This window comes from Candidatus Borreliella tachyglossi (assembly GCF_003076595.1).
Taxonomy (GTDB): domain Bacteria; phylum Spirochaetota; class Spirochaetia; order Borreliales; family Borreliaceae; genus Borrelia; species Borrelia tachyglossi.
In genome coordinates, this window is record NZ_CP025785.1 from 460,069 (window position 1) to 575,411 (window position 115,343).

A 115,343-nucleotide genomic window follows, 5' to 3' on the forward strand; every position below is an offset into this window, starting at 1 on the left:
CTCTATCAAACTCTTCAATGCCTGTTGAATGCTTAATATTGTCAATCTGCTTTAAATCTCTCAAAGATAGTATTTCACTTTTTGAAAGATTTAAATTCCCCTCATATTCAGATTTGCGTTCAGTATAAGATTCTAAACTTTCCCAACTTGAACACTCTGGACACTTCCCTAGCCATTTTAAAGACTTATAGCCACAATTTAAACACTTATAAATTTCTTTATCTTTACTTCTAGCCATAAAGCATTAATAAATAGACCTTCCTTGATGCTGTAGCAAGCACATTCTTTAATTTATAGCCTAACTTGGGCTCCAAATAATCCAAAAAATCTTTTAAACCTTCATTATTGCCCTTAAGCTTAATCCAAAATTCCTTTAAAATCAAAACACTCTCCCTAAGTTCATTATAATTGGAAAAAGATAAAGCATTAGCATACATTAAAATCAAAAAATCCGATTTTTGTTTATTTAAAAAAATCTATTCTTAGGATTCTTTTTGTAAAAGCAAAGCCTCTATAGTAAACTGTACTAGGATCATCATAATCGACTAATGCCAAAATAATATCGGTTAAACACAAGCTCTCTTATTTGTTTTCTTATACACTTACTTTCAAACTCATAATCAAACCTTTTAAACAATAATGCTCTAAAGAGAAAACATATAAATTAACTTCCTGAAGGAAATTTAAAACCTTATCTTTAGTATTGATTTGTTCACCAGTAAAAAGGACTTGCTAAATAAATCTTCATCAAATACTCCTTTTAACTTATAATAACACGAGAGAGTACCAAGCCGAGCTTTAGCATTAAACTCAAAATATCTGCAATATACTAACCTTGAAAATGCAAAAACTGATTTCAGGTTTTAGATTTTCTACTAACTAAAACTGTAAACTCTCCTTTATTTCTCTTATTTTCTTCAAAATACTTTTTCAACTCCAAGGGATTACCAACCTTATACTCTTCATATACTTTTGTCATCTCACGCCCAACAAGAACATTGGCTCCTAGATCTACTAAAGAAATTTCAGACAACAATTTCAAAATTCTATGACTGGATTCAAGAAGAACAAATGCATCACCTCTATTATAAAGCTCTTCAATCCTTTTAACCCTCTTAATGCCTTTATTTGGCAAAAAACCCTCAAAGAGTATAACCTTATCCTTAAAAGGATTCACACTGGTAACTGTACTGAAAGAACTAGCGCCTGGAATAGGACAAACTTTATGCCCATCTTTAAGTGCTGCACCAACAAGCAATCCACCAGGATCACTAAGACAAGGTGTACCAGCATCACTAACGAAAGCTACACTTTTTCCACTAGATAAGTACTCCAATAGCAAACCAATTCTCTTATTTTCTATTACTGCATTACAAGAAATTAACTTTTTAATAATACCATAACGAGATAAAAGTCTTTTGGTAATTCTTGTATCCTCAGCAAATATAACATCCACTAATTTTAAAGTATCAACTGCACGATATGTAATATCGCCTAAATTACCTATGGGTGTTCCAACGATATACAACACATAATCTCCTTAAAAATTCAAAAACACATTCTATTTTAACTGCATTAAATTTACTTTTATACAAAAAGAATATTTAATGCTCCAATTTTTGTGAAGAAAATTTAAAAGATACCTCCTCATAAATGAACTTCTTTAAACTATTTATAATTTAATAAAAATACTTAGATTTTATATACTCATATGAAAAATATTTGTTTTTATGCTATATTTATTCATATTATTGGTTAATTTAAACAACTGAAAGCTAAAGGGCAGGAAGGTCTTATGTTGAAGCTCATTAAAAAAATATTCATAGTCTATTTTCTATGTATTACCCTTGCTGGACTTGTTATGGTTTTTATTAACAGTAACCTTTCAGAAAAACAAATTGTTCCAAATGGAAAAAGTCGAATTATTAAACATACAATCGACCCTAACTTAATTATACTCACATCTTCAATTGGAGGTTTTCTAGGAGTTTATGCTGGAATATGGATTTTTGATTATGGAAAAGATAATTTTTACTTAAGCTGGGGAAGCTTAATAATATTAATATATAATATAGGGTTGATCCTTTCTGTTTATTCCAAATCAACTAATAAATAACCTCAATTTTAGGAATTATTATGAATAATTCCACTTTTTATCATATACTTATAAACTTCTTCGGGATTTTCTAAGCTTTCAATCAAATTCTCAGCCTTGTCATTTATCTTCTCTACCAATTTTTTAAAAGTAACCTTTATTCCTCTACTTTCCAAAAAGTCCTTTGCTGGCTGAGAAATAACTCCTGCCTGAACATTTTGAAGACCAATATTATATATAATAATAGCAGCTGCCTTGCCTACAACCTTATCATAAATTTCCAAACCTTCTTTATTTTGAATATACTTATTAATAAAATTATCGACCTCTAAAAGGGATTTTAAACCTCTTTCCATATTAGAATAAAGTATTCTATGATCCTTAAACAATCTTAATGTAGGATTCAATCCTGATATCATTTCCAGCCCCTCTCAAACACTTGCTTTCAGAAATTACTTTAAAAATAATTACTATTAATAATATACATAAATTAAAAATACTTCAACATAAAAAAATATGATATATTATTAAATTGGGTGATGTTAATTCCTAAAGATAGTATTCATTCAAAAATTGAAGTAAAAAAGTCAATTTTCATATCATACATCTTTCATGTAGAGAAAAAAGAAGAAATAAATAAGATATTAAAAGAATATAAATTTAAATTCAAAAATGCAACTCATGTTGTTTATGGATTTAGAATTGGCAATTCAATTTCATTTATAAATGGGATGAACGATGATAAAGAGCCACACTTAACGGCAGGAAAACCCACACTAGACACTATATTAAACAACAATTTAATAGACACTCTAATTATTACAGTTCGCTATTTTGGAGGAACTCTACTAGGTAAAGGAGGCCTAGTTAAAGCATATTCTAGGGCAGCACAAGAAGTCATCAACAAATCAAACTTAATAGAAAAAGAAGAAATGGAACTATTAAATCTAAATTTAAACTATAATCAATACAGCTTACTTGTTCGTATAAAAAATAGGATAGGAATTAAAATTACAGACACAAGCTTTCTTGAAAAAATCAATACCACAATAAAATTCAACATAAAAGACAAAGAGAAGATCTTAATATCTTTACAAGAAAATTCCTTACTCTAATTCTGATAGCATAAACTTACTAACATTTCCAACGGAGGTAGAGACATTTTATTGAATTAAATGTCTCTACCTCCGTTGCTTTTACTGCTTTGAATATAATTTACATATATTGTTATCATTTTTGTTATTTACGTTCTACAATAGGATATTATTATTATGTACAACAAAAGAAAATTTTTATGAAAATGATATCCATTATTAATCAAAAAGGCGGAGTTGGTAAAACAACTAGCGCTATAAATATTGCCTATTCAATGACGTTTCTTAATAAGAAGCCTCTCCTAATAGATATTGATTCGCAAGGAAATACTAGCAGCGGAGTAAATATTTCCAAAAAAGAAGGTGGTAATTCAAGTTATGAACTTATTTACAAAAAGCAAAAAATTTCACCCATTAAAAATTTTAACTTAGACATAATTCCTTCAAGTCTTAAGTTAGCACTACTTGAGAAAGAATTAATAAATGAAATTGCAAGAGAGAATTTTCTAAAAAATTCCCTAGAACAATTTACAAAAGATAGATACGACCTTATCATTATTGACTGTCCCCCTACTCTTTAAATACTTATAATAAACGCTCTTGTTACAAGCAAATATCTTCTAATACCAATAGAAACAGAATTTTTTGCCTTTGAAGGAATCACTCAACTATTAGATACAATAGCTACCGTTAAGCAAATAAATAAAATTTTAGAGATTGCTGGTATCTTTATCAATAAATATGATATTAGAAATAAAATAAAAGTAAAGAAAATTATATTGACTACTCAAGAAAAGTATTCAAAGAAAAATTTTTAAATACCAAAATAAGAAACAATATTAATATCTCTAAATCTCAAGAAGCAAAAGTACCAGTATACATATACAATAAAGGAAGCAACGCAGCAAGGGATTTTTTAGAAATTACAAAAGAAATAATGAATAAAATTAAAGGATAAAAATGTCAGACAATCTAGATACCCTAATGACTCTAATAGGTCAAAAGCTAGAAAAAATGAGGACCATAAAACCATTTTGGCACAGCAAGAATTGATTATTATTGAAAATAAAAATTTCAAATATGAAAAATTGGACAAAGAAATAGCTGAGTTTTTACAAATGAAGCAATACGAAATTTTTAACATCTTTAACAATATATATACAGAAATTGGAAGAATCCTAAAAGAAGCGCAAGAAAAGCTACGCGGTAGTAACCAACATGACGGACTTTTCTACAAGTGGTTTACTAGTATGGGATTTAAAAAGGACAAAGTTTACTCATTAATATCAAGATACGAATTACTTGTCGAAAATTCCAATAAGCAATCTATAATAAAAAACTTACCATTATCTCTCTCGTATGAAATTTCCAAAAAATCCTGTCCTATTTATTTAAGAACAGAAGTCCTTAATGGAAAAATAAAATCTTTAAAAGAATTTCAATCACTTTATAAAAAAGATGCAAACTATAAAACAAATCTTAAAATAAAATTTAATAAAATCCAGTTTAGAAAAGAAGAAATTATAAAAATAATAGAGTTACTCCTGCAAGACCTAAATGATACTAAAAATATTAAATTAGACAAGATAAAACATAAACAAGAACTTTTTATTATTTTGAAAGAAGTACAGAAAAAAATTACTTAATGTTCTCAAAGATAGAGATAATTCTTTTTAAATCAGAAGATGTAAAATAGCTTATTTCTATTTTCCCTTTTTCCTTACTCCCCTTAATATTTATTTTAGTTTGTATTCTACTTACTAAAAATTCTTTAACACTGCTTAAAAAAGGATCCCTTAACATTTCCAATTTATTATCAATAGATTTATCAAAATTCTTAACATAATTTTCAGCATCTCTAACGGACAATTTCCTTTTAATTATTAAAATATAAAGAGTATATCTATCCTGATTATCCTTTAATGATAATAAAACCTTGGCATGTCCTAAAGATATTTCTTTTTTATGTAAAGAATTTAAAATTTCCTGCTCAAGTTCTAAAATTCTAACTAAATTAGCGATATGAGTTCTATTTTTACCTATTTTTTCAGATAAAGCTTTTTGGGTCAAAGAATGTTTATTCATAAGATTTTTATAAGCATATGCCTCCTCAACAGGTGTTAAATTTTCCCTTTGAATGTTTTCAATTAAAGACATAAAATCTTGGTTTTTTCTATTTGTCCCTATCTCTATAACAGGAATTTGTCTCATATCGGCTAGTTTAGCGGCCCTAAATCTTCTCTCACCTATTATTAGGTTATACCTTCCATTATTATTAAAAACAACAATGGGCTGCAATATCCCATTCTCTTTTATAGAGACACTTAACTCTTCAAGTTCAGTAAGACCAATAGACTTTCTAGGTTGAGACTTATCTACATCTAAAAGTTCAATATCTACCATTTTAAGAATCTCTTTCATCGTACTTAAAACCTCCTTGTAATAATACAAAACTTTATAAAGTTGCTCTAGGTAAATTTCAATTAGATAATAATATAATAAAAAGAATGTTCCACGTGGAACATTCTTCAAATACAATAGATATTAATTTATCATTTAATAAATTTTGAAACAGACACTAACTTATCCTCATCAAGAGATATCACCTGAATTCCTCTAGCATCTTTACCTTGTTCAGATATTTTACCGACTAATGTCCTTAAAACTTTTGAACTCTTACTTACAAGTAATATTTCATCATCTTGTGAAACTGTAATAGCATCAACAATCCCTCCTGCTTTTTCATCGGATTTCTTATAGCTAGCATACCCAGTAGCACCTCTTTTAAGCGTACTCAATCTAGAGATTTCTAATCTCTTGCCATAACCATTTTCAGAAACAATTAAAAGATGGGATCCTTGTCTTACACCTAAAGCCTTAATAAATATATCACCCTCTTTTACTTTCATACCGAATACACCTTGAGTGCCTCTATTTGTAAGTCTAATATCATTTGAATTAAATATAAAAGAATTTCCTCTCATAGAAATACAAATGATTTTTTCATTCCCAGAAACAATTTCAGCGCTTGTAACAAAATCCTTGTCATCAAGCCTAATAATAATAACTCCTCTTGATTTAATTGCCTTAAAGCCTTCTGTTCCAATACGAGCTATTTTCCCATTCGCAGTTGTTATTAATAAGTAATTGTCCACAGATAATTCATTGCTGTTTTTAATAGTTAATATCTCTTCTGTTTCTCCCAAATTAATAAGTTCACGGATATTTTGCCCTTTTGAAGATCTAGAAGTATCCTTAATCTCATAAGCATTAATTACATAAAGCTTTCCTTCATTTGAAATCATCAATAAAAAGTCATGAGTATTTACACATAAAGAAATATTAACTTGGTCTTCATCCTGCAAATCAAAAGAACCAAGCCCCCTACCACCTATACCTTGAAGTTTATACTCATCCTGTACGATTCTTTTAATAAAACCTCGTTTTGTAAGCATAACAATAACATTTTCCCTCTGCATTAAATCTGACATACTAGTTTTTAAAACCTCCTCATCGTAAATGATTTTTGTTCGGCGTTCATCACCAAATTTTAAACTTAAATTAATAATTTCTTTCCTTATAATATCAACAATTCTAACTGGGTTTAAGAGAATATCTTCATAATCTTTTATTAAACCTAAGATAAGTGTAAACTCTTCTTCAAGTTTTTCTATCTCAAGAGATGTTAATCTATGTAATTTCATATCAAGAATAGAGTTAGCTTGAATTTCTGATAAATGAAATTCGTTAATAATGGTTTCCCTAGCATCCTTTACAACCCTAGAAGACTTTATTATTTTTATCACTTTATCGATATTTTTTAAAGCAACATTTAACCCTTCAAGAATATGAGCTTTTTCTCTTGCTTTCTTTAAGTCAAACTCTACCCGTCTTCTAACAATTTCCTTTCTATATTTAATAAATTCAGATAAAAGTTCTTCTAAACTCAGTTGCTTTGGAATTCCATCAACAAGAGCCAAGTTATTTATGCTAAAGTTTTTCCTCAGGTCAGTATACTCATAAAGCAAGTTCATAACAACATGAGGATCAAAGCCTTTCTTAATCTCAAGTACAATTCTAATCCCCTCACGATCCGACTCATCCCTTATGTCAGAGATACCTTCTAGCCTTTCTTCTTTAGCCAATAATGCAACTTTCATAAGCAGAGAAGATTTATTTACAGCATAAGGTATTTGTGTAATTATAATAGCAGAATGATCTTCTAATTTTTCCTCAATATGATACTTAGCTCGAATAACAATACTGCCTTTACCTGTTATATAAGCCTTAATTAGACTGTCATTATAAATAATTTCAGCAGCTGTCGGAAAATCTGGTCCCTTAACTATCGCAATTAAATCATTAATAGACACATTATCATTATCCAACATATAAACTACAGCATCACAAATCTCTTTCAAATTATGTGGAGCCATATTTGTTGCCATTCCAACAGCAATTCCACTAGAACCGTTTACCAATAAAAATGGAAAAGCAGCTGGCAAAACCTCAGGCTCACTTAAAGAATCATCATAATTGGGTCTAAAATCAACAGTATGTTTATCGATATCCTTAACAAGCTCTTCAGCTATTCTTGCCATCCGAGCCTCAGTATATCTCATAGCAGCAGGGGGATCGCCATCAATAGAACCAAAATTTCCCTGCCCACTTATTATAGGATATCTTAAAGAAAATTCTTGTGCAAGCCTCACAAGTGCCTCATAAATCGACTGATCACCATGAGGATGATACTTCCCAAGAACATCACCAACTATTCTTCCAGCTTTCTTAAATGGCTTATCAGCCCTAAGTCCCATTTCATGCATCGAATAAAGGATTCTCCTGTGCACAGGTTTAAGACCATCCCTAACATCAGGAAGGGCTCTTGAAACAATAACAGACATTGCATAATTTAAATAAGAGGTTTTAACCTCATCTTCTATTTTAATATTTAATATTTGCTCTCTACCTTCTTTAATTGCCATTAACGCTCCAATCACACATCTAGATTTGCCACATCAAGCGCATTTTGCTCAATAAATTCTCTTCTAGGTTCAACATCATCTCCCATAAGAGTAACAAACATTCTCTCAGCCTGCATAGCATCATCTATTTCTATTAATTTCATCTTTCTAGTAGCAGGATTCATAGTAGTTTCCCAAAGTTGAGTAGGGTTCATCTCACCAAGACCCTTATATCTTTGAAGACTAACCTTATCTCTCTTATCACTCTCAATTGACCCCAAAAAAGATTTTTTCTCTAAATCATCATAAAAATAATGTACTCGATTTTCATATTTAACCTTATAAAGAGGTGGCATAGCTATGTATATATGACCATTTTCAATTAAATCTCTCATGTAACGAAAGAAAAAAGTTAAAAGTAACGTTCTAATATGAGATCCATCAACATCAGCATCAGCCATAATAATAATCTTATGATAACGAAGTCTTCCAATATAAAAATTCTTTCCAACACCAGCACCAAGAGATGCAATTATTGGAATAAGCTTATCATTTGTAATAACCTTATCTTCTGTCGTCTTCTCAACATTAAGCATTTTCCCCCACAATGGTAAGATAGCCTGAAAAAACCTATCTCTTCCCATTTTTGCACTCCCCCCAGCAGAATCACCTTCTACAATATAAATCTCTCTCTCAACAGGATTTTTAGAAGCACAATCTGCCAATTTGCCAGGTAATGCCAAGCTTTCAAAAGCACTTTTCTTCCTCTCAGATTCTCTTGCTTTCCTAGCAGCCTCACGAGCACGCGCCGCCCTTATTGCCTTATCAAGAATAGAGTCTATTTCTAAAAGATTATCATCAATAATTTTCAAAAGTCCATCATGTACAATAGTTTCAACAATCTTCTTTACATAAGAATTACCTAATTTTCCCTTGGTTTGACCTTCAAATTGAGGTTCTGGAACCTTAATAGAAATTACTGCTGTTAACCCTTCTTTAAAATCATCTAATGTAAGATTAGGAACATCCTTTTTGCTTATCTTTGAATTTTTAAAAGCTTCACTCATTGCCTTAACAAGACCACTCCTGAAACCAGCAACATGAGTTCCACCCTCTCTAGTATTGATATTGTTCACAAAAGATAAAACATTTTCAGAGTATCCTTCGGTCCACTTCAATCCAACATCAACAACAACTTCATCCAAAAATCCCTCAATAAAATAAGGTTCACTTTGAATATTTCTACTGTTATGTGTTAAATAATTTACAAAAGCTTTAATTCCACCTTCAAAGTAAAATTCTAAAAATTTCTCTTGTCCCAACCGTTTATCTTCGATTGAAATCTGTATTTTATCATTTAAAAATGCAAGTTCTCTGAGTCTCCTTGAAAGAACTTCAAAACCATATTCCAAAGTTTCAAAAATCTCAGAATCGGCTAAAAAAGTAACTTTAGTTCCCCTAGAGGAGCTTTCTCCAACAATTTCAACTTCAGATGTTGGAATACCTCTTGAAAAAGTTTGCCTAAAAACTTTCCCGTCTCTACTAACAAAAACCTCTAAAAAACATGATAAAGCATTAACAACCGAAATTCCAACACCATGAAGCCCACCAGAAACCTTATAAATACCTTTGGTAAATTTTCCTCCAGAATGTAGTTTAGTTAAAACAAGTTCAAGCGCACTAATTCCTTCTTCTTCATGAATGTCTGTAGGAATTCCTCTACCATTATCACTGACTGTTATAGAATTATCTGAATTAATAACAACCTCTATTTTATCACAAAACCCAGCTAAAGCCTCATCAATACTATTGTCAACCACCTCATAAACCAAGTGATGCAAGCCATTAATTGAAACAGATCCAATATACATACCGGGTCTTTTTCTAACAGCTTCAAGTCCCTTTAAAACTTGAATATTACTAGCAACATAACTCATAAACCTTCCATACAATTAATCATAATCTAGATATAATCAAATTTTATATTAAAAATAAGATAATATCTATCAAATAACACAAATTACAAAGCACATTTTAATTTGAATTAAAAACAATAAAATTTCAAAACCTATAAATGTTTCAAGCTATTATTATACTATATACTTATACATACATTACTAAAGTCAACAAGTATGTGTTTATAATCTCCAAAATCAATGAGGATAAGAAATGCAAGAGGGAAAAAACATCTGGAGCTTAATTTTAACAGCAATAAGAAAAGAGGTTCCTGAGGAAGAATTTTATATATGGTTTGAAAACTTGTATTTCATAGATGCTGATAACGAGAATATAAAAATATCTGTCCCAAATTCCTTTCATAAAAATCAAGTAGAAAAAAGATTTTCTAAAAGAATAAAAGAAATTCTTTTAGATCAAGGCTATAGTAAAGCTAATGTCGAATTTATAAACCCACAAAATGACTCTAATGTTAACAGCATAGAATCAAAACCTCCCCCATTAAAAGAGAACTCCATATCACAAGATTCACTTAAAAAAAGAACGGCCTCTCAAACTTATATCAAAAATGCCACAGAAAACGCAAAGAAATATTTTACTAAAGAAGAAATTCATATAAAATATAGAAATCCTTTTCTTAAAAAGAAATATATATTTGAAAATTTCATTACAGGATCAAATAATAAACTTGCATATAATGCAAGTTTATCAATTGCAAAAAATCCTGGTAAGAAATACAATCCATGCCTAATTTATGGTGGAGTTGGTCTTGGTAAAACACATTTGCTTCAAAGTATAGGAAACAAAGCAGAAGAATTACATAAAGAACTTAAAATACTTTACGTAACTGCTGAGAATTTTTTAAATGAATTTGTAGAAAGCATAAAAACAAACGAAACAAAAAAATTCAAGAAGAAATATAGACATTTAGATATGCTATTATTAGACGATATTCATGATTTACAGAAAAAAGAAGGGATACAAGAAGAACTTTTTCATACTTTCAATGCTCTTTATGAAGACAACAAACAAATGGTATTTACATGCGACAGGCAACCCTCAGACCTCATAAATTTTACAGATAGATTAAAAAGCAGATTTACTAGAGGATTAAATGTCGATATATCAAAGCCGAATTTTGAACTAAGAGTAGCAATTATAGAAAAAAAAGCAGAAGAGGATGGAATCAAAGTTCCAAAAAACATTTTAAACTTAGTTGCTAAAAAGGTTACCACAAATATAAGAGATCTTGAAGCTGCTGTAACAAAACTAAAAGCCCACATAGATCTTGAAGATATAGAAATTGACATTAACATAGTAGATAAAATTATTAAAGAGATAATAACTTACCAGAAAGAGTATACCAATATACATAATAAAATAAGCATTGAAACCATAAAAAAAGTCATATTAAGGGAATTAAAACTTACAAATAAGGACATTGAAGGCAATAGCAAAAAACCTGAAATCACAAAAGCAAGACACATTTATGCTTACCTTCTTAGGAATTTTACAGAGCTTTCAACAATTGAAATAGGAAAAATCATCGGAGGAAAAACCCACTCAACAGTACTTTATTCAATAAATAAGATAGATAAAGAAAGAAGTAATGACTTAGAAATTAACAATTTAATCATAGAACTTATGAACAAAATCAACAAAAATTAATAAAATATATAAAATTAAAAATACTTTTGAACAAGTTAAACAAAGAATTAATCAAATACACAGAGAATTAGACAGAGAATTAGACAGATATTATTAATTTTAACATAAGTAATTAGAGGGAATTAGACAATTAGACAGTGCTTTACTATTACCATTACTAATAAATATAAGAAATCAACGTAAAAATCGAACTTATAAAAACCAATGAATGATACTATACTAATTAAGGAGGGTGAAAATTTGAACGAAAAATTTATACTATGCGACACAGAGCAAATCTCAAGTGAGATTGACAAAGCCAAAAGTATAATCTTAAACAGGAACATAAACGACATTTGGAGTGCAATTCTACTCGAAATAAAGAATTCCAATCTTACAATAAAATCAACAGACAGAAACATATTCTTTGAAAGCACAATACCAATCGTATCGACGGAGAATTTTAAGGTATTGATCAATGCTTCCAACTTTTCAGATGCGGTAAAAGCATTGAATTTATATAATGAATTAAAAATAAACTTTAATGAACATGAAAATAAACTATGTATAATTGGAGAGACAGAGAACAAAGATAACATTAAGACAAATGATCAACTTAACGAGCCAACTTTCTCCGTTGAAGAGATTGAAAACTATAATTGCGAAATCAATGGCGAAACTTACAACTTTACAGTTGAATTGAGTCAAAGAGAATTTAAAAAAATTATAAACAAGGTTTCATTCTCAGCATCTACTGATGAATCTAAGAATGTCTTAAATGGTATTTATTTTACAAAAGATAAAAACTCTACATTAATGTTCGTTTCTACTAATGGACATAGAATGTCCATGTATAAAACTGAATTAATATTTGAAGAAGATATTAGTTTTATTGTACCTGTTAAAATGCTTAATCTTTTAAAGCAGATGGTGACAGGGGAAGGAATGGTAAAAATTAAGACTTCTGATGAGAAATTTTATGTTGAATTTAATAATTACAAAATATCTTGCAGCCTTATAAGCGGAAATTATCCCGACTATGAAAGCATTATACCAACAGAGCAAAAAAATAAATCCTCAGTTGAGGTTAGTATTTTAAAAGATAGGCTTTCAAGAGTGAGTTCTTATACAGACAGAAGGTCTAAGAAAGTTATTTTGAGTTTTTCAGCTGAACAACTAAGACTTATGGCAGAAGATCCTATTACAGGAAGAAAGGGAGAGTTTTTCGTAATGGATCCTCATTATGATTATGATGGGGATGAAGAGGTTATAGCTATTAATAGTGTTTATCTTACTGAAGCAATTAGTGTATTTGATACTTCAAAGCTAGAGATAAAATTCAGTCAAGGAAATGTATTAAGGCTGAGTGAACTAGGTAATACGGACTTCATGCATTTAATAATGCCTATGATTCTAAATTGATACTCTTTTTTACCGGTAAGATGATAAGAAAAATTGAGCTTTTTAATTTTAAAAATATAGAAAATCAGGTTATTAATTTCAATTTTAATAATGTTTATTTCTATGGAGAGAATGGTTCAGGTAAGACGAACATACTTGATGCTATCTATTGTCTTGCTTTTGCATCTTCGTTTTTAGTGAGTACTGACAGAGAACTTGTTAAGTACGGGGAGACTGAATTTTATTTGAAGTGTTTTTATAAAACTGCAGAAAGGAATGGGGAAATTAATTTATCATTTAGAAATGGAAAGAAAGAAATAAGGGTGAATAATGGTATTATAAAAGACAGAAAAGAATTAATATTTAATATTCCGGCAATTATTTTTTCAAATTATGATATTGATTTTATTGTTGGAGCTCCTGCTAAGAAGAGATGGTTTTTTGATCAGGCAATAAGTCTTGTTTCTTTGAGCTACTTAGATATTCTTAGGAGGTATCGAAAAATTTTGAAACAGCGAAATTTGATTTTAAGGCAAGGGGATAGAAACTTACTTAAAGTTTATAATGAAACTTTTGTTGATTGTGCACTTGAGATAACAAAAATGAGAGAAAATTTTATTAAGCACTTTTATGAGTTTTTTAAGTACTATTATTCCTTTATTTTTGATATTTCTTCTAGTTTAGAGATTAAATATGTGCCTTCTGTTAAATGTGATAATAGGGATGAACTTTTAAAAAACTTACTTTTAAGAGAGAGAGATGAGCTTTTTGAGAAGAGTACTTTAATGGGGCCTCACAGAGATTTATATGAGGTGTTAAATGGTGATAGAGTTTTTACAAATCATTCCTCAACAGGTCAAAACAGAACACTTTCTTTGATTTATAGACTTGTCCAGGTTCTTATTTTTAATAAAAGATTTGGTATAGCTCCTATTTTGCTTTTCGATGATGTGTTTCTTGAGTTAGATAGTATAAGAAGAAGAAGAGTTTTCGAGATTTTGCCAAAAAGTTCTCAGTGCTTTTTCACATTTTTAGATGATGCCTATGATATTAAACGAGACAGTAGTTTTGTGGTATACAGGGTTAAGGATGGAAGATTTGAACTTTAAAAAAGCTAGCGATGTACTTAAAGAATATTTAAATTCAGAAATAGTTACTAAGAAAAACTTGAATATCAATTTTGTGATCTCTCAAAATTGGCAAATTATATTTAAAGAGCTTTCAGATAGTGTAGAATTGTTGGATGTAAAAGACAATAAGATATTATTTATTGGCGTTAAGAATTCAAGTGTTTTGTATAGTATTGCTCTAAAGAAGTCAAAAATAAAAAAGACAATAAAGGATTCTACAGGCATTGAGATAGTAGATATAAAGATTTTAATAAAATGAGTTTATTGACAATTGTAATTGTATAATATAATATTGTAGTGTTTAATTTGTTTAGCACTAAAGAATGTTTTTAATTGGAGGGCTTTTTTTGAAGAGAACTTATCAGCCGAGTCGGGTTAAGAGAAACAGAAAGTTTGGATTTAGATCTAGAATGAAGACTAAAAATGGAAGACTTATCCTTGCAAGGCGAAGGGTAAAGGGAAGATCGAAGTTAACTGTTTCTGATGAAAAGAAGAAGTATTAGTATAAAATCAAAGTTAGAAATTCAAGAGCTTTTTAAAAAAGGTAAATTGATTAGAATGGATGGTTGTAATGTATTTTATGAGTTTACAAGTTTAGCAGTTTCTAGAATTCTTGTTACATTTCCCAGAATTTTCAAAGGTGCTGTTAAGAGAAATCGTGTTCGACGAATTTTTAAGGAATGTTTTAGGAGACAGTTTGATTTATTCAAAGATAGTAGTCTTGATTTTGCTTTCGTAGTTTCTCCCAAAAAGTCAAATATTAATTATTGTGAAGTGGAAACGCTAATAAATAATTTAGCTTTGGATATCATGAAGAGGAAAGTGTGAGTCATAATAAAAGAATTTTAAGAGCCATTTATTTTTCTTTATTTTTTATTGGCGTTTTTATGCTTATTAACGATGTCTTTTTTCCTCAAAAATCTCCTTCTGCGATAGATAGGGAAATTGGTTTTAACTTAGACAGAAATTTTGATATTGATAACTCTTCAAATGGTGAAGAGGATAATGTTTCAAGTTTAAGTGTTAATTCTGAAGATATTAGTATTGAAACAGGAGTGTATTATGTTACTTTTTCAACATTTAGAGGAAATTTAATTTCTTTAAGGCTTAAGGAGCATTTAAATTTAGAAAAAAAACCAACTGAAATGATTAATTCTAGTGTTGAGAGGGAAAGTTTTTTCTATATTAGTTTTGATAGTTTAGCAAAAAATTTGTTTTCATACTATAGGTTAGATGACTATACACATGATTTTAAGGCCAATTTTGAATACAACGGCAAAAATTATGAATACATAAAGAGATATAAATTTTCAAACAAAAATGAATATTTAATAAAGCTTGAGATTTTGTTAAATAGTCTTGACGCTGATAATAGTTTTGAAATTGATTCTTATCAATTTGTATTAAGTTCTAACATTGAAAAATTAAGTGAGAGGGGTAAGCTTCAGTATAATAGTTATTTATCCCAGGCTATTTATTATGATACTAAGCTTAGGTATGGCAAGGATGGTTTAAATGTTATTAATCCTAAGTGGGTCGGTTCTAGTACTAAATATTTCGAAATTTTAGCTTCAAAAGAAGATATGAATATTGAATTTAAACAGGAAAATGGAATTCTTAAGGCTTTTATTTTAAATAAAGTAGATAACAAAAATATTAGTGATAAATTTTATATTTATGCAGGTCCTCGTGATAATAAGTATTTAGATATTTTTGATAGAAAATATGAAAATAGTTTTGGTTTGGCTAATCTTGAATTTGGAATGTCTGTGGAAAAGAGTCTATTATACTTTATTCAAGTTCCTATGCAAGAGATAATGCAAATTTTTTATAATGTTATTCCTAATTGGGGACTTTCAATAATGTTTTTGACAATTATTGTAAGAATACTTATATTTCCTTTGACTTTTAAGGGTTTTAGAGCTACAGCGGAGCTTTCTAAATTACAGCCCAAAATGAAAGAGATACAAGCTAAATTTAAAGATGATCCTAAAAGATTAAACGAAGAGATGGGTAAACTTTACAGAGAAGAAGGTGTTAATCCTCTTGGTGGATGTTTTCCTATTCTTTTACAACTTCCTGTATTTTTTGCTCTTTATGGTCTTGTAAATAATTTCTTTTTGCTAAGGGGCGCTAGTTTTATTCCAGGTTGGATTGATGATTTGTCAATTGGTGATAGTGTGTATTATTTTGGGTATAAATTTTTTGTCTGGACTGATATTAGAATTTTGCCTTTTATTATGATGCTTACTCAGTTATTTTCTACAATTATTAGTTCCAATGTTGACCTTAGAAATCTTGGCACGCAACAGAAATTTTTATATTTTGGTATGCCGATTATGTTTTTTTTCATACTTTATGATATGCCGTCAGGACTTCTAATCTATTGGGTTACAACAAATATTTTTACTATTTTGCAACAATACTATATAAAGAAGCATGTGTCTTAAAGGAGGAACAAATGAGTTATGAGTTTTATGGAAAAACGGAGCAAGAAGCAATTAAGAAAGCGATGAGAGATCTTGATTTAAGAGAAGGCGAATTTGATGTAGAGATTTTAGATAAGGAAAAAGTTGGATTTTTATTTAAGAAAGAGATGATTAAGATAAAAGTATCTCCTCATGTAAAAGAAGGGGAAGTCAAATCTGAAAGTAAGTTTAGTGAAGACATTTATAGTAAGGTGTTGGAGTTTGTTAGAGAAATGATAGCTAAGATGGGTTATTGTGTTGATTTAAAGATTGAACCTAGTGAAAGTGAATATATTAAAATCTCTATTGAGACAGACAGTCCAAATATATTAATTGGAAGAGAAGGAAGAAACTTGGATGCTCTCCAGCTTTTGGCAAATACCTATGCCTCTAAGCTTATCGGAGACAATGGTGCTTTTAATAGGGTAATATTAGACATTGAGGATTATAGAGAAAGATTTAAATCAAGATTTATTAATTTAGCAATAAGCTCTTTGCATAAGGTTAAGAGGAATAGGCGTTCTATTCTTCTGCCATCGATGAATCCTTTTGAGAGAAGAATTATTCATACTACTTTAAATCGTTATAATGATATTAAGACAGAAAGTGAGGGAGATGGAAATTTAAAGAGAATAAGGATTTCTTATATTAGAGGCAGTAAATATAATAGTAATTTTTGTAGTTATCCAAAAAAGGATGTTGGCTTTAGAAAGTAAAGTTTTTATAAAATTTTGATTAAAGTGAGTTGACTTTAATTTTATGTTTGGATATAAAGATGTATGCTATAAGTGGGAGAGTGCATGAGGGTATTTTTAACAGGTATTGCAGGATTTATTGGATTTCATGTCGCCAAAAAGCTTGCTGATAATGGGCATGAGGTTTTAGGCGTAGACATCTTAAATGATTATTACGAACCCAACTTGAAGTATGAAAGATTAGAAGTCTTAGGATTTGATTGTGAAGGTGTAGATAGTAGAAAAATTATTAAAAGCAAGAAGTATGATAACTTAAGTTTTGTTTATCTTGATATTTTAGATAAAGGACAGATTTTGAGTCTTTTTTTTAAATATAAGTTTACACATGTTTGTCATTTGGCAGCTCAAGCCGGCATTAGAGATAGCATTGAGCATCCCGATAGTTATATTACAGTTAATATTGTTGGTTTTTTTAATGTTTTGGATGCATGCAGGGTATATAAAGATAATATTAAGCATTTTGTTTATGCTTCAACGTCTTCAGTATATGGAATAAATGAAAAAATGCCCTCAGATGAGGATAACAATACGGATCATCCTTTAAATCTATATGCGGCTAGCAAAAAGTCTAATGAGGTTATAGCACATGCTTACAGCTCATCTTTTAATATTCCAACTACGGGATTAAGGTTTTTTACGGTTTATGGACCTTATGGAAGACCCGATATGGCATTATGTTTATTTGCAGATGGGATTACAAATCAAACTCCTATTAATGTTTTTAATGATGGAAATCTGGCTAGAGATTTTACATATGTGGATGATGTTGCAGATGGGGTTTATAATGTACTTAAAAACCCGTCTGAGAGCGATGGTAATTTTGATGTCAAAAATCCCAGTTCTTCAAGTTCCCTTGCTCCATATAGGATATACAACATAGGTACGGGACAAGCCATTAGGCTTATGGATTTTATTAGAGAACTTGAGATAAACCTTGGCAATAAAGCTTTGAAGAAATTTTTACCTATGCAAAAGGCAGATGTTGTGGAGAGTTGTTGTGATATTTCAAAACTTAAAAAAGATTTTGCTTATGAGGCTTTAACTTCTATTAAAGAGGGAATAAAAAAATTTGCAAATTGGTATAAATCTAGAATAGTCTAGTTATATGTTTTGTGTTATTTATATATACATGAAATAATAATACTGTATAATTTTTGGGATTTTGTTTTTAAGGTAAGGTTAATTTTAGACTTTAAGGTGTATAATAAGATATATGTTAAAGGAATAAGAAAGGAGGGATTTTAGGTGGGTGTATTAGATAAAATTAAGCCTGGTGTAGTTTATGGTAAAGACTTGCATACTTTATATGAAATATGTAAGAGTGAAGGATTTGCGATTCCTGCAATCAATTGCATAGGTACAAATTCAATTAATGCTGTTTTAGAAGCCGCTAAGGAAGTAAATTCTCCTATCATGATACAGTTTTCAAATAGTGGTTCTGCTTTTGTTTGTGGTAAAGGGCTGAAGGTTGATAAACCTCAGGGAACTTCTGTACTTGGGGCTGTATCTGGTGCTATGCATGTTCACTTGATGGCTGAGTATTACGGTGTTCCTGTTGTTTTGCACACAGATCATTGTGCAAAAAAATTAATTCCTTGGGTTGAGGGACTCTTGGAGTACGGTGAGAAATACTATAAGGATCATAGAAAACCTCTGTTCTCTTCACATATGTTGGATTTATCTGAAGAGACAATTGAAGAAAATATTAAGATATCAAAAAAATTTTTAGAGCAAATGGCCAATATGGAAATGTTTTTAGAGATTGAGCTTGGAATTACTGGTGGTGAGGAAGACGGTGTTGATAATTCGGATAAGGCACAACATGAGCTATTTTCAACTCCTGAAGATATTTACTATGGATATTCTGAGCTTATGAAAGTTAGTCCTAATTTTCAAATTGCTGCAGCTTTTGGGAATGTTCATGGGGTTTATAAGCCTGGAAATGTTCAACTTACACCTAAGGTATTAAGAGATGGTCAGACTTATGTTATAGCAAAGACGAGTTCAAATCATCCAAAGCCTGTTTCATATGTATTCCATGGAGGTTCTGGGTCTACGATAGAAGAGATTCACGAAGCACTTTCTTATGGAGTTGTTAAGATGAATATTGATACAGATACTCAGTGGGCTGCTTGGGAAGGTGTATTGAATTATTATAAGAAGAATGAAAATAGATTACAGGGACAATTGGGAGATGGTAAGGATTTGGATATCCCGAATAAAAAGTATTATGATCCAAGAGTATGGCTTAGGGAATCTGAGATTGCCATGAAAGAGCGTGTAAAACTTGCTTGTCAAAACCTTAATAATATTAATAGAAATTGAAATAAGTGCAATTTTAATTTTAGTCGTCTTATAGGCGACTTTTTTTGTTTATGTGCAATAAATACACATAAATGGACTTTTTATTATACGTAATGTGCAATCTATTCTTATGTTGTTGTATTTTTTGTCATTTTTGCTTTAATATATAAATTAGATATTTGGTATGGTTTTTGCATAAGTTTATGTACAAGTTAGTAAAAGAGGAGGTTTATATGTGGTTAACCAATTATAAAAAAAGTTTTCTTGATTTTTTGAATGATGACTTTGACTTCATGAGTCCTAAGGGAATTCAAGATGTCCCAGTTAACATTAAGGATGAAGGTGATTCATTCACTCTTGAGGCTTATTTGCCAGGAATAAAAAAGGAAGATGTATCAATTTCTCTTAAAAATGATTACTTGACAATAAGTTATGAGAGCAAGGATGGAACGGAAGAGCAAACAGATAAATACTTAAGAGTTGAGAGAAGGGATATCTCCTTTTCAAGAAGTTTTAGGTTGTCTGGAAATATTGATCAGAATAAAATCAGATCAGAACTAAAAGATGGGGTGTTGACTATTAATCTTGCTAAAAAAGGAGAAGTTGTTGAGAAGGCTCAAGAGAAAAAGATTGCAATTGAATAGATTTTAAAAAGTCTAAGTAAGGATGCCAATGGCATCCTTACTTTTATTGATCTTTAATCATTAAATTTAATTCTCTTAGTTGTTTATTTAAAATCTTAGAGGGAGAATTATCAAGAGGACTAGCTGCAAATGAGTTTTTTGGAAAAAGTATTACATCTTTTATTGAACTTGAATTTGTCATTAACATTAGGAGTCGATCAATTCCAATTGCAATTCCACCATGAATAGGGGCTCCATATTCTAATGCTTTTAAAAAGAATCCAAATCTCTCTTCTGCTATTGTATCTTTAAATCCTACTACATTAAAAATTCTTTGTTGAAGTTCTCTTGTGTGCACCCTGATTGATCCTGAACCAAGTTCCATTCCATTTAATACAAGATCATAAACTTCACCTAAAACTTTACTTGGATTATTTTCTAGAGTATTAATATATTTTTGTTGAGGAAGTGAAAAAATATGATGAGTTGCTTTATAGCTTTTGGCTTCCTCATCGTACTCAAACATAGGAAAATCATCAACCCATAAAAACTCAAATACATTCTTGTTTATTAGATTGAGTTCAGTTGCAATCTTAATTCTAACTTGTCCCATGGCTTTGCAAGTAGTTTCCCATGAGCCAGCTATAAAGAATATTATATCGTTATTTTCTAGTGAATAAGTTTCAATTAGAGTTTGTTTTATTTCAGTTAAGAATTTGGCAATTCCTCCTGTAAATTCGTTATTCTCTATTTTTGAAAAATAAAAACCACAGGCCTTGTAAAGTCTAGCATGCTCTTCTAAACCGTTAATCTTGCCTCTTGAAAAATTATGAGCTTCATTTTTTATTATTAGTGCTTTTATGGCGCCCTTGCTCTTTAGTACCTCTCTGAATACATTAAATGAAGATCGCTTAAAATGTTGACTCATATCTTGTATTAATAATTCATACCGAGTGTCTGGTTTATCGCTTCCATATGTATTCATTGCATGCTTATAAGAAATTCTTTTGAATTTTTTGGGAAGCTTAATATTTAGTGTAGTATGAAAAATACTACACATTAGGATTTCCATTAATTTAAAGATATTTTGCTTCTTTATAAAACTCATCTCAAGGTCAAGTTGTGTGAATTCCGGTTGTCGATCACCTCTTGAGTCTTCATCTCTGTAGCATCTAGCTATTTGGAAATATTTATCTAGGCCTGCTATCATTGTCAGTTGTTTATAAATTTGTGGTGATTGTGGGAGTGCATAAAATTGACCTTTATGTATTCTTGATGGAACTAGAAAATCCCTTGCACCTTCTGGCGTTGATTTTACAAATGTTGGAGTTTCTAATTCTAGGAAATCTTTCTTTACTAAGAAGTTCCTAATTATATGTATTACCTTGCTTCGTAGCACTATTTTTTGTTTTTGTTCTTCACGCCTTAAATCTAGATATCTATACTCAAGCTTGGTATTGTCGCTTGCATTATTATTGTCTTCAATCATGAAGGGCAGTTCATTACATTTTGAAATTATTTCTATATTTTCTGCCAATATTTCAAAGGCTCCTGTACTCATTTCTTTATTTAAAAGTTCCAAAGGTCTTAGCTTTAATTTTCCTTGAACCTTAATGCAGTACTCCATTTTTATTTGCGATACTATCTTTATAAGGTTTTCATCATTTACAAGTACTTGTGCCTCATCATATCTGTCTCTAATGTTAATAAAAGTAACTTTTCCATGATGCCTGATTTTTTTGACCCAAGAATTTATTTCTACTCTTTGATCTACAAGTTTATCGTTTAATTGATTACATCTAATAATCTTGAACATAATTTACCCTACTATTATATTATAAATTTCTTTATCAGTTTTAGCCTTAAGCATCGCCTGTTTATTTAAGTCAACTTTTCCCACAATAGATGCTAAAATGCGCGGATACTTAACATAATCTTTTTCTGGATATAATATTAATATAAATATATGACTTAAATTTTTGTCAAGAGCATTAAAATCTACTCCATTATGACTTACTCCAATAGCAATATGCATTTTTGTGATTAAGTTAGTCTTCAAATGAGGGATTGCAAATCCCTCCTTTAGTGCTGTAGTTATGAGTTTTTCCCTTGCCATTAAATCTTGTAGTATTATTTCTTTGTCAATTTCAATTTTAATTACACTCAATAGTTCTCTTAAAACTTCGATCTTATTTGTTGATTTTAATTCTAAGATAATGTTTTCCGGGTTTATTCTTTTATTTAAATTAATGTTGCTGAGTATTTTGTCATAATTGATTGAGTAGGCTAACTTTTTTGCGTTCAAAGAGACATTTTTAACTTCTTCAGTTATTCTCTCTAAATGTAGAATGGTTTCTCTAAATAAATCTTGCATGATTATTAGATGCCTATTTGGGCATTCAAATGTAATTGTGCTTCCTTCTCTCTTTATTGATAAAGAAACATCATTTCGTCTTGCATTGATGTATTGTGAAAAGTCATTTTTTACTTGTTGAGTAAAAAATCCGTCTTTCCGGAGTTCATTTTTCAAATCCCATACAAGTATTTTTGCTAGGTTATCATATTTAAATGATACTGTGATTTGAGTATTTTGTTCTGTTGCAAGTTCTTTCCTTAAACCATTTTTATTGATTTTAAATAAGAAGTTTATTATTGGAGTTGTAATTATTGTTGGTAAGAAGACCATTATTATTATTATCCCAAATATTTTTTGACTGATAAATTCGGAAGAAAGTGCTACGTTTGCAATAATTAATGATATTTCACCTCTTGGAACCATTCCAAAAGCTATTCTTAGTGCACCTAGCGAGTTAAATCCTAAGAAGCATGATGGAATAAAGCAAAATATAACTTTTGTTGCGATTGCTATGAAACTAAGCAGAGCACCTAATATTAAGACTTCTTTTGATAATATTTCATTAATGTCAGCCATAAGACCTATTGATGTAAAAAATACTGGGATAAAAAACCTTTCAAATATTGTTAATTTATCTTGAATTACATATACAATGTCTGTTTTTGACATAGCAAGGCCAAATACATAAGCACCAATTACAAATGACATTCCTAGATTTTGGAAAAAGCTTGAAACAATAAGGGTTAAAGCAATGGTTATTACAGTTGCTAGAGTGACACTATTGAGCTTTTTGAGTAACTTTGAGATTGGTTCTGACAATAAGATTAATATGAATGTTAGACAAAGCCAAATTAGTATGTTCTGAACTGTAGCTGTAATTGAGCTTGCAATGTTGAGATCTGCTATTGACCTTGATATTGTTATTACACTCGTTAACATCATCATTGAGAGGACATCATCAATTATTGAAGTAGATATTATTGTGACTCCTTCTGAAGTACTCATTTTTTTCTTAGCTGAGAGTATGCTTGCAGCAATTCCTGCAGAAGTAGGTGTTCCAATTATTCCTATGAAAAGAGATGTGGGGCTAATTAGTTGTACGTCAAACAGAATAGTAGATATTAGTGCAAAGCTTGCAAAAGTGCCAATTACCTCCGTTATCCCTATTAGTCCTCCGCGTGGCAAGAATTTGAGAAATAATTTTAGATCAGTTTCAAGACCCGCTATAAATAGTAAAATGATTGAAGCTATTGTTGATATTGAAAATATTTCTTCATTTATTAGGTAATTATCTCCAACACTAGTAATTCCTAGTGGAAATAATAAAGGAATTTTAATCTTTCCAAGAAATGTTGGACTTAAGATAATTCCCGTTGTTATTTGTCCTATTACTTTTGGGATTCCTAATTTTCCAAATATGTTACCGAGAAAACTAGCTGAGATTACAATAATCGCTAAACACATTATAAAAGAGGACATTTTAGCTTCAACGTTGTGACTCACATCTTTTACATGGTCTATTATTCCAAAAGAAAGCATAGGATTAATTATGAATAATATTGTGTGCAAAATTATTTTGTTCATTATTTAATCTCTTCTTTAAAGTTTGATTTCAAGAGTTTTGACAGTTTGTCGATTATTTCATTTTCTTCTTTTCCATTTGCGATGATTGTTATTTTTTCTCTATATATCACTCCAAGTATGATGATTTCAACTGTAGATTTAGCGTCAGCTTCTCTGCCGTCTTCTGTGACTAATTTTATATTGCAGAAAGGATACTTGCTTGCAAGTTCTGAAATCATGGTAGATGGTCTTGAATGAATACCTGCTTTGTTGGTTATCTCAATTGCTATTGTTTGCATTCATGTTACTTATTATTTTCTTTTTTGCCTTTCTCTTTGTTTGCTGTATTTTGAAGCCTTTCTACTAAGCTTTCTACTAAAGAATGTAATTCTTTGCCTTTTTCTTTAATATGTATTATTTTACCCCAGTTAAAGTGAAGGTGACCATCTATATCGAAAGTATCATTTTCTTTTTTGATTGTAATTTTTAAACTTTCCGAGTTTTGTTTTATGTGTGTCCCAATTTTTTGTAATTTTTTTAAGATAAAATCTTCTGTAGTGCTACTTAAATGATAATTAATAGCTTGTATTTTAGGTACCATAACCTTCCCCCTCAAGTTTTAATTCATTTCTATATTTGTTTACAGTTCTTCTTGCGATAGAGATTCCCTTAGATTTCAGTATAGCAGAAATTTGATTATCCGGCATCTTTTCATTTTTGTCTAATAATCCTTTTATTACTAATTTAATACTTAATTTTGAAAATTCATTTGTTTTTGAACCGCCAGTTGAATTAAATAGTTTTCTAACTGGGATTATGCCTCCATCGAATTTTAAGTACTTATTTTTGATTGTTCTTGATATTGTTGATTGGGATAGGTTGATTCTTTCAGCTATATCAGCCAATTTCATTGGTCTTAAACTTTTAAAGCCTCTTCGTAAGAATTCCTTTTGCAATGTATATATGGCTATTCCTATTTTAGCTAGTACCTCGTCTCTGTATCTTAAAGATTCAATTAACCATCTTGCTTGTTTATATGTTTTCAAATCTTTGACTTCTTGTTTTTTTAATTCTTTTTTAAAAATATTTATTTCTTTAATTGTTATCTTCAATTTATTGTCTTTATTTACGACAATGATGTCCGGTTCGATATAGTGATTTGTATCTTCTATGTCTTTAAAATCAACTGTGGGATTGGGATTAAGCTTAAACCTAATGGTTTCAAGAGCTTGATTGAAGTCTTGAGTTCTGATTTTAAGTTCTTCTTTTAGCTTTTCTGGAGTATTTTCAAGTAGGTCTACTCTTTCAAGAATTTTAATTACATTGTTGTCTAATTGATGATATTTTGCTTGCAGAATTAATGATTCTATTATATTGGATACGCAAATTCCTATTGGATCAAATTTTTGAATTAGTTTAATCATTTTAGTTACTTGAGGCCAATCTTCTTTTTTGAAAAAATCATAAGGATTGATTATATGAAATCCTTTATTGTTTAGATTGTTTATTATGATTTCACCTATTTTAAGCTCATTTTCATTCAATCTTTGGATTCTTAGTTGCAATAAAAGATGCTCTTTAAGAGAAGGTTTAAGAGATGCTTTCTCTAGTACAATCTCGTATTGAGTTTTGTTTTTATCTTCTTCTTTATAAAAGAATTTTCTAAATTTATGAGTTTTTAGTGTTTCAAAAAATATTTTATTTGAGTCTACTTGAAGATATTCATTATTTTCAACTTCGTCTAATATGATGTTTATCAATTCTTTTTTGTCCAGACTCAACATTTTTATTGTATTTATTTGAGTCATATGTAGTTTCTGTTTTAGTTTTAAAGTTTGTTTAATCATCCCTACATAATAATATATAGTATTCCACTAGATATTATTAGCATTGCTGGATTGATTTTTTTATAAATTAATAGAATAAATAAATTGAGGCCTGCAAGTGCAAAGCTTTTTAAAAGTTCTACATTACTAGTGCTTATTTTTAGGAATATGCTTTCAAGTAAGGTAATTATAGTAATTATCCACAATGCTATAATTACGGGTCTTAAACTTCCAAGATAGTACTTTAAGAAGTTTATTTTGTGTATCGCTAGTGTTATAAGAGTGATAATTAATGTTGGTGCAGTTATGAGGGCTATTGTAGCAGTTACTGCGCCAGTAACGCCAGCGACTTTTGTGCCAACATATGTTGCTATATTGGTAGCAATGGGACCGGGGGTAATTCTAGATATTGTAATAATATGAATAAATTCTTCCTTTGTTATCCACTGTTTATTAGCGATTATTTCTTTATTGATTATTGTTGTAATTCCGTTTCCCCCGCCAAAATTGAGAATGCCTATTTTAAAGAATGTAATGAATAAATTTATCAGAATCAAATTTGTACCTTTTTTTTAAAAAATTTTGTTTTTACTGTATATTTTGTAAAATATACTAGTAAAAATATTAACAGGATATACGCTAAATCGGTATGGAACTTATATAGTACATATGTCACTGATAAACATATTAGCCAGTTTGCTATTGAATTTTTGAGCATTTTTTTTGAAAATTCAAGTACAATCATTGATAACATCATCGTTGATGATATTTTTGCACCTTCTAAGAATTTTTTAAAGTAAATATTTCTTGAGTCTAAGTTTATGTAGAGTGCTATTATTGTGATTACAATTAGGGAGGGTAGAATTCCAGCAATAGTTAATAGAATTGCACCTTTAAATCCTTTAAGTTTTTTGCCAATTAAGAATGCAAAGTTGATTGCCGTTACACCAGGAATTACATTTGATGTAGCAAGTATTTCATTGAAGTTTGCTTCAGATATTAACTTTCTTTGAGTGACGATTATTTTTTTAAGTTCAGATATTATTAATAATCCTCCACCAATTGTGAATGTTGTTATTTTTAATACAAGTAAGAATAATTTTAATAGTTCATATGGTTCTTCTTTTGTTTTATTCATGTATTCCTTGTCTGACATATTACAGAATATGAATGTTAAACTTTATTGTATCATAGTAGGGGATGAAATGTTTTATTATGGTTAAGTATTTTATGCAACTAAGATATTGTACTACATTTAGCTATTTTAAAGCTTTAAGAAAAATAGATGGCTTAGATGAAATTACAATAAGTATTGTAATTTATTGCATAAATTTTGCTTTAATTATAGATTTTATTTTTATGTTATTTATTATGCTATAATTTAGTAATTTATGAGTGAAAAACCAAGTACATCAAATGTATTTAAAGAGATATCTGTATTTCAGAATTATTTTAATAAAATCCTTGAAACGACAATAAGTTATGGGTTAAAAATTCTTATTGCGTTGGCAATATGGTATATTTTAAGGTTTTTCATTAAGAAGTTAAGTAAGATCACTTTGGAAAAATCAAAGTTGGAGACAAAATTAGATTCTACTATTTTTAATTTTTTTAAGTCATTATTTCGAGTGATGGCAGATATGATTTTAATTTTAATGATTTTACCTTATCTTGGTGTTCCTATAACGTCTATTGTTGCTGTATTTGGATCTTTAGGTCTTGCAATTGGACTAGCTGCGCAAGGGATTTTATCTAATTTTGTTAGTGGATTTATTGTGCTAAACTCTAATTTTTTTAAAAGCGGCGATTACATTAAATGTGATGATATTGAGGGTCAAGTAGAGGATGTTCAGATATTTTTTACTACACTTAAGACTGTAGATGGTAAGCTTGTTAAGGTTCCAAATGGTAAGTTGACAAGCACTGCAGTTACTAATTTTTCTGCAAGTTCTAAGAGAAGAATCTCCTTTAACTTTCAAGTACCTTATGATACAGACATTAATTTGCTTAAAATCAGGTTAGAAAACTTGGTATTCTCCGTTAATAAGGAATACGGTGTTGATAATCCTAGTATTGTTGTCGAAGCATATACTCCTTATTATATAATCATGCAAGTAAGGTGTTTTGTAAATACTGAGTTTTTTTGGGATTTCCGGTATTACATAGCAGAAAATATTAAAGTTGTTTTAGTTGATATGGGGATAAAATTCCCTATTCATATTGTGGATTTTAACAAATTGTGTTAATGGCTTTGATTCTTAATGATTTCAGAATAATACGCTTCAATTTTTTCTATGAAGAATGAGCTTGAAAAAGTAATAGAGGTTTCTTGCGTGTATCTTTTAAAAGTTTGTAATTCTTTCTCATTTCCTATTATTTTTTGGATGTACTTGTATATATCCTCATAATTGTCTATTAAGAATCCATTTTTTCCTTGAACGATTACATCTTTATATATCGGATCGTTAATGAGTACTGCGGGGATTCCAGCAGTTAAAGCTTCAATTACTGTCATTGGATATACCTCGCTCCTTGATATACTGGCAAAGACATCAGAGATTCTGTAATAGTAATACATTTCTTCCCATGGAACTGCTCCAATGAGTATTATTTGTTTTCCAAGACCATATTGTTTGATGAAGCGCCTTACTCTTTTTTCTTCTCTCCCTTTTCCTATAAGAAGTAGTTTATAACTTTTGTTCTCAATCAAAAAAGGTGTTAAATGCTCTATTAGTAAGTGTATATTTTTTTCTTTATTGATTCTTCCAACAAATATTATGATTTTATCGTCTTTATTTATACTATGCTTACTTAAGATTTCTTCTCGCTTTTCTCTACTTAGATGTTTTATGAAAAGTTCTCTATCAACTCCATTTGGAATTATCTTGTAGTCAGAGCTTTTTACAAGTTGAAAATATTTATCCTGTGCCTTAATTGATGGATAGATAAAATGATGAATTTGATTGCAAAATTTCTTCATTATTTTGTCTGGATTGGTGAAGTATTTTAAAATTCCTAAATAATGCAGATAATAATCCCATAGGGTATGGTTTGTATGAACTATTGGGATATTGTATTCTAAAGCCATCTTTTTTCCAATTTTTCCCATAGTGAATTCCGAATGTGTATGGATTATGTCAGGTCTATAATTTTTTATTATCTTTCTTATTTTTACTTTATTTGGAAATGCCACTCTAGCATCTACTTTTTGATTAAGTTTAATTGATAAACATCTGTAAACATTATTTTCTTTTAAATCTGCTTTTTTACATTCTGGGCAAAAAATATAAACAGAATGACCTTTTTTTTCAAAGCCTTCCTTAATTTGCTTAATGGATGTTGCTACTCCGTTTTTTTCTGGGAGGTAGGTATCTGTAAAGATAGCAATTCTCATACTTATCATCCTAATAATTCAAGTATAATATATTTGACACTTGAATTATAATATTACTTGCATGCAAGAAGTTTATATACTCTTAGGTAGAGAACAGGGATTAAAAGAAGATTATTTAAATAATATTTTGGGTAAGCTAAATGCTTTGCATAACAATGTGATGGTGAGAAAACTTTTCCTCTCAGAGTTATCATCGATAGAACTTGCTGAACAGTTACTAACCAATTCTTTTTTTTCTAAGAGGGAAGTTTTTATTATTTATGAGGCTGAAAGTTTAAAAAACAAAAAGGATTTGGAGTTGATTTATAGCACAATCTTGAGGGCCTTAAATAAGGTTGTTATTTTTGTTTCAAGTGAGAATTCAATCAGTTTTGATCCTAAAGCTTCTCTAAAGCTTATTAAGAAAATTTTTTATGAATTATCCGATGTTGATAAGTTTTCATTCGTAAAGAAAAATTTTCTTAAACTTGGAGCTAAAATTACAGACAAGGCCATTAATTTAATGCTTTTCATGTTGGATTCAGATACTAAGATTTTAAAATTTTATATAAATTCCTTATCTCTTCTTATTAAAGATAAAACTATTAATGAACATGATGTAAATTCTTGGCTTAGCTTTGTGCGCCCTGAGAATTCTTTTTCCCTGTTTGAGTCAATCTTGAAAAGAGATATGGAAAGTTCTTTAGTAAAGATTAAATCTATTTTAGAGCAAGGAGAAGATTTGATTAGTATTTTAATGAGCCTTGGTTGGCAATTTAAAAAACTGTTAAAGATAAAAATAGAGTATGAAAGTTCTGGCAGTCTTTCAAATGCGCTTAAGAAGCATAAAATATTTTTCTCACTAGAGAGAATTTATAAAATAGGGCTTAAAAATTACTCAGGTGTTGATATTAAATTTATTTTAAAAATATTGCATAAGTTTGATCTGTATTCAAGAATTTATGGTAAAAATATGCATTTGAATTTAGCATATTTTATGATATTTGTTCTATTAAGGCAGAATCAAACCATTCTTGATAATATTTCCTCTAAATTTAAGTATAATTTTTAAAGTATCTTATTAGTTTTAAGTTAATTAGATTTTTGAGAGCAGGAAGGAGTTTCGGTTTTTGTGAAAAATCAATTTCAAGTTTTGATTTTACTAGTGTGTTTTGTTAATGCTTGTATGTCAAATGATGAATCTGCAAAGGCCATTTTAATAGAATTTTTGGATTCGGTTAGGGATTTGCAAAACAATCCTGAGAGATTTTATGGATTTCTTAATATTGATAGGGATAAGGATATGCTTGCAAGAATTTCTGGACTTAAAGATGAGGCTAGAGATGATTTTATTTTGTATCCATTGTTTTTCAATCATATGAAATATGTGATTAAGAGTAAAACTATCGTTGAGGGTGTATTTAAATTTGATGTTGAGATTAAAAATGTTGATTTCCATAGTGGTATGGAAAAAATTTTAAATAAATTTACAGAATTGAAAATAGATCCAGAAAACATGAAAAATCTTTTAAAAGATGAGCGTAAAAGTTTATTTTCTATTGTGATAAACGATGTTGTAAGTAGTTTGAATGAGTCTGATTATGCTTCAGCTACACATACATTTAGCTTAATAAAATCCGATTCTGGAGAGTATAAAATAGACTTGTTAGGTGATGTATCGGATATGTATGAGAGGAATAGGCTGTTTGATGAACTTTTCTTAAAGTTAGCACCTGGGATATTTCAGGATTTTCTAGATATTTATGGTAAGAGTACTCTAAGTGAAAAAATGGATAAATACTGAGTTTACGACTAGTAATTTTTATTTAAAATCTACAAACACAAAATTTACTCTATAGAGTCTATATTCTCCAAATTTTTGTTTTCTGCAAATTCTTTTATTTTTTTTGCCATATTAATATTAATATTCATCTTTTTAGCTATTTCATTTTCGTTTAAAAGCAATATATCTTCGTATGTTCCAAGTGTTTTTAAAATATTTTTGGCTTTTTGTTCACCAATTCCTTCTATTTTGTTGTAATTCAATTTTATCTTTCTTTGTAGATTACTATTAAATCTATTTGCACGCCTGTGAGCTTCATCTCGAACATTTTGCAATATCCTAAGGGCAGGATGTCCTTTTGTAAGGATAATACCTTGCATTTTGTTTGGTAAAAATATTGTTTCTTCCCTTTTTGATAATGCACAAATAGTAACTTTATTTTCAATTTCTAATCCTTTCAAAATAGAATAAGCAGAACTTAACTGGCCTTTTCCTCCGTCGATTAAAATTAGGTCAGGAAGTTCTAACTTTTCATTAATTAACTTTGAGTATCGCCTTGATGTAACTTCTCTTATTGCCTTAAAATCATCAATCTCGCCATTGCCTAATGAGTTTATTTTATAAACCCTATAGCCATCTTTGAATGGTTTTCCCATCTTAAAGGTAACCAAAGAAGCTACTGTTTTATAGCCATTAAGATGGGCAATGTCAAATCCTTCAATGGCTTTTGGCAGTTTTGGCATTTCAAGAATGATTCTTAAACTTTCCAGTGCTTTATTTTTTTCATTATTATAATCTCTTAAGGAGATTTCTGCATTAGAAATTGCCATTTCCATTATCTTTGTATTGCTTTTAGTTTCCTCATAAACGATTGTAGTTTTTGTGCCTTTAAGTTCATTTATTAATTTTGTAATATTTGCGGTTTCAATATTTTGAAAAATATGTATTGTGTCAGGTACTATCATGTTTACAGATGTGTAGTACAGGGTTAAAAACTCTGCGGTTAGCCCATTCTCTTCATATAAGCTTTCGTCAAAATTTATGTCTTTTTCTACTAATTTGCCGTCTCTGTATTTAAATATTACTATTACATTTAAGCTGTCTGTTTTGTAGATGTAAACATAATCTGTGCTAAGTTTATTAGTTTTTGTAATTATTTGAGCCTGACTTATTTCTATTAATGATTTTTTACTTTCTTTTAACTTTATTGCTGCTTCAAAATCTTCTGTTTTAATTGCATCTTGCATTTTTGTTTCAATTCCATCTAAAAGCTCAGATATGTTCCCATTTAATATGTGCCTTATTTTGTCTACTACTTCTATTTTATATTCTTCTTCAAGATCGTCTCTGTAACATACGCCAAGACATTGTCCCATGTGAAAATAAAGACAGGGAGAGTGGGATCTTGTTTTGCATTTTCTAGTTTTAAATGTTTTGTTAATAAGATCTAAGACTAAATCTAGATTTTTTGCATTAACATATGGTCCAAAGTATTCACTTCTATCGTTTATTATCTTTCTAGTTTTAAAAATTCTTGGATACTTTTCGCGAGTTATTCTTATCATAGGGTATCCTTTATCATCTTTTAGTTTGATATTATAATCTGGTTTATGTTCTTTTATTAAGTTGCACTCTAGGAGCAAAGCTTCATATTCGCTATTTGTGGCAATTACTTCTATGTTTGCTACATTTTTCATGAGTATTTTTGTTCTGTGACCAACTCTTTCTAAAAAATAGCTTTTTACTCTTGCTCTTAAGTTTTTTGCTTTTCCAATGTATAATATTTTGTTGCTTTCAGAGTACATCTTGTAACAACCACTTGTGGTTGGAAATTCTAGTACTCTTCTATATAGGCTTGCTAAGTATTCTCTCATGTTGTTTCTATTATTGCCTTGAAATAATCATTTTTGCTTTTGTGATATAATATTATATCATATTGAACTACTATATATGTTTGATTCTTTTTGTATTAAAAGAGATAAAGGTATGCAATGAGATTGATTTTTACATGTTTGTTGTTTTTTTTATGTATTCCTAATGTTTTTTCTCAGGAGCTTAAGTTAATTCTTGATGCGAAAGATCGATTTAAGTTTATTCAGGAAGCTCATAATATTAGTTTTGCAAAAGATAGTAGGGGTATTCTTGGGATTTACTTGGATAGACACAAAGGTACGTTAGATTTTGATAATGTTGATTTGAGGTTAGAAATAGATGAGAATAGTGATCTGCAAGATTCCTCTTTAAACTATTTTGTTGACTCAAGTAATGCAAAAATTTCAAACTCCTTTCATAATATTTCAGGTAATTCTTTAATTTTTTATTCAAGTCGAAATATTGTTAAGCTTAAGCCATTAACAAAAAAGGCTTTCTTCTATTCAGGTAATGTGATTTCTGATTTTACTATCCAATTTTGGGTGTATCGGACTACTTCTGTGACAGGAGAGATTATTGTAAGTTGGAATGGATATAGAAATATTAAGGGTACTTGGCTAGACCAAGCGATTAGATTGGAGAGTGAAGGCGGAACTTTTGTTTGGAGCTTTAATAATGTATTTTTAAAAGAGAATGGAGAACCTATTAAAATTAAAATGAAAAGTGATGATGATTTTGTTCCAAAAGAGTGGCATTTGCACACTGTACGGTATAGGCAGAAAGATGGGTTGCTTGAATATTTAATAGACTCTAGACCCCAAGCTATAGAGTATGTTACTACTGACCGGAGAGAGGGTGCTGGATATTTATTAAATATTGGCAATTTTATTGATTTTACATTAGGACAGTACTTTACGGGGGCTATTGAAGATTTTGAAATTCATAAAAGTTTTGAGGAAGTAAGTAATGCTTTCTTCTCAAAGGATAAGGGATACATTATTACAGAACCCATCAAGTTGTCTAAGGACTATTCTCAAATTTTATCCCTTGATTTTGATAGTGTGAAGCCAAAAGATACAGAAATTATTTATTATTACAGGTTAGATAATAAGGTGTTTTATGGAACAGACAATAATGGAGAGATAAAGAAGAATTTGACAGGAGATTGGATTCATTATGATCCTAAAGATGGCTTTCCTAAATTTAATGTTTCTAAATATATTCAAATTAAGGTTGAATTTTATCCAAGTGGCAACCCTATAGACAGCCCAGCTCTTTATAACATGATGATTACTTATATCCCTGAGGCTGCACCTTTCCCGCCTGTTATAACAAAAGCCGTTCCAGGATCTGGGGAGATATTTATTGAATGGGTTCCTGTCATTAATAGTAACATTGTAGGTTACTATATTTATGTTGGAGTTAGTCCTGGCAATTATTATGAAAAGTCTGGGGGTGTTTTGACGTCGCCTATTGATGTGGGTGACCAAACTTCTTTTAAAATTACAGGTCTTGAGGATGGAAGACTTTATTATATTAGCATTGCTTCTTATAATTTAGATAAGAGTGTAAATGAAACTTCTTTCTCCAAAGAAATTTCCGTAAGACCTATGGAGATTTTTAAAAAATATGAATAATGTTGATTTTGAAAAAGCCTTAGGGCTTTATAAAAAAGGAGATTTTAAGAATGCTCTTTTAAATCTAGATGTTTTTGATGATAACTTTGATTCGCTATCTCTTAAGGCTCTAATTTATTTTAGATGTAGGGATTATAAGGCACTTTTATATGTTCTAGATACTTATCCTATTTTAAGTGAGTATAGTTTTTTAATTAAACTTTTAAATTATGGTAAATTTGAGGGCAGAGCAGATAAATTAAGTTATTTTGAAAATTATAATCTTGGTGTTTTTTATTTTGGATTAAAAGATTATGAAAGTTCTTTAACTTGCTTTTTAAAAGCTAGCGAACAAAATCCTAGTTTTATTCAGGCTGTTAATAATGCTGCTATTTTGTTTGAGATGTTAGACAGAAAAGATGAGTCTATGAAGATGATTCTTAGGGCAGGTGATATAGATGAAAATAATGCTCTTGTTAAACTAAATGGTTGGCTTTTGAATAATAATTGTATACTTGAGAGTGTAAAACCGTTAGAAATAGATTCAAGCTTTTCAAATGCTAATCTTTCTCTTATTATTAATTATTTAATGTATTATCTTTACTTTACTGGAGAGATAAGCAATGCAGTTAAGCTTTCTGAGAGGTTTTTAACAGATTTTCATTATTCTAAGTATATTTGGCATAATAGAGCAACTATTTTGCATAAAATAGGAAATATGACTCAAGCCACTAAATCTTATGTAAAAGCTATTTTAAGTTTTCCTAATATTTATACAATATATAACATGCATATCGCTACAATAGAGCTTTTGAATTTTTCTCCTAAAAGATCTATTGATCGAATGGTTTTAGATTATCCTGATATGGAGTTGGTATATTTTTATGCATTTTTATTTTTTTTAAGGAATCGTGATCTTGAAGACGCATATTTTTATATGAAGAAGCTCTGCGAGCTTAAACCGGATACTTATTATAAGTTTGTAGGCTTACTTGAATCTAGGGAAGATATTTTAATTGAAGAACTTTTGGAGGAGTTTGCAGTAGCTTTAAAGGGAAATTGGGCATTAGAATATTTGTTTTTTATTGATAATTCTTTAAATTTAAGAGACCCTGTATTTGTATTTGACTATGACACTAGACTTTCTCCATATATTTGGAAAATTAGAGATGAACATATTGAGCTGAGAGCTAGTAATAATGAGGTAGATATTGCTAAGAAAATTTTTGCAGACGAGTTTAAACAAATGAACATTGATGTTTCAATTAAAGAAATTAAGGATTTAGTCGAGGCTTATAGGGATTTTAAGATTAATTATTAGGGGCAAGAATTATTTTGTTGACAATATTAATACTCTAATATACTATTTATTAGAGTATTGAAGGAGAGATGCCAGAGTGGCCGAATGGGGCTTCCTGCTAAGAAGTTGTCCTTTTAAAAGGGGACCATGGGTTCGAATCCCATTCTCTCCGTAGGGATTCTCGTTGTGGATTTTGAGCCTTGACAGATATTTCTTTAATGTATTAAGATTTACAATGATTTTGGAGAGGTGGCAGAGTGGTTGAATGCTACGGTCTTGAAAACCGTCGTAGGTGTGAGCCTACCGTGAGTTCGAATCTCACCCTCTCCGTTGAATTATATATTTAAACAAGGCTAGGCAAATTTAATTGCCTAGCCTTCAGTATTTTCAATTGGGAATGTAAATTCAACTTTTCCAGATGCGTGGTCGCGTATTGTGAGAGGGTCATAAAAAACTATCACATTATTGTTTTTAAAGTAATATTTATATTGATTAAAAATTTCCTCAAAACTTTTTCCACGTGTATCAATCTGGATATCAAATTCTCTAGAATTTTTAAGTTCTTTTTCTACTTGCTCCCTCAATACTTGGATCAAAGAGTCTAATTGATCTTGTGAAATTACATCTGAAAGTTCTATTTTTTCTCTCCCTCTTAGATTAATTGGATGATATGTCGTAAGGCCGTTTGCATCTCGTTCTGTTATTGTGTATTGTTCGTATAGGATTGATGTGATTTGAAGGTTCTCGTTTGTGAATATTTCAAAGTCAGATTGATAAAAATATTCATGGATCTCTCCTTTTGGTTTGATTTTTTCTAATCTGTCGGTTTCGTTGTTAATTTTCCATTTTTTTATAAGTTCTTCAAGTCCAAATTCTAAGTCTGATACAATGGGGATTTTAGCATCGATGTGAAAAATATTGTTGTTTTTGTAATTCCCGGTTTCTTTTATAATTTTTGTTTCAATGTGAACTTCTGCATTTTTTATGGTTTTTTCAGATTTTGAACATGATATAATTAATAGAAGTATTACTATGATGGTTGGATATTTGGTAGTCATTGGGTACTCCTTTTATAAATTAATTGTGTTTTTATAAAAATGTTTTGGGTTATTTATTATAAATTAAGTTTATTGTAATAAATAATAATTTTTATTACAATAAACTTAATATTTATTTGTGCCCATAGCTCAGCTGGATAGAGCGTTAGATTGCGGTTCTGAAGGTCAGAGGTTCAAGTCCTCTTGGGCACGGAAATTATTGAGTTTGGAGAGATGGCCGAGTGGCTGAAGGCGCACGCTTGGAAAGCGTGTATACACGAGAGTGTATCATGGGTTCGAATCCCATTTTCTCCGATACCTAGGATCCGCACTATTGAGTGTTACCTAATCCCGTCAGGACTGGAAGGTAGCAGCGGTAAGTAATTACTTGGTGAGTGCGTAAGTCTTAGGTTTATTATTTTTTCGCGACAAGCAGGTATAGTCTTTATAAAATCAATATTAGGGCAATATTGGTAATGCGTTTATAATTCGAAGGGCAGTTTTTATTGTTTAAATGTTTTTTGTTTTATATAATTTAAGATTCAAGTAAGATTTTTGTTTGTGTATGGAGAGGTGGGATGATATCTTCAAGAGGTACCGCTATTAAGAGGCGTCCCAGAGATTTTAATTCTCTTGAGGGACAGGATTTTGTTGTTGAAACCCTAAAACATTCAATAGAAAATAATAAAATAGCAAATGCGTATATATTTTCAGGTCCACGGGGCGTTGGAAAAACTTCTTCTGCAAGGGCTTTATCAAGGTGTTTAAATTGCAAGGTGGGACCAACAATTACGCCTTGTGGGATGTGTCCTAGTTGTAAATCTATTGATAATGACAGTAGTCTTGATGTTATTGAAATTGATGGTGCCTCAAACACCTCTGTACAAGATGTTAGGCAGATTAAAGAAGAAATAATGTTTCCCCCCGCTAGTTCAAAATATAGGATTTATATTATTGATGAAGTTCATATGCTTTCAAATTCTGCTTTTAATGCTCTTTTAAAGACAATTGAAGAGCCTCCGAGTTATATTGTTTTTATTTTTGCTACTACAGAAGTACACAAGGTTCCAGATACAATAAAGAGTAGATGCCAACATTTTAATTTTAGACTTTTGCCCTTAAATAAGATTTATGAGATGTTAAAGAGCATTTGCCTTGAAGATAACATTAAACATGAAGATGAAGCTTTAAGGTGGATCGCTTATAAAAGTGGAGGGAGTGTTAGAGATTCTTATACTCTGTTTGATCAAATTGTTTCGTTTAGTAATGCTGACATAAAACTTGAACAAATAAGATTTAAGATGGGATTGACCAGTGATGAATTTTTAGAAAAATTAGCATTAAGCATTCTTAATGAGGATTTAAGGGAATTAATTCATGTCCTAGATAATGCTCTTTTAACGGGAATTTCATGTGAGCAATTTCTTCTTGATGCGATTGAATTTTTTAGAGAAATATTATTTTTAAAATTAGATATTAAAAATCTTACTTTTATTGGGGTTAAATCTGAGAATTTAAGAGAAAAATTATTAAGCTTTGATTTAAATCATGTTGAGAGAAGTATCAGCGTATTGCTTGAAACTTATAGGGATTTACAGTTTTCAGTGAATCCTAAGTATGAACTTGAGATTAATTTTATTAAGATACTTAGACTTAAAAATTATGTTCCAAATCATATTTTGATTAACCAAATTCAGGATATTGAGGATAAAGTATGCGGTGAGGTTAATTTTAATGTGAATGACACAGATTTAAAACAAGAATTAGAATATGCTCCCTCAGAAGAATTTAGTTCGGATAAAATTGAAACTACCTTGCAGACTGAGATTGGAGCATCTACGAATTTAGAGCGTGATGAGATTGATGAGATTTTTATAGAGACAGCAGATAGTTCTAATAAGGCAGAAGAGAATAATAAAATTAAGGAAAGGTTTGTTTATTTCGTATCTAAATATGTTCAAACTTTAATGTATTCAGGAGAGATTTTGATTGACAATGGCGTGCTTTATTATAAGGTTTTTAGTGTATTTGAGTATAATCAGCTTCAGGCTTATCAGAATGAAATAAGGGTTGAATTTTGTGAGGAGTTTCCTAGATTGAATGTTATATTCTTAAAATCTTTTAAAGGCAGTAATGATGAGCTTGAGAATGGGGTAATGAGGGTCAAAAACATTTTTGGAGCAAGTGAGATAAAGGAGTAGAAGTATGTCAGTAAATCCATTAGATTTTTTAAAGAATATGTCAAATTTTAAAGACAATATTGATAATATTAAAAAAGAAATATCTCAAATTAGTGTTTATGGTAGAGCAGGAAGTGATGTTGTCATTGTTGAGATGAATGGTGAGTTTCTTGTCAAGAAAGTTACAGTTAAGGAAGAATTTTTTAGCGATTTAGATAACGAGGCCCTTGAACATATGATAAAAGCGGCTTTCAATGATGCTATTTCTAAGGTTAAGGAAGAGATAAAAACAAAAACAATGGGCTCTATTCCGTTTGGGATTTAAGATTTGATTATAAAGGATTTAATTGATTTAATTTCTAAGTTGCCAGGCATGGGCAAAAAGACAGCAGTACGAATGGTTTATGATATTTTATCTAATGATGAGGAGTATGCAAAAAATCTTGGACAAAGTTTGATTAATCTCCACTCTAAGATAAAGAAGTGTAGGCATTGTTACAACTTTTCTGAGAAGGAATTTTGTGATATTTGTACGGATTTAAATAGAAATAAAGATTTAATTTGTGTTGTAGAAACACCACAAGATTTGGAAGTTGTTGAGTCTACTAGAGAATATGACGGATTGTATTTTGTGCTTCATGGGCATCTTGACCCTTTAAAGGACATCGGGCCTAGTAGGTTAAATCTTGATAAACTGGAAGGATATGTTAGGGAGGTTGGGGCTAGAGAGGTTATTGTTGCTACAGAATTTAGCATTGAAGGGGATGTAACAGCCAATTATATTAGTAGCATTTTGAATAAGTTAGATATTAATGTTACAAGAATAGCATCTGGCCTTCCCGCTGGAGGGAGTATTAGTAGCTCAGACAAAATTACTACCCTTAGGGCTTTTCGTTTGAGGCTTAAAATATAAAATTTGGCAATTGGTTATTTTAGGGGCATTTTAAGAGTTGTACTAAGTATTCCTCTATTTTATAGATTAATTTTGGTTTAATTATTTTAATTTATAAGTTTTGAGGCTAGATTTCAACTATGAGCAATATTTATTTAGCTCAGTTGGTTACATTGGGATATTTTGTTATTTGGTTTTGTATTGATATCTTAATTTTTAAAGGTTTAGTTTCTTTAAAAAATTCTATGATTTTTATGGTCTTTTACTGTGTATTGTGAAATTGATACTTGGGAAGTCAGTTAATCATACTTTGCAATTAACTGGCTTTGTATTCGCGATATTGGGAGGTTTTTATGTCTACTTTAATACAGAAAACTTTATGTATTATTAAGCCTGATGGTGTTAGACGAGGTTTGATTGGTAGTGTGATTTCTAGGTTTGAAAGAGCAGGTTTGAAAATAGTGGCAACTAAAATGATTTTAGTTGATAGGGAAAAGGCCGAGGCTCATTATTTGTATAATGATATTGCCATAAGACATGGCGAGTTTGTTTGGGAGTCTTTAATTGATTTTATAATGAGTTCGCCAGTTTTTGTATTTGTAATTGAGGGTGTTGAATCTATTGAAGTTGTTCGAAAACTCTGTGGTCCTACAGAGCCAAAAGCGGCTTCTCCTGGGACGATAAGAGGTGATTTTTCTTATCATAGTTTTAACTATGCGAATGAGAAAAAGTTTTCAATTTATAATGTAATTCATGCTTCTGCTAATGTTGCGGATGCCCTTCGTGAGATACCGATTTGGTTTAAAGAAGATGAAATTTTGACTTATAAAAGAGACGATTACCTGGAGCATTATTATGGTTGATTTGAATGTTAAGTTTTAAAAGGCTTATATTGAAATATTAGTGGGCAAAAGAATTTGTTTTAAGTAATTTTCTCTTATTCTTAATAATTATTTTGAACCTTTTATTTAAAGAGGAGCATTATTTTTGGTTTAAGTTTGATTAATAATATTTATTGATAGTATTCATCCTAGTTTAATTAATTTTACAGAAAAGTTGCTCATTATTTAGGTAATTTTATTAGAAATTGAGAGATATAATATTATTTCTTTAACTCAAGATAACTATGTCAGTCTTAGAGTAAGTTTCAATAATGGAAATTTGACTAAATTAGGGAGAATATATATTTTCTTTCAATTAAAATGATGCTTGTTATAATGGCCTTGGTAGATAAAATAACAAAGTAATGTTTAAACGTTTTGGATCAATATGAAAATGTTAATTTTTATGGATTCAGAAATAAAAGCTATAAAGAGTTATTATATTGTTTGAAAAAATAGATAAGAGAAAATCTAAATTCTTGATTTTAAATACTAATATCGAACACGAGAAATTTGAGTGAAAATCCTTAGGATTGTTTTATGATTATTAATGACAATCTTGGATATCGCTAAAAAAGGAGCTATTTTTTGGGAGAATTGCAGATTGGGTAGGATTTTTGGTAATTTGGTATGTTATGAGTTTTTTGAATGTGATATTGGGAGCCGTCATTACTTAAATCTGGCGGATGAAGGTCATGCAAAAATTTCAGCATTTGCTTTTTTAATTAGAAAGCTTAGAGAAAACTTTTTAAGTATTTGTATGAAAAGATTCATTTTGTTTTCTCTTTTTCCACTTTTGTTTCTCTTAAACTGTACTTTCGATTACAATGAGTATTCTAGTAGGTCAGAGGCTGTCAAGGAGACTCCTTCAATACAGATATTGGGAATGAGTTACCATAATATTGTAGGAGGGAAGAAAGAAACGGCATTGGAATCTTTGAGTTTTAATTATTTTCATGATTACAAGCTTTATAAATTGAAGAATGTAAGGTTTTTATATCATTCTTTGGATAATAAGATTTCGGGTAAATTTAATAATTTAGAAGGTTCTCATATTACAAAAAATTTAGATATGAGAGATTCTGTAGAATTAAAAATAGAAGATATGAGTAACTATTATTTGATTAGTACCAATAGACTTTTATGGCGGGATAATGATAAGAAGCTATTCTCACCTCCAAATGAGGTGGTACTTGTTAGATTTAATGATAGCAACATAATCGGAAAGGAGTTTGTATATTTTTTAAATAATAATAATTTTTACTTTTATTCTGGTATGGAAGGGATAGTAAGATGAGAAGTATTATTGTTTTTTTAGTTTTTATTTCTTTGTTTAGTGGCTATGCGCAAGAGAAGAAGCAATCTCGTGAGGCTAAGGAATTGAAATCTATAGACAGTTCAAAGAAGAATGAATTTACTTTTAGAGCGGATTTTTCTCATGGGATTATGTCTTCCCTTTATAAGAGGATTGTTTTAAAGGGAAATCCTGAAGTGATTTCATCTGATTTTAAGCTTAGGGCTGATGAAATTGAAATTTATGGCGAGGAGAGTTCTTATATTGAAGCTCGTGGTAATGTCTATTATGAGGATTATAAGAACAAAATGAATGTTAAGGCGCAATTTTTATTTTTTAATAGAAGGTTAGATAATTTTTATCTTGAAAAAGGCGTTGAGCTTGAAGATTTGGAAAATGAGCTTGTTGTTAAGGCCGAAAGGATTGAAGGTGGTCATAAGACAAATATTTATATTATGCAGTACTCTGTTAAAATATATAAGGGTGATACTTTTGCAAGGGCCGAGAATGGAATTTATAACAAGGACGAAAAAGAGATCGTTCTTGAAGGCGTTCCGATGATTTATCAAGATGATAATTATTATTCTGCTTCAAGGATAATTTTTAATACAGAGACTAATAAATATAATCTTGAAGGAAGTGTGGAGGGTAAGTTTACTCAAATGGAGGAAGATGTTTCTGGGGAAGAAAAATAAAATAGAATCAATAAAAGAAAGGCTTAGTCTTAGTACTTCTAGTGATATTGTTCTTAAGGCGGATAGTATTGTTAAGAAATATGGCGAGAAAGTGGCTGTTAATGGAATTACTATTGATGTTCACCAAGGTGAGGTTGTAGGTCTTCTTGGGCCAAATGGTGCTGGGAAGACTACAACTTTTTATACTATTGTGGGTTTTATTAGATCTAATGGCGGGAGTGTCTTGATAAATAATTATGATGTTTCTGGTCTTAACATGTATGAGCGGGCACGGATAGGGATTGTGTATTTACCACAGGATGCATCTATTTTTAGGGAGCTTACAGTTGAGGACAATATTTTAGTTGCTCTTGAGAGACGTGAGGATTTATCTCAAGCTGAGCGTAAAATGGAACTTGTCAATCTTCTTAAAGAATTTGAAATAAAGAGAATACAATATCAAAAGGCGTATACTCTCTCTGGTGGGGAGAGAAGGAGAACTGAAATAGCTAGGGCTTTGGCGGTTAATCCATATTTTTTATTACTTGATGAACCTTTTGCAGGCATTGATCCTATAGCTATTGGTGATATAAAAAATATAATAAAAATTTTAAAGAGTAAGAATATTGGCGTTTTAATTACAGATCATAATGTAAGAGATGCTTTTGATATAATAGATAGGGCTTATATTATCTATCAAGGACAGGTACTTGATGAGGGTAATGTTGATTATATTATTAATAGTGAAAGGGCTAAAAAGCTTTATCTTGGAGAAGAGTTTAGATTGTGAGAATAATAGAGAGGAAACTTTACTATGAGTTTGAATTAGACTCTAGCATTAAGTTAATCTATACTAAAAAACCTTTTGATTTAGATGTGAAAGACATTGATAATAATAATTTAAGTTTTATTCCTAAGGATAAGAAAATAAAATATTTAAAACAATTACATACAAATATTGTTTATAAAGTTTCTGATGATTTTGTTAATTTTCAGGAAGGAGATGGGCTTGTTTCTTCTTCCTGTAATGTTGCTCTTCTTGCTTACTATGCGGATTGTCTGCCAATATATTTTTTTGACAAATCAAAAAAATATATTGGCCTTGCTCACAGTGGGTATAAGGGTAGTTTTAAACTCATTATTTTAAAAATGTTGCTTATATTTGAAGAAATGGGATCAGATTTTGGGGATTTGAAAGTTTTCTTTGGACCTTACAATAGATCATGTTGTTATGAAGTATCTGCAGAGTTTTTGGCAGAAATAAATTCAAAATTTAGCAATAAGTTATTGGATATATCTTTTTATAAAAAGGATGATAAAATATACTTTGATAATGTTAATTTTAATTTAGGTTTGATTTCTAATTTTAATTTAGATATTGAAGATTCAGGTTTGTGTACTTATTGTAGTCACAAGCTTTACTCTCATAGAAGACTTAAGGGTAAAAGAAGTTACGCATTAATTTGGAGAGTTTGATTTGAATGTTAAAGACTTATCATCCAAGTTGGATAAAATATTTAAGGTAAAGGATTATGAGGGTATTGATAAGAGTCTTAATGGGCTCCAGGTAGGCGATTTAGGATTTGAGATTAAAAAGGTTGCCTTTGCCGTTGATGCTAGTATGATGACCTTGCAGGAAGCTAAGGAATATGATTTTTTGATAACTCATCATGGTATTTTTTGGTCGAAATCAGAGAGGATTGTTTCTGTAATCTATGAAAAAGTTAAATGTCTTATTGATAATAAGTTAGCTCTTTATTCTGCTCATTTACCAATGGATGCACATCCTGTTTATTCTCATAGCAAGGTATTGTCCGATTTTCTTGGTTTTAAGAGTCCCATTCCTTTTGCAAATTATAGAGGCGTTAATTTAGGTATTATTTCTATTGCCGATTGTAATTTTTCTGAAATTTTGAAAAAAATTGAGGCTCATAATAAACATATTCTTTATTACAAAAGATTTAAGGAGCCTGTTAGAAAGGTAGCAATTGTTAGTGGTTCTGGATATTCTTTTTTTGAAGAAGCCTTGGAACATGGCGTTGATTTATTTATAACAGGGGATACTTCTCATCAAATATATTCTTTAGCAGAGGAGTGTAGTGTAAACTTAATATTTGCTGGTCATTATTTTACTGAAACATTTGGTTTAATAAAATTAATGGAATATTTTAAGAACCAGAAAGAATTAGAGGTTAATTTTATTTTAAGAGATACTAATTTATAAGGATTTTGTATGAATATTACTAGGATTGAGTTTGTTAAGAATTGTATATTTATTTCTGTTTTTGTATTTTTTGATCAACTATCCAAGTATTTCATTGTTCAACATGTTGAGATTGGCTCTGAATATTTATCTTTTTTTGGGGATTTTTTTAAAATAATACATGTTAGAAATACTGGGATTTTGTTCTCAATGGGCTCTAATATTGGATCTAGTTTGAAAAGTCTATTTTTTCTTATAATACCTATTATTATTTTAGTTTTTGTTTTTTATTTTTCTTTAAATGAAAAGAATAGAATGGCCAAGATTTCTCTTTTATTAATTTTATCTGGTGGTATTGGAAATATTATTGATAGACTGCTTAGGCCCTTAGGAGTTGTAGATTTCTTGGATGTAAAATTTTTTGGCATCTTTGGGCTCCAGAGATGGCCAACTTTTAACTTTGCAGACAGTTATGTTGTTGTAGGAATAACTTTATTTATAATTTATGATTTGTTTGCAAAAAACAAAAAGAATTGAACTTATGAACATTTTATACTTTATTTTGTGTTCATTAACTAATTTATCTTTAATGTTTTTAATTTTTTTTCTTGAATTTTTTTGTATTGCTAAACTTAATATTATTGTCTCTCCTTTTTTTCAGTTTATTTTAGTTTTGTTTATGATTATTATTTCAATTGTGATAAGTTATTTTTTATCTAATATTATTGCAAAAAGTATTATTTCTAAGTTTTTCAATCTAGATAAATAAAGAGAGGTTTTGGTGGCTTTGCGAGTTTTGGTTACTGGGGAGATTGTAGGCAAGCCCGGTATTATTGTAATAAAAAATTTTTTGTCTTCTTTTAAATCAAGAAAGAAAATTGATTTTGTAATATCTGGTAATAATTTTACTACGGGACTTAGAGGACTTTGTAAAAGACATGCATTCTTACTAAAGAAATATGGCATTGATGTCTTAACCTTAGGAGAAAATGCATTTGCAAGATCTGGGCTGGGTGATGATCTTGATAAATATAATTTCATTTTAAAACCTCTCAATTGCCCTACCAAATTGAAAGGTTATTCTTATTTTATTTACAATGTTGGTGGTAACAGGCTTACTGTAATTAGGCTTGTTGGACAAACAGGTATGACAAAATATAAATTTAATAGTCCTTTTTTTGCTTTTGATTATTTTTATGAAAAGATAAAGTTACATACTAATAATATAGTTGTGCTTTTTGATTCAAGCACAACAGCTGAGGTTAATGCTATGTTTTTTTATTTGAAATCTAGAGTTAGTGCTTGTTTGGGTATTGGGAAGAGGATATTGACAGCAGATCTTAGAACCTTAGATGGTGCTGCGGTTATTACTGATCTTGGTAGAGTTGGTAGTTTGAATAGTGTTATTGGATATGTTCCTGAATTTGAGACAGATAAGTTTTTAAAAGGGTTTTTAAATAATCGATTTACTGAATCTTGGGAGGGGCTTGGCTTTAATGGTGCTATAGTTGAAATTGGAGATGATGGTAGGGCTGCATTAGTTGAGGTTGTAAGGGAGTATATCAATTTTAATGATAGTCTCCAGAATAGAAATAATATTTGAAATATTACTTTTAGGGTCGATAATATGTTTTATTTGTGTGAGCTTTTTTAGCTTGGAGGCAGAATGTATAGCTATCTTGTAGAGGGTGGTTTTAAAATAGGTGGAAAAATAACAGCTAGTGGCAATAAGAATGCGGCTTTGCCTTGTATTACAGCAGCACTACTTACAGATGAAGAGGTTATTTTGGAAAATATTCCAAATATTAAGGATGTAGAAGTTGTCCTTAGTATTTTAAAGGACATAGGCGCTGAAGTTGTAAGGGAAGATGGTATTGTTAAAATTAAGGTTTTAAATATTACTAAAACTGAGATGAATTCTTCCTTAACGGATTTAATTAGAGCTTCTATTTTGTTTGTGGGTCCTATTCTTGCTAGATGTGGCAAGATTGATCTTGCGCCTCCTGGTGGGGATGTCATTGGGAAAAGGCGCCTTGATACTCATTTTTATGGACTTGGTAAGCTTGGTGCTAGATTAATAGATAGCAAACGGATTGTTTTAGAAGTGGATAAATTGATTGGAGCTACAATGTTTTTAGATGAAGCATCAGTTACTGCTACTGAAAGTATTGTTATGGCTGCTGTTCTTGCTTTTGGTGAGACCGTGATAATGAATGCTGCATGTGAACCGCATGTACAGGATTTGTGTAATATGTTGAATTCTATGGGTGCTAATATTACGGGCATTGGTTCTAACATTATTAAAATAATAGGTGTTAGAAAATTGAGTGGGACTAGGTTTCAAATAGGGGCTGATTTTATGCAGGTAGGATCTCTGGTTAGCCTTTCTGCATTGACAGGGGGTGAACTTGAGGTTAACAGAGCTGATCCTCAACATTTTACTTTAATAAGGCATGTATATGCAAAACTTGGCATTAATTTTGAGTGTGACGAAGAAAATATATACGTTAAGGGAAAGCAAGATTTAAAGGTAAGATTAGATTTTGGAGGACATATTCCTAAGATTGATGACGGTCCGTGGCCAGCTTTTCCAACAGATCTTATGAGTATAATGATAGTAACTGCTACTCAAGTTAGCGGAACTGTTCTTGTTTTTGAAAAAATGTTTGAATCGAGATTGTTTTTTGTAGATAAGCTTATAAAAATGGGTGCTCAGATTGTTCTTTGTGATCCCCATCGTGCGGTAATTACAGGAAAAACACTTCTTAAGGGAGATGTTTTATCTTCTCCTGACGTTAGGGCTGGTATGTCTTTACTTATTGCAGCTCTTTGTGCTCAGGGGGAAAGTAGAATTCAAAATGTTTATCAGATTGAGAGAGGATATGAGGAAGTTGTCGATAAATTAACTAGCTTGGGAGCAAAAATCAAGCGAGTGAGAGAAAAATAGAAATTTTATTTTTCTATTTTTTAAAGGATAATATTCTTTTGGTATCAAAACAAGTCAAGTTAGGAGAATTAATTATTACTGAAAACATGTATAAAATAATTTTTGTGATTGCCTTACCTTTGGTTATTACTAATATTATTCAGGTTCTCTATGAATTTATTGATATGTTTTATTTTGGAAATCTTGGTGCTATGGCTCTTGTTGCAAGGGCATATTGATTTATCTTATTATGTCTTTGGGTATGGGTATAGATGTGGGTAGTATATCTTAAGCTAGGAATTTTGGCGATGCTAATTATAAGAAAATTTCTAAGTATTCAGGACAACTATTAACATTAAGTTTTATTATTTCTGTATTGGTTGCTGTGTTGGTATTTATTTTTGTTGGTTCTATTTTGGAGCATGTTGGAGCAACTGGAGAAATTAAAGATTATGTTAAACGGTATTTTTCTATATCTATTTATGGAATTCCTGTTATGTTTTTAAGCATGTCTATTGTGTTTATAATTAATACAATAGGATCTATAGCTATTTCAATGGAATTGTTTTAATTGCAAATGTTTTTAACTTTATTCTTGGTTCAATTTTAATGTTTACTTTTGATTTGGGTATTTCAGGAGTTGATTGGACTACTCTTTTTTCAAAGCTGATTACTGTTGTAAGTTATCCCATTGTGGCTTTTGGTTTTGATAAAGGTTTTAAAATTTATGTTAAAGATTTGATTCCTGATTTTAAGTATCTAATCCAGATGCTTAAAGTGGACATACTTGGGCTTTGGGTCGCAGGTTATGATATCTTTTCCTTTCCTGGGTTTTAATGTATTTATTGTGACAGTTGGGATTAACTTTTTTGGCTGAATATGTCATTTCCCATATTCTAGATGCATTTTTGTATTTCCCTGCGATGGCTTTCAGAGCTGCTCTATCTTCTATAATCGGACAAAATCTTGATGCAAACAAAGTAAAGAGAAGCTGGGATGGCTAATATAGTAATTATTGTGACCTTCGTTAAATTGTGGCTTGTTGCAAGCCTAATATGTTAGTTCTTAGTTATTTTGATATAATTTTGAGTATATTTGGGTATTTGCTCTGATTCTACATTATTTTGGATTCTTTGTTACTTTAGTTGTTGTTATTAGTGGTACTTGGAAGAAGAGAAGTTGTAATACTCTATTTTATTTGTAGTTTAAAATCAAATAAGAAAATTTATTTTTTATAAAGCTTTACAGTTCAATAAATATAATGAATGAAGGGTAAGATTCGGATGTTAAGTAGCAATACTAAAACTAGAAAGTTAATATTAGAAGGAAATTTATATAAAGTTTTTTTGGTCATCAGTTTGCCTATCATGGTCAGCAATATTATTCAGGCTCTCTATGAGGTTATTGATATGTTTTATGTTGGGAAGCTCGGTGCTATGGCTCTTGCTGCACTGTCTTTGACTGGGCCTATTAATTTTCTTATTATGGTTCTTGCCATGGGGATGGCTACAGGAAGTATTTCATTGATGTCTAAATGTATTGGAGAAGGGGCTTTTTCAAAGTTTTCAAGATATGCAGGGCAATTGGTGTTTTTAAATTTCATCTTATCTTTATTTGTTACAATTTTTATTTTGATATTTATAGATTTTATTTTAGATTTTTTGGTTGTAAGAGGCGAACTTAAAGAGCTTGCGAAGTCTTATCTTTATGTCACAATATGTGCGATACCTGTAATGTTTTTGAGTATTTCTATTATATACATATTAAATTCTCAAGGAGAGACCATTATTTCGATGATGATAGTTTTAATTGCCAATATTATTAACTTTATTCTTGATCCAATTTTAATGTTTACTTTTAATCTAGGTATTGCCGGTGCTGCTTGGGCTACTCTTTTTTCAAAGTTAACAACTGTTTTTTCTTATTTGTTTTTAACTTATAGGTTAAATCGTGGACTTAAGCTGGGTTTGAAAGATATTACTCCAGATATTACTATGATAAGAAATATTTTAAGTTTAGGGCTTCCATCAGCTTTTGGTCAGATGATGATTTCTATTTCTTTTTTAATTTTTAATTACTTTGTAATTAGAATAAGTCCAAAATTTTTAGCTGCTTATGGTCTTACAAATAGCATTATTGCCTTTTTGCTTCTTCCTGGAATGAGCATTGGTACTGGAATTATTTCAATTGTTGGACAAAATCTCGGTGCAAAGAATATTGCTAGAGTGGGAGATGCTTTAAAGAAAGGATTTTTTGTTTCCTTGGTGGTATTGTTTACGGTTAATTCATTCATAATATTTTTTAGAGAAGTTATAATAAGAGTTTTTACAGATGATTTAGAAGTTATAAATTATGCTAATAATTATTTATTATTGGCATCAATTGGGGCTGTTGGATATGGATTGCAACAGGGGTTTTTTGGAGGATTGATTGGAGCAGGACTTACAAACCTTGTCATGATTCTTGTTTGTATACGCCTTTGGATTATTCGTTTGCCGGCTGTAATTGTCTTTCAATATTTTGGTATTATGGAGGATTCTTTGGGGTATGCCTTTATAATTTCAAATTATGTAACCTTTATTATTTTATTGTGTTTGACTTTTACGAAATATTGGGAAAAGCCACAGTAGGTTTGAATATTGAATAATCTTGTATCGTTGGTAAATAGGAAGTTATATTAAATGAAGATTTGGTATGTCAATCCTGCTTTAAGAATATATTAAATATATTTTTTTGTTTTTTGTTAATCTTGACATTTAATTTAAATGTTTTTTCTTCTCCTGCTTTGAGACCTTCTTTGATGATATAGCCTGTTTTATTACCTTTTTTAAAAATTGCTAATGAGTTTTGCTTTATGTTAGTTTTTTTGTTGTTTTTAAGGGTAATTATTAAACTGTTTTTACTGTTGGTCTCAAATTTTACTATTTCAATCTTTGCGGTATTTTTCTTTATGCTAATAATATGGGTGATCTCTCTGGCAACCTCTTTTGATTGTACGGAGTTATTCTTTACGCATGATATAGTCATATATACAATAAATATTATAGTAATTTTTAATAACCTAGATTTCAAATCTTGTCGAGTCATATAATTGTTTTATTTTAACCTTTTTATTAATAAGTTTTAAGATAATCGGATTAAATGCCAGATATATTATTATTTGCTTAAATTTAAAGCTTACAATATTAAGTTTCTATTTGCTTTTACATATGAAAATGTAGGTAGAGCTTAAAGTTTAAGTTTGTGAAGAAAGCAATCCTTGGAGTTGGAATTAATAAATTTTACTCAATATGAATTGTAAAGTAGTATTAAGATTTTATTTTTCTATGAAAATGGTTTTTGACGAATTTTAATCTTGATGCATTGTATCTCTTTGTTTTAAAGAATTTTGTATTTGACATAAAAATATTAAAATTATTGACTATATCTTAAATAATGTGTAAACTACTAGAGTTACTAAGGATTCTTTTAGAAAAACACGAAAATCGGGTCAATTTCTAAGGAAGTATGGTCTTTATATATAGTAGTTTTATTTATTATGTAATTATTATATATTATTAAAAAGCAAGGTGGAATTCTTAAATAGGGTTTTAAGAAATAAGTAAAAATTTGGAGTAAAAATTTAGGAGGTGATTCATGGCTAAGGAAGTTTTTCATAGGACAAAGCCGCATATGAATGTTGGGACAATAGGGCACGTTGACCACGGTAAGACAACATTAACAGCGGCTATTAGTATTTATTGTTCAAAGGTAAATAAAGATGCAAAGGCACTCAAGTATGAAGATATTGATAATGCGCCTGAGGAGAAGGCAAGGGGAATAACAATTAATGCTAGACACATCGAATATGAAACTGTTAACAGACATTATGCGCATGTTGATTGTCCTGGGCACGCTGACTACATTAAAAATATGATCACGGGTGCAGCTCAGATGGATGCTGCTATATTATTGGTTGCGGCTGATAGTGGGGCAGAACCACAGACGAAAGAGCATTTACTACTTGCACAGAGAATGGGAATAAATAAAATAATTGTGTTTTTGAATAAATTAGATTTGGCAGATCCTGAACTTGTTGAACTTGTTGAAGTTGAGGTTTTAGAGCTTGTTGAAAAATATGGATTTCCTGGCGATACCCCAATAATAAAAGGCTCTGCTTTTGGAGCTATGTCAAATCCTGATGATCCTGAGGCTACTAAATGTGTAAAAGAACTTCTTGAATCTATGGATAGTTATTTTGAGCTTCCTGAGAGAGATATTGATAAGCCATTTTTGCTTGCTGTTGAAGATGTTTTCTCTATTTCTGGACGTGGTACTGTTGCTACTGGGCGTATTGAAAGGGGACTCATTAAGGTTGGACAGGAAGTTGAGATCGTTGGAATTAGGGAAACTCGAAAAACAACTGTTACTGGTGTTGAAATGTTCCAAAAGATACTTGAACAAGGACAAGCAGGGGATAATGTTGGGCTTTTGTTAAGAGGTGTTGATAAGAAGGATATTGAGAGGGGACAGGTTATTTCTGCTGTTGGTACAATTACGCCTCATAAAAAATTTAAAGCCTCTATATATTGTTTGACTAAGGAAGAAGGTGGAAGACATAAGCCATTTTTCCCAGGGTATAGACCACAGTTTTTCTTTAGAACAACGGATGTTACGGGCATGGTTACTCTTGAGGGTAAGGAAATGGTTATGCCTGGGGATAATGTTGATATTGTTGTTGAGCTTATTTCTTCAATAGCTATGGATAAGAATGTTGAGTTTGCTGTTAGAGAGGGCGGCAGAACTGTTGCTTCGGGAAGAATTCTTGAAATATTGGAATAGTGCAGGGTTTGAGGGTATTTTTGTATCCCCAAGGTTTAGGAGAATAAATTGATTACTAAAGATAAGATACGAGTCAGGCTTTTTAGTTTTGATGTTAAGATATTAGATCAGAGTGCTGAGTCTATTGTTAGGGCTGTTCAAAAGTCTAAGGCTCAAATTAAGGGACCTATTCCTTTGCCGACAAAGATAAAAAAATATACTGTTTTGCGGTCTCCTCATGCTAATAAAAAATCAAGAGAGCAATTTGAGATGAGAACTCATAAAAGACTTATTGATATCCTAGAACCTACCTCTGCATTGATGGATTCTTTGATGAAATTAGAGCTTCCTGCAGGGGTAGAGGTAGATATTAAACAGTAAATAAGATTTTTAAGTTATGAATTTGAGGTGTTTTAATGTTGGGATTGATTGGAAAAAAAGTTGGCATGACACAGATATTTCAAGAAAATGGAGTTGTGGTGCCTGTTACGGTGATAGAATTTGAGCCCAATTATGTTATAGGAAAAAAAACAGTAGAAAGAGATGGATATGATGCTCTTATAACAGGTTCTGTTGATCTTAGAAGATCTAAAGCTTCAAAGCCTATAAGAGGTCAATATAAAAGGCTAGAAAATATTGAGCCTAAGAGATATATTATGGAATTTAGGGGTCTTGAGGGTTATGATGCTGGTGATGAGATTAGACTTGACGCTTTTAGGGAAATTAAGTACGTAGATATTACTGGTACTACTAAGGGTAAGGGATTTCAGGGAGCTATAAAGAGGCATAATTTTAGTGGTGGTCCATCTTCTCATGGTTCTAAGTTTCATAGGCATCTTGGTGGTACAGGTCAGGCTACTACACCTGCTAGAACTTTTAAGGGAACCAAAATGGCGGGTAGAATGGGTGGTGAACAGCAAACTATTCAAAATCTTGAAGTTATTTTTATTGATGAGGATAAAAGATCCATTTTGGTAAAAGGAGCTGTACCAGGGTTTAAGGGTTCTTTTGTTGTTGTTAAAAAGGCAAAGAAAGTGGGTGTTTAATATGGAAAGAAAAGTTTTTTCTAAGGATGGACAAGAGCTTAGATCTATAGATTTAGAAGATAGGGTTTTTAATGTAGATGTTAGCTATGGTTCTATATATAATGCTATTAAGAATGAGCTAGCTAATCTTAGGGTTGGAACAGCTACAACTAAGACTAGGGCTGAGGTTAGAGGTAGTTCAAAGAAGCCTTGGAAACAAAAGGGTACGGGACGTGCAAGGGTTGGCACTAAGAGAAATCCTGTTTGGGTTGGTGGAGGTGTAGCTTTGGGGCCAAAACCAAGAGACTACAGCTATAAGCTTCCAAAGAAGGTTAAGAGACTTGCTTTTAAGTCTGTACTTAGTCTATGTGCATCTATGGAGGATAATTTTAAAGTTGTTGAAAATTTTACTATTGAGTCAGGAAAGACAAAAGAGCTTGCTTTAATAGTAAGGAACTTTATAAAAACTGATGGGAGAACAGTGATTTTATTGGGTAATGACGATCAAATGGTTAAGAGAGCAGGAAAAAATATAAGAGATTTAAAGATTTTATCTTTTAATAGACTTAGAGTTGTTGATTTGTTTTATGCTAAAAATTTGATAGCTCTTGAATCTGCTATTACTGGTCTTAATGAGTTTTATGTCAAATAAGAGAAATGTTGAGGATGAGTTATGAAAGCTTATGATATAATAATTTCACCTATGCTTACTGAGAAAACCAATATTCAGCGAGAAAATTTGAATGTTTATGCTTTTCATGTCAGAAAGCAAGCGAATAAAAAAGAAATTGGTGTTGCAATTAAAGAGCTTTTTAATGTTACTCCAATAGCATGTAATTTGCTTAATGTTAAGAGTAAAGTTAAGGTAGTTGTGTCAAGGAAGGGGTATCCTATTGGCAAGGGGAAAACTTCTTCATGGAAAAAGGCATATGTTTATCTTAAAAAAGAAGACAAGATAGATATTTTTTAGTGGTTTTGGAGAAAGGTAGATATGGGTATTAAGACTTATAAGCCAAAAACTTCGTCTTTGCGTTATAAGACAACTTTATCTTTTGATGAGTTAAGTAAGGGCAATGACCCTCTTAGATCTTTAACTAAGGGGAAGGCATCTAGGGCTGGAAGAGACTCTTCTGGAAGAATTAGTGTTAGAAGAAGAGGTGGTGGGCATAAAAGGCGATACAGGGATATTGACTTTGACAGGAGGGAAAAATTTGGCGTGCCTGCTCGAGTTGCATCTATTGAATATGATCCTAATAGGAGTTCTAATATAGCTTTGCTTGTTTATGGGGATGGAGATAAGAGGTATATTATTGCTCCTAGGGGAATTAAGGTTGGTGATGTTTTGGAGAGTGGCCCAGGTTCTCCAATAAGGGTTGGTAATTCTTTGCCACTTGAAAATATTCCGGTTGGCAAGACAGTACATAATATTGAACTTAATATTGGAAGGGGTGGTCAGCTTGTAAGAGGTGCGGGGGGTTATGCTATGATACTTGCTTCTGAGGGAGATTACGTGACTGTTAAGCTTCCATCGGGCGAGATGCGCATGATTTTTAAGAAGTGTGTAGCAACCCTTGGAGAGGTTGGTAACGAAGATTATATGAATGTTTCTATTGGCAAGGCTGGCAAGAGTAGATGGCTTGGGAAGAGACCTAAGGTAAGAGGGGTTGCAATGAATCCTGTTGATCACCCACATGGTGGTGGTGAGGGTAAAACTTCTGGGGGTCGTCATCCTGTATCTCCTTGGGGACAACCAACTAAGGGATATAAAACTCGAAAGAAAAAGAAATACTCAGATAAGTTTATCATCAAGAGAAGAAATAAATAGGAGAGCGTAGTGGCAAGATCTATTAAAAAGGGACCTTTTATAGAAAAAAGTCTTTATCAAAAAGTTTTGGCATCCTCTGGGAGGGAAAAGAGAGTAGTTATTAAAACTTATTCTAGAGCTTCAACAATAATTCCTGAGATGGTGAGTCTTACTATATCTGTTTATAATGGGAAGTCTTTCATTCCCGTTTATATTACTGAGGATCTTGTTGGGCATAAGCTTGGTGAATTTTCACCGACAAGAATTTTTAGAGGACATGCTAAATCAGATAAGAAGGGAAGGAAATAGAGGTTATGTATGTAAATAGAAGGTATACAGCAAGAGGCAAAAATTTGCCATCTTCGCCGAAAAAAGTAAGGCCTATAGCTGATAATATACGGGGTAAGTCTTATATTGAGGCGGTTGCAATACTTTATTCTATGCCTAATAAGGGTGCTAAACTTTTAGGCAAGGTGGTTAAATCAGCCGCATCGAATGCGATATACCATAATAAAAATCTTTCTGAGGATATGATAGTTGTAAATAAGGTTATGGTGGATGATGGAAGAAGACGTAGGAGTATTTGGCCTAGGGCTAGAGGCAGGGCCGATAGACTTATTAACAGAAGTTGCCATATTTTTGTTGAAGTTAATGAAAAGATGCATGGTGGAGAATAACATATGGGTCAAAAAGTACATCCTTATAGCTTAAGATTGAAGATTAATAAGGATTGGAAGTCAAAGTGGTATTTTGATAAAAAGTTGTATTCTGAGATTCTTCACGAAGACTTCTTAATAAGGCGAGAAACAATGAAGTTCTTTAAAACAATTAGATTTGATATTGCGGATATTGAGATTATTAGAAATAACCTGCAGAGAGCGACTGTTGTAATTTCTACGCCAAGGCCTGGCTCTGTGATTGGAGTTAAGGGCGCTAATATTGAAAAAATTGGGCAATTGTTAGCTAGGAGAATATCTAAAAAAATTAATATTAAGATAAAAGAGATTAAGAAGCCAGAATTTGATGCTCAAATTATTGCTAACGGGATTGCGAAACAGATGGAGAATAGAGCTTCTTATAGAAAGCTTTTAAAGTCGGCACTTTCATCTTCTATTTCGAAAGGTATTCAGGGTATTAAACTTAAGGTCTCGGGTAGACTTGGTGGAGCTGAGATTGCTAGAAGTTTTGAAGTTAAGGAAGGAAGAATTCCTTTACATACCCTTAGAGCTAATATAGATTATGGTTTTGCTGAAGCTCAGACAACTTATGGTGTTATTGGTGTTAAAGTTTGGGTATTTAAGGGTGAAGTTTTAGGAAAGCAAATTAATTCAGATGCTGGTCAGGTAATTAATAGAAAGTCTTTACGAGAAAAGAATGAGAGTTTTAGTAGAAATAGATTAGTGGATGATAGGAATAGAAAAGTTTTAAATGAGAATAAGTTTTCTAAGGAAAAATCAGGGCTTGAGTCTAGGTTAAGGAATAATTCTTTTGGGAAAAAAGATGGTTCTGATGTATAAATCTTTAAGGAGAGTTAAATGTTAAGTCCTAAGAAGGTTAAATATAGGAAAAGGCAAAGAGGAAGACTTACTGGAGAAGCTCAAAAAGGTAACAAGATATCTTTTGGGGAGTATGGACTTGTATCTCTTGAGACATATTTTATTACTGCAAGGCAAATTGAGGCAGCTCGTGTTGCTATGACTCGTAGAGTTAAAAGAGGTGGTAAGGTTTGGATAAGAATATTTCCAGACATTCCTTATACTAAGAAGCCAGCTGAGACTAGGATGGGTAAGGGTAAGGGAGGCGTTGACCATTGGAATGCGCCTGTTAAGCTTGGAACTGTTATGTTTGAGATGGCTGGAGTAGCTAAGGAGCTTGCTGAGGAAGCTATGATGCTTGCTAGCTCCAAACTTCCGGTTAAAACTATATTTGTAGTAAGGCGAGATTTGAGGTGAGTTATGTTAAAAAAATTTAAAGATTTGACCCTTGAGGATATTGAAGCTAGAAGATTGGCTTTAAAGAAGGAATATATGGACTTAAGGTTTAAAGCTGTTGTTGGACATGTTGAAAATCCTTTAAAGAAGAGAGAGATGAGGCGAGATATTGCAAGGCTTAATACAATTATTCATGAATATGGTATGGGTATTAGGAAGGTTTAATTATATGTCAAGAGAAAATAAGAAAGAATTAATTGGGAAAGTTGTTAGTGATAAGATGAAAAAGACAATAGTTGTTGAAATTGTTCAAAGAAAGATGCACCCTATATATCACAAATACTTGAAAGTTAGCAGAAAAGTTAAGGCTCATGATGAAAAGGAAGAATCAAGAATTGGCGATAAGGTAAAAATTATTGAGGCTCGACCTATTAGTAAAGAGAAAAGGTGGATACTTGTTGGAGTTTTGGAGAAGTCAAAGTAATTTCAGTTATTTTTTATAGAGGAGATTAATATGGTTCAGATGCAGACATATTTAACAGTTGCTGACAATACAGGTGGCAAGATAGCGCAATGCATAAAAGTTCTTGGTGGTAGTAAGAAACGATATGCTAGGGTTGGAGACATAATCGTTATTGCTGTAAAGCAAGCAATTCCCAATTCGCCTATTAAGAAAGGAGATGTGCATAAAGCTGTGGTTGTTAGGACTTCGAAGGAAATAAGGCGTAAGAATGGAACTTATGTTAGATTTGATGATAATGCATGTGTTATACTTGATACTAATTTGAACCCAAGAGGCAAAAGAGTTTTTGGACCTGTTGCAAGAGAGCTCAGAGATGCCAATTTTATGAAAGTTGTTTCATTGGCTTCAGAGGTGATATAGGGGGTTATTTATGAAGACAAGGTTGAAGGTAGGTGACAATGTGAAGATTATCTGCGGCAAGGACAGAGGTAAAACGGGAAAAATTACTAGTATAGATAGAGCAAATCTTAAGGTTGTTGTTGAATCTTGTAATTTAGTTAAAAAGGTTATTAAAGCAAGGACACCTCAGGAAAAGAGTAAGATAATCAGTAAGGAAGCGGCTATGGCTATTTCAAATGTAATTTTGTTTGTAGGTGGTGTAACTTCAAGAACGGGAATTAGATTTGAAAATAATGAAAAAAAGAGATATCTTAAAAAGAATGGGGAGAATATTTAGCCTATGAGTTATGTTCCTGAGTTAAAGAAGTATTATAGGGATAGTATTATAAAAGAACTTGTTGGGGAATTTCAATATAAGTCTATTATGCAGGCTCCAAAGATAGAGAAAATAGTTGTTTCTGTGGGAGTTGGGGAAGCTGTTAAAAATAAAAAACTTTTAGATTCAGCTGTTTCTGAACTTAGTCAAATTACTGGGCAACGGGCTGTTAAGACGAAGGCTAAGAGGGCCATTGCTGGATTTAAGATTAGACAGGGTCAAGAAATAGGTGCTAAGGTTACTCTTCGAGGTAATATTATGTATGAGTTTTTGTACAAACTTATTAATTTAGCATTGCCCCGTGTTAAGGATTTTAGAGGAGTTGATAGCAATGCTTTTGATGGTAAGGGTAATTATTCTTTTGGAATAGCAGAGCAAATAATATTTTCTGAGATAGATTATGATAAAATAGAGAGGATATCTGGTTTGAATGTTACAGTAGTGACAACGGCTTTAAGCGATAGAGAAGGAAAAGCTTTGCTATCTAAATTTGGTATGCCGTTTAGTAATTAAAGGGATTTGTGTTTATGGCTAAAAGATCAATGATAGTTAAGGCTTTGCGAAAGCCTAAGTATATAACAAGGCAAAAGAATAGATGTAAATTATGTGGGCGTCCAAAGGGTTATATGAGAGATTTTAGTATGTGTCGTATATGTTTTAGGAAACATGCATCATCAGGGTTAGTTCCTGGTGTTTCAAAATCAAGCTGGTAAGGAGAATTTATGGCGGTTACGCATTCAGTGGGAGATATGTTAACTAAGATAAGAAATGCAAGTAGAGTTAAGCATGAATCTGTGAGTTTGAAGATGTCTAATATAAATAAGGCAATTTTAGACATTCTTAAGGAAGAAGGATACATTAGGGATTATAGTATATTTGACAAGAATGGTATTTCTTTTATTAAGGCAATGCTAAGTTATGATCATAAAAGAAATTCAGCTATAAATAGAATAGATGCTATTTCAACTCCTGGTAGGAAGGTTTATTCTGCATATAAAAATATGCCGAGAATAAAAAACGGATATGGTATATTAATAGTTTCTTCTTCTAAGGGCGTTATTACCGGTAAAAAGGCTAAGGATAATAAAGTAGGTGGTGAGTTAATTTGCTCAGTTTGGTAAGGTGAGAGGTAGATAAAGTATGTCACGGATTGGTAAACTTCCTATCAAGATGTTAGATTCTGTTAGGGTTGATATTAAGGACAATGTAGTAATGGTTGAAGGGAAGAAAGGTAAGCTAAGTCAGGAGATAAAGAATAATATTCGGGTTAAAATTGAAAATGGTAATATTGCTGTTGAGCGTACCTTGGAAGATAAGCAGACAAGGGCTTTTCATGGTCTTTATAGAAGTTTGATTTTTAATATGGTTAAGGGAGTAACTGATGGATTTTCAAAATCTCTTACTATTAATGGTATAGGATACAGAGTCGAGCAACAAGGAAAGAGTCTTTTTTTTAACTTGGGATATTCAACGCAATTTGAATATGTAATTCCTGAGGGAATTACTATTAAGATTGATGGTAATACTAAAATTGCTGTTGAGGGAATAGATAAGTGTAGAGTTGGGCAGGTTGCTGCTGAGATTAGAGGTTTGAAAATTCCAGAGCCTTATAAGGGGAAGGGAATTAGATATGATAATGAAGTAATCAAGCGAAAAGTAGGAAAGTCAGGAGTAAAAAAATAGATTTTAGGTGAGTATTTATGAAAAAAATAAAAGAGACTGAAAAAAGAAATGTAAAACGCAAGAGAAGAATAAGAGATAGAATTGGGCTTGGTGTTACAGATAGACCTAGAATCACGATTTTTAAGTCCAATAGGTATTTTTATGCTCAAGTTGTTGATGATACAGTGGGGCATACTCTTGCGAGTGTTTCTACTATTGAGAAAGGTCTTAAATTAAACAAAAATATCGATAATGTGATGAAACTCGGTGAGATTCTTGCAAAAAGACTTAAGGATAAAAATATTAGTAGACTTATTTTTGATAGGAACGGTTATAAATATCATGGTCTTATTGCAAGTTTTGCAACCTCTTTGCGAGAAGCTGGTATTGATATTTAGGGGGAAATTATAGTGGAAACTCAAGTTCATAAAAAACAAATAGAGAAATTAATATCACTTAATAGGGTTACTAAGGTTGTAAAAGGGGGAAGAAGGTTTTCTTTTGCTGCTTTTATGGTTGTTGGCGATGGAGAAGGACAGGTTGGTTGGGGATTTGGTAAGGCCAATGATGCTAGTGATGCGATTAAGAAGAGCTTAACAAATGCTAGGAAGAATTTAAGGTTTGTTCCTGTTAGGAAAGGTACCCTCCCTCATATGGTTATTGGGGACTTTAAAAAAGCTAAGGTTTTAATTAAACCAGCTACTCATGGTACTGGTATTATTGCGGGTGGACCTGTACGTTCTGTAATGGAAGCATTGGGAGTTCATGATATTTTAAGCAAATCTCTTGGTTCAAATAATTCTATGAATGTGGTAAAGGCAACTTTTAAAGCATTTGATTTGGTCTTGGATGCTAGAAAGGTTGCGGGAATAAGAGGAAAAACTTTAAGGACTTTATGGGGTTAGTTTATGGTTAAGAGAAAATTAAGACTTCAGTTGAAGCAAGCGAGGTTTCAAACCTCAAGATCTAGGCTTAAAAATAAGGCTTTTATTAAAAGGATGGAAGGAAACAGAGAAGTTATTGTTAAGAGTGGTATTAGAGTTGAGGTTGAGCTTAGGAGAAGTCTTATCGGGAAATTAGATAGCAAGGTTAGAACATTGAGAGCTTTGGGTTTGAAGAAAATAGGGGACAGAAAAATCCATATTTTAAACAAGTCTATTAAAGGTATGCTTAATGAGATAGTTAGTATGGTTTTGTTAAGTGAGGTAAGGAATGATTAAGTTAAAGAGACCTTTGGGAGCTAATAAGTCTCGAAAGGTTGTAGGTAGGGGTCCAGGATCTGGACTGGGAAAGACATCTGGTCGAGGTCAAAAGGGTCAGAGAGCCAGAAATACCTCTCCAAGGCCCGGTTTTGAGGGGGGCCAGACTCCTCTTTATAGAAGGTTACCAAGAAGAGGCTTCTCTAATCATGATTACAAGGTTAAGTATGAGATTGTAGGGCTTGGAGATGTAGATAGGAAATTTGAGACTGGAGATTTGGTGAACTATAGTACTTTGTGTGCGAGGGGGCTTGTGAGTAAAAAAGTTAAAAATGTTAAGGTTTTATCTAATGGTAATCTCACTAAGAAGGTTGATTTTGAAATCTTTCGTATTTCGAAATCCGCTGAAGACCTTGTAACAAAGCTTGGGTGTAGTATTAAATTAGTTTAGAATGGTAGTGAAATGAAAGGGTTATTTTTCAATTTATTTAATATTGGGGATTTAAGAAATAAGTTTTTATTTACTTTGTTTATTCTTTTTATTTTTAGAGTTGGATCTTACTTGCCAATACCAGGAATAGATCCTGTAGCTCTTAGAAGTTATTTTAAGGCACAATCAGATTTTTCAATCACCAATTATTTTGATTTTTTTTCAGGTGGTGCTTTTAGTAATTTTTCTGTGTTTATGCTTAGCATAGGTCCTTATATTTCAGCGTCAATTATTATTCAGCTTCTTGTTTATTCTTTCCCTTCTCTTAAAAAGATGCAGGACGGGGATGGCGGCAGGAAGAAAATAAAAAAATATACAAAATATTTAACAATTGTTGCGGCAGTAGCTCAAGGATATGCTACGAGTCTTTATGCTAAGAGTATTCCAGGTGCGCTTAATATGCCGTTTAATAGATATATTTTTATTGCTATCTTAACAGTTACAACGGGTACTTTTATTCTTTTATGGCTTGGTGAACAAATTAATCAAAGAGGAATTGGAAACGGTGCTTCTTTAATAATTTTTTCAGGAATAGTAGTTAGACTTCAAGCGGCTTTGTTTAATTTATTTCAAGGTATGCGAGATCCTTCTCAGAATATTAATCCTGTTTTTGTAATATTGGTTTTAAGCATTTTTGTTTTGGTTGTCATACTAATCATATACGAATATAAGGCACAAAGAAGGATTGCTATTCATTATGCTAGAGCAAATTCTAAAAATACGGTTAGTTCTTATTTACCAATAAAGCTTAATCCATCGGGCGTTTTGCCTGTTATTTTTGCGTCTGTGCTTATTACTCTGCCTTTGCAAATTTTGAGTGGATTTGCTGAAACTTCTTCGCTTTCGAGGCAAATTTTATCTTATTTAAGACCCAATGGATCTTATTATACTCTATTGAATGTCATTTTAATAATAGGATTTACATATTTTTATTCGAAAATACAATTAAGTCCAAAAGATATAAGTAATAATATTAGAAAAAATGGGGGCACTATCCCCGGGATAAAGTCTGATGAGATGGAAAGTTATTTGGATTATATCATGAACAGAACATTATTTTCAGGTTCTATTTTTTTGTCTATTATTGCAATTATTCCGTTTTTAGTACAGAATATTTTTAGATTTCCTTATGATGTCTCAAGAATTATGGGTAGTTCTTCATTGCTTATTATGGTGGGAGTGGCTCTTGACACATTAATACAGATTGATGCGTATTTAAAGACTCAAGGATTGTCTCGTGGAACTAGTAAAAAATATGCTTTTTTGCAAAAAATTTAGGAGTAATTTATGAAAGTTAGAGTGAGTGTGAAGCCAATTTGTGAGAAATGTAAAGTAATAAAGAGAAAAGGTGTTTTGAGAATTATTTGTGATAATCTAAAGCATAAACAAAGACAAAGATAAGGGGAGATAATGGCTAGAATAGCAGGAATAGATTTGCCAAATAATAAACAACTTCAAATAGCTCTTACATCTATTTATGGCATAGGAAGAACTAGGGCTTTAGAGATTTGCAGAAAAACAGATGTTTTACCGGACAAAAAGGCTAAGGACTTAGATAATGATGAGATTAATAGACTTAGAAGAATAGTTGAGAGTGATTATGTTGTTGAGGGCAAACTTAGGAGTGAATTGGCTATGTCTATTAAGAGACTTATGGACATTGCATGCTATAGAGGACTTAGGCATAGGAAGGGTTTGCCTTTGAGAGGACAGAGAACTAAAACTAATGCAAGAACTAGGAAAGGTAAGAGAAAAACTGTAGCTAATAAGAAAGTAGCTACTAAATAAAGATGTTTTACATATGGAGGGAAAAGATTGAATGCAAGAGTATCAACTAACAAAAAAAAGGTAAAAAGAAGCATTGGAGAGGGTAATGTTTATATACAAGCTACTTTTAATAATACAATTGTAACTGTATCTGACATAAGAGGCAATACTTTGGCTTGGGCAAGTGCTGGTGGTATGGGTTTTAAGGGTGCTAAAAAATCAACTCCGTATGCTGCGCAGATAACTGCGGAATCTGCTTTGGGTAAGGTTAAGGATTTTGGGATTAATTATGTTCATGTTTTTGTTAAAGGTCCAGGAATTGGTAGGGAGTCTGCCATACGAGCTGTAGGATCAACGGGTATGGTTGTGAGGTCAATCTCTGATGTTACTCCAATACCTCATAATGGGTGTAGACCTAAGAAAACCAGACGAGTTTAGTTGAAAGGAGCTACTGATGTCTTTAGAAAAACTTTTGAAAGATTTTACTATACCTGATAGGATTGAGTTTTTAAGAGGAGAGGATGATGGCTCTTATGGAAAGTTTATAATATATCCTTTTGAAAAAGGTTTTGGAGTTACTATTGGGAATACTTTAAGACGAGTTTTATTATCTTCTATTGAAGGCTATGCTATTTCTGCTATGAGAATTCAGTCTAATATAGGTGGATCCTTAAAGATTGTTTCAAGTGAATTTGATTTAATACCTGGCGTTGTGGAAGATACTCTTGAAGTAATTGCTAATATTAAAAACATTCATTTAAGGTTAGATGAGGGGGTTAACAGTGCAACAATAAGTTTTACTGTTAATGGCAAGGATACTGATGTTTTAAAGGCAGCCCATCTTGCAAGAGAGGGTGTTGAGGTATTCAATAAAGATTTGGTAATTGCTACACTCTCGAGTGATGTGAGTTTAGATTTTGAATTTCAAGTCAATTATGGAAGAGGTTATGTCTCTTCTGAGCAAAATTCACAATATTTAGAAGAAGTTAATACTATTGCGCTTGATTCTATATTTTCTCCAATAGAAAAGGTATCATATTTTATTGAAGATACTAGGGTTGGACAAAGGTCTGATTATGATAAGCTTGTTATGGAGATTTGGACAACAGGTGTTATTAGTGCTAGGGATGCAATAAAAAAGGCAGCCTCTATAGTGCGAGATTTTTTACTCCCATTGATGAATTTTGAAGATAAGGTTATTCATTCTATTGAGAATTCTGAATTGAAAGATTCTGATTTGCTTGATATGAGTGTTGAAAAACTAGACTTATCTGTCAGATCTTTAAATTGTTTAACTAAGGAAAACGTTAAGACCTTAGGAGAGCTTATCAGTAAGAGCTCGGATGAGCTCTCAAGGGCGAGAAATTTTGGGAAAAAAAGTCTAGAAGAGATAATTGAAAAACTCAATGTTTATGGATTATTTTTAGGAATGGCTAAGGCAGAGGCTCTTAAGGTATTGAGTAAAAACGATAAGATTAGGTAAAGAGGAGACCATTTTTGCATGAAAACTAGGGTAGGATTTAATAGGCTAGATAGAAAATCAAGTCATAGAAAGGCACTTTTAAGAAATATGGTAATTTCTCTTTTGAAGTATGAGAGAATAACTTCTACTAAGGTAAAGGTAAGTGAGGTTAAGCGATTTGCTGAGAAGTTGATTACTAGAGCTAAAGTTGATAGTGTTCACAATAGGAGAGAAGTGTCAAAGTTTATACATGATAAATATGTTCTAAATAAATTATTTACTAAAATTTCCCCTATCTTTAAAGAAAGAAAGGGTGGTTATACTAGGGTTATTAAACTAGGGCAAAGGTATGGAGATGCAGCTGAGATGGCAATTCTTGAACTAGTTGACAAAACTTTGGAAGAAAAATAATAGTCTTAGATATTAAGTATGTCCTTCTAAGGAGTTATATTTAATTGGTTTAATAGAATAGGAGGCAAATGATATGCTATATATTATTTCTTCTTCTATTCTTGCTGGCGTTATATTAGGGTTTGCGATAAGGATTATTTTAAGTAGATTTTCTTTATTAAATTTAGATAAAAAGCTAAAAAAAGTAAAAGAGGAAGCAGTCTTAGAGATAGAAAATGAGAAAAAGCAAATTATTTCGAATGCAAAAGCTCAAATGCTTAAAGATAAAAACCAGCAAGATAGGGAGATAAGAGAGCGAAAAAATGAAGTTTTTAATATAGAACGAAGGCTATTACAAAGGGAAGAAACTTTAGATAAGAGAATGTCGGCTCTTGATAAGCAACAAAATAGAATTGATTTTAAGCTTAAGGAATTTGAACAAAAAGAAAAAACAATAAGAGATAAGGAAATATCTCTTATTAAGAAGTTGGAAAGTATTTCTGGTCTTACAAAAGAAGAAGCAAAAAAAATTGTAATTGAGAAGATTGAAAATGAAGCTAAAAGAGATGCACAAGTAATTATTAATAAAAGCGAGCAAGAAGCTCAGCTTTTAGCAGATAAGGTGTCAAAGGATATATTGGTTTCTACTATGCAACGCATAGTAACAGAGGTTAGTTCTGAGTTTACTATTGCTTCTGTTGAACTGCCTAATGATGAGATGAAGGGTAGAATAATCGGTAAAGAAGGGCGTAACATTAGGGTTCTTGAAACATTAATAGGTGCAGATATTATTATTGACGATACTCCTGAAGCTGTTGTTATATCTTGTTTTGATCCAGTGAGAAAGGAGATAGCTAAGAGAACTCTTGAGAGACTTATTACAGATGGAAGAATCCATCCCGCAAGAATTGAGGAAGTTGTATACAGCGTTACTAATGAGATTAATAATATTATTCTTGAGGAAGGCGAGAAGGTAGTATTTGATTTAAATATTCATGGCCTTGACAAGAGGCTTATTAGAGGTCTTGGAAGACTATACTTTAGGAGTAGTTATGGTCAGAATGTTTTAAGCCATTCAAAGGAGACGGCAATAATAGGAGAAATTTTAGCTAAGGAGATGAAGCTGGATCCTGTTGTCGTAAAGCGTGCGTGCCTTTTGCACGATATTGGTAAGGGGATGGAAAGTATTTCCGAAAATAGCGAAGGACATGCTATTACGGGTGCTGAACTTGCTCAGAGTTGTGGCGAGAGCGATATTGTTGTTAATGCCATTGCTGCCCATCATAATGAAATAAAACCCGAAAGCATTGAGGCTATTGTTGTTCAGATAGCTGATGCTATTTCCGCATCTCGTCCTGGCGCGAGACGTGAGAGTCTTAATAACTATATAAATAGACTTAAGAGACTGGAAGAGATTGCTTATAGCTTTGAGGGTGTTCAGAAATGTTATGCAATTCAGGCAGGCCGTGAAGTTAGGATTATTGTTGACAATTTATTAGTTAATGACGAGAAAGCTACTATGCTTGCAAGAGACATTGCAAAGAAAATAGAAGCTGAAATGAGATATCCAGGTAAAATAAAAGTTACTATTATTCGTGAGACTAGAGTTATTGAATATGCACGATAGTGGCGTTATCAAGACTTTGATGATTGGAGATATAATAGGTGATGCGGGACTTAAAAAGGTTTTTTTTAATCTTAAGAGCCTTAAGAATAAATATAATATAGATCTTACAATTGTTAATGGAGAAAATTCATCGGGGGGATTTGGAATTACTCCAGAGATAGCAGACAATCTTTTTAGAGCTGGCGTGAATGTTATTACTACAGGTAATCATGTTTATGCTAATAATAGTATAAAAGAATATTTAAACAAGCAGGAGTATATTTTAAGACCAAATAATTTTTCAGATTTGCTTGAGGGTCATGGGTATTGTGTTTTAAATGTTAGAAATGAAAAAGTGGCTGTTATTAATATTCAAGGATTTTTAGGGATGACTTTTATTGTTAAGAATCCTTTTGAGAATGTAAAAAAATTTGTGAATATGATTGGCATTAAGGTTAAAACCATTTTCGTTGATTTTCATGCTGAGAGTAATTATGAGAAAGAAAGTTTTGGATATTTTTTGGATGGATTTGTAACAGGGGTTGTTGGTACTCATACGCATATAATGACTCAGGATGAAAGGATTTTAGAGAAGGGTACTGCTTATATTAGCGATCTTGGCATGACTGGTAGTCTGAATTCTGTTATAGGATTTAGTCCTGAAATTTCTCTTAAAGGGTTGCTTGAATATACATCTTTGCGAACAGAAGTTGTTGAAGAGAATGTTGTTGTACAAGGAGTAGTTATTACTTCTCATTTAAAGACGGGGCGTGCTTTGAAAATTGAAAGAATACAAAAATAGTTTGCTAAATTTACTTTGCAAACGTTATCCTAGTTTAACAAGAGAAGAGTTGACAGTTTTAATTTTGACCGGCAAGGCGTATGTTAATTCTCACAAGGAAAGAAATCCTAAAGTTTTATTATTAAAGACTAGCAAGATCAATTTAGTAATCAGTGAATCTAGACGATTTGTTTCAAGAGGAGGTAATAAGCTTTTTGAAGCTTTGGAAACATTTAAAATTACAGTTAGAGATAAAATTTGTGTTGATGTTGGAGCTTCAACGGGGGGTTTTACGGATTGTCTTTTACAGGAAGGTGCAAAGTTGGTTTACTCAATTGATGTTGGATTTAATCAGATTTCTTATAGGCTAAGGATTGACTCTAGGGTGAGAGTTTTTGAAAAGACTAATATTTTTGATATTAAACAATTTGATATACCTCCTAATTTGGCTGTTATTGATGTTTCTTTTAGATCTGCAGTTAGCATATGTGCAAATTTAATTGATAAGCTTGTCGATAAGTTTATCATTGTTCTTATTAAGCCTCAATTTGAACTTAAAGGATTGGATCTAAATATAAAAGGTTTCAGTGGCGTGGTTGAGAATAAATATTTAAGTCAAATATTAGATAAGGTAATTAGGAAATTTTATGATAGCAACCTACAGGTTAAGAATATATTAAAGCTTAAAACCAAAGGCCGGAAGGGGAATCAGGAACTTATGTTTTGGGTTGTTAAGGATAGTTTAGTAAATCTTGAACAATCCCTTGCACTGCTTAGAGACATTAATTTTTAGTACTATTCAAGATTGTCCTTGTCTAGGATACCTGAAAAGTCTAGATTTAAGTCTTCAAGTATTATGGGATTATTTTCAATTTTTAAAGTTATTCTGTTAATGCCTTGAATTTCAAGACATGTTAAGATGATCTGATTTATCTGATTGATGGTTCCTTCTACACCGAAGCTATTTTCATAAAACTCCTTAGATAGGTTTATGTGTGCAGTTCCATCATTTGTACTTAAAGTTAGTATTTTGGTATTAATCGGAATTAGGCTTAGGAAGTTATTTTTAAGTTCATATTCGTTTGGCCCATTAATTAGTGCCTTTAGAGTTTCTTCAAGGATATTTTTGTCATAGTGAATAGTTCTTTTAACGTCTTGCTTTAGAAAATGACCTTCAGCGGTCACTTTGATAAAGTATAGTTTGACTTCTTTTTTATTTTTAGAATGTTTTTGTTGCTGATATTTAAATTCTTCTTCAATTTTTTGTATTTCAGGTGGTTTGATTAAAAATTTCTCATTACTAAGTATTTCAATAGTATCGCTTTTTGTATTATCTAGTTCTGCTTCTATTGCTCTGTTGGATTTGGATGGATTAAGTTCAAAATCTTCATGATTGCTAATTTGTTCATTAAATATATTCTTAATTAGTGAATTTTTGATTATCAGTAGTAAACATAATCCTGTTAGGAAAATTGCAAATAATACTAAGAATATATCTATCTTATTAAATTTACTTTTTTTGCGCCTATTCCTTTTTTTTCTTATCAATTGAATATCCGTTTATAATTGGCATAAACATATAATATTTGATATTATAATAAAAATAGCTACATAAAGGAAGATACAAATTGGCTTTGATTGATTCTAAAATTCAAGATTATAAAAGTGTTCTCATTGTTGGCAGACCAAATGTTGGAAAATCTACTTTATTTAATAAAGTTTTAAGCTCACAAAGAAGCATTACTGATAAAACTTACGGAGTTACGAGAGATTTAGTTAAAGAGATTTGTACTGTAGATTCTTCTAAGTTCTATTTGATTGATACCGGTGGATTTACACTGTTAAAGGATGAACTTAGTCAGCTTGTAGTTGGAAAGGTTCTAAGCTTGCTTGATAGTATTTCTTTAATTCTGCTTGTTTTGGATGTAAATGAAATGTTATCAGAGGATTATGAGCTTATTGAAAGGCTAAGAAAATATAGTGGTAAGATAGTTTTGATATTAAATAAAATAGATAGCTATCATAAGGAGTCTTTGGCATGTGAGTTTCAGAAATTAGGTTTTAAAAAGAGCTTTTTAGTTAGTGCAATTCATGGAAAAGGAGTTAATGCTTTAAGGGTTTTTTTGAAAAACTCAGTTGGTAAATTTGCGAATGATGATGAAAATATTGACGTTAAAATTGGTATTATAGGAAAACCAAATTCAGGCAAGTCTACTCTTATTAATTTTTTAGCAGGACATGAGGTTTCAATTGTGTCTCATATGGCTGGCACTACAAGAGATTTTATTAAAACAAAGTTTCAAAGAAATAATAAGACATTCGAACTCATTGATACAGCTGGAATAAGACGAAGATCGAGAGTAAGTGAACTTATTGAACATTATTCTGTAAGCAGGGCCTTAAGAGCAATTGATATGGTGGATATTGTCTTTTTATTAATTGATACTAATGAAGACTTGACAGCTCAAGATAAGAAAATTGCTCATTATGCAGCTAAGAAGGGTAAGGGCATTATTATTGTGTTTACCAAATGGGATTTTGTGGAGTCAAAGAGAGCATATTTTGAGGCCTTAAAGAAGCGTGTTAAGTTTTTTTTTCCTATTTTAAATTTTGCTCCTATCTTGAAAATATCCGTGCATAAAAAAGTGGGTTTAGATAGTCTTTTTAGTGAAGCTCTTAAATTAAAGAGGCAACTTGAACTTAAGATAAATACTGCTGATTTGAATAAAATGTTAAGTTTATGGATTAAGGATTATCATTTGAATGCTTCACATAAAGTGAGGTATATAACTCAGATTAGTGTTAATCCCGTTAAATTTATTTTATTTGCGAATAAAATAAATAATTTCCCAAATTCTTACTATAATTATTTAGTAAATAATATTCGTAAAATTGGGTATCAAAATATTCCAATTTTAATAGAGCTCAGAGAGAAGGTAAGAGATTTAAAGTGAGATATGTATTTTTATTTTTAATAGTTAGCAATCTAAATCTCTTCGCGTTTGAGAATTTTTTTTATGATTTTACTGTTAGGTCAACTTATTCACAATATTTCGATTCAAGCAATACTGTTGAGAGAGTAAAACCTCAAAAATATTATATTTCAGATGATTATTATGTTGAAGTGTCAAGTTTAATAGCAAGAGATTATGTTTACTATTCTTTTTTCAATCGAAAGGATGATATATCTTACATTTTTCCAGGTTCTTATGTGATTAAGGTTGGGAAGAATGGCATTGAACAGATAAAAATATTCTTTATAAATAGAGCAGATACTTTTATTAGGATAAAACCAGGCGATATGCATTCTAGTGCTGATTTTTATTTAATAAATACTTTAGTTCATAAAGATGTTAAGTTGCCTTTTAAAATTCGTGATATTGCTACTGGGTCTTTTCTAGATATTGCTAAATGTGTTGGCAATTTCATTGATTTGAAGTTTTTTATTCCTAAATATTTTGAGGTTTATGATAATGTTGCAAGTATTGTTGATGAGTTTAGGGCATTTTTTAAGTCTTCATATTCTATCCCTGAGGTTTATGATGGTGCTATGAATGAGGTGGGTGAGATGGTGTATATTGAAACGGGTATGCCTCAAAGAAAGCCTGAGGGATTTAATTGTTCTGGATTTGGTAAGTGGGTAGCTGATTCAATTTATCAGACAATTACTGGAAGACTTTTAAAAATAGAAGACCTTAAAATTAAGCATATTGGAATTAGGGGGAATAGTTTTACTAAGCATTATGAATTTAGTAAAGATCCATTTTTTGGACTTGATTGGACTCGCAATATTGCATACAAGCTTAAAAATATTAATACTAAGTTAGATTTGTCTAGAGTTAGGGAGACAGATGTTAATAGTGTTAGGTTCCTTGAATATGTTGACAATCGTGGATATGAGATTGATAATTTAGAATTTGTTTTGTATTACTTGGCATTAAATGAGCCTGGCTATATGTATTTTGCCTCTATTAATACAACTATGAATGGATTTCCTGGGAAGGTGTTTCATAGCCATGTTGTTGTATTATTTCCATTTATTGATAGGGAAGCGATTTTTAGAATATCTGTGATGGAAGTTAACAATGAAACTTCCATTAAATCACTTAAAGATAGGTACCCAAATGCATACGTTCATTTAGTTAGAGTAAAAGTTCCAAAGAGTATATCTATAGTTCCAATACCTAAGGAAATGAATAATTAGCTATTATGATAAAGGCTGTAGTATTTGATCTTGATGGGACTCTTTATCCTGAGATTGGGATGAATTTATTGATGTTACCTGAATTTTTAAGAAATATTAGGTTTTTCTTGGCTTTTAAAAGGGTGAGAAAGGAAATAAGGGTTTTTCAAAGTGGAAGGAGTGTTCCTTCTAATAGAGATGAGTTAATGTCTACGCAAGTTGAAATGCTTGCTAATTATTTAGGGTTTAATAAGGATAGATGTGAATTTTTATTAAATAAAATATATTATGGGGAGACTTTTGGAAATAAATTTAGAAGTCTAAAACCGTATTCTGGCGTTCATAATTTGATTTATTCTCTTAAATCTAGGGGAGTAAAATTGGGCGTGATGTCAGATTTTCCGATTGCAACTCGTTTAAGCAATTTGTTGGGTATTAAGGATAGTTTTTGGGATATTCTTTATTCCTCAGAAGATACCGGTTACTTAAAGCCAAATAAGATGGCCTTTTTAAGAATTACAGATGAGTTGGGTATCAATCATCAGCATGTTTTGTATGTTGGGAATTCTTATGAATATGATATTTTAGGTGCTAACAATGTTTTGATGAGAACAGCTTATTTTTGTAAGAAAAGATTGTTTGGTGATGTGAAGTGTGATTTTATTTTTAGTAATTATAAAGACTTGCAAGAATATATACTTTTGAATATATAGAGTATGGGTAAAATATTTTATGATAGATTTTGTAACCATTTTGGTTAATCTTTTATTAGTTTTTATAGTTTTATTGGTCTATCGACAGTATGATAGACGTTCAAGGGCTTTAGATAAGATTAAAAAATTTATTGATATTGCTAAGGACAACCTTGAAGATTTTATTGATGAGAAAACAAAAGAAATCAATAATCTTGCTGTTGACATGGAAGCGTATCAACGCTCTAGTATAGAGATTATAAAAAAAATAGATGAAGTCCAGCAGAAGATTAAAAATAAAAGTAATGATTTTGCAGAAGTCGAGAAGAAAATTTCCTATCACGATTCTATGCTTAAGGAGCTGGATGACATGGCTCTTAAAGTTCAAGATAATATACAAAGACTTCAAGTTGATGGAAAAATCGTAGATAAGCTTTCAAAAACTTTGAGGGGATTTAATACTCAGATTGATTCTATTGATTCTAGGTTGAATTCCGTTTTTGAAAAATTTGATAAGACAAATAAGGATAATCTTGAGGCAATTAAGGTTGAGAGCTGGGATAAATTCGATAGTACCATTAAAGACCTTAATTTGAGAATGAGTAGTCTAGATAAGGAACTTATGTCTTATCAGGAGTCTGTGGTAAACCTTGAAGAAAGAAAGATGGAAATTTTAGATAAGGGCAATGATAAGCTTGAGGGAGAATTTAATAAGTTTCTGTCTAAGGTTGAATCTAGTATTAACAATTACAATAAATCAATAGAAGATTCTTTTGTTATTTACGAAGATAAATATAAATCAATAGAAAATTCTATTGAGCTTATCGTTGAGAGAGTTAAAACTCAGATTAATGATAAGAAAGATTTTATTTTAACTAGACTGAATGAAGAGCTACAGGTAAAATTTGACGAAGTCTTTATGTATGTTGATGAGCGCTCTATTCAAATGAGAGATAAACTCGAAGATAAATTGATATTGATAGACAATGAAATCTCTTCTGTAAGTTCTGTTTTTAAGGATAATGCGTATTCTAGGCTTAATTCTATCGAGGAGACTATAAAGCAAGAAATAAGACAGTATGAAGAACAAGTTGCAGACATTTTTGATCAATTTAGATTGCAAATTGAATCTAATGTTGGGGATGTTTACAAAGAATATGATAATAAGATAAATCAGTTTAATAAGGATATAAGAGAGAGAATAGATCTTAGTTTGGAAGATGCTAATTCTAGGATGGAGAGTGTACAAAGTGATGTTAAGACATTGCTTGGCGATCTTGAAAAGGATTCTAATAAGATATATGTTGAATTTAAGGAGAAAGTTAAAGATGATATTAACCAGTTTAGCGAGAGTGTGTATTCAAAAATGAATGATATTGGAGGTAAACTGGAATCGAGACTTTCAGGTATTAGTGCAGATATTCATGACAAGATTTCCAAGTTAGATAGTGGCTTATATTCAGATCTTAAAGAAATTAATGAGAGGCTTGTTAATAATTATTCATATTTAGATGGTAGCATTAATTCAAAATATGAAGTTCTTTTAGAATCTTTAAATTTGAAAAGTAGTGAGCTTGAGATTCAAATGGATAGCAAGTATAAAAATATTGCAGATAAACTTGAGAGTGATATTGATGATTTTAATATTAAATATAGTGAAAAGTTTAATATCGTCTCTGAGAAGTCAAATTCGGACTATCAAAAATTTGAAGTTACTAGTCAAAAATTAGAAGAAGAAATAAGGTCTTTAAATGATTTATTGACTCAAGATTTTGAGATTTTAAGGAGAGATTTTGAATCCAATTTTATACGAATAAGTGATGATGTTAGCAATGAGGTGTCTAATTTAAAGAGTACTTACAGTGGGGATATAGGTGAATTTGTTAGTCAGATGGAATCTATTAAATTGCAGTACGAACATTGGCAGCAGGAGGCTAAATCTAATTTAGAGAATATTGAATCTCATTTGAATAAAACCAATGAAGAATTTTTAATTTTGATTGAGGTTCAAAGGGCAAAAGGAAAAGAGCTTAGTGAAAATATTTTCAAGGAACTCTCAGAGCATATTCAAAAGAAGGCAATGGATATGCACGGTGATTGGAAAGATGAGCTTATTGCTTTAAATAAATCTTTACTTGATATTAAAATTTCAAGTGAAGAATTCCTTTTATCAGCTTCTTCAAAAGTAGAGTCTTTAGAAAAAGATGTTAGCGAGAGACTTGAATATGTTTCATCAAAAACGGAGGATTTTGAAAATTCAGTATTAGAAAAGTATAAAGAGCTAAGGGATATCTCGTATACGAAGAGTGATGAGACTTTATCAGGAGTTAAGGAATTTATTGATAATCAAGCAGAGATAATCCATGATAAGGTTATTATGATGCTTAATGGGCTTAATGAGGGATTTTCTGATAAAGAGGAGTTAATTAAAAATAAAATAGAGGAGTTTGATTATAAGCTTAAGGACTTCAAACTTGAGTGTGAAGATGTTTTAAATAATTTTAGGTCAGACCTTGATGGATTTATTGCAACTAGGTTGCAAAAAGTGTCTGAAATTAAGATAGATAATCAGAAGCAGATAGACAATTTTCTAAATAAAATATCTGAAGACATTTTAAATAGAAAAGATATTCTGAATAGTGAGGTAGATAATAAACTTAATGATTGGCAAGGAAAATTAAGTGAGATAGCAGTTAATGTTGAGAATGTATTATCGTCAGGGAAAGTTGATATGAACTCAATAAATTCTGAAATAGCTTTAAAGGTTAAGGATCTGAAAACTACTGTTGAGGGACTTGAGAGTTATTATCTTGAGAAAATAGATGAGTTTAGAAATCAAGGGAACATATATTCGGATGAACTTCTGAAAAATATTATGAATCATTTTGATGCGGATACTAAAGAGCTTGAGGAAAGCTTATCTAAGAAATTTGCTACAGTTTTAGAAAAATCGGAAGAGTTTGTTAAGGAAGTTGATAGCTTGTTGCAGGATAAAAGGACAGATATTACTTCATTTCAGGCAAATATTGATGTTACTCTTGATTCTCTTAATGTAAGATTTAATGATGTAAATAAGGAAATTAATGATAAATATAATGAGGTAATATCTAATGCTAGAGGATATTCAGAAGCTCTTTCAAATAAATTAGAGAATGAAATAGTATATGAGATTGAAAATATAACTAGGAGATTGACAGACAAACTAGATATTCTTAGCAAGAATATGGATGAAAATTTAGCTAATTTTAAAGTATCTTTTGATGTATCCAAGTATCAAGTTGAAAATTTTGAAATTAAGATTAAAGATCTAGTAGACAAAGAAGAGTTAAGAATTAGTAGATTTTTGGAAGAAATTGAACAGCAGTATAAATTGAGACGAGAAGAGGCAGTTGATTACAAAAGGATCATAGATAATGATGTTGCTCAACTTAGGGAACGGTTTTTAGAGATAATTAATGAACTTAAGAATAACATTGAAGATAAATCTGAGTTTTTAAATGATCTTTATAAAGAGAGATTTAAAATTATTGAGAATAATCTTGAGGGAAGATATTCAACATTTTTAATGGAGAGCGAAGATGTTGTTTCAAAGATTAGAGATGAAATAGATAAGATGGCAACAGATAATGATGAAAATTTGAGGCTAAAAAAGTATGAGATGGATCGTAGTTTTGAGACAATAGAAAAAAGATCGAAAGAAATTCTAGAATTTGAAGAGGGTTTAAGGGCAAGGATACAAGAGAATAACGATAAAATAAATTATCAATTAGGTATAATTAAATCTGATATTGAAAAGGAAATGAAATCTCAATTTGATTCGTATATAATGAAGGCGCATGTTTCAATTGACGAAGAGATTGCAAAATATGAGCATGAAGTTAAGGAAAAAATATCTTCTCTTATGTTAGTCGAGAAAACTTTTACGGATATAGAAAAGGATTTAAAAGATAAAATTGGCAAATATCATCATGAACTAAACAAAACTCTTGATTTTCAATATACTGAACTTGAGAGTAAATATAATGAGAAGCAGTTATTAATAGAGAGTAAAATTGATGAGAATGCTAGTTATATTGATGGCGTGATTTCAAGCAAATATACTGAACTTGAGAGTAAGTACACCAAAATGCATCTTGATATGGCGAATAGATTAAATTCATGCATTTCTGACTTAAGGGAAGAACTTACTAGTTCAAATGAAAGTATGACCAGAACTATTAAGGGGCAATTTGAAAATCTTGGTGAACTTAAATTAAGTTTAAATGGTATTGAAAAAGACGTAATAAGACTTAAAGAAGATTCTTATCAAAGTGTGTCATCACATCTAAAACTTCTTGAAGAGGATTTTTTTAAAGATTTAAAAAACAGGGATGAGTATTTAAAAACTTCTTTGGAAAATTTTATGACCGCAGCAGATCAGAGAATCGATAGTGTAGAAAGGGATATAATTAAGGGCTTGGAAGATAAAGCAACCTTGATGAATAATTTTAAGGTTGAAATTGAGCAGGAACTCATACTTAATAAAAAAAATTTTTACTCAGAATTTAGTAAGGAATGTGATATTAGGAAAAGAGACGCAGAGAATAAGATATCCTCAATAGAGATTAGTGTTGCTAAGCGCATAGACGAATTTATTGAATTTATAGATGATCGTCAAAGTAATGTTGACTTTTGGTTTTTAAAAGTTAAGGATGACATGAAGGATTGGCAAGAGAGCGCTTATAAAGCATTTGAAGAGAGAGCAAGCATTGCCGAGAGAAGCGTAAAGACAATTGAAAGTGATGTTTCTGATATTGAGAATAGATTGGAAGTGATTAAAGACAGTGTTGAGCAGAGGACAAAAGAAATTTTTGGTAATTTGTATAATGACATTAGGGAGTTTGAAAATAGCTCTTGCCTTAACTTGAAGAGTATCTCAGATGAATTTGAGGGTAGAGCTTTAAAGATTGAGAATTACATGGTTTCTAAGATTGAATCTCTAGATGATAAGATGAATTCGCATATTGAAGAGATTGCAACACAGGTGGAGATTAGGTTTTTAAGTCAGCAAAAAGATATTGAAGATAAAATAGTTGAAGCTAATCAGAAATTAGAAGATGAATTTAGTCTAATAGTTTCTAGACTTGAGACAGAAAAGCAAGAGCTTGTGAGTAGGTTTTTAGATGATAAAGATAGTGTTAAGTCTAGGGTTGAAGTGATGCAAGATGATGTTTTAAAGATTGCTGATAGAGTTAATGAGTATAGAGTTGATATTGAGAGAACAATTAGGGAAAATTATGAATCTTTTGCAAGTTCTATGAAGCATACATATGTTTTATTTGAAAATGAGCTTAAGAATAGTTTGGGTTATTCAGAAGAAAAGATCAAGACCATAAAAGATAGTTTTAAGGTTCAATTGGATAGTATAGAAGCTGAGCTTAAAGGCACATATAAGGCAATGCTTCAAGGTGTTGATGATAATATATCACAGTTTAAGTTGAAGGTAGCGGATTATGATAGTGAGCTTAATCATTTTGTTGATGAGATTAGGAATAGTTTAATTGTCTACAAAGCTGATTTGAGAGAAGAACTTGAGAGTCGTTATGCTACCATAAGTGCTCAGATTGAAAATTTTAAGAAGTTTGAGGATGAAATTGTGAGAAATAATGAGCTTCTTAGCGAAGCTTATGCTTTCAAGGATAAATTAGAAGAGTTATGGCAAACTTTAACGAAGGAAATAAATCTTGTTCAAGGGTATAAAAATGACTTTGAAAATATTAATAGAGAAATTAAATCCATTAAAGATCAATCATCAGATATTGTTGAGGTATTTAATGATTTAAAAGTGCACCAGACAGATATTAAAGGTGTTAAGGAAGATTTTGAGCAATTCCTTGAATTTTACGGTTCCTTTAAAGACCGATATAAGAAATTTATAGAATCTTATGATGAGATGCAGATTTACAAAACTAAACTTAAGGAAATAAGGAAAGATCAAAATAATATTCTTGATAATTACGATAGGATTAGCAACAAAGAGAGCATATTAAAATCTACAATAGAGTCTGTTGATAAAAATTTTGATTTAATAAGTGAAATAGAGAATAGAATGCAATTTTTATCTAAAGAGAGCTCTGAATTTCATCAGAGTCTTGGTGAACTGAGAATCATAATAGCAGAGCTATTAGTAAATAAGAATTTATCACAAGAAGTGCTAAGTAATGCTCAATCCCTTAAAGAAATGCTAGCTGATATTGAGAGTAAGTTAGAACATACTAGAAGTATAAGAGAAAGAGTTGCCAAATCTGAGACAAGATTAGAAAACTTAAATGTTGCTGCGGAAGAGAGAATAAAAACTCTTGGAATTCTTGTAAAAACAGATTCTAAGTATAAGGATAATGTCGGCCTTAATAATGAGATAGTTAGAGATTCTGTTCTTAAGCTTATGAGACAGGGTTGGAGTGCTTCAGAGATTTCACGGGCTACTAAATTATCTGTTGGAGAAGTTGAGCTTATCTTGGAACTTGGAATTAGCAGTAAAAGCGATGATTAAAGGAATGATTTAATGAAGAGTGGGCTTGAGATAGTAAAGACATTGCATCCTCTTGAGATAAAAGTGATTTTAAATTATAAAAAGGATGATGAAATTTTCTCCTTAAGACTTATTGAAGACTTATTGTACAATGAGGGACAATCGAATAAAACAATTGAATGGCTTTCCTCTAAAAGTATTATTAGTGAAGTTTTTAGAAAGGTTAATGTTTTTTATCGTCTAACTACAAAAGGTCTTGATGCTTTGGAGAATGGTTTGATTGAAGAGAAGATAATCGATCTTATATCTAGGAAAACAGTTTTGGTTGCCAATTTATCATCAGAATTAGGGATTGATGTTGTAGATGTTGGTAAGGCATTTGGCAGTTTATCTAGAGAGGGAGTTCTCTCTTTGGGGTATGGTAAGGAAATTGTTGCTAAAGATTTAGAAAAGTATGCTAGTTACAAAATAGTTAAAAAATTGCTTGAAAGAGCTAGGGACGGAGATCTTTTAGAAGATAATTTAGTGAAAGAGGAACTGTCTGTTATTGCTAGTGTTTCTAAGAAAAAAGGCGCTAGTGATGTGTTATTTAAGAAAATAGACAGACTGGATTTAAAATTTGAATTATCTGAGTTTGGATTAGAAGTAAAATCTGAACTTATAAGGCATAATCTAACAGGCGATGAGATTGTAAAGTTGACTCCTGAGATGTTGAAAAACAAGTCTTATGAGAGTAGGAGTTTTAGAGCTTATAATGTTCATATTCCACCAAATAAAACCTTTATTGGTCGTGGGAACCCGTATTCGGATTATATTGCTAAGGTTAAGGATAAACTTGTAAGTCTCGGGTTTGAAGAGTTTGATGGTCCTTTGGTAGAAACAGAATTTTTTAATAATGATGCTCTTTTTATGCCTCAATTTCATCCTGCACGTGATGTAAGGGATGTTTATTATATTGAGGAACCAAATACACTACAATCTTTACCGGAGCCTTATTTCTCTAATGTTAAGTCCGCTCATGAGAATGGTTACACTACAGGTTCGAGAGGTTGGAGATATAATTTTAGTGATAGTATTGCAAAAAGATTGGTTTTAAGAACTCAAGGTACAGTTCTTTCAGTAAAGCAATTAATTGATGCAAAAAATCCTGGTAAATATTTTGGAATTGCTAGATGTTTTAGGTATGATCAAGTTGATGCTACTCATGGAGCTGATTTTTATCAAACAGAAGGAATCGTTATTGGTGAGGATATTAATATTAAAACTTTACTTGGTCTTCTTGAAATTTTTGCTAAGGAATTAGCTGGTGCTACTGAGATTAAGTATGTTCCTGCATATTTTCCATTTACAGAACCTTCAATTGAAGTACATGTAAAACATCCTGTGCTTGGTTGGTTTGAGTTAGGTGGGAGCGGTATTTTTAGACCAGAGGTTACAAAGCCTTTTGGAATTGATGTGCCAGTTATTGCTTGGGGTATTGGTATTGACAGAATGGCTTTAATGCATTTAGGTTTAAGTGATTTACGGGAGCTCTTTACTCATGATATTGGGAATGTTGTATTAAGGCGGGGAAAGTAAATGCCAAAGGTTGAAGTTTATAGAAGTGTTCTATTAGAAAAAATAGGAAAGAACTTGACTGATGCTGAGCTTGAGTCTATTCTTGAGGTAACTAAAGCTGAAATTGATGAATTTGATAAGCTTGATGATAAAATAAAAATTGAATTTAATGATACAAATAGGCCGGATTTATGGTCTTGTGCAGGACTTGTGCGTCAAATTAAGGCATATCTTTTTGGTAGGTTACCTTCGTTTGGATTTTTTTCAAGTGAGGGTAATTTTCAGGAATCCTATGGTGAAATTTTGGTTAGTCCTGAGGTGTTTAGTATTAGGCCTTTTGTTTTTGGATTTTTGGCGAAAGGGATGGTTAAAGATGATAGAATGCTTGAAACGTTAATTCAGTTGCAGGAAAAGCTATGCCATAATTATGGACAAAAGCGCAAAAGAGTTGCAATGGGAATATATTCATCAGCTTCTATTGAGTTTCCAGTAAATTATATTGTTTGCAACTCTGACTATAAATTTATTCCTTTAGGCATGGATACTGAAATGTCTATTTTAGAGATCAATGAGAGGCACCCTAAGGGAATAGAATATTCATCAATTCTTAAAGATTTTAATAGGTATCCTTTATTATTGGACAATAAGGATAAGGTTCTCTCTTTCCCTCCAATAATTAATTCTCATGATATTGGGGCTTTAAAGGTAGGTGATACTGATTTGTTTATTGAAGTTACAGGTATTAATATTGAGGCTACTCTATTGTCTTTATCGGTTGTTGCTTGCGATTTGTATGATATGGGTTTTGAAATTTTACCAGTAAAGACCGTTTTTCCTAAAGAGACTTTATTTGGGAAGGAAATAATTTGTCCTTATTATTTTCAAGATATTCTAAAGGTCAGTGTTGATAGCGTTAATAGAATGCTTGGTAGCAAATTAACAGCAAATGATATGTGTCTTGATTTGAAAAAATTAGGGGTGTCTGCTTATTCTAAGGAAGTAGATAAAATTTGTGTTATTCCTCCTGTTTACAGGAATGACTTTCTTCATGAAGTAGATGTTATTGAAGAAATAATGATAGGAGAAGGTCTGGGTAGTTTTAAGGCAGAGCTTCCCAAAAATTTTACTCTAGGCAAACTTAGTAGGGTAGAGGAATTTTCAAGAAAGATTAGAAATTTAATGATTGGAATGGGATTTCAGGAGATGATTTATAATTATCTAGGTTCTGGGAAAGATTTTATTGAAAAGATGAATATTAAAGGTAATGAACTTTTAAGTGTGTCTAATCCAATGACAGAAAATTATGAGTATATTAGAGGCTCAATAGTTCCTGATTTGCTTAAATCTGAGAGTATTAGTTCTAATTTTCCTTATCCACATAAAATTTTTGAGATTGGTAAAGTAGCTTTAAAGGACTCAGGGAGTATTGATGGCACTGTTACTTATGATAATTTGGCATTTATGATGGCTGATAAAGAATTTTCATTTAATGAAATTAGTTCCTTAGTTTCATCTCTTTTTTATTATTTAAACATTGAATTTAAACTAAAAGAGGCGTATGCAACACTTTATATAGTTGGAAGAGGAGCGGATATTATAATAAATGGCTTCAGTGTAGGTAGCTTTGGTGAGGTGTCTCCTTATATACTAAGCAATTTTGGAATCACTGTTCCATGCTCTGTTCTAGAGATTAATCTTGATAAGATTTTAAATGAGTCTGAGTATTTTTTGCATTAATATGCTGTTAGAATAAGCTTGTATGTTAACAATTTATTTAGTAGTGTATTTTAAATTTAAAGAGAGGTTTATAGATATTTATGTTAAAATTTGAAACACTTGATCTAAGAAATCGGAATGATAAGAAGGTGTTAAGAACAAAAATAGATTCTATTGAGGACGTAATAATTGTTGGCTCAGGACCTGCTGGACTTACAGCTGGAATATACACTGTTATGAGCGGGTATAAAACAGTTGTTTTAGAGGGGCCGGAGCCTGGTGGGCAGCTTACAACAACTACAGAAGTTTATAATTATCCAGGATTTAAAGATGGTGTGGATGGGAGAAAATTGATGTTAAATATGAGAGAGCAGGTGATTAATCTTGGAGCTACTACTTATCTTGAGACTGTAAGATTTATAGAGAGAAGAGATGGTGTTTTTTATCTATCTACTGATAATTATATTTATAAGAGCAGGGCTGTTATTATTGCAGTAGGATCGTCTCCTAGGAAGCTAGATACGCTTAAGAATTTAGGTTTATTTTGGAATAAGGGTATTTCTGTTTGTGCAATTTGCGATGGGCATCTTTTTAAAGGAAAAACTGTGGCAGTAATTGGTGGAGGTAATACAGCAATTACAGAAGCTCTTTATTTAAGTAAATTATCAAAAAAGGTATACGTTATTGTGAGGAAAGAGTATTTACGAGCTATTGTTACGCTAAGGGAAAATGTTAAAAAGTTGTCAAATGTTGAGATTTTGTATAATTGTGAAGTTATAGAAGTTAGTGGAAATAATGTAGTGTCTAGAGTTCAGGTTATCAATAATAAAGATAATTCTACTTTTGAATTAAGTGTAGATGGAATATTTATGGCTATTGGATATAAACCAAATACAGAATTTTTAAAGGGATTTTTAGAATTGGACGAGGGTGGCTATATTATGACTCAAGACTTTGTTAAGACAAGTGTTGAGGGAGTATTCTCTTGTGGAGATGTTAGTAATAAACTTTATGCTCAGGCTATTACGGCTGCTGCTGAAGGGTTTATAGCCTCTGTTGAACTTAGGAATTTTTTAGGCTAATTGGTATATTTCCATTAATTATTTTTAAATAAAACTATTCCTTAGGAGTACTAGTATGTTGATGGGAAAGAGAATAACTAGTATGCTTTATATGCTTTTGTATGCGATTTTTTATTCTTTGCTTGTTGTGTTCGTTAAGTACGTTCCACAATATTCTTTGTTTTCTAAATTATTTTTTAGATATTTATTTCCTTGTGTGATTTTTGTGCTTGCTTTTAGTAAAAATAAAAAGCTTTTTTGTGGTAAATGTGAAGATAGAAAATTTTTGATAATGAGATCTATTATTTGCAATGTAGCAATATTTTTAATCTTTTATGCTATGTCTTTGCTTGCACCTGCAGATTCTACAGCTCTTTATTTAACATTTCCTATTTTTGCCTCTATTTTAGGTGTAATATGGCTTAAGGAAAAACTTAGTTTTTATAAGTCAATTTCTTATTTATTTTCTTTTCTTGGTGTTCTTTTTATCTTTAGACCTAATATTGAAATTGATCATTATCCTTTTTTAGTAGGCCTTTCATCTGCGTTTTTGTTTGCGTTGTCTTACGTTTTGATTGGGTATTCAAATAAAGGAAGAGACATAGATTCTTTTACATTTTTGTTTTATCTATCCTTTGTTGGACTGTTTATGCTACTTCCTTGGTTTTTTGTTTGGACTATTAATGCTACAAGCATAAAGGATATTTTATGGCTGGTATTAATTGGTGCTTTAGCTACTGGTGCTCAGCTTTTTTCTACAATGGCTTATAAGATTGGTGATTCTTCCCAAGTGTCTGTTTTTAGTTATTTTGGCTTGATATTTTCCATGATATTCTCAATTCCTATATTGGGAATCTATCCTGATATTTATTCGTATTTAGGTGCAATGTTTGTGTTATTAGGCGGTATTGTTATTTACCTTGAGGGTAGGAGACATTCTAAAGTAGGTTAAGTTGTCTTTTTATTTCAAATATTAAAATTCCTGTTGAAACTGAGACATTTAACGAGTCTATTTTGCCACTAGTTGGAATTCTTACCAGAAAATCTGAATTTTCTTTACTTAGTTTGTGTATTCCTTTGCCTTCATTACCCATAATAAGGGCAACTTTGGTATCATTTATTTTAATGTTATTTATTTCCTCTCCTTTGATATCGCTAGCATATATCCAGAATCCATTTTCTTTTAAAAGTTTTATTGCAGTATTTATGTTTGGGACTATTACTTTATTGACATATTGACTTGCACCAGAGCTAGTACGCAAGACAGTTGAGTTATCTTTGGCACTTCGTCTCTGACTAATAATTACGAGATCAATACTAAATTGCTCTGATGTCCTAAGGATTGCACCAAGGTTTTGTGGGTCTTCTATCCCATCAAGTATTAAGATAAATATATTATTCTTGTGTTGAAGTTCTTCTAAAGATTCTTCTAAATTTTTATTTCGTTCTTTTGTATTGTTAAATCCCGAAACTTTTAATGTAAAACCCCTGTGATTGTTGTTTCCAATTATTTTAGAAATATCATTAACTTTTATTATTTTTATGTTGTATTTCTTAGCTAATTCTTCAATATCTCTGCTCTTTGGACTTGTCTTTGAAATATATAATTCAAAGCCTTTATTGTTTTTTATGCTTTCAATTATTGAATTAGCGTGTGTAATATACATATTAAATTTTATTTAAATTTACTTCATCGATATCTTTGATTTCCTTGCTTAAAGCTTCCAGTAAGTTTATGGCATTGTAACTTAGATTTTTAGGGGTTTTGATTTTGATAGTCAAGATGAGATTCCCGAATTTTTCTGTCTGGAGTATTGGCATGCCTGCATTTTTAATGATAATTTGTTCATTATTTTCTGTTCCTTTTGGAATTTTTATTGCAACTTTTTTTTCTGCTATCGTTTTAATATTTATTTCTTTCCCAAGTGCTGCTTGAGTAAAGCTTATTGGAAGAGTTGCGTAAAGGTCTTTTCCATTTCTTTTGAAAATTCTGTGAGGTTTTATTGATACTCTTATGTACAGATCTCCGTATTGTTGATTATCAGGGTTAATACTACCTTTCCCTCTCATTTTTATTTGCTGAGAATCATCAATTCCTGCTGGTATATTGAGTTCAATTGCCTCTTGATTTTTAAAGCTCCCTTGTCCTTTGCATGATTTGCATGGATTTGAAATTATTTTCCCATCTCCATGGCATTTTGGACATGTAGTTGTGACCCTGAAAAACCCTCCGCCTTGCATTACACGGCCACTACCATTGCACATATTACATATTGAAGGGCTTGTTCCTTTTTCAGATTTTTTACCAAAGCAAGACTGACATAGTTTTTCTTTGGTGATATTAATAACATTTTTATAGCCAAAATATGCATCTTCAAGTGATATCTCTATCTGGTATGTTATATCCTTACCCTTTGTATTTTGCCTACCTCTCTCTTGATCGCGTCCTCCAGTAAAGAATGAATCAAAGATATCTCCAAAATCTTCAAAAATGTCTGAGAATCCACTGAATCCGCTGGAAAATCCCCCAAATCCTGAGCCACCGCCTTCAAAAGCAGTGTGTCCAAACCTATCGTATTGAGCACGCCTATTGTCATCTCCTAAGACCTCATAAGCTTCTGTCGCTTCTTTAAAAAGAGCTTCAGACTCTTTATTCCCCTGATTTTTGTCAGGATGATATTTAATTGCTATTTTTCTATATGCTTTCTTTATTTCATCTTTTGAGGCTCCTTTTGAGAGCCCCAAAATTTCATAATAATCTCTTTTCACTACCCCTTATCCTCGTCAACAACTTCGTAATCAGCTTCTTTGCTTTCACTGCCTGCATTGTTTTGAGCATTGCCTTGACTTGCTCCATTAGCTTGAGCATCTTTGTACATCATTTCAGCTATTTTATAAGAAGCTTGTTGAAGTGCTTCTGTTTTTGATTTAATCAAAGATACATCTGATTTTTCTAGTGAATCTTTAAGTTCTTTGATTTTATTTTCAATAGATTCCTTGTCTTCACTGGTTATCTTGTCGCCATGTTCTTTGAGAGATTTCTCTGTTTGATAAATTAAGGAGTTAGCCGTGTTTTTTGCCTCTATGCTTTCTTTTAGCTTTTTATCCTCCTCAGCATGGGCTTCAGCATCTCTAACCATTCTCTCGATTTCATTTTCAGATAGGCCTGATGATGACTCAATTCGAATCTTTTGTTCCTTTCCAGTTCCCATATCTTTAGCAGACACATGCACTATTCCATTTGCATCAATGTCAAAGCTAACCTCGATTTGTGGAACGCCTCTTGGTGCTGATGGTATTCCGTCAAGAATAAAATTACCAAGCACTCTGTTTTGTGATGCCATTTCACGTTCACCTTGCAACACCTTAATATCTACAGAAGTTTGGTTATCTGCCGCCGTTGAGAATATTTGACTCTTTTTGGTAGGAATTGTAGTATTCCTTTCAATTAGTTTAGTCATAACACCCCCAAGGGTTTCAATTCCTAGTGAAAGCGGTGTAACATCAAGGAGTACCATATCTTTAGTTTCACCTGTCAAAATACCACCTTGAATTGCAGCTCCTATTGCAACAGCTTCATCAGGGTTTACACCTTTATTTGGCTCTTGACCAAATATTTCTTTTACGATTTTCTGAATAGCTGGGATTCTTGTAGAACCTCCAACAAGTATTACTTCATTTATGTCAGAAGCTTTAAGGCCAGCGTCTTTAATAGCCTTAAGACATGGATCTTTTGTTTTTTGTACTAAATGATCTACCATCTGTTCAAATTTTGCTCTTGTTAGCGTGTATTGTAGGTGTTTGGGACCATTTGCATCTGCTGTAATGAATGGAAGATTTATTGACGCTTCTTGAGCTCCCGATAGTTCTATTTTTGCCTTCTCAGCTGCTTCTTTGAGTCTTTGAAGAGCCATTTTATCGTTTGAGAGGTCAATAGCGCTATCTCTTTTAAATTCAGCAATTAAGTGTTTAATGATTTCATCATCAAAGTTATCCCCACCAAGATGGGTGTCGCCATTGGTTGATTTGACTTCGAAAACACCATCACCAAGTTCAAGTATTGAGATATCGAATGTCCCCCCACCAAGGTCATAAACAGCGACTATTTCTTCATGTTTTTTCTCGATTCCATAAGCAAGAGCTGCAGCTGTAGGTTCGTTAACAATTCTTTTAACATCAAGTCCTGCAATCTTTCCAGCATCTTTTGTTGCTTGTCTTTGTGCATCGTTAAAGTAAGCTGGAACAGTAATGACAGCCTCAGTAACTGTTTCGCCCAAATAGGCTTCAGCCGTTTCTTTCATTTTTGTAAGGGTTGCAGCTGATATTTCTGGGGGTGACATTTGTTTTTTGATGTTAGAAATGTTTACGCGCGCATCTCCATTTTGACCCTTTTCTACATGGTAAGGAACCATTTTAATTTCACTTGCAACCTCTTCAAACCTTCTTCCCATAAATCTTTTTATTGAATATATGGTATTTTCAGGATTTGTAACCATTTGGTTCTTTGCAACCTGACCCACAAGTCTCTCACCCTTGATTGTATAAGCTACAATTGATGGTGTAGTTCTTCCACCTTCTGAGTTTTGTATTACAACAGGTTTTCCATGCTCCATTATTGCTACACATGAATTTGTTGTTCCAAGGTCAATTCCTATTATTTTTCCCATATAAAGCCTCCTTTTGTTATTTCTAATATTAGTTTTTGCTTTGTGCAACTTTAACTTTTGCAGTTCTTAAGACCCGATTGTTATAGCAGTATCCTTTTTGGTATACTTCTAATATTTCAGGTGTACTAAGACCTTCTTTTCCTTCGATGCTTATTGCTTCATGTTGACTTGGATCGAAATCCTCACCAGGCTTGCCAAACTTTTTTAAGTTATGTTTTTTGTCAAAGCTTGAGAGTATTTCGCTTTCAATCATACTAATTCCTGATAATAGAGTCTCAAAATCCTTAGATTGTTTTGATGAATCTATTGCCCTTTCTAAGTTATCAAGAAAGTTAATTATGTCTTTCATTATGTTTTCATTTGCAAATTTGACAAAATTATCTTTATCTTTTTCAAGTCTTTTTCTGAAATTTTCAAATTCTGCCTGTTTCCTTAGATATAAATCTTTGATATTGGAAATTTCATGCTCTAATTCAGTAATTTTTTTCTCCATACTTGAACTGTCTTTATTTTGGAGCTTGTCATTTTCTAGTTCTTTGATCTTTGCAGATTCTTCGGATTTTTCATTCTTTTCCACTTTAGCCTCCTTTCATAAAGCATTTTATCTTTAAAAAAAATATTTTACAAATTTTTTCTTTAAAGAATTTGTGAAGAATTTGATTCATTTTGATTGGGTTTAAAAGAATTAATATTGATTGCTCAATAAATGTAGTATACTATTTACACATATTTTGATTTTGTATACTTATGATGTGTATTTTTTTGTCAAAATAAAAAATATTATTTATTTCTTTAAAATTGTGTTTAGAAGTTTATTTGAATGTATTGGGGTGTTTTTATGAGTATTTATGATTTTAGGGTAAGGCTTGCATCAGGTCCTGAGATTTCTATTTCAGATTACATGCGCAAGGTATTATTGATTGTTAATGTGGCAAGCAACTGTAGCTATACAAATCAATATCAGGATCTGGAGATGCTTTACAGGATGTATAAGCGGAGAGGCCTTTTTATATTAGGATTTCCTTGTAATCAGTTTGGTTTGCAGGAGCCGGGATCGAATCATGAAATTTTAAGATTTTGTCAGACAATTTATAATGTATCCTTTCCTATTTTTTCTAAAATTGATGTTAATGGCGAGAATGCACACCCTCTATACAGATATTTGACAGAAAATTCTCCTGAAGAGTTTAAGGGAGATATTCAGTGGAATTTTACTAAGTTTTTAATAAACAGACAAGGTGGAGTAGTCGGAAGATATGATTCTAAAATTCTCCCAATGAATATTAAGGGTAGAGTTGAAAGATTACTTAATGTGATTTAAGTTTTATTGTAATTTCTCCCATTATTGCGTATTATTTAATTTGTGAAAATATGTATAGCACAGACAAGGTACAGAAGTTTAAGACTTGAGCAAACTCTGGATGAATTTAAAAAAAATTATGATTATGCTCTGAGGAATAACGTTGATATCTTAATTTTTCCTTTTATATTTGTTGCTGGTATTGAATATAGAAATTTGTTTAATAGGCCAGAATATTTACAGAGCACTCTTGAAGGACTTAATTTTATAAGAAATCAAGTTGATGATAGACTTTGTGTTGTATTTGGACATTATGATTTTAGTGAGGGAAGGTTATTAGACTGTGTGTCGGTAGTGAGGAATCATGAATTTGTCTTGACAACCAAAAAAATAGATGTTCCAGTATTATTTAATTATAAGGGTCAAAGTGTTGCAGTTTTGAATTTGAGAGATGAGCTTTTGTTTAGAGGACTTGGATCTGGATTTAATAAGGATTTAAAGAGGACTGATTATCTTTTAATCCCGTCAAAGTCTTATTTTGCTTCTGGGAAGAATAACTTAAGGCTTGAATTTTTTAGAGAAATAGCTATTCAGAATAAGTTAGAAATTGCTTATGCCAATTTATATGGAGTTCATGATTCTGTTGTATTTGATGGACTGAGTTTTTTTATGGACAAGTACGGAAAAATAAGCCAAGCTAAGGAATTTAAAGAAGATATTTTATTGAATGAAGGATTGCATGATTTAGAGCTTGACTCTGATTATAAAATTTTTGATCAGATTATTTCAGCTATAGTAAACGCCTTGAGGGAATATGTTTATCTTTCTGGATTTGACAAAGTTCATTTGGGCATTTCTGGAGGTATTGATTCTGCTCTTGTTGCTTATCTTGCATGTACTGCTTTGGGTACACATAAAGTTGTGGGTATTTCTATGCCTAGTAGATATTCATCACAAGGGTCTGTCTCTGATGCAAAAGAACTTGCTGAAAAATTGGGATTTAAGTTAATTGATATACCTATTGAGGGAGTTTTTAAAGTTACTTTAGAATTTTTTAATGGGTATTTTAATACTAAGGGTATTACTGAGGAAAATTTACAAGCAAGACTTAGAGGCCTTTTTTTAATGACTTATAGTAATGCAAATAATTCTTTGCTTCTAAATACTGGAAATAAGAGTGAAATTGCTGTTGGCTATTCCACTCTTTATGGTGACTCTTGTGGAGGGATTGCTTTAATTGGCGATTTATTTAAAAGGGATGTTTATAAGCTTGCGGAATATATTAATTTGAAAGAAGGAAAACCCATTATACCTATTAATATCCTCTTAAAAGAACCTTCTGCTGAGCTGAGATCGGGTCAAAAAGATAGTGATTTTCTTCCTGAATATGAAGTCCTTGATGAGATATTGAGTAGGTATTTACTTGAATGTGAGCCCTTAGAATTGCTTTGCAAATCCTTTGGAAAAGAAGTGGTCAAAAGGGTATTAGATCTTTATTCTGGTAGTGAGTATAAAAGAAGACAAAGCCCGATGATAGTTAGAGTTTCTAGAAAAGCTTTTGGTAATGATATTTTACTACCTATTACAAAGGCTGCGTTGATTTTGGATGAATAATAATGCTGTTAGTATATTAAATGAGTTTAATTTAAAATTGGAAAAGATTTTTTTACTTATTAGTACTTATTCATATGAGCTCTATAAAGAAACTCCTAGATATTTTTATGATGATATTACAAATTATCTTGAATTAACTTTAGAGATTTCTAATAAATTTAAGAGTGAACTTGAGGGTTCTGAAGAGTTAAGAATGGGCAAATTTCTTATTAGAAGCATGAAATGTGATTTGATTTCTTATCTATATTTATCTTTAGAATTAATAGACCACTCTATGCATTACAGTGAAATTAAAGATGCTGGTATTGCTTTTTTCAAGGCTATTTCTTTTAAAATTTCATCAATAATATCTTTTACGGAGATTGAGCTTGAAAATTTGGTTATATCTCCTAATCTTACAAGTAAACAGGTTTCACATAAAGATGGGTATAGGATATTAATTTTCTCTGCTGATAAGATCTATCGTAAAAGACTTACAAAATATTTGATTTTAAAAGGATATAGTGTTATATATACAGATACTTTTGATTCTTTTACTAAGTCGCTCCGTGATGATTTTTATAATTTAGTTATTCTTGATTTTGTTTCAGACAAAGATATAGGATTAATTTTAGACTTGCTTAGAGGTATTAAAAAAAATAGTCTTTATAAGAAAGTTCCTGTTATTGTTATTTCTGAGATAAATAGATCAGATATTATTAAGACTTTTATTGAAGAGGAAGCTGATGATTATTTTTTAAGAAGTTTAGATTTCTTAGTGTTAAGTATTAGGATAAGTAATTTTATTGAAAAGAATAAGGTTATAGAGCAGGGGCAAAAATATTTAGACCTTATGCTTAAGGGTAGAGAATATCTTGAGAGTGAATTGATTGCGGCTGGGAATTATGTTAAAAGCTTATTGCCTGAGAAGATGCAAAACGGATTCTTTAGTGCCAATTGGATTTTTGTTCCCTCAGAAAAAATTGGAGGCGATTTCTTTAATTATTATTTTTTGGGTGATGATGAACTGGCAATATATTTAATAGATATTTCAGGTCATGGGATAGGTTCAGCACTGCTGTCTCTTAGTGTTGCAAGTGTTATTAACTCTTATGTTATGAATAATAGTAATATTAGTCCTTCAGCAGTCTTAAGATATGTTAATAATTATTTTGTTAAATTTAGAAGTGATATGTTTATTGCATTGTGGTATGGCGTACTAAATGTAAAAACAAGACAGCTTAGGTTCGCATCAGCGGGGGCACCGCCTGTTATTGTTTTAAGTTCGAGAGATAATATTTGCCTAGAGTCAAGGGGAATGATTCTGGGAATTGAAGAGGTGTATTCTTATAAGGAGAGTGAGGTTTTATTAAGCAAGTCTTCACACATCTTGCTCTTTAGTGATGGTGTTTATGAGATTGAAAATAAGGAAAATTTAATAATGTCTATTGATGATTTTTATGAGATAATTAAAAAGAATTCATATAACTTAGATGATTTTATTTTAATGCGCCTTTATGAGAATATGTTGAATTTATCAAAATATAATACATTTAGAGATGATTTCTCTATTCTAGAGTTTATTATTAATTAGTAGGTATGTCAGAAGACAGTATAAGCTTACTTCTTTTTAGTTTCTCCTTTTTTAATGTTTTTTAGATGTTTGTTTTGTGTGTTTGCGTGATCAAGAGATTTGAATAACTTGGTAAGTGTCCAGGTTGAAAACCTTATATAAAGTTTTTTAAAGGGATTTTTTGTATTCTTAAGTAGTACTTTAAGAGATTCTAAGTTCATTATAGTGATTATCTCTCTTAAAGTTCTTGGCAAGCTATTGAAAATCTTAGAACCAACTTTGTGTTCTTCCAAGATGAAATTTTGAAGCATTATTTGATCTTTTTTTTGCAATCTTCTCATGTATAACTTAAGTATTCTTTCTTGAGATCTCATTATTTCTGAATTTATTTGTTCTTGTTTTTTTGATATTTTCTTGTTTGATTCAATAATAGGTTTCTTAGGAAGAGATTTGTATGGATTTGTTCCTGGGATATGATTTTTTGGAATCTTCATTTATTTTTGCTCCTATTAAATTACTTATACATACCTCAATTAATTTTATTAAGTTTTTTGCTTTTATACAACCAATATTGCTATTTTGATTTTTTATTATTAGTATTTATTCATATGAAGAAATATTTGGTTTTAAGTTTTTTCAATTTATTAATTGGTGTAATATTATACGTTTGTATTATGTTTCTTCAGTTCAGAAACTTAAGCTTAAATATGCTTTTGTTAAAGGATTTAAAAATATTGGTTCATAATAAGATTGAGGATAATAGTTATGTGCTAGATAATATTACACTTAGTGTAAGGGGGATTAAAATAAGTTTATCTAAGGATAGTCCGCTTATTATTCCTGAAGGGGAGATTTATCTTTATCCCGTGTCTTATAAAGTTCAGGATAATGAACTTTATGTTTATTTCGAAAATAATATCTTTTTGCTATTTTTGTTTGATTCTCAGAATAATCTTAATATTAGTTCAAATCTTTCTAAAAAGTTGACAATCAATTATGGAATTGAGCGTGATTGTAAAATTTTATTTGATGAAAATGTTATGATTAAAGGCGAAGATTATTATTTCGAAGTTTTTTTGGGAAAAAACTCCCAGATTAATGATAGAGAGATTTCAATCAGTCCTCAAGAAGTTTTTCAGATTGGTAATTTGGTTAAGGGAATTGAGAAGCCAAAGGAATCTGTCTTTAAAGATCCTAAGCAAGCAATTTCTTTAGGTATAAATTCTCCTGTTGTATTCTCATCAATTAAAGAGATAGATAGAAAGGCCTTTGATTCAGCGATAGCTGAATTTAGGTATAAGGCCTATGATGCATGGAGTGGTAGGGCAAGTTTTAGTATCCAAAAGGGAGGGTGGCTTAAAGGTAATGTATATTCTTTTGATGAGGATATATTTGTTTATCTCTTAGCTGAGTCTTTAAGGAGACCTGGGTATGAAGAGATATTTTTGCAACTTGAATCTTTAATGAATCTTAATGAACATAAGTTAACATATTTAAGTTCAAGTTACTATGTTGATGCAGAAAAGCTTGATAAATTTTTTACCTATTTATCTGTCAATAAAACTTTTATCAATTCCCTTGAGCCGGATAAGCTTTTAGGGTATTTAAAAGAAGATTCTTCTCTCTTGGAGAAGATTTTTTTATCTGAGAATATTTCTATTTTTAATGAGGCATTGAAAATTTTAAGAGATCCAAGAGTAATATTGCGTTCAGGATTTAATGTAATGCAAGCTTATAATGTGATATCTAATTATATTATATTTTTAAAAATCAATGATGATAAGTTTGCTATCAAGGAGTTGAAAGAAGAGTTAATCAATTTTATATCTAGTTTATTTTTTGTGACTAGTAATGGAAAAGCCTATATTCCTAGCGATAAGAATAACTCATTTTGGGATTTTGAATATACATTAAAGATTGCTGGGTTGCTTAAAAGAGTGGCTTATGAGTTAAATGATGATTTAATATTGAAACTTTCTATTAGTGCTATTTACCATTCTTTAATGGACTCGGGGGTTGATCAGGTTTCTTATGAAAGTTATTATGCTGACATTGTTGATAATGATTATGTCCCAAAGTTCACTTTAATTCCAAGTCTTGGGATTGGAAGTTGGATATATGGTGCGTCAAAAATTGTAAATTATAATGTTTCTGACATTAGTTATTCTCTTGAATTTAATCGTAGTTTAAATTCTCCTGGTTATTTCTTTTTTAAAGGTATTAAAAATCCCACTTTGGTTAGATTTAGAAATATTAACTGGTTTACGGATCCTCAGTTTTATATATATTCTGATGGATGGAAGTATTATTCTGAGGACAAAATGTTAATTTTAAAAATAACGCCTAAGAAGGCTGAGGATACAAATATTCTTGTAAGATTTGATGATATTGAAATAATTAGGAATATTATGAATGAATAGCGTTGATAAGTTTCAGTTAATAATCGATGTTGGAAACACAAGTATATCTTTTGCATCATATAGACTTGATCAAATCCAGATATTTTGTAAGCTTGAGACCAGACATGATTTGAATTTTAAGGAGATTTATGAGTTTCTTAAATTGAAATTTGACTTGCGTGTTGATAAAGTATTTATAAGTAGTGTTGTACCAGTGATTGATAAAGTGCTGACTAATGTCATTGTTTTCCTTTATGAGGTGGATCCTTTATTTATTAGATTTGATTTGGATTATAGTTTAAGCTTTAATCCTTATAAGAATAGTCGATTTTTATTGGGCTCAGATGTTTTTGCTAATCTTATTGGAGCCATTGAGATTTATAATCTTGAGAATGCTTTAGTAGCAGATCTTGGAACAGCTTGTACGGTTTTTGCTATTAGTAGGAGCGAAGGCATATTTGGAGGTCTTATTAATAGTGGCCCTTTAACAAATTTTAATGCATTAATTGCGAGTGCATATCTTTTAAAGGATTTTAATCTTGCAGTGCCAAAAGAGTTACTAGGAGTCTCAACTATCTCTAGCGTAAATAGTGGTGTAATATACCAGTATAAGTATTTAATAGAAGGCGTTTATTATGAACTGACGAGGAATTATAATAAAAAATTTAATTTGATAATTACAGGTGGAAATTCTTATTTGGTTTTACCTTTAATAAGTGTAGATTTTATTTTTAATATGTATTTAACCATTGAAGGAATTAAGATTTTAGGGAATTCTTTTAAAAGAGATAATTTTTGATTGCCTTGGTAGTTTTGTATCTACCTTGATATCAGTATGTATTGATGCTAGTACTATATAATACTGAATTTTGTCATTCAATATTAAGTTATCTATGAGAGGTACTTGATGAAGTTATCATTTATGTTTGTATCTATACTAATTCTTACTTATTTTAGTGTTTGTCCTGCCTGTATTTTGGGACTTATGCTTGCATTTTTGATAGTATGAACTGTTCTTTGGGTAATTTTGTCTCCGAGTCTGGATATAACATTAGTCAAAGAATAGTTCTGATAATTTTAATAAGTCTATTTGAGATTTTAGATATAGCTTTAATAGTTAGAGATAATCTTAAATTTTTTTGTCAAATAGGTTCGGAAATTGGATTGTGTATCGTTTGAAATCATCTAAAATTTTGGTCATTTTATGATATGCTTTATCGCTTATACTTTGTTTGAATGCATTGTGATTTGATTCTATGTGATGTTCTTTACTAAATCCTACAATGAATCCATCTAAGTTAATTCTTTTAAGCCATGCATATGTTAACTTTAAAGTTGATATATTATTTTGGGTTGCTATTTCTTTAATATTTTGAAGAGTTTTAAGAGTATGTGGCCAAATTTCTTTTCTAAAGAGTATTAATTTTTCTACTCTAATAGCATCAAACTCGGTTTTATTCTTTATATTTTCTCGAGCTAAAAGGCCTTGAGCAAGTGTTGAATAGGATATAATGGCAATATTATTTTTTTTACAGTAAGGTATTATTGTGTCTTCTTTATTTCTAAATAAGGGATTATATCCTATTTGGTTTATATCAATTTTGCAGACATCGCTTATACTTTCTATGTGTTGTATTTCAAAGTTACTTACTCCTAGATACTTTATTTTTCCCCTATGACGCATTTCTTCAAGAAATTCTGCTATTGGTTTTAAATTAGAAGCATTTTCCTCTGGCCAATGTATATAGTAAATATCTATGTAATCTGTTCTGAGATTCTGGAGGCTTTCTTGGAAGTTCTTTTTATATTCTTCTATTTTCATTGGATAGCATTTGCTTGCAAGTAAAATATTTTCTCTTATTGAATCTTTTGATATAAATTCTCCAATTAATTTTTCTGAAATTCCATGACCATAAACTTTTGCAGTATCAATATTCTTAATACCAAAATCATAAGCTTTTCTTAGTATTTTTTGTACTTCCCTTTCTTCAACTTTCTTGAAATATCCGCCACCAAATTGCCAAGCTCCTAAAATCAGTTGGCTGTGTTTCTTTAGATCTTCTTTAAGATTATTCATAAAATACTCCTTTTATTTTACAATGAACTTGTTTTTTTGCCTATGACATCAGTATTGGATATTTTATAACTTTTGTAAATAAATATTTAAAGTTTTAAAATATTTGTAAATAGTTCTTCCTTATTAAAATCTCTATTTATTCCAAACCGAGTTAATGAAAAATCATATTTTACAGGATCATCTTTATTGTTCTTTGAAAAATGTTTTGTAACTTCTATCGCTCTTTTCAGGCTTACACTTTTGTTATTTTTAAGATTAAATAGCTTTGATGAAATATCTCTCATATGAGTATCCATTGGAACTAGTAAATTTGATGGACTAAATTTATCCCAAATCCCTAAGTCAACTTCATCTTTTCTTATCATCCATCTTAAGAATAAAAATAGTCTTTTGCATGCACTACCCTTTGAAGGTTTTGGAAGCATTATGCCAAAGGCTTCTCCATTGATGCTTTCCATATGAGTTATTAGTTCGTCTAGGCTTGATATAAAATTTTTATTTCTTTTGTAAATATTATAAAAAAGATTTTCAATTGTTAGATATTTGTCTTTTATGGCTCTAAGGGATGTAAATAACCTTACCAGATCATCTGTTTTAAAAAATCTATAAGTAAAATCTTCATAGATTATTTCCAAATCTTTTTTTGTAAAACTTTTAAGCTCTGATGAAGGCTTTCTTCCAAGTGGCTTTAAAACGGTTTCAATTATTGTTAATATTTGCTCGACTCTCCCAAGTGCTAATGAGGAACTAACAAAACCCACAAATTCGATATCTTCTTTTTCTGTATATTTGTATAAAAATTCTAGAGGGTCAGGATGCACAAAATCTCTTTTATTATACTTACTGTATATAGATTCTAAGCGGTCGAATATGGTGGTATCCTTAGCTTTTTGCGTTATCAAATTCTAATAACCCAAGCAATATTTTTTTTAACTTTTTATCATAAAGTTTATCTTGTGCCCATTTCCCAGTAAGATCATATATCGTTGGGGCAGAGCCTCTTTTTACAAGGAAAAATCTAGGATCAACCATACTAGATTTTATATCTTCTCTTGAAGCATAAGCTTTTAAGTGTTGAATGTGTGCTCTTATTCCTTCTTTAATGTTAGTAAAGGAGTTTCCCTTTGTAAAGTTGTCAGTAGCACCAATTCCTGAAAAATTATGCTGATCTTTAGAGACAATGCCATTGAATTTTAAAATTCCTGTTTCAAGTAACATTTGAGCGTAGGCGATATCGTAATTTATTCCTTCAATTAAAGCCTCATCGATATAAGCTTGTGCAATTGTTTGAACATATTCTGATTCAAGATATGGATTCATTTCTAGCGTATATTTCACAAGATTTGCTACTTGACTCCTTCCTCTGCTTAGTAAGAAAGGAATGTACTTTTCAGTGCTTATTTCAGTGTTTATTTCAATTATTTCCTCAGAACAAAAACCTGTTACTATTAGTAACAGGTTTGATATTAAGAAAAACGTAGACCTCCTTATCATTCTAAAAGTCCTCTTGTTTCAATAAACTTATTGATTTCTTTAATTACAAAATCGAATCTTGGTAACATTAATTTTTTGTCTTTAAAGAAATTAAAACTTCTTAAATATCTTCTACTGAAAATGAAATCAGAAATTTCACCAACATTGTTCATGTTTATTATTTTTATGGAAGACGGATCTACTTCATGCTTCTGTAATTCATTCTCATCCTGTTTTATTAGTAGTTGCAAGTTTGTTATTTTTTTTAAGTTTTGAGGTTTTCCGCCAATGTTTATATATTTTATTATTTGTTTATTTTGACTTAGAATTGGATTCGCAATATTTGCTTGATTCCCAATGGTAATGAGGGTTAATTTATTCAAATTCGTTCTTAGATCTAGAAAATCTAATTTTTGAGTTGATTTAATAAGTTCAAGAATATTTTGAATATCGGTGACTTCAGATGCTTGATCTTGTCTATCATTTAGCATTTTTATAGGTTCTATTAAATATTGAATGACTTTATTTGAAACAGAGGTTAAGAAGCTTTGGCTGTCATTTTTAATGAAATTATAGGCATGGTTAGATTGATATTTTGGTGAATATAAATAGACGATGTTACCTTTTGTAACCAGCCTATTTACTAGTGATTTAAACATTGAATCATGAGAATAAAGAGGAAGAATAATTAAAATACTATCGTATAGTTTTTGATTATTGCTAATTGGAGCATTTTTATATACATTTGCATATTTTGGTAGGTAATTCATTTCATTTATAAAAAATGGACTAAAATCGTAGAAAAGAAAAGGATTTTGGCTGTTAAGTCCCAAAGTTAGACTGATTGGGTACCAAATTGATAGGTCTAAATTATTTGTATAATCTTTGATTCTGGTAAAACCTACTTTGTAGGTGGAATTTTCATCTTGTGGGTAATCTGCAAAAAGACCAAAGTATGAAAATGTAGTTGTAATTAGTACCACAATTATTGATGGTATTACGATAATCGCCTTTAAGAGGAGAGAATAAATTATTCTTTTAAATTTATTCTCTGGATTATTTGTTCTTCTAAGGAAAATTGTTTTTATATTCTTGATGGTAGCTACTATTAAAAAGAATAAAAATATGAAGCCTACATATAGCATTAATGGCTTGATTTCTATTAGATATAGAGTGAGTATAAAAAAGATCCCTGGAAAAAGTATGAAATAATCTTCATAAGAAAATTCTCTTTTAAAATTGAATAAGTTTATTACTAAAAATATACTAAAACTTAGTAGAAATATGATTTCATAAAATTGCCCATTCATAAAAAGTTAGTTTTTCCTTAAGTAATTATAAGCATAAAAATGTTATTTACAAAGTAATTTACACAAATGATAGTGATTTATGAACAAATAATAGTGATATAATTTAACCATTATTGTTTATTTCGTAATTCAATATTGAAGGAGTATATATTTTTAGGATTGCACTGAGGTACCTCTTGGAATTTTATTTGAAAATACCAAAATAGTGCTACATTTGCTAATCATTGTTTAATTTATAATTTCTTTTTCTGGATAGTTGATTTTTATGTAACTACTATTTTTAGTTTTATATGAAAATATTTTAAGTTGATGCCTATTTTGAGTTCAAAGTTTTATTAGTTCTTTGTTATGTATGTTAAATGAGTTTTGCTCATAGATTATTAATTATGATATAAATCATATTGGTGTGATGTTTTCAGAGGTAATGATACGGGTCATGTTGGGAATTTTTTTAGGAACCGGTGCATCAAGTGGTGTTCCTATGTTAAATTGCAATTGTAGAGTATGCAGTTCAATCTCGGACAAAAATAAAAGACTTAGAAGTTCGTTTCTTCTAAATGCATTAGGCATGAATGTATTAATTGATACGGGTCCTGATATTCGAACTCAGCTTTTAAGAGAAAACATTTCAAAGCTTGACTTAGTACTCTATACCCATGAGCATTATGATCATGTTATGGGTATAGATGATATTAAATTTTATACAAGAACTTCTCCACTAAACATTTATGCACGGGAGAGCACTATGCAACACATTAGGAATGCTTTTCCGCATAATTTTTCATCAAGGGAATCTATAAGTGGCAAAGCCAATGTTATTCCTAATTTAGCAATAGACTTAAAACCAATTGTTTTTAAAGGTTTAGAAATAATGCCAATTCCTTTACTTCATGGAGATATAATTAGCTTAGGGTATAGGATAAATAATTTGGCGTATTTAACTGATGTTAAGTCTATTCCTGATATTTCATATGAATACTTAAAGGGATTGGATGTGATGATAATAGATGCTTTAAGGATTAAGCCTCATCTTGGACACCTGAATTTCGAGGATGCTGCCCGTGAGGTCATGAAGATAAAGCCTAAGATTGCTTATTTTACTCATATTGCACATGATATAATGCATGAAGAATTCGATTATTTGGCGAAAGATAATATCTATTTGGCTTATGATGGTCTGAGGATTCATATTTAAATTGAATTGGTGGATATTTGTGAATTTAATTTCATGGAATGTAAATGGAATAAGAGCTGTACTTGGTAAGGGTTTTCTGGAATTTATTGAAAAATATAGTCCGGATATTTTGTGCCTTCAAGAAACTAAGGCTTGTAGAGAACAGTTACCAAAAGAGCTTATTAACATCGAAGGATATTATACTCACTTTTCAAGATCCATAATCAAGGGTTATAGTGGGGTTGGTATTTATTCAAAGGTTGAACCTATTAAATTAGAGAGCATGAACATAGAGGTATTTGATAGAGAAGGTAGATGTCTTATTGCTCATTATCGTGATTTTGTACTCATTAATGCATATTTTCCTAATTCTCAAGCTTTAAGAAAAAGACTTCCCTATAAGCTTGATTTTTTAATGAGTCTTAAATCTCTTGCAAATTCATTTATAGGTTCTGGAGCAAACCTTATCATTTGTGGTGATTTTAATATTGCTCATACAGAGATTGATTTATCTAATCCTAGAGGAAGCAGGGAATCTGCTGGTTATTACATTGAAGAAACTACTTGGATGGATAACTTTTTAAATGAAGGTTATGTGGATACATTTAGAATGTTTAATAAGAGTCCAGATAACTATACTTGGTGGGATTATAGAACAAAGGCAAGGGAGCGTAATATAGGCTGGAGGATTGATTATTTTATTGTAAATGAAGTTTTTAAGTTTAGAATAAAAGATGCTCTAATTTTAAATGAAGTAATGGGCAGTGATCATTGTCCTGTTGTTTTACAGCTACACTAGTGAGTAATAGAGGATGTACATGAACAGATATTTTTTTATTATTCTTATTTTTTTTATACATGGATTTATTTTTGGCATCGATTTGGAGAGTATTGATTTTTATCGTAGTCTTGAGAAGAAAGAGTTAATATTTGTAATCCATTTATTAGAGCGAGAAAAATATTTTAGTTCGAATAGTAAACTTTTGACATACATTGGTTTGGCTAAGGAAGCTTTAGCTGAGCGGAATATTCGAGTGCTGGAGGGTGATAATAAATTAGGTGATATGCCTAAACAACTGAAGAATTATAAGGACTCAAAACTTGTTTTGAGTGCATCACGAGCTTTAAATATGTTGGTTTATTGTGATGTTAGTGATGGGTTTTTAAAAACTTTAGATGGGCGAAATGTAGGTATCCAAGATGGTAATTTTGTGATTCTAGGATCTGAGCCCATTAATAGATATTATGATGTATCAAATGAATATACTACTGTTGAGATTTATAAGACAAGCATTTTAAATCCTGATTTTAGTAAGTTTATTTTAGATAAATCTGGATCTTTTGTTTATATTGGTGAGTTTAATAAGAAAGTTTATCTTGATGATGTTTCAAATTTGTCTAGAGAAGAACTTTTATTCTTATTTTATGAACTATTTCCTATTTCAAAATTAAAAGGTGTAAAGGATTGGTATGATTTTGGATTTTTATCTATTCTTAAAGAAGTTAAAAAAACTTATAATATAGCAATAAATTCAAGGAGAATTAAATGAAGTATCGGGATATTAATAATATATTTAAATATATTGTTTTAATTTTAGCATTTTTTCTTGTATCTTGTGAATCTTCTAAATTAAAGACAGATAAGAATTTACTAAGTGGTCAACTTGAAAATGGACTTAAGTATTATATTTATGGAAATAAAACTCCGGAAAAGGCTGTTCATATGGGGATTTTGTTTCATGTTGGATCTTTGCATGAAGAGGAAAATGAGAGAGGATTAGCTCATTATCTTGAGCACATGGCTTTTAAGGGAACAAAAGACTATCCGGGTGGTGATGGTATTTTTGAAGTTCTTAAAAAATTTGGGATGGCATTTGGAGCTGATATTAATGCGCATACTGGGTTTGACCAAACTTATTATCATCTTGATTTGCCAGATGGTAATAATGAAACAGAGATTAATGAGGCTTTAAATGTTTTAAAGAACTGGGCTTCACAAATTGAATTTAATGAAGTTGAAATAGATAAAGAGCGAAATGTTATTATTGAAGAGAAAAAGCGTGTAGAGAGCTATCCTAGTAGGCTGACTGAAAAAGTATTTCCATTTATTCTTGGTAATAGCAGATATACAGTCAGATTACCTATTGGGCTTGAAGAACGAATTTTATCTTTTAAATCAGAAGACTTTAAGAAATTTTATAAGAAATGGTATAGACCAGATCTTACTAGTGTAATTATTGTAGGAGACATTGAGCCTAGTGAAATTGAAAAGAAAGTCAAAGAACAGTTTTCATCTTTAGAAAAACCAGGTAGTGAAATTGAAAAGATTAAAATGAATTTAGACACAGTGATGAGTGAAAAATTTTTAAGTGTAGAAGATATTGAGATGCCGTTTCCTAATATAACTTTTGTTAAAAAGGATATTCACAATATTGTAAGTACCTCTGGTGAGATTAAAAGAGATATTGAGAAAACTTTGCTAGATGGTCTTTTTGAAAATAGATTCGCTGAATTAAAGACTTCTGGATTAAATTATTTGATGTCTTTTGATAGCAGTGATATCTCATTCAAATCAGATGATAATTATATTTTAATTAATCAAATTGCTGTTAATTTCAATCCAGACCATTTAAAAGAAGGCATTGAAGGATTTTTCTATGAAATGGAGAGAATAAAGAAATTCGGGTTTACTCAAGGAGAAGTTGACAAGATCAAGTCTCAACTTATAAGTTCTTATAAGATAAGCAAGGATAACATTGGTAAGAGGAATTCATCTATGATTGCTAACCTTTTGTTAGAAATTGCTTTAGAGGGATCGAAAATGCTTGATATGAATGAATATTATGATATAGCTATTGAGCATCTGAATAAACTTAGTCTAAAGTCAATATCAGATTTTGCTAAGAGTCAAGCATCCATAAATGATCGTGCTATTATGTATGCTTATTCTAATGATAAATATCATCCTAGTTTGACTCTTGAAGAAATTCAAGAATTGCGTGAGATTGCGTTAAAAAGAGATACAAAACCTTATGATGATGTATCAATTCAAGGAGAGTTCTTTAAGAAATCTTTGGAAAACAAAGATATTATTAATGAGAAGGAATTATCTGATGGAGTTTCATACTTTACTCTTGAGAATGGGGTTGAAGTTTACTTTAAGCATAATGAGCATAAGAAAAATATGGTTACTCTTAGTGCAAGTTCTTGGGGAGGTGTGTTAAGCGAGAATGCTGATCTTATTCCTGCTTTATCTTTGGCACCAAGTGTTGTTTCTAGATCGGGGTATGGAGATTATTCTTCGCTTCAAGTTGAAAAATATTTGTCAGACAAGGTTGTAAGCTTAAGTCCAAGGATTGGTGATCAAACATCAAGTATTAATGGTAGTGCTGATGTGAAAGACCTTGAGACTCTTTTTCAGCTTATATACTTTACGTTTAATGAGCCAAAGATAGATGATATCGTTTTACAAAATAATATTGATAATATAAAGGCAGAAATCAAAAGTAATGAGAATAATTCTAAATATCTTTTTGGTAATGCTGTTGGAAAGTTTCGTACCAATGATGATTATCGTTTTAGAGATATTCAGGAAACTGATTTGAAAAATGTATCTAAGGATATTCTTTTAGATTTCTATAAAAAGAAATTTACTTATGCAAATAACTTCAAATTTGTATTTGTGGGAGATGTAGATTTAGAGACAATAAAAACCTTTTCAAGAAAATATTTAGGTAATTTAAGTTCTAAGAAATTGGATGGGTTTAAAGATTTAGATTACTCTTATAAGAGAGATGTGGAGCGAATAGTTGTAAGGAAAGGTGAGGATGCAAGTAGTATTGTACGTATTTTCTATCCTTTTGAGTTCAAATATACACCCGAGAGTGCTTTAAATTATGAGGGTTTAGTACTACTCTTAACCGAGAGCCTTATTAAATCTATTAGAAGGGAAATGTCTAGTGTTTATTCAATCAATGCATACTTTGATTGTGATATTAGAAAATATGGTAATTCAGATGGTTTTATAATTGTAGCTTTTACAGTTGAGCCTAAAGCTCTTGATAATGTTTTGAGATCTGTTAGTGATCATTTGTTAGAAAGACAGAAAAAAGAGTTTGGAGACGATGATTTTAATTACGTTAAGAAAAACCTTATTAAAAATCAGGATAATAACTCTGAATCTGATTGGTATTGGACTTCAAAAATATTGCATTCAGTTCTTTGGTATGATACTTTTATAGATACTTTCAGTATTAAATTTATTGAAAAAAATTTAAACAAAGATGTTATAAATTCATTAATTAAGAAACTTAATTTTAATCAGAGAACAGAGATTGTGTTAATTCCGGAAAAAAGTAATTAGTTTGAATTTTGAATAACAGGTGTACTGTTATTTTTTGTTATTTCGTCTTTAAAAAGGACTAGTAGCTCTCCAGCTATTAGTCCTTTTTCTTTCCATAATAGTTTTTCTAAATTTATAGTCCATTCTTCATATCTCTTTATTCCAAGTTTGGAGAAATATTTTGTATTAATTAGGGATTCTGCAAGATCTTCTTTTGGAATTTAGGTGGTGTAAGCATAAAATTCATTTATTACTAAGTATTGAGACTTAATATCATAGGCTTTATTATCTAAAAATTTAATCCAAGCTCGTTTATCTTTTGGTAAAACATGTTGATTCCAGAAATTAGAGATTGCCTTACTAAAATTATTGTCTATAAAGAAATACATGTGTAAAATTTCATGTATGAATATTATCATCTGAGCTACTCTTGACATAGAGTCGTCTTCTGAATAAGTTGCAAACGCAATATTCCTTGATTTGTATTTGATTTTCATTATATTATTTTCAGTATATGCTAATTCATTCGTTATAATTATGTTTCTTAATATTATTTCTTCTTTATTTAATTTGGTGTTTAGTTTTTGCGCCGTGTTGAAGAATGTAATTATGTCCTCAAGTTTATAGTTGTGCCCTTTTCATCCTATTTCACTTTCTAATGCATCACTTGATAAAAGAATTCCTCGGAATTCTTTTATCTCAATAAAAAATGCCATCCTTTTTAGCATCAGAGACTGATCTTTTAGGGTCTTGAATTTTAATATATATACCCTAGGCGCTGCTATTAAACGAAAATTCAAATGAGTCTCTTCTATAATTTTCTTTTTTATAGTTGAAAATGAATTTTAAATCAGCATGTATTGCTTGGTTTATATCATAATAAGCATTCATATTAATATATCCGATTTCGCTTATTTGAATCATATTGTTATTTTTAGTGGATTTTATTTCGTCGTGTTCATTTTCTAGTGATGTATACTTTATGAAATATTGTTTGGAATTCTTTTTTTGAGCATAGGTCTGAGATTATGGGATTTAGTATTTTTTCTTGAGCCTTAAATCCGATAGTTTGAGTTTACTCAAACTTGGTTGTTCTGTTTCTGTATTAAGTCTATTACTTTCAATATTATTGAAAGTAATAGACTTAATATTATTCATTTTAATTTCTAATGTTAATTCTTGATATTGGTTAATTATTTTTGGAATGTGATATGAGTGGCTTTCATCTTTAGTGATGATTTCTATATCGCCATTTTCATTGCTTAGGAGGTTCAGTACAATATGATGTACTTCATCTTTCGCATCAAAGTATAGTGTTGTTTGATTGTCGCTTTTTATTGATTTTTCTTGTTGGTGTTGATTTATATATATCATAGAAGCTTGTTAATGAAACTAATATTGCTAAAAATTTTTTCATCATTATATCTAAAAAAAAGAACCCAACGGTTCTCTCTTTAAACATCCTCTAGGGGAGTCGAACCCCTCTTGCCAGGATGAAAACCTGGAGTCCTAACCGATAGACGAAGAGGACAAATTGAGCTCAGTAGGACTCGAACCTACGACAAACGCCTTAAAAGGGCGTCGCTCTACCACCTGAGCTATGAGCCCATGTAAATATTAAAACCACCAAAGCTAATGGTACAATTTATTTAAAAGTATGTCAATATATACTTTTAAATAAGAAATTAAATCATCAGTTCTTTGAGCTGCACAGGACTCGAACCTGTAACCGGCGGATTAAGAGTCCGACGCTCTACCACTTGAGCTAGCAGCCCTCTAGTTATTAGCAAACTAATAACTAGAATAAATTGTTATAAACATAATGTCAAGGATTATTATGGTTTTTTCTCTATCTGTTCTAGCAATTTTTTTGCTTCCGAGTGATTGGGATCTAAGATTAGGAATCTTGTTAAAGATTCTTTTGCTAAGACTTTATTTTTTGCATTAATTCTTGCTTTTGCAAGTTTTAATAATAAATTTTGATTATTGGGTAAAAATCTTAAAGCATTTTCATATGCAAAATCAGCTTCATTATATCTTTCAAGTCTATAAAATGAGTCTGCGATTAAATTATATACCTTTGCTATTCGTGCTCCATTTGAGTCAAGACCAATATATTCTTGAAAATATTTGAGTGCATTTTTATATTGTCCTTGGAAAAAATAGGCTTCTCCCAGTGCTTGAACTATTCTGATATCGTATTTTTTTATTTCAAGCCCCTTTATGGCTTCTATTTCAGCTCTTTTATAGTCTCCAATTGCGATTAGACTCCATACAAATATTGTTCTTGCATCTAAATTATTAGGATTTTGTTTTATCTCATCTTGGGTGTTATTAATAGCTTCTTGGAATCTGCCTTCTCTGTATAAGAGGAGTGAATCTTCTTTTTCTTGTGCCTCTAGGAGAATTGAGTATAAAGGTAATATTAGAAGTATTTTTGATAAAAAACCTTTATTCAGCATTTTTCCTCCATTTCACAATTTCCTTTAAAGATCGCTCCTGAATCTATGAAGAGTTCTTTTGTTTGAATATTACCAATTAATGTTCCAGTCTTGTAAATTTTTATTGTTGCTAAGGCCTTTATATTGCCTTTCATTATACCATGATTGAGAAAATGATTGCACTTAATTTCTGCATCTACATTGGCTTTTTCTCTTAAGTATATTGAGCTTGTAGAGTTTATGATTCCTTTAAGTACCCCTTCAATGATTATTGGTTTACTACTTTCTAGATACCCTTCGAATTCAAAATTATCCTTTATAACATTTTTAGTGTTGCTTTCTTCAAATTCTAGGCTGTCTATGCTCATTATAGCTCCTAAAAATGAATGCTTGGCATCAAGCATTCATTTTGCTTTAGTATTAATTTTAAGTTTGCATTTGTGCTCTCAATCTCTTCTTTGACCTAAAAACCTTAGTAGGTATAAGAATAAATTTATGAAATCCAAGTAAAGCTTTAAAGAGGCTACAACGGCCATTCTGTTTTTAACCTCGGTTCCATCTTCTAGCATTCTATTCATCTTAGAGATATTTTGAACATCATAGGCTGTTAAACCCGTAAATATTATGACTCCTAGTATTGAGATTAAAAAATTGAGCCCTGAACTTCTAAAGAATATATTAACAATAGATGCAATAATAATGCCCCATAAGCCCATAATGAGATAGCTTCCCATTTTCGTAAGGTCTGTACTTGTTGTATATCCATAAAAGGACATTGCAAGGAAAGTTAGAGCAGTAATTCCGAATGTGTAGAATATTGAACCTTGTGTGTATATCATAAATACAGAAGACAGTGTTACTCCTGTTAATGCTGAGTATCCTAAAAAAAGTGCTGTTGCTGTGCTACTTGATATTTTCTCAATTGCGCCACTTATTGCGTAAACGAGTCCAAATTGTACAAGTATTATTGCCATAAATGAAATTGGATTTGAGAAGACTACCGCTCTCATTATCGCATTTTCAGATGTTGTATATGCAAATACTGCAGATATTAAAAGACCAATTGCCATTAGTCCAAAAACTTGAGCCAAAAATTTATTTTTTATTCTTATCTCTTGTTTATCTTGAGTTAACTCAAACATAATAATGCCTCCCTTTTATTTAGCTTTGTTTTGTTCATTAAATTTTTTACATAGGTCATCAAATATAGAACTTGGAACTTTACCGTATCTTAAAAATTCCATTGAAAATTCAGCTTTTCCTTGTGTCGAGGATCTTAAAACAGTTGAGAATCCAAACATTTCACTTAAAGGCACTTCAGCTTCAACCTTGGAGAAACTTCCTTCCTCAAGAGAGCCTAGAATTATTCCTCTTCTTTGATTGAGAAGACCAAACATATTTCCTTGAAATTCCGTTGGACCTTCAAGACTTACTTTCATTATTGGCTCAAGTATTGTAGGTTTTGCCTTATTATAAGCTTCTCTAAAGGCTCCAAGTGCGGCAAGTTGGAATGCAATGTCAGACGAGTCAACAATGTGATATTGACCATCGTTAATTGTAACTTTAATCCCGACAATTGGGAATCCAATTAGGGTCCCCTTCTCCATAGCTTTTTGGAATCCCTTGTCACATGATGGAATGTATTCCGTTGGAATTACTCCACCCTTGATGAGATTTACAAATTCATAAACTTGTCCCTCTGTGTCAAGTGGTTCCATAAATCCAGCGACTCTGCCAAACTGACCAGCACCGCCTGACTGCTTTTTGTGGGTATAGTTAAATTCTGATTTCCCTGTAATGGTTTCCCTGTATGCTACTTGAGGCATTCCTGTGTCAACTTCTGCTTTAAATTCTCTTTTCATTCTTTCAATGTAAACTTCTAAGTGTAATTCTCCCATACCCTGTATTATTGTTTCGTTTGATTCGGAGTCTACATAAGTTTTAAATGTAGGATCTTCTTTTGTAAATCTTCCAAGAGCCTTAGCCATATTATCAGCTGATTTTTTGTCTTTAGGTTTTACCGATAAAGATATTACTGGGTCTGGAATATACATTGATGTCATTGAATAAGTAATAGATGGATCGCAGAATGTATCGCCTGATGCACATTCTATTCCAAATAATGCAACAATATCACCACTGCTTCCAGATTCAATGTCCTCAGTATTATTGGCATGCATTCTAATAAGCCTTCCAACTTTGAACTTTCTAGAAGTCCTGGAATTTATGAGTTCTTGTCCTTTCTTTAAAATACCCTGATATATTCTAACATAAGTCAATTGACCGTATTGTCCATCTTCCAATTTAAATGCAAGTGCCACAGTAGGCAAATTTTCATCAGTCTTAAGGTCAACTTCTTTTTCATTTGCGTTTAGGTCAAGTGCTACATTTTTAATATCGTGAGGAGAAGGTAAAAATCTAGTTACAGCGTCAAGTAAAAGCTGAACGCCTTTATTTTTGTAAGCAGAACCCATAAAGACAGGACAAAGTTTTAAACTTAAAGTACCCGTTCTAATAGCGTTATATATTGCTTCCACAGGGACATTGCTTCCTTCCATATGAAGTTCCATAAGTTCATCATTAAAGTCAGCTAAAGCATCAAGCATTATTTCTCGCTTTTCTTTTGCCTCATCGAGTAGTTCAGCAGGAATTTCCTTTTCTATAATTTCCGTTCCATCTTTGCCCTCAAAATAATAGGCTTTCATTAAGATAAGATCTATAACCCCGAGATGTTTATCTTCAAGTCCAATTGGAATTTGCATTAGAACTGAGTTTAAATCAAGCTTGTCTTTGAGTTGATCTTTTACATTATTAGGGTTTGCCCCAGTTTTGTCACATTTATTTACGAATGCAAGGCGTGGAACATTGTATCTCTTTAGCTGTCTGTCAACTGTAATTGATTGAGATTGAACTCCTGCAACAGAGTCAAGAACAAGTATTGCGCCGTCTAGAACTCTAAGTGAGCGCTCAACTTCAATAGTAAAGTCAACGTGACCTGGAGTGTCAATGATATTGATTGGATGGTCTTTCCATTCAACATGAGTTGCAGCTGATGCTATTGTAATCCCTCTTTCTCTTTCAAGTTCCATTGAATCCATTGTTGCCCCAACTCCATCTTTTCCTTTTACTTCATGAATAGCGTGGATTTTATTGCAGTAGAAAAGGATACGTTCTGTGAGTGTGGTTTTTCCTGAGTCAATGTGGGCACTGATACCTATATTTCGCAATTTTTTATAGTCCATGGGACACTTTTCCTCCTAAGTTTATATAAATAGAACGCTAATTACCTTAGTTATTTTACATGATTTTTTGAAAAAAATCTATTTTAAGTGTTTGAGGTCAATTTTGACTTGAGAAAATCCCATTGCCTTCAAGGTGGATTAACACATTCCTAATTACTTTTGGAGATTTACACATGATAGATTAATAGAAGAAGCACCTTGATCCTATAAGTAATTATAAAGAAGTTATTACTTTGCTTATCAATTTTAATTTTTGTCTCTTGTAATAATTTGAGGTAAAAAAGTAATGAGAAGATTAAAAAATTTAACAAAGTTTAAGATAGTCTTTCATTCTTAAATAAAGATACAAATTAATTTATGAGTTTATTTTCAAGATAAGGGCTCTGGTTAAACTGTTTGAGCAAATATTAATCCAAGACATTAATGATTAGTAATAAGTACATAATTAAATTAATTTTCAACTTAATCTTGCAGGAATTGTGCTTGACTAAATTTTATTAAGTATATACAATTTTTTACAAGGAATATATCATTTAGTAAATTTTGAATTTATTGATTAAAAATTCTTATATTTAATGAATTTACTCTTTCTTTACTTTATATTTTATACTCCTAAGAATAACCATTTGGAGGGTATAAGTTGAATACTTTAACAATATCTCATGAATTGAGCAAAATATATCAGGTTGATTACGATTCTAATTTGTCTGAGCTTTCTGTATTTTTTAAAGATGGAAGGGCTTATAAATATTTCAAGATTGAACCAAGACATTTTAGTGTAATATCTAAGCTTGTTCAAGAGAGAAAATCAGTTGGTAAATACTTAACAGAGCATATATTTAATAAGTACGATCAAGAAAAGCTTTAATTTTAGTTAGTCAAGAAGGGCTCCTAGTTTAAGTAGGAGCCTTTTCTTTGGGCTTTAGTATGGAGCATCCAATATAATTAAAAAGAAAAATTATATTGGATTTTATTGTTATAAGATATATATTATTAATAGTTAAATATTTATAAATTTATTTGGTAAGGTGTAAGATATGAAAAAAGGTTTAATTATTATAAGTTTGTTTCTGTGCGTTAATTCATCTTTTGCTAAGGTTTTCTACTTTTCGGTAGGCTTTAGTGCTCAAGCTAGTCTTGAATCATTTTTATTATTTAATAGAGGCACTGGGACGGTTGTGGATAAGTGGTTAAGTTTAGGCTTGTTTTCTACTTTGAGTAATTTTAAAAATCAAGTTATTCCCCGCTTTAATGCACTTGCTAATAGCACAGTGAATGTTTATGGTTCTTATCAGGAAAATTTTAATGCTATTAATGATTTACAGAATAAATTAAGAAGTAATGCACAAATAAATGATGTTTTGGCAATAGATTTATCTTCTTTAAAGGATGTTAGTTCGATTCTGGGAAATATTGATGCACTTAGGGGATTTTTTCTTGATTTAAGTAATTTAAGTCCGGAGGCTTTAGTTCAAAAGTTAGATGGAGCTGGATTTGGTGTTCAAAATTTTTTGTCTCATTTAGGCGAAACAACAGAGCATGCTGTTGAGCTTAAGGAGATTATATTTAAGCAGTTGGATGAATTTGGAATTGGTAGTTCAGATGATTTTTTACAGCTATTAGATGAAATTTCTCAGCCAGGCAGTGTGTTAAATGATGCTTTTAGAAATAAGTTGTCACCTTTGTTTAGTGTTGGTTTTCAGGGTTATTTTCAGGTTGGACTTCCTATTGTGAGCAGTGATTTTTATTATGGATTTGAGCTTGGATTTGGTATGAATCTTGGTAGAACAATTATGCCTAATCTTGAATTTTTAAGAGATTCTTCTTCTGTTTCTTTGGGCTTGGGAGTAATGCCAAGGCTTTTCATTAAATATGATATTTATTATATAGCTGCTACTTTGTTTACAGGTTTTGGCGACAAGTCTTTAGTGGTAGATCCTATTTATGTGGGAAATTTAATTGGTAAGGGTAGGGTAATCAATCCTTTTCATGTTATTGAGACAGGGGCTAGATTAAGATTAGCTTTCCTTAATTTGGAATCATCAGTGCTTTTTTCTGTTAGTGATTTTCAATATAGAGACTTACGATTTGGACTTGGTTTTGAGATCCCAATAATTATTTAGGTGCTTATGTTTGTTTAATATTTTATTTTAATTTATAATGTTTATCCTATTATTGGATAGTACGGTCAGAGTTTTATTTTATGTATAAGGTGCCATTTTTTTTATCTTTTTGTTTTGTATTATCTTGTAATACTCTTTCTAGAGAATATCAAGCTATCTCAGATGAGTATTATAAGCTTGGTAAATTAAATGAGGATCTTGGGAATAATCAGGCTTCTGTATCACTATATGAAAAATCTATTCAGTTTAATTCTGATTTAAATGGTGCATCTAGTTATAATTTTGTTTTGGCTTACGTAAATTTAAAGAAGTACTCTGAGGCTGAGATAAGACTTACTTCTTTGTTGGAAAGTGATCCTAGTAATATTTTGTTGATTAATTTAAAAGCTTATTTGTTTTTTAAACAGGATAATCTAGAAGAGGCTTTAAAGTTTTATTTGCATACTTTAGAAATAGCTCCTGCTAATAAGGAAGCATTGTTTAATATTTTCTACATTTATCATTCTTTAAATGATAAAGAGAATGCAAAGAAATATATCTTAAAATATAAGGAATTGAATTATTCAGTGCCATCTAATGCAAGCGAGATAGTATCTTCCATATTAGAGGATTGAGTCTAAAGATAATTTTTGTGGTATAATGACTTTATAGCTGGTATATCATGAGATTGATGTGCATATTTTAGGAGGGTTAGGCTTTATGAGAACAAAAATTTTGATAGTAAGCTTGCTTGCTATTGCAAGCAATGTTTTTTCAGGAACTACTTTTGAATTTAATCTTGGATTTGGAATAGGCTTGCCAGTTAGTACTATTTCAAACTTTTATAATACAGCTTTAGATATAGGTGAAAAACTAAATAGTGTGGATAGAGACAAGGTAGTTCAGGACTTTGCCGATATGGTTAATATTGCTAAAGCTGGGTTTGGTTATGGAGGTCATGCTCAAATGGGAGCAAGATTTGATCATCTTTTGTCACTTGGGTTTGAACTTGGATTTGATTTTAATTTATTTAAAGCAATCAATCGTACTGGAAAATTAAATGATAGCTTTTCATTTATTGCGGCTATTGAGCCTAGATTTTATACAAGGTTAGATTTTTTTATTGGAGCTATTGCATTCTTTACCGGACCTAGAGTTAATATAGCTACTGCTAGGGAAAAATCTATCTTAAATGACCTTGGTATATTTGCTTGGGATTTGGGGACAAGACTTACATTTTCTTTCTTGATGCTTGAGGCATATTACAGTTGGAATATTAAGAAGGAAGAATTTTCTGACTTTAAGGTTGGTTTAGGTGTTGAGTTTGGAATTTTATAATAGACAGCAAACAAATTCTTATATTAATTTTAGCATATGTGTTATTAACTAATTTTTTAAAATTTACTAGTAAAGAAGGTTTTTATTGTATTAACTTTAAGAACCTTCTTTTAATTTATGTAAATTTTATTTGTATTAATGTAGAATGAAGTAAAGATTTTTTATTTAAAGTAGGGAGTTTTAAAATTGAGTTTACTTATTAAAAAATCAATAGGGATTATTGC

General features: G+C 30.9%; 123 protein-coding genes, 6 tRNA genes, 1 other RNA gene and 3 pseudogenes (2 of these 133 only partly in view). 96 read left to right on the plus strand and 37 right to left on the minus strand.

The window, feature by feature from the left end:
* From radA to rsmI, 3 genes are all read right to left on the minus strand, one after another.
* Positions 1-238: the 5' portion of a DNA repair protein RadA gene (gene radA / locus CR532_RS02210; RefSeq protein ID WP_108729202.1), read on the minus strand. Its footprint begins 1,169 nt before the window's first position; the window shows 238 of its 1,407 coding nt (coding positions 1-238); its start codon is at positions 236-238; its stop codon lies beyond the left edge, outside the window.
* Complete coding sequence (locus CR532_RS05500) at positions 231-437, minus strand: hypothetical protein (RefSeq protein ID WP_311196360.1); 207 nt, start codon at positions 435-437, stop codon at positions 231-233. The genes radA and CR532_RS05500 overlap by 8 nt, the downstream gene beginning before the upstream one ends.
* A 419-nt stretch (positions 438-856) precedes the next feature.
* Positions 857-1,531 carry a 16S rRNA (cytidine(1402)-2'-O)-methyltransferase gene (gene rsmI, locus CR532_RS02220; protein WP_108729203.1) on the minus strand — a complete coding sequence of 225 codons (675 nt, stop codon included), beginning with the start codon at positions 1,529-1,531 and terminating at the stop codon, positions 857-859.
* Positions 1,532-1,795: 264 nt separating this feature from the next.
* Between rsmI and CR532_RS02225 the strand changes: the two genes are divergently transcribed.
* Positions 1,796-2,116, plus strand: coding sequence for a hypothetical protein (locus CR532_RS02225; protein WP_108729204.1), 321 nt, complete (start codon positions 1,796-1,798; stop codon positions 2,114-2,116).
* A gap of 8 nt (positions 2,117-2,124) precedes the next feature.
* On the opposite strand, the gene CR532_RS02230 is transcribed toward CR532_RS02225, so the two are convergent.
* Positions 2,125-2,514, minus strand: a complete 390-nt coding sequence (locus CR532_RS02230; RefSeq protein WP_108729205.1) for a DUF1893 domain-containing protein — start codon at positions 2,512-2,514, stop codon at positions 2,125-2,127.
* Positions 2,515-2,631: 117 nt separating this feature from the next.
* Here CR532_RS02230 and CR532_RS02235 point away from each other — a divergent pair, with 117 nt between their 5' ends.
* The 3 genes and pseudogenes from CR532_RS02235 to CR532_RS02245 all read left to right on the plus strand — a co-directional run bounded on the left by CR532_RS02235 (position 2,632) and on the right by CR532_RS02245 (position 4,835).
* Positions 2,632-3,210 (plus strand): YigZ family protein, encoded by a 579-nt coding sequence (locus CR532_RS02235; RefSeq protein WP_108729206.1) that lies wholly within the window; start codon positions 2,632-2,634, stop codon positions 3,208-3,210.
* A gap of 179 nt (positions 3,211-3,389) precedes the next feature.
* Positions 3,390-4,147, plus strand: a pseudogene (locus CR532_RS02240) (ParA family protein).
* Positions 4,148-4,149: 2 nt separating this feature from the next.
* Positions 4,150-4,835 (plus strand): annotated as a pseudogene (locus CR532_RS02245) (hypothetical protein).
* Here the strand turns inward: CR532_RS02245 and CR532_RS02250 are convergent.
* The 3 genes from CR532_RS02250 to gyrB form a co-directional block, all read right to left on the minus strand.
* Positions 4,828-5,610 (minus strand): ParB/RepB/Spo0J family partition protein, encoded by a 783-nt coding sequence (locus tag CR532_RS02250; protein WP_108729207.1) that lies wholly within the window; start codon positions 5,608-5,610, stop codon positions 4,828-4,830. The pseudogene CR532_RS02245 and the gene CR532_RS02250 sit on opposite strands and share 8 nt — an antisense overlap.
* A gap of 131 nt (positions 5,611-5,741) precedes the next feature.
* Positions 5,742-8,174: a DNA topoisomerase (ATP-hydrolyzing) subunit A gene (gyrA, locus tag CR532_RS02255; protein WP_108729208.1), complete on the minus strand. Its 2,433-nt coding sequence runs from the start codon at positions 8,172-8,174 to the stop codon at positions 5,742-5,744.
* Between the two features lie 11 nt (positions 8,175-8,185).
* The gene (gene gyrB / locus CR532_RS02260) at positions 8,186-10,090 is read right to left on the minus strand and encodes a DNA topoisomerase (ATP-hydrolyzing) subunit B (protein ID WP_108729209.1); all 1,905 of its coding nucleotides are present in this window, start codon (positions 10,088-10,090) and stop codon (positions 8,186-8,188) included.
* A 232-nt stretch (positions 10,091-10,322) separates the two neighbouring features.
* Between gyrB and dnaA the strand changes: the two genes are divergently transcribed.
* The 11 genes from dnaA to CR532_RS02315 all read left to right on the plus strand — a co-directional run bounded on the left by dnaA (position 10,323) and on the right by CR532_RS02315 (position 20,458).
* The gene (dnaA, locus tag CR532_RS02265; RefSeq protein ID WP_108729210.1) at positions 10,323-11,777 is read left to right on the plus strand and encodes a chromosomal replication initiator protein DnaA; all 1,455 of its coding nucleotides are present in this window, start codon (positions 10,323-10,325) and stop codon (positions 11,775-11,777) included.
* 204 nt (positions 11,778-11,981) lie between these two features.
* On the plus strand, positions 11,982-13,178 hold the full coding sequence (gene dnaN, locus CR532_RS02270) for a DNA polymerase III subunit beta (RefSeq protein ID WP_199911302.1): 1,197 nt from the start codon (positions 11,982-11,984) through the stop codon (positions 13,176-13,178).
* Positions 13,179-13,198: 20 nt separating this feature from the next.
* Positions 13,199-14,266 (plus strand): DNA replication/repair protein RecF, encoded by a 1,068-nt coding sequence (recF, locus tag CR532_RS02275; protein WP_108729619.1) that lies wholly within the window; start codon positions 13,199-13,201, stop codon positions 14,264-14,266.
* Positions 14,247-14,546, plus strand: a complete 300-nt coding sequence (locus tag CR532_RS02280) for a hypothetical protein (RefSeq protein WP_108729212.1) — start codon at positions 14,247-14,249, stop codon at positions 14,544-14,546. The genes recF and CR532_RS02280 overlap by 20 nt, the downstream gene beginning before the upstream one ends.
* 88 nt (positions 14,547-14,634) lie before the next feature.
* The gene (rpmH, locus tag CR532_RS02285) at positions 14,635-14,790 is read left to right on the plus strand and encodes a 50S ribosomal protein L34 (RefSeq protein ID WP_108729620.1); all 156 of its coding nucleotides are present in this window, start codon (positions 14,635-14,637) and stop codon (positions 14,788-14,790) included.
* The gene (gene rnpA, locus CR532_RS02290) at positions 14,771-15,115 is read left to right on the plus strand and encodes a ribonuclease P protein component (RefSeq protein WP_108729213.1); all 345 of its coding nucleotides are present in this window, start codon (positions 14,771-14,773) and stop codon (positions 15,113-15,115) included. Before rpmH ends, rnpA begins: the two co-directional genes overlap by 20 nt.
* Entirely contained in the window at positions 15,112-16,737 is a 1,626-nt protein-coding gene (yidC, locus tag CR532_RS02295) for a membrane protein insertase YidC (RefSeq protein WP_108729214.1), read from the plus strand. Before rnpA ends, yidC begins: the two co-directional genes overlap by 4 nt.
* 11 nt (positions 16,738-16,748) lie before the next feature.
* Complete coding sequence (gene jag / locus CR532_RS02300) at positions 16,749-17,471, plus strand: RNA-binding cell elongation regulator Jag/EloR (protein ID WP_108729215.1); 723 nt, start codon at positions 16,749-16,751, stop codon at positions 17,469-17,471.
* An 84-nt stretch (positions 17,472-17,555) separates the two neighbouring features.
* The gene (locus CR532_RS02305) at positions 17,556-18,611 is read left to right on the plus strand and encodes an NAD-dependent epimerase/dehydratase family protein (protein ID WP_108729216.1); all 1,056 of its coding nucleotides are present in this window, start codon (positions 17,556-17,558) and stop codon (positions 18,609-18,611) included.
* A 144-nt stretch (positions 18,612-18,755) separates the two neighbouring features.
* Positions 18,756-19,835: a class II fructose-bisphosphate aldolase gene (gene fbaA, locus CR532_RS02310; RefSeq protein WP_108729217.1), complete on the plus strand. Its 1,080-nt coding sequence runs from the start codon at positions 18,756-18,758 to the stop codon at positions 19,833-19,835.
* A 212-nt stretch (positions 19,836-20,047) separates the two neighbouring features.
* The gene (locus CR532_RS02315) at positions 20,048-20,458 is read left to right on the plus strand and encodes an Hsp20/alpha crystallin family protein (protein ID WP_108729218.1); all 411 of its coding nucleotides are present in this window, start codon (positions 20,048-20,050) and stop codon (positions 20,456-20,458) included.
* Positions 20,459-20,501: 43 nt separating this feature from the next.
* Here the strand turns inward: CR532_RS02315 and aspS are convergent, their stop codons facing one another.
* From aspS to CR532_RS02350, 7 genes are read right to left on the minus strand one after another with little or no spacing between them, the layout of a single operon-like run.
* Entirely contained in the window at positions 20,502-22,253 is a 1,752-nt protein-coding gene (aspS, locus tag CR532_RS02320; RefSeq protein ID WP_108729219.1) for an aspartate--tRNA ligase, read from the minus strand.
* 3 nt (positions 22,254-22,256) lie between these two features.
* Positions 22,257-24,332, minus strand: a complete 2,076-nt coding sequence (locus CR532_RS02325) for a cation:proton antiporter domain-containing protein (protein ID WP_234416435.1) — start codon at positions 24,330-24,332, stop codon at positions 22,257-22,259.
* A gap of 44 nt (positions 24,333-24,376) precedes the next feature.
* Entirely contained in the window at positions 24,377-24,655 is a 279-nt protein-coding gene (locus CR532_RS02330; RefSeq protein WP_108729221.1) for an HPr family phosphocarrier protein, read from the minus strand.
* 5 nt (positions 24,656-24,660) lie between these two features.
* Positions 24,661-24,957, minus strand: coding sequence for an HPF/RaiA family ribosome-associated protein (locus CR532_RS02335; protein ID WP_199911303.1), 297 nt, complete (start codon positions 24,955-24,957; stop codon positions 24,661-24,663).
* Complete coding sequence (gene rpoN, locus CR532_RS02340; RefSeq protein WP_108729223.1) at positions 24,947-26,203, minus strand: RNA polymerase factor sigma-54; 1,257 nt, start codon at positions 26,201-26,203, stop codon at positions 24,947-24,949. Before rpoN ends, CR532_RS02335 begins: the two co-directional genes overlap by 11 nt.
* Before the next feature lie 2 nt (positions 26,204-26,205).
* Complete coding sequence (locus CR532_RS02345; protein WP_108729224.1) at positions 26,206-26,739, minus strand: chromate transporter; 534 nt, start codon at positions 26,737-26,739, stop codon at positions 26,206-26,208.
* Entirely contained in the window at positions 26,736-27,320 is a 585-nt protein-coding gene (locus CR532_RS02350) for a chromate transporter (RefSeq protein ID WP_108729225.1), read from the minus strand. The genes CR532_RS02345 and CR532_RS02350 overlap by 4 nt, the downstream gene beginning before the upstream one ends.
* A gap of 253 nt (positions 27,321-27,573) precedes the next feature.
* On the opposite strand from CR532_RS02350, the gene CR532_RS02355 reads away from it, so the two are divergent.
* Positions 27,574-28,428, plus strand: coding sequence for a mechanosensitive ion channel family protein (locus CR532_RS02355; RefSeq protein ID WP_108729226.1), 855 nt, complete (start codon positions 27,574-27,576; stop codon positions 28,426-28,428).
* Here CR532_RS02355 and CR532_RS02360 read toward each other — a convergent pair.
* Positions 28,425-29,576: a glycosyltransferase gene (locus tag CR532_RS02360; protein ID WP_108729227.1), complete on the minus strand. Its 1,152-nt coding sequence runs from the start codon at positions 29,574-29,576 to the stop codon at positions 28,425-28,427. The two genes, CR532_RS02355 and CR532_RS02360, sit on opposite strands and share 4 nt — an antisense overlap.
* A 61-nt stretch (positions 29,577-29,637) precedes the next feature.
* Here CR532_RS02360 and holA point away from each other — a divergent pair, with 61 nt between their 5' ends.
* The gene (gene holA / locus CR532_RS02365) at positions 29,638-30,627 is read left to right on the plus strand and encodes a DNA polymerase III subunit delta (protein ID WP_108729228.1); all 990 of its coding nucleotides are present in this window, start codon (positions 29,638-29,640) and stop codon (positions 30,625-30,627) included.
* A gap of 60 nt (positions 30,628-30,687) precedes the next feature.
* Positions 30,688-31,359 (plus strand): hypothetical protein, encoded by a 672-nt coding sequence (locus CR532_RS02370; protein ID WP_199911304.1) that lies wholly within the window; start codon positions 30,688-30,690, stop codon positions 31,357-31,359.
* Between the two features lie 44 nt (positions 31,360-31,403).
* On the opposite strand, the gene uvrC is transcribed toward CR532_RS02370, so the two are convergent.
* A complete protein-coding gene (gene uvrC, locus CR532_RS02375) occupies positions 31,404-33,212 on the minus strand; it encodes an excinuclease ABC subunit UvrC (protein ID WP_108729229.1) in 1,809 nt (602 codons plus the stop codon).
* A gap of 117 nt (positions 33,213-33,329) precedes the next feature.
* Here uvrC and CR532_RS02380 point away from each other — a divergent pair, with 117 nt between their 5' ends.
* The 4 genes from CR532_RS02380 to CR532_RS02395 all read left to right on the plus strand — a co-directional run bounded on the left by CR532_RS02380 (position 33,330) and on the right by CR532_RS02395 (position 36,456).
* Positions 33,330-34,847 carry a fibronectin type III domain-containing protein gene (locus CR532_RS02380; protein WP_108729230.1) on the plus strand — a complete coding sequence of 506 codons (1,518 nt, stop codon included), beginning with the start codon at positions 33,330-33,332 and terminating at the stop codon, positions 34,845-34,847.
* Positions 34,840-36,147, plus strand: a complete 1,308-nt coding sequence (locus CR532_RS02385; protein WP_108729231.1) for a tetratricopeptide repeat protein — start codon at positions 34,840-34,842, stop codon at positions 36,145-36,147. Before CR532_RS02380 ends, CR532_RS02385 begins: the two co-directional genes overlap by 8 nt.
* Positions 36,148-36,209: 62 nt before the next feature.
* Positions 36,210-36,298, plus strand: a tRNA-Ser gene (locus CR532_RS02390).
* A gap of 71 nt (positions 36,299-36,369) precedes the next feature.
* Positions 36,370-36,456 (plus strand) — tRNA-Ser (locus CR532_RS02395).
* Positions 36,457-36,497: 41 nt separating this feature from the next.
* Here CR532_RS02395 and CR532_RS02400 read toward each other — a convergent pair.
* A complete protein-coding gene (locus CR532_RS02400; RefSeq protein WP_108729232.1) occupies positions 36,498-37,184 on the minus strand; it encodes an RsiV family protein in 687 nt (228 codons plus the stop codon).
* Positions 37,185-37,302: 118 nt separating this feature from the next.
* Between CR532_RS02400 and CR532_RS02405 the strand changes: the two genes are divergently transcribed.
* The 21 genes and pseudogenes from CR532_RS02405 (at position 37,303) to CR532_RS02500 (ending at position 50,843) form a co-directional block, all read left to right on the plus strand.
* Positions 37,303-37,376, plus strand: a tRNA-Arg gene (locus CR532_RS02405).
* A gap of 15 nt (positions 37,377-37,391) precedes the next feature.
* Positions 37,392-37,478, plus strand: a tRNA-Ser gene (locus CR532_RS02410).
* Positions 37,479-37,480: 2 nt separating this feature from the next.
* Positions 37,481-37,578: signal recognition particle sRNA small type (gene ffs / locus CR532_RS02415), an RNA gene on the plus strand.
* 163 nt (positions 37,579-37,741) lie between these two features.
* A complete protein-coding gene (dnaX, locus tag CR532_RS02420; protein ID WP_108729233.1) occupies positions 37,742-39,364 on the plus strand; it encodes a DNA polymerase III subunit gamma/tau in 1,623 nt (540 codons plus the stop codon).
* A 4-nt stretch (positions 39,365-39,368) separates the two neighbouring features.
* Entirely contained in the window at positions 39,369-39,668 is a 300-nt protein-coding gene (locus CR532_RS02425; protein WP_108729234.1) for a YbaB/EbfC family nucleoid-associated protein, read from the plus strand.
* Positions 39,669-39,671: 3 nt separating this feature from the next.
* Positions 39,672-40,256 carry a recombination mediator RecR gene (gene recR / locus CR532_RS02430; protein ID WP_108729235.1) on the plus strand — a complete coding sequence of 195 codons (585 nt, stop codon included), beginning with the start codon at positions 39,672-39,674 and terminating at the stop codon, positions 40,254-40,256.
* A gap of 332 nt (positions 40,257-40,588) precedes the next feature.
* The gene (locus CR532_RS02435; RefSeq protein ID WP_108729236.1) at positions 40,589-41,098 is read left to right on the plus strand and encodes a nucleoside-diphosphate kinase; all 510 of its coding nucleotides are present in this window, start codon (positions 40,589-40,591) and stop codon (positions 41,096-41,098) included.
* 778 nt (positions 41,099-41,876) lie between these two features.
* A complete protein-coding gene (locus CR532_RS02440; RefSeq protein ID WP_108729621.1) occupies positions 41,877-42,413 on the plus strand; it encodes a hypothetical protein in 537 nt (178 codons plus the stop codon).
* Positions 42,410-43,105 carry an LptA/OstA family protein gene (locus CR532_RS02445; protein ID WP_108729237.1) on the plus strand — a complete coding sequence of 232 codons (696 nt, stop codon included), beginning with the start codon at positions 42,410-42,412 and terminating at the stop codon, positions 43,103-43,105. The genes CR532_RS02440 and CR532_RS02445 overlap by 4 nt, the downstream gene beginning before the upstream one ends.
* Positions 43,083-43,874 carry an LPS export ABC transporter ATP-binding protein gene (gene lptB, locus CR532_RS02450; RefSeq protein WP_108729238.1) on the plus strand — a complete coding sequence of 264 codons (792 nt, stop codon included), beginning with the start codon at positions 43,083-43,085 and terminating at the stop codon, positions 43,872-43,874. The genes CR532_RS02445 and lptB overlap by 23 nt, the downstream gene beginning before the upstream one ends.
* Positions 43,871-44,560 (plus strand): peptidoglycan editing factor PgeF, encoded by a 690-nt coding sequence (gene pgeF / locus CR532_RS02455; RefSeq protein ID WP_108729239.1) that lies wholly within the window; start codon positions 43,871-43,873, stop codon positions 44,558-44,560. The genes lptB and pgeF overlap by 4 nt, the downstream gene beginning before the upstream one ends.
* Before the next feature lies 1 nt (position 44,561).
* Positions 44,562-45,308 carry a Nif3-like dinuclear metal center hexameric protein gene (locus CR532_RS02460; RefSeq protein WP_108729240.1) on the plus strand — a complete coding sequence of 249 codons (747 nt, stop codon included), beginning with the start codon at positions 44,562-44,564 and terminating at the stop codon, positions 45,306-45,308.
* A gap of 9 nt (positions 45,309-45,317) precedes the next feature.
* Entirely contained in the window at positions 45,318-45,824 is a 507-nt protein-coding gene (lspA, locus tag CR532_RS02465; RefSeq protein ID WP_108729241.1) for a signal peptidase II, read from the plus strand.
* A gap of 4 nt (positions 45,825-45,828) precedes the next feature.
* The gene (locus tag CR532_RS02470) at positions 45,829-46,056 is read left to right on the plus strand and encodes a hypothetical protein (protein WP_108729622.1); all 228 of its coding nucleotides are present in this window, start codon (positions 45,829-45,831) and stop codon (positions 46,054-46,056) included.
* Between the two features lie 12 nt (positions 46,057-46,068).
* Positions 46,069-46,890, plus strand: a complete 822-nt coding sequence (locus CR532_RS02475) for a YmdB family metallophosphoesterase (protein WP_108729242.1) — start codon at positions 46,069-46,071, stop codon at positions 46,888-46,890.
* Between the two features lie 63 nt (positions 46,891-46,953).
* The gene (murA, locus tag CR532_RS02480; protein WP_108729243.1) at positions 46,954-48,234 is read left to right on the plus strand and encodes a UDP-N-acetylglucosamine 1-carboxyvinyltransferase; all 1,281 of its coding nucleotides are present in this window, start codon (positions 46,954-46,956) and stop codon (positions 48,232-48,234) included.
* Positions 48,235-48,320: 86 nt separating this feature from the next.
* Positions 48,321-48,452 (plus strand): hypothetical protein, encoded by a 132-nt coding sequence (locus tag CR532_RS05450; protein WP_259772297.1) that lies wholly within the window; start codon positions 48,321-48,323, stop codon positions 48,450-48,452.
* Positions 48,453-48,517: 65 nt separating this feature from the next.
* A pseudogene (locus CR532_RS02490) lies at positions 48,518-48,784 on the plus strand (MATE family efflux transporter); the annotation flags it as partial.
* Positions 48,785-48,822: 38 nt separating this feature from the next.
* Positions 48,823-49,050, plus strand: a complete 228-nt coding sequence (locus CR532_RS02495) for a hypothetical protein (protein ID WP_108729246.1) — start codon at positions 48,823-48,825, stop codon at positions 49,048-49,050.
* Positions 49,051-49,082: 32 nt separating this feature from the next.
* A complete protein-coding gene (locus CR532_RS05455) occupies positions 49,083-49,217 on the plus strand; it encodes a hypothetical protein (protein WP_259772298.1) in 135 nt (44 codons plus the stop codon).
* A 279-nt stretch (positions 49,218-49,496) separates the two neighbouring features.
* The gene (locus tag CR532_RS02500) at positions 49,497-50,843 is read left to right on the plus strand and encodes an MATE family efflux transporter (RefSeq protein WP_108729247.1); all 1,347 of its coding nucleotides are present in this window, start codon (positions 49,497-49,499) and stop codon (positions 50,841-50,843) included.
* Positions 50,844-50,910: 67 nt separating this feature from the next.
* Here CR532_RS02500 and CR532_RS02505 read toward each other — a convergent pair whose 3' ends face one another.
* A complete protein-coding gene (locus CR532_RS02505) occupies positions 50,911-51,300 on the minus strand; it encodes a hypothetical protein (RefSeq protein WP_108729248.1) in 390 nt (129 codons plus the stop codon).
* Positions 51,301-51,849: 549 nt separating this feature from the next.
* Between CR532_RS02505 and tuf the strand changes: the two genes are divergently transcribed.
* From tuf to CR532_RS02660, 31 genes are all read left to right on the plus strand, one after another.
* Positions 51,850-53,034 (plus strand): elongation factor Tu, encoded by a 1,185-nt coding sequence (gene tuf, locus CR532_RS02510; RefSeq protein ID WP_108729249.1) that lies wholly within the window; start codon positions 51,850-51,852, stop codon positions 53,032-53,034.
* Positions 53,035-53,082: 48 nt separating this feature from the next.
* Positions 53,083-53,394: a 30S ribosomal protein S10 gene (gene rpsJ, locus CR532_RS02515; protein ID WP_108729250.1), complete on the plus strand. Its 312-nt coding sequence runs from the start codon at positions 53,083-53,085 to the stop codon at positions 53,392-53,394.
* 35 nt (positions 53,395-53,429) lie between these two features.
* Positions 53,430-54,059, plus strand: coding sequence for a 50S ribosomal protein L3 (gene rplC, locus CR532_RS02520; protein ID WP_108729251.1), 630 nt, complete (start codon positions 53,430-53,432; stop codon positions 54,057-54,059).
* A 1-nt stretch (position 54,060) separates the two neighbouring features.
* On the plus strand, positions 54,061-54,690 hold the full coding sequence (rplD, locus tag CR532_RS02525; protein WP_108729252.1) for a 50S ribosomal protein L4: 630 nt from the start codon (positions 54,061-54,063) through the stop codon (positions 54,688-54,690).
* Positions 54,691-54,711: 21 nt separating this feature from the next.
* On the plus strand, positions 54,712-55,008 hold the full coding sequence (rplW, locus tag CR532_RS02530) for a 50S ribosomal protein L23 (RefSeq protein ID WP_108729253.1): 297 nt from the start codon (positions 54,712-54,714) through the stop codon (positions 55,006-55,008).
* A 21-nt stretch (positions 55,009-55,029) separates the two neighbouring features.
* Positions 55,030-55,863 carry a 50S ribosomal protein L2 gene (gene rplB, locus CR532_RS02535; protein WP_108729254.1) on the plus strand — a complete coding sequence of 278 codons (834 nt, stop codon included), beginning with the start codon at positions 55,030-55,032 and terminating at the stop codon, positions 55,861-55,863.
* A 9-nt stretch (positions 55,864-55,872) separates the two neighbouring features.
* The gene (gene rpsS / locus CR532_RS02540; RefSeq protein ID WP_011772429.1) at positions 55,873-56,151 is read left to right on the plus strand and encodes a 30S ribosomal protein S19; all 279 of its coding nucleotides are present in this window, start codon (positions 55,873-55,875) and stop codon (positions 56,149-56,151) included.
* 5 nt (positions 56,152-56,156) lie between these two features.
* On the plus strand, positions 56,157-56,519 hold the full coding sequence (gene rplV / locus CR532_RS02545) for a 50S ribosomal protein L22 (protein ID WP_108729255.1): 363 nt from the start codon (positions 56,157-56,159) through the stop codon (positions 56,517-56,519).
* A gap of 3 nt (positions 56,520-56,522) precedes the next feature.
* A complete protein-coding gene (gene rpsC, locus CR532_RS02550; RefSeq protein ID WP_108729256.1) occupies positions 56,523-57,359 on the plus strand; it encodes a 30S ribosomal protein S3 in 837 nt (278 codons plus the stop codon).
* A gap of 18 nt (positions 57,360-57,377) precedes the next feature.
* Positions 57,378-57,794 (plus strand): 50S ribosomal protein L16, encoded by a 417-nt coding sequence (gene rplP, locus CR532_RS02555; protein WP_108729257.1) that lies wholly within the window; start codon positions 57,378-57,380, stop codon positions 57,792-57,794.
* Between the two features lie 3 nt (positions 57,795-57,797).
* Positions 57,798-57,998 carry a 50S ribosomal protein L29 gene (rpmC, locus tag CR532_RS02560; RefSeq protein WP_108729258.1) on the plus strand — a complete coding sequence of 67 codons (201 nt, stop codon included), beginning with the start codon at positions 57,798-57,800 and terminating at the stop codon, positions 57,996-57,998.
* Between the two features lie 4 nt (positions 57,999-58,002).
* Positions 58,003-58,257: a 30S ribosomal protein S17 gene (gene rpsQ / locus CR532_RS02565; RefSeq protein ID WP_108729259.1), complete on the plus strand. Its 255-nt coding sequence runs from the start codon at positions 58,003-58,005 to the stop codon at positions 58,255-58,257.
* A 30-nt stretch (positions 58,258-58,287) separates the two neighbouring features.
* Positions 58,288-58,656 (plus strand): 50S ribosomal protein L14, encoded by a 369-nt coding sequence (gene rplN, locus CR532_RS02570; RefSeq protein ID WP_108729260.1) that lies wholly within the window; start codon positions 58,288-58,290, stop codon positions 58,654-58,656.
* Positions 58,657-58,666: 10 nt separating this feature from the next.
* The gene (gene rplX, locus CR532_RS02575; RefSeq protein ID WP_108729261.1) at positions 58,667-58,972 is read left to right on the plus strand and encodes a 50S ribosomal protein L24; all 306 of its coding nucleotides are present in this window, start codon (positions 58,667-58,669) and stop codon (positions 58,970-58,972) included.
* 3 nt (positions 58,973-58,975) lie between these two features.
* Positions 58,976-59,524 (plus strand): 50S ribosomal protein L5, encoded by a 549-nt coding sequence (gene rplE, locus CR532_RS02580; protein WP_108729262.1) that lies wholly within the window; start codon positions 58,976-58,978, stop codon positions 59,522-59,524.
* Positions 59,525-59,538: 14 nt separating this feature from the next.
* A complete protein-coding gene (locus tag CR532_RS02585) occupies positions 59,539-59,724 on the plus strand; it encodes a type Z 30S ribosomal protein S14 (RefSeq protein ID WP_108729263.1) in 186 nt (61 codons plus the stop codon).
* Between the two features lie 9 nt (positions 59,725-59,733).
* The gene (gene rpsH / locus CR532_RS02590) at positions 59,734-60,132 is read left to right on the plus strand and encodes a 30S ribosomal protein S8 (protein ID WP_108729264.1); all 399 of its coding nucleotides are present in this window, start codon (positions 59,734-59,736) and stop codon (positions 60,130-60,132) included.
* A gap of 19 nt (positions 60,133-60,151) precedes the next feature.
* Positions 60,152-60,694 carry a 50S ribosomal protein L6 gene (gene rplF, locus CR532_RS02595; RefSeq protein ID WP_108729265.1) on the plus strand — a complete coding sequence of 181 codons (543 nt, stop codon included), beginning with the start codon at positions 60,152-60,154 and terminating at the stop codon, positions 60,692-60,694.
* 17 nt (positions 60,695-60,711) lie between these two features.
* Positions 60,712-61,071 carry a 50S ribosomal protein L18 gene (gene rplR / locus CR532_RS02600; RefSeq protein ID WP_108729266.1) on the plus strand — a complete coding sequence of 120 codons (360 nt, stop codon included), beginning with the start codon at positions 60,712-60,714 and terminating at the stop codon, positions 61,069-61,071.
* Positions 61,072-61,083: 12 nt separating this feature from the next.
* Positions 61,084-61,578 (plus strand): 30S ribosomal protein S5, encoded by a 495-nt coding sequence (rpsE, locus tag CR532_RS02605; protein ID WP_108729267.1) that lies wholly within the window; start codon positions 61,084-61,086, stop codon positions 61,576-61,578.
* A gap of 3 nt (positions 61,579-61,581) precedes the next feature.
* Positions 61,582-61,893, plus strand: a complete 312-nt coding sequence (rpmD, locus tag CR532_RS02610; RefSeq protein WP_108729268.1) for a 50S ribosomal protein L30 — start codon at positions 61,582-61,584, stop codon at positions 61,891-61,893.
* Positions 61,886-62,323: a 50S ribosomal protein L15 gene (gene rplO, locus CR532_RS02615; protein ID WP_108729269.1), complete on the plus strand. Its 438-nt coding sequence runs from the start codon at positions 61,886-61,888 to the stop codon at positions 62,321-62,323. Before rpmD ends, rplO begins: the two co-directional genes overlap by 8 nt.
* A 12-nt stretch (positions 62,324-62,335) precedes the next feature.
* The gene (gene secY, locus CR532_RS02620) at positions 62,336-63,640 is read left to right on the plus strand and encodes a preprotein translocase subunit SecY (protein WP_108729270.1); all 1,305 of its coding nucleotides are present in this window, start codon (positions 62,336-62,338) and stop codon (positions 63,638-63,640) included.
* Between the two features lie 9 nt (positions 63,641-63,649).
* Positions 63,650-63,763 carry a 50S ribosomal protein L36 gene (gene rpmJ / locus CR532_RS02625; protein WP_108729271.1) on the plus strand — a complete coding sequence of 38 codons (114 nt, stop codon included), beginning with the start codon at positions 63,650-63,652 and terminating at the stop codon, positions 63,761-63,763.
* A 9-nt stretch (positions 63,764-63,772) separates the two neighbouring features.
* Positions 63,773-64,150 (plus strand): 30S ribosomal protein S13, encoded by a 378-nt coding sequence (rpsM, locus tag CR532_RS02630; RefSeq protein ID WP_108729272.1) that lies wholly within the window; start codon positions 63,773-63,775, stop codon positions 64,148-64,150.
* Between the two features lie 27 nt (positions 64,151-64,177).
* Positions 64,178-64,567: a 30S ribosomal protein S11 gene (rpsK, locus tag CR532_RS02635; RefSeq protein WP_108729273.1), complete on the plus strand. Its 390-nt coding sequence runs from the start codon at positions 64,178-64,180 to the stop codon at positions 64,565-64,567.
* Positions 64,568-64,583: 16 nt separating this feature from the next.
* Positions 64,584-65,612, plus strand: coding sequence for a DNA-directed RNA polymerase subunit alpha (locus CR532_RS02640; RefSeq protein ID WP_108729274.1), 1,029 nt, complete (start codon positions 64,584-64,586; stop codon positions 65,610-65,612).
* Between the two features lie 18 nt (positions 65,613-65,630).
* Positions 65,631-66,002 carry a 50S ribosomal protein L17 gene (gene rplQ, locus CR532_RS02645; protein ID WP_108729275.1) on the plus strand — a complete coding sequence of 124 codons (372 nt, stop codon included), beginning with the start codon at positions 65,631-65,633 and terminating at the stop codon, positions 66,000-66,002.
* A gap of 73 nt (positions 66,003-66,075) precedes the next feature.
* A complete protein-coding gene (gene rny, locus CR532_RS02650; RefSeq protein WP_108729276.1) occupies positions 66,076-67,608 on the plus strand; it encodes a ribonuclease Y in 1,533 nt (510 codons plus the stop codon).
* On the plus strand, positions 67,598-68,389 hold the full coding sequence (locus CR532_RS02655; RefSeq protein ID WP_108729623.1) for a TIGR00282 family metallophosphoesterase: 792 nt from the start codon (positions 67,598-67,600) through the stop codon (positions 68,387-68,389). The genes rny and CR532_RS02655 overlap by 11 nt, the downstream gene beginning before the upstream one ends.
* The gene (locus CR532_RS02660) at positions 68,370-69,161 is read left to right on the plus strand and encodes a TlyA family RNA methyltransferase (protein ID WP_108729277.1); all 792 of its coding nucleotides are present in this window, start codon (positions 68,370-68,372) and stop codon (positions 69,159-69,161) included. The genes CR532_RS02655 and CR532_RS02660 overlap by 20 nt, the downstream gene beginning before the upstream one ends.
* Positions 69,162-69,163: 2 nt before the next feature.
* Here CR532_RS02660 and CR532_RS02665 read toward each other — a convergent pair whose 3' ends face one another.
* A complete protein-coding gene (locus CR532_RS02665; protein ID WP_108729278.1) occupies positions 69,164-69,916 on the minus strand; it encodes a GerMN domain-containing protein in 753 nt (250 codons plus the stop codon).
* A 101-nt stretch (positions 69,917-70,017) separates the two neighbouring features.
* Here CR532_RS02665 and der point away from each other — a divergent pair, with 101 nt between their 5' ends.
* The 8 genes from der to CR532_RS02705 all read left to right on the plus strand — a co-directional run bounded on the left by der (position 70,018) and on the right by CR532_RS02705 (position 85,040).
* Positions 70,018-71,322 (plus strand): ribosome biogenesis GTPase Der, encoded by a 1,305-nt coding sequence (der, locus tag CR532_RS02670; protein WP_199911322.1) that lies wholly within the window; start codon positions 70,018-70,020, stop codon positions 71,320-71,322.
* Positions 71,319-72,572, plus strand: coding sequence for a DUF8515 domain-containing protein (locus CR532_RS02675; protein WP_108729280.1), 1,254 nt, complete (start codon positions 71,319-71,321; stop codon positions 72,570-72,572). Before der ends, CR532_RS02675 begins: the two co-directional genes overlap by 4 nt.
* A gap of 5 nt (positions 72,573-72,577) precedes the next feature.
* On the plus strand, positions 72,578-73,264 hold the full coding sequence (locus CR532_RS02680; protein WP_108729281.1) for an HAD family hydrolase: 687 nt from the start codon (positions 72,578-72,580) through the stop codon (positions 73,262-73,264).
* Between the two features lie 19 nt (positions 73,265-73,283).
* Positions 73,284-79,775: a SpiroCoCo family coiled-coil protein gene (locus CR532_RS02685; protein ID WP_108729282.1), complete on the plus strand. Its 6,492-nt coding sequence runs from the start codon at positions 73,284-73,286 to the stop codon at positions 79,773-79,775.
* A 12-nt stretch (positions 79,776-79,787) separates the two neighbouring features.
* Positions 79,788-81,332 (plus strand): phenylalanine--tRNA ligase subunit alpha, encoded by a 1,545-nt coding sequence (gene pheS / locus CR532_RS02690; protein ID WP_108729283.1) that lies wholly within the window; start codon positions 79,788-79,790, stop codon positions 81,330-81,332.
* Positions 81,333-83,048: a phenylalanine--tRNA ligase subunit beta gene (gene pheT, locus CR532_RS02695; protein ID WP_108729284.1), complete on the plus strand. Its 1,716-nt coding sequence runs from the start codon at positions 81,333-81,335 to the stop codon at positions 83,046-83,048.
* Positions 83,049-83,128: 80 nt separating this feature from the next.
* Positions 83,129-84,109, plus strand: a complete 981-nt coding sequence (gene trxB, locus CR532_RS02700) for a thioredoxin-disulfide reductase (RefSeq protein WP_108729285.1) — start codon at positions 83,129-83,131, stop codon at positions 84,107-84,109.
* A 55-nt stretch (positions 84,110-84,164) separates the two neighbouring features.
* Positions 84,165-85,040: a DMT family transporter gene (locus tag CR532_RS02705; RefSeq protein WP_108729286.1), complete on the plus strand. Its 876-nt coding sequence runs from the start codon at positions 84,165-84,167 to the stop codon at positions 85,038-85,040.
* Here CR532_RS02705 and rlmB read toward each other — a convergent pair.
* Genes rlmB through CR532_RS02725 form a run of 4 tightly spaced genes read right to left on the minus strand, consistent with a single transcriptional unit; the run spans position 85,027 to position 89,296 of the window.
* A complete protein-coding gene (gene rlmB / locus CR532_RS02710) occupies positions 85,027-85,755 on the minus strand; it encodes a 23S rRNA (guanosine(2251)-2'-O)-methyltransferase RlmB (protein ID WP_108729287.1) in 729 nt (242 codons plus the stop codon). The two genes, CR532_RS02705 and rlmB, sit on opposite strands and share 14 nt — an antisense overlap.
* A 1-nt stretch (position 85,756) precedes the next feature.
* The gene (gene dnaJ, locus CR532_RS02715) at positions 85,757-86,857 is read right to left on the minus strand and encodes a molecular chaperone DnaJ (protein ID WP_108729288.1); all 1,101 of its coding nucleotides are present in this window, start codon (positions 86,855-86,857) and stop codon (positions 85,757-85,759) included.
* Positions 86,857-88,755 carry a molecular chaperone DnaK gene (gene dnaK / locus CR532_RS02720; RefSeq protein ID WP_159076630.1) on the minus strand — a complete coding sequence of 633 codons (1,899 nt, stop codon included), beginning with the start codon at positions 88,753-88,755 and terminating at the stop codon, positions 86,857-86,859. Before dnaK ends, dnaJ begins: the two co-directional genes overlap by 1 nt.
* A 28-nt stretch (positions 88,756-88,783) precedes the next feature.
* A complete protein-coding gene (locus tag CR532_RS02725; RefSeq protein WP_375537738.1) occupies positions 88,784-89,296 on the minus strand; it encodes a nucleotide exchange factor GrpE in 513 nt (170 codons plus the stop codon).
* 297 nt (positions 89,297-89,593) lie between these two features.
* Here CR532_RS02725 and CR532_RS02730 point away from each other — a divergent pair, with 297 nt between their 5' ends.
* Genes CR532_RS02730 through CR532_RS02740 form a run of 3 tightly spaced genes read left to right on the plus strand, consistent with a single transcriptional unit; the run spans position 89,594 to position 93,242 of the window.
* Positions 89,594-90,076, plus strand: coding sequence for a glutathione peroxidase (locus CR532_RS02730; protein WP_108729291.1), 483 nt, complete (start codon positions 89,594-89,596; stop codon positions 90,074-90,076).
* A gap of 42 nt (positions 90,077-90,118) precedes the next feature.
* Positions 90,119-91,669, plus strand: a complete 1,551-nt coding sequence (nadE, locus tag CR532_RS02735) for an NAD(+) synthase (RefSeq protein ID WP_108729292.1) — start codon at positions 90,119-90,121, stop codon at positions 91,667-91,669.
* Entirely contained in the window at positions 91,662-93,242 is a 1,581-nt protein-coding gene (locus CR532_RS02740) for a PP2C family protein-serine/threonine phosphatase (protein WP_108729293.1), read from the plus strand. The genes nadE and CR532_RS02740 overlap by 8 nt, the downstream gene beginning before the upstream one ends.
* Before the next feature lie 26 nt (positions 93,243-93,268).
* On the opposite strand, the gene CR532_RS02745 is transcribed toward CR532_RS02740, so the two are convergent.
* The gene (locus CR532_RS02745; protein WP_108729294.1) at positions 93,269-93,715 is read right to left on the minus strand and encodes a hypothetical protein; all 447 of its coding nucleotides are present in this window, start codon (positions 93,713-93,715) and stop codon (positions 93,269-93,271) included.
* 114 nt (positions 93,716-93,829) lie between these two features.
* Here CR532_RS02745 and CR532_RS02750 point away from each other — a divergent pair, with 114 nt between their 5' ends.
* Complete coding sequence (locus CR532_RS02750; RefSeq protein WP_108729624.1) at positions 93,830-95,641, plus strand: hypothetical protein; 1,812 nt, start codon at positions 93,830-93,832, stop codon at positions 95,639-95,641.
* Positions 95,634-96,419 carry a type III pantothenate kinase gene (locus CR532_RS02755; RefSeq protein WP_108729295.1) on the plus strand — a complete coding sequence of 262 codons (786 nt, stop codon included), beginning with the start codon at positions 95,634-95,636 and terminating at the stop codon, positions 96,417-96,419. The genes CR532_RS02750 and CR532_RS02755 overlap by 8 nt, the downstream gene beginning before the upstream one ends.
* A 330-nt stretch (positions 96,420-96,749) precedes the next feature.
* On the opposite strand, the gene CR532_RS02760 is transcribed toward CR532_RS02755, so the two are convergent.
* The 4 genes from CR532_RS02760 to CR532_RS02775 form a co-directional block, all read right to left on the minus strand.
* The gene (locus CR532_RS02760) at positions 96,750-97,697 is read right to left on the minus strand and encodes an aldo/keto reductase (RefSeq protein WP_108729296.1); all 948 of its coding nucleotides are present in this window, start codon (positions 97,695-97,697) and stop codon (positions 96,750-96,752) included.
* Positions 97,698-97,783: 86 nt separating this feature from the next.
* On the minus strand, positions 97,784-98,596 hold the full coding sequence (locus CR532_RS02765; RefSeq protein ID WP_108729625.1) for a TIGR02757 family protein: 813 nt from the start codon (positions 98,594-98,596) through the stop codon (positions 97,784-97,786).
* Positions 98,580-99,191, minus strand: a complete 612-nt coding sequence (locus CR532_RS02770) for a glucosaminidase domain-containing protein (RefSeq protein WP_108729297.1) — start codon at positions 99,189-99,191, stop codon at positions 98,580-98,582. The genes CR532_RS02765 and CR532_RS02770 overlap by 17 nt, the downstream gene beginning before the upstream one ends.
* Positions 99,188-100,480, minus strand: a complete 1,293-nt coding sequence (locus CR532_RS02775) for a hypothetical protein (RefSeq protein ID WP_108729298.1) — start codon at positions 100,478-100,480, stop codon at positions 99,188-99,190. Before CR532_RS02775 ends, CR532_RS02770 begins: the two co-directional genes overlap by 4 nt.
* Before the next feature lie 436 nt (positions 100,481-100,916).
* Here CR532_RS02775 and CR532_RS02780 point away from each other — a divergent pair, with 436 nt between their 5' ends.
* The 4 genes from CR532_RS02780 to CR532_RS02795 are packed head-to-tail and all read left to right on the plus strand — an operon-like array spanning position 100,917 to position 106,017.
* Entirely contained in the window at positions 100,917-101,675 is a 759-nt protein-coding gene (locus CR532_RS02780) for an MBL fold metallo-hydrolase (RefSeq protein ID WP_108729299.1), read from the plus strand.
* A 19-nt stretch (positions 101,676-101,694) separates the two neighbouring features.
* Complete coding sequence (gene xth, locus CR532_RS02785; RefSeq protein WP_108729300.1) at positions 101,695-102,453, plus strand: exodeoxyribonuclease III; 759 nt, start codon at positions 101,695-101,697, stop codon at positions 102,451-102,453.
* Positions 102,454-102,472: 19 nt separating this feature from the next.
* The gene (locus tag CR532_RS02790; RefSeq protein ID WP_108729301.1) at positions 102,473-103,204 is read left to right on the plus strand and encodes a hypothetical protein; all 732 of its coding nucleotides are present in this window, start codon (positions 102,473-102,475) and stop codon (positions 103,202-103,204) included.
* The gene (locus CR532_RS02795; RefSeq protein WP_108729302.1) at positions 103,201-106,017 is read left to right on the plus strand and encodes a M16 family metallopeptidase; all 2,817 of its coding nucleotides are present in this window, start codon (positions 103,201-103,203) and stop codon (positions 106,015-106,017) included. Before CR532_RS02790 ends, CR532_RS02795 begins: the two co-directional genes overlap by 4 nt.
* A 200-nt stretch (positions 106,018-106,217) precedes the next feature.
* Here CR532_RS02795 and CR532_RS05435 read toward each other — a convergent pair whose 3' ends face one another.
* The 9 genes from CR532_RS05435 to fusA form a co-directional block, all read right to left on the minus strand.
* Entirely contained in the window at positions 106,218-106,493 is a 276-nt protein-coding gene (locus CR532_RS05435; RefSeq protein WP_234416417.1) for a hypothetical protein, read from the minus strand.
* Between the two features lie 274 nt (positions 106,494-106,767).
* A complete protein-coding gene (locus CR532_RS05440) occupies positions 106,768-106,920 on the minus strand; it encodes a hypothetical protein (RefSeq protein ID WP_234416418.1) in 153 nt (50 codons plus the stop codon).
* A gap of 111 nt (positions 106,921-107,031) precedes the next feature.
* Complete coding sequence (locus CR532_RS05445) at positions 107,032-107,370, minus strand: hypothetical protein (RefSeq protein ID WP_234416419.1); 339 nt, start codon at positions 107,368-107,370, stop codon at positions 107,032-107,034.
* A gap of 161 nt (positions 107,371-107,531) precedes the next feature.
* Positions 107,532-107,604, minus strand: a tRNA-Lys gene (locus CR532_RS02805).
* 94 nt (positions 107,605-107,698) lie between these two features.
* Positions 107,699-107,771, minus strand: a tRNA-Lys gene (locus tag CR532_RS02810).
* Positions 107,772-107,831: 60 nt separating this feature from the next.
* Positions 107,832-108,458, minus strand: coding sequence for a tetratricopeptide repeat protein (locus CR532_RS02815; RefSeq protein ID WP_108729303.1), 627 nt, complete (start codon positions 108,456-108,458; stop codon positions 107,832-107,834).
* Positions 108,452-108,805 carry a bactofilin family protein gene (locus tag CR532_RS02820; RefSeq protein WP_108729304.1) on the minus strand — a complete coding sequence of 118 codons (354 nt, stop codon included), beginning with the start codon at positions 108,803-108,805 and terminating at the stop codon, positions 108,452-108,454. The genes CR532_RS02815 and CR532_RS02820 overlap by 7 nt, the downstream gene beginning before the upstream one ends.
* Positions 108,806-108,883: 78 nt before the next feature.
* Positions 108,884-109,579: a Bax inhibitor-1/YccA family protein gene (locus tag CR532_RS02825; RefSeq protein WP_108729305.1), complete on the minus strand. Its 696-nt coding sequence runs from the start codon at positions 109,577-109,579 to the stop codon at positions 108,884-108,886.
* 15 nt (positions 109,580-109,594) lie between these two features.
* Positions 109,595-111,679, minus strand: a complete 2,085-nt coding sequence (gene fusA / locus CR532_RS02830) for an elongation factor G (RefSeq protein WP_108729306.1) — start codon at positions 111,677-111,679, stop codon at positions 109,595-109,597.
* Between the two features lie 640 nt (positions 111,680-112,319).
* On the opposite strand from fusA, the gene CR532_RS02835 reads away from it, so the two are divergent.
* The 5 genes from CR532_RS02835 to CR532_RS02855 form a co-directional block, all read left to right on the plus strand.
* A complete protein-coding gene (locus tag CR532_RS02835) occupies positions 112,320-112,547 on the plus strand; it encodes a KTSC domain-containing protein (protein ID WP_108729307.1) in 228 nt (75 codons plus the stop codon).
* 169 nt (positions 112,548-112,716) lie between these two features.
* On the plus strand, positions 112,717-113,802 hold the full coding sequence (locus CR532_RS02840; protein WP_108729308.1) for a hypothetical protein: 1,086 nt from the start codon (positions 112,717-112,719) through the stop codon (positions 113,800-113,802).
* A gap of 80 nt (positions 113,803-113,882) precedes the next feature.
* The gene (locus CR532_RS02845) at positions 113,883-114,416 is read left to right on the plus strand and encodes a tetratricopeptide repeat protein (RefSeq protein WP_108729309.1); all 534 of its coding nucleotides are present in this window, start codon (positions 113,883-113,885) and stop codon (positions 114,414-114,416) included.
* An 85-nt stretch (positions 114,417-114,501) separates the two neighbouring features.
* Positions 114,502-115,119 carry a hypothetical protein gene (locus tag CR532_RS02850; protein ID WP_108729310.1) on the plus strand — a complete coding sequence of 206 codons (618 nt, stop codon included), beginning with the start codon at positions 114,502-114,504 and terminating at the stop codon, positions 115,117-115,119.
* Between the two features lie 186 nt (positions 115,120-115,305).
* Positions 115,306-115,343: the 5' end (the start) of a ribose-phosphate pyrophosphokinase gene (locus CR532_RS02855; protein ID WP_108729311.1), read on the plus strand. 1,183 nt of this gene lie beyond the right edge of the window; only the first 38 of its 1,221 coding nucleotides appear in the window; its start codon is at positions 115,306-115,308; its stop codon lies beyond the right edge, outside the window.

Excerpts from the sequence above, each read along its gene's own strand:
- gyrB (WP_108729209.1), bottom strand. The coding sequence starts at position 10,090 with ATGAGTTATGTTGCTAGTAATATTCAAGTTTTAAAGGGACTTGAAGCT.
- CR532_RS02730 (WP_108729291.1), top strand. The coding sequence starts at position 89,594 with ATGAGTATTTATGATTTTAGGGTAAGGCTTGCATCAGGTCCTGAGATT.
- rny (WP_108729276.1), top strand. The coding sequence starts at position 66,076 with ATGCTATATATTATTTCTTCTTCTATTCTTGCTGGCGTTATATTAGGG.
- CR532_RS02770 (WP_108729297.1), bottom strand. The coding sequence starts at position 99,191 with ATGATAAGGAGGTCTACGTTTTTCTTAATATCAAACCTGTTACTAATA.
- rplW (WP_108729253.1), top strand. The coding sequence starts at position 54,712 with ATGAAAGCTTATGATATAATAATTTCACCTATGCTTACTGAGAAAACC.
- rlmB (WP_108729287.1), bottom strand. The coding sequence starts at position 85,755 with ATGTATATTACACACGCTAATTCAATAATTGAAAGCATAAAAAACAAT.
- CR532_RS02385 (WP_108729231.1), top strand. The coding sequence starts at position 34,840 with ATGAATAATGTTGATTTTGAAAAAGCCTTAGGGCTTTATAAAAAAGGA.
- rpoN (WP_108729223.1), bottom strand. The coding sequence starts at position 26,203 with ATGATTAAACAAACTTTAAAACTAAAACAGAAACTACATATGACTCAA.
- CR532_RS02780 (WP_108729299.1), top strand. The coding sequence starts at position 100,917 with ATGTTGGGAATTTTTTTAGGAACCGGTGCATCAAGTGGTGTTCCTATG.
- rpmJ (WP_108729271.1), top strand. The coding sequence starts at position 63,650 with ATGAAAGTTAGAGTGAGTGTGAAGCCAATTTGTGAGAAATGTAAAGTA.
- CR532_RS02355 (WP_108729226.1), top strand. The coding sequence starts at position 27,574 with ATGAGTGAAAAACCAAGTACATCAAATGTATTTAAAGAGATATCTGTA.
- rplD (WP_108729252.1), top strand. The coding sequence starts at position 54,061 with ATGGAAAGAAAAGTTTTTTCTAAGGATGGACAAGAGCTTAGATCTATA.
- rpsQ (WP_108729259.1), top strand. The coding sequence starts at position 58,003 with ATGTCAAGAGAAAATAAGAAAGAATTAATTGGGAAAGTTGTTAGTGAT.
- CR532_RS02505 (WP_108729248.1), bottom strand. The coding sequence starts at position 51,300 with ATGACTCGACAAGATTTGAAATCTAGGTTATTAAAAATTACTATAATA.
- dnaN (WP_199911302.1), top strand. The coding sequence starts at position 11,982 with ATGAATGATACTATACTAATTAAGGAGGGTGAAAATTTGAACGAAAAA.
- CR532_RS02850 (WP_108729310.1), top strand. The coding sequence starts at position 114,502 with ATGAGAACAAAAATTTTGATAGTAAGCTTGCTTGCTATTGCAAGCAAT.
- rplF (WP_108729265.1), top strand. The coding sequence starts at position 60,152 with ATGTCACGGATTGGTAAACTTCCTATCAAGATGTTAGATTCTGTTAGG.
- CR532_RS02815 (WP_108729303.1), bottom strand. The coding sequence starts at position 108,458 with ATGCTGAATAAAGGTTTTTTATCAAAAATACTTCTAATATTACCTTTA.
- rpsH (WP_108729264.1), top strand. The coding sequence starts at position 59,734 with ATGGCGGTTACGCATTCAGTGGGAGATATGTTAACTAAGATAAGAAAT.
- CR532_RS02400 (WP_108729232.1), bottom strand. The coding sequence starts at position 37,184 with ATGACTACCAAATATCCAACCATCATAGTAATACTTCTATTAATTATA.
- gyrA (WP_108729208.1), bottom strand. The coding sequence starts at position 8,174 with ATGGCAATTAAAGAAGGTAGAGAGCAAATATTAAATATTAAAATAGAA.
- trxB (WP_108729285.1), top strand. The coding sequence starts at position 83,129 with ATGTTAAAATTTGAAACACTTGATCTAAGAAATCGGAATGATAAGAAG.
- CR532_RS05445 (WP_234416419.1), bottom strand. The coding sequence starts at position 107,370 with ATGATATATATAAATCAACACCAACAAGAAAAATCAATAAAAAGCGAC.
- rplP (WP_108729257.1), top strand. The coding sequence starts at position 57,378 with ATGTTAAGTCCTAAGAAGGTTAAATATAGGAAAAGGCAAAGAGGAAGA.
- rnpA (WP_108729213.1), top strand. The coding sequence starts at position 14,771 with ATGAAAAGAAGAAGTATTAGTATAAAATCAAAGTTAGAAATTCAAGAG.
- rpmD (WP_108729268.1), top strand. The coding sequence starts at position 61,582 with ATGGTTAAGAGAAAATTAAGACTTCAGTTGAAGCAAGCGAGGTTTCAA.
- CR532_RS02500 (WP_108729247.1), top strand. The coding sequence starts at position 49,497 with ATGTTAAGTAGCAATACTAAAACTAGAAAGTTAATATTAGAAGGAAAT.
- CR532_RS02750 (WP_108729624.1), top strand. The coding sequence starts at position 93,830 with ATGAAGAAATATTTGGTTTTAAGTTTTTTCAATTTATTAATTGGTGTA.
- rpsC (WP_108729256.1), top strand. The coding sequence starts at position 56,523 with ATGGGTCAAAAAGTACATCCTTATAGCTTAAGATTGAAGATTAATAAG.
- CR532_RS02335 (WP_199911303.1), bottom strand. The coding sequence starts at position 24,957 with ATGGTACCTAAAATACAAGCTATTAATTATCATTTAAGTAGCACTACA.
- rpmC (WP_108729258.1), top strand. The coding sequence starts at position 57,798 with ATGTTAAAAAAATTTAAAGATTTGACCCTTGAGGATATTGAAGCTAGA.
- CR532_RS02840 (WP_108729308.1), top strand. The coding sequence starts at position 112,717 with ATGAAAAAAGGTTTAATTATTATAAGTTTGTTTCTGTGCGTTAATTCA.
- CR532_RS02705 (WP_108729286.1), top strand. The coding sequence starts at position 84,165 with ATGTTGATGGGAAAGAGAATAACTAGTATGCTTTATATGCTTTTGTAT.
- rplR (WP_108729266.1), top strand. The coding sequence starts at position 60,712 with ATGAAAAAAATAAAAGAGACTGAAAAAAGAAATGTAAAACGCAAGAGA.
- rplO (WP_108729269.1), top strand. The coding sequence starts at position 61,886 with ATGATTAAGTTAAAGAGACCTTTGGGAGCTAATAAGTCTCGAAAGGTT.
- tuf (WP_108729249.1), top strand. The coding sequence starts at position 51,850 with ATGGCTAAGGAAGTTTTTCATAGGACAAAGCCGCATATGAATGTTGGG.
- CR532_RS02225 (WP_108729204.1), top strand. The coding sequence starts at position 1,796 with ATGTTGAAGCTCATTAAAAAAATATTCATAGTCTATTTTCTATGTATT.
- CR532_RS02445 (WP_108729237.1), top strand. The coding sequence starts at position 42,410 with ATGAGAAGTATTATTGTTTTTTTAGTTTTTATTTCTTTGTTTAGTGGC.
- rplB (WP_108729254.1), top strand. The coding sequence starts at position 55,030 with ATGGGTATTAAGACTTATAAGCCAAAAACTTCGTCTTTGCGTTATAAG.
- CR532_RS05500 (WP_311196360.1), bottom strand. The coding sequence starts at position 437 with ATGTATGCTAATGCTTTATCTTTTTCCAATTATAATGAACTTAGGGAG.
- CR532_RS02380 (WP_108729230.1), top strand. The coding sequence starts at position 33,330 with ATGAGATTGATTTTTACATGTTTGTTGTTTTTTTTATGTATTCCTAAT.
- CR532_RS05450 (WP_259772297.1), top strand. The coding sequence starts at position 48,321 with ATGTATAAAATAATTTTTGTGATTGCCTTACCTTTGGTTATTACTAAT.
- CR532_RS02350 (WP_108729225.1), bottom strand. The coding sequence starts at position 27,320 with ATGAATAAAACAAAAGAAGAACCATATGAACTATTAAAATTATTCTTA.
- CR532_RS05440 (WP_234416418.1), bottom strand. The coding sequence starts at position 106,920 with ATGATTCAAATAAGCGAAATCGGATATATTAATATGAATGCTTATTAT.
- CR532_RS02755 (WP_108729295.1), top strand. The coding sequence starts at position 95,634 with ATGAATAGCGTTGATAAGTTTCAGTTAATAATCGATGTTGGAAACACA.
- CR532_RS02685 (WP_108729282.1), top strand. The coding sequence starts at position 73,284 with ATGATAGATTTTGTAACCATTTTGGTTAATCTTTTATTAGTTTTTATA.
- CR532_RS02315 (WP_108729218.1), top strand. The coding sequence starts at position 20,048 with ATGTGGTTAACCAATTATAAAAAAAGTTTTCTTGATTTTTTGAATGAT.
- CR532_RS02775 (WP_108729298.1), bottom strand. The coding sequence starts at position 100,480 with ATGAATGGGCAATTTTATGAAATCATATTTCTACTAAGTTTTAGTATA.
- CR532_RS02655 (WP_108729623.1), top strand. The coding sequence starts at position 67,598 with ATGCACGATAGTGGCGTTATCAAGACTTTGATGATTGGAGATATAATA.
- CR532_RS02230 (WP_108729205.1), bottom strand. The coding sequence starts at position 2,514 with ATGATATCAGGATTGAATCCTACATTAAGATTGTTTAAGGATCATAGA.
- uvrC (WP_108729229.1), bottom strand. The coding sequence starts at position 33,212 with ATGAGAGAATACTTAGCAAGCCTATATAGAAGAGTACTAGAATTTCCA.
- CR532_RS02795 (WP_108729302.1), top strand. The coding sequence starts at position 103,201 with ATGAAGTATCGGGATATTAATAATATATTTAAATATATTGTTTTAATT.
- CR532_RS02360 (WP_108729227.1), bottom strand. The coding sequence starts at position 29,576 with ATGAGAATTGCTATCTTTACAGATACCTACCTCCCAGAAAAAAACGGA.
- CR532_RS02325 (WP_234416435.1), bottom strand. The coding sequence starts at position 24,332 with ATGCTTTCTTTTGGAATAATAGACCATGTAAAAGATGTGAGTCACAAC.
- rplC (WP_108729251.1), top strand. The coding sequence starts at position 53,430 with ATGTTGGGATTGATTGGAAAAAAAGTTGGCATGACACAGATATTTCAA.
- CR532_RS02470 (WP_108729622.1), top strand. The coding sequence starts at position 45,829 with ATGAACATTTTATACTTTATTTTGTGTTCATTAACTAATTTATCTTTA.
- CR532_RS02790 (WP_108729301.1), top strand. The coding sequence starts at position 102,473 with ATGAACAGATATTTTTTTATTATTCTTATTTTTTTTATACATGGATTT.
- CR532_RS02825 (WP_108729305.1), bottom strand. The coding sequence starts at position 109,579 with ATGTTTGAGTTAACTCAAGATAAACAAGAGATAAGAATAAAAAATAAA.
- CR532_RS05435 (WP_234416417.1), bottom strand. The coding sequence starts at position 106,493 with ATGAAAATCAAATACAAATCAAGGAATATTGCGTTTGCAACTTATTCA.
- rplX (WP_108729261.1), top strand. The coding sequence starts at position 58,667 with ATGAAGACAAGGTTGAAGGTAGGTGACAATGTGAAGATTATCTGCGGC.
- rplN (WP_108729260.1), top strand. The coding sequence starts at position 58,288 with ATGGTTCAGATGCAGACATATTTAACAGTTGCTGACAATACAGGTGGC.
- pheT (WP_108729284.1), top strand. The coding sequence starts at position 81,333 with ATGCCAAAGGTTGAAGTTTATAGAAGTGTTCTATTAGAAAAAATAGGA.
- rpsM (WP_108729272.1), top strand. The coding sequence starts at position 63,773 with ATGGCTAGAATAGCAGGAATAGATTTGCCAAATAATAAACAACTTCAA.
- rplV (WP_108729255.1), top strand. The coding sequence starts at position 56,157 with ATGTATGTAAATAGAAGGTATACAGCAAGAGGCAAAAATTTGCCATCT.
- dnaK (WP_159076630.1), bottom strand. The coding sequence starts at position 88,755 with ATGGGAAAAATAATAGGAATTGACCTTGGAACAACAAATTCATGTGTA.
- CR532_RS02495 (WP_108729246.1), top strand. The coding sequence starts at position 48,823 with ATGTTTACTTTTGATTTGGGTATTTCAGGAGTTGATTGGACTACTCTT.
- dnaA (WP_108729210.1), top strand. The coding sequence starts at position 10,323 with ATGCAAGAGGGAAAAAACATCTGGAGCTTAATTTTAACAGCAATAAGA.
- pheS (WP_108729283.1), top strand. The coding sequence starts at position 79,788 with ATGAAGAGTGGGCTTGAGATAGTAAAGACATTGCATCCTCTTGAGATA.
- jag (WP_108729215.1), top strand. The coding sequence starts at position 16,749 with ATGAGTTATGAGTTTTATGGAAAAACGGAGCAAGAAGCAATTAAGAAA.
- holA (WP_108729228.1), top strand. The coding sequence starts at position 29,638 with ATGCAAGAAGTTTATATACTCTTAGGTAGAGAACAGGGATTAAAAGAA.
- murA (WP_108729243.1), top strand. The coding sequence starts at position 46,954 with ATGTATAGCTATCTTGTAGAGGGTGGTTTTAAAATAGGTGGAAAAATA.
- CR532_RS02740 (WP_108729293.1), top strand. The coding sequence starts at position 91,662 with ATGAATAATAATGCTGTTAGTATATTAAATGAGTTTAATTTAAAATTG.
- CR532_RS02585 (WP_108729263.1), top strand. The coding sequence starts at position 59,539 with ATGGCTAAAAGATCAATGATAGTTAAGGCTTTGCGAAAGCCTAAGTAT.
- CR532_RS02440 (WP_108729621.1), top strand. The coding sequence starts at position 41,877 with ATGAAAAGATTCATTTTGTTTTCTCTTTTTCCACTTTTGTTTCTCTTA.
- CR532_RS02250 (WP_108729207.1), bottom strand. The coding sequence starts at position 5,610 with ATGAAAGAGATTCTTAAAATGGTAGATATTGAACTTTTAGATGTAGAT.
- secY (WP_108729270.1), top strand. The coding sequence starts at position 62,336 with ATGAAAGGGTTATTTTTCAATTTATTTAATATTGGGGATTTAAGAAAT.
- CR532_RS02280 (WP_108729212.1), top strand. The coding sequence starts at position 14,247 with ATGGAAGATTTGAACTTTAAAAAAGCTAGCGATGTACTTAAAGAATAT.
- CR532_RS02330 (WP_108729221.1), bottom strand. The coding sequence starts at position 24,655 with ATGCAAACAATAGCAATTGAGATAACCAACAAAGCAGGTATTCATTCA.
- aspS (WP_108729219.1), bottom strand. The coding sequence starts at position 22,253 with ATGTTCAAGATTATTAGATGTAATCAATTAAACGATAAACTTGTAGAT.
- rplQ (WP_108729275.1), top strand. The coding sequence starts at position 65,631 with ATGAAAACTAGGGTAGGATTTAATAGGCTAGATAGAAAATCAAGTCAT.
- CR532_RS02820 (WP_108729304.1), bottom strand. The coding sequence starts at position 108,805 with ATGAGCATAGACAGCCTAGAATTTGAAGAAAGCAACACTAAAAATGTT.
- CR532_RS02845 (WP_108729309.1), top strand. The coding sequence starts at position 113,883 with ATGTATAAGGTGCCATTTTTTTTATCTTTTTGTTTTGTATTATCTTGT.
- fusA (WP_108729306.1), bottom strand. The coding sequence starts at position 111,679 with ATGGACTATAAAAAATTGCGAAATATAGGTATCAGTGCCCACATTGAC.
- CR532_RS02425 (WP_108729234.1), top strand. The coding sequence starts at position 39,369 with ATGTCAGTAAATCCATTAGATTTTTTAAAGAATATGTCAAATTTTAAA.
- CR532_RS02640 (WP_108729274.1), top strand. The coding sequence starts at position 64,584 with ATGTCTTTAGAAAAACTTTTGAAAGATTTTACTATACCTGATAGGATT.
- recF (WP_108729619.1), top strand. The coding sequence starts at position 13,199 with ATGATAAGAAAAATTGAGCTTTTTAATTTTAAAAATATAGAAAATCAG.
- CR532_RS02760 (WP_108729296.1), bottom strand. The coding sequence starts at position 97,697 with ATGAATAATCTTAAAGAAGATCTAAAGAAACACAGCCAACTGATTTTA.
- CR532_RS02745 (WP_108729294.1), bottom strand. The coding sequence starts at position 93,715 with ATGAAGATTCCAAAAAATCATATCCCAGGAACAAATCCATACAAATCT.
- CR532_RS02435 (WP_108729236.1), top strand. The coding sequence starts at position 40,589 with ATGTCTACTTTAATACAGAAAACTTTATGTATTATTAAGCCTGATGGT.
- rplE (WP_108729262.1), top strand. The coding sequence starts at position 58,976 with ATGAGTTATGTTCCTGAGTTAAAGAAGTATTATAGGGATAGTATTATA.
- lspA (WP_108729241.1), top strand. The coding sequence starts at position 45,318 with ATGAATATTACTAGGATTGAGTTTGTTAAGAATTGTATATTTATTTCT.
- CR532_RS02305 (WP_108729216.1), top strand. The coding sequence starts at position 17,556 with ATGAGGGTATTTTTAACAGGTATTGCAGGATTTATTGGATTTCATGTC.
- dnaX (WP_108729233.1), top strand. The coding sequence starts at position 37,742 with ATGATATCTTCAAGAGGTACCGCTATTAAGAGGCGTCCCAGAGATTTT.
- CR532_RS02680 (WP_108729281.1), top strand. The coding sequence starts at position 72,578 with ATGATAAAGGCTGTAGTATTTGATCTTGATGGGACTCTTTATCCTGAG.
- lptB (WP_108729238.1), top strand. The coding sequence starts at position 43,083 with ATGTTTCTGGGGAAGAAAAATAAAATAGAATCAATAAAAGAAAGGCTT.